General features: G+C 33.8%; 102 protein-coding genes and 1 tRNA gene (1 of these 103 only partly in view). 40 read left to right on the top strand and 63 right to left on the bottom strand.

What is annotated here, in order from left to right:
* The first annotated feature begins 316 nt into the window (after positions 1-316).
* On the top strand, positions 317-1,111 hold the full coding sequence (locus tag ACEN2F_RS06680; RefSeq protein ID WP_441737227.1) for a HipA family kinase: 795 nt from the start codon (positions 317-319) through the stop codon (positions 1,109-1,111).
* Positions 1,089-1,472 carry a DUF3037 domain-containing protein gene (locus ACEN2F_RS06675; RefSeq protein ID WP_441737225.1) on the top strand — a complete coding sequence of 128 codons (384 nt, stop codon included), beginning with the start codon at positions 1,089-1,091 and terminating at the stop codon, positions 1,470-1,472. Before ACEN2F_RS06680 ends, ACEN2F_RS06675 begins: the two co-directional genes overlap by 23 nt.
* Before the next feature lie 5 nt (positions 1,473-1,477).
* Here ACEN2F_RS06675 and ACEN2F_RS06670 read toward each other — a convergent pair whose 3' ends face one another.
* The 5 genes from ACEN2F_RS06670 to ACEN2F_RS06650 form a co-directional block, all read right to left on the bottom strand.
* Positions 1,478-2,668 (bottom strand): NAD(P)/FAD-dependent oxidoreductase, encoded by a 1,191-nt coding sequence (locus tag ACEN2F_RS06670; RefSeq protein ID WP_441737223.1) that lies wholly within the window; start codon positions 2,666-2,668, stop codon positions 1,478-1,480.
* A 132-nt stretch (positions 2,669-2,800) separates the two neighbouring features.
* Positions 2,801-4,330, bottom strand: a complete 1,530-nt coding sequence (locus ACEN2F_RS06665) for a S10 family peptidase (RefSeq protein ID WP_441737220.1) — start codon at positions 4,328-4,330, stop codon at positions 2,801-2,803.
* Between the two features lie 326 nt (positions 4,331-4,656).
* The gene (locus ACEN2F_RS06660) at positions 4,657-5,160 is read right to left on the bottom strand and encodes an SRPBCC family protein (protein ID WP_441737217.1); all 504 of its coding nucleotides are present in this window, start codon (positions 5,158-5,160) and stop codon (positions 4,657-4,659) included.
* Between the two features lie 142 nt (positions 5,161-5,302).
* Positions 5,303-5,812: a GNAT family N-acetyltransferase gene (locus ACEN2F_RS06655; RefSeq protein ID WP_441737214.1), complete on the bottom strand. Its 510-nt coding sequence runs from the start codon at positions 5,810-5,812 to the stop codon at positions 5,303-5,305.
* A gap of 288 nt (positions 5,813-6,100) precedes the next feature.
* Positions 6,101-6,174, bottom strand: a tRNA-Arg gene (locus ACEN2F_RS06650).
* Between the two features lie 102 nt (positions 6,175-6,276).
* Between ACEN2F_RS06650 and ACEN2F_RS06645 the strand changes: the two genes are divergently transcribed.
* A complete protein-coding gene (locus tag ACEN2F_RS06645; protein ID WP_441737211.1) occupies positions 6,277-6,789 on the top strand; it encodes an adenine phosphoribosyltransferase in 513 nt (170 codons plus the stop codon).
* Here ACEN2F_RS06645 and ACEN2F_RS06640 read toward each other — a convergent pair.
* The 4 genes from ACEN2F_RS06640 to ACEN2F_RS06625 form a co-directional block, all read right to left on the bottom strand.
* Positions 6,786-6,926 carry an SsrA-binding protein gene (locus tag ACEN2F_RS06640; protein WP_441737209.1) on the bottom strand — a complete coding sequence of 47 codons (141 nt, stop codon included), beginning with the start codon at positions 6,924-6,926 and terminating at the stop codon, positions 6,786-6,788. The two genes, ACEN2F_RS06645 and ACEN2F_RS06640, sit on opposite strands and share 4 nt — an antisense overlap.
* 72 nt (positions 6,927-6,998) lie before the next feature.
* Positions 6,999-9,029, bottom strand: coding sequence for a M56 family metallopeptidase (locus ACEN2F_RS06635; RefSeq protein ID WP_441737206.1), 2,031 nt, complete (start codon positions 9,027-9,029; stop codon positions 6,999-7,001).
* Between the two features lie 23 nt (positions 9,030-9,052).
* Positions 9,053-9,421: a BlaI/MecI/CopY family transcriptional regulator gene (locus tag ACEN2F_RS06630; protein WP_441737204.1), complete on the bottom strand. Its 369-nt coding sequence runs from the start codon at positions 9,419-9,421 to the stop codon at positions 9,053-9,055.
* A gap of 275 nt (positions 9,422-9,696) precedes the next feature.
* Entirely contained in the window at positions 9,697-10,914 is a 1,218-nt protein-coding gene (locus ACEN2F_RS06625) for an MDR family MFS transporter (RefSeq protein WP_441737202.1), read from the bottom strand.
* 260 nt (positions 10,915-11,174) lie between these two features.
* Between ACEN2F_RS06625 and ACEN2F_RS06620 the strand changes: the two genes are divergently transcribed.
* From ACEN2F_RS06620 to ACEN2F_RS06600, 5 genes are all read left to right on the top strand, one after another.
* The gene (locus ACEN2F_RS06620; RefSeq protein ID WP_441737200.1) at positions 11,175-11,777 is read left to right on the top strand and encodes a DUF1684 domain-containing protein; all 603 of its coding nucleotides are present in this window, start codon (positions 11,175-11,177) and stop codon (positions 11,775-11,777) included.
* Positions 11,777-12,430 (top strand): TatD family hydrolase, encoded by a 654-nt coding sequence (locus ACEN2F_RS06615; RefSeq protein WP_441737197.1) that lies wholly within the window; start codon positions 11,777-11,779, stop codon positions 12,428-12,430. Before ACEN2F_RS06620 ends, ACEN2F_RS06615 begins: the two co-directional genes overlap by 1 nt.
* A 56-nt stretch (positions 12,431-12,486) precedes the next feature.
* Complete coding sequence (locus ACEN2F_RS06610) at positions 12,487-13,200, top strand: tRNA threonylcarbamoyladenosine dehydratase (protein ID WP_441737195.1); 714 nt, start codon at positions 12,487-12,489, stop codon at positions 13,198-13,200.
* Between the two features lie 80 nt (positions 13,201-13,280).
* Positions 13,281-13,955 (top strand): HAD family hydrolase, encoded by a 675-nt coding sequence (locus ACEN2F_RS06605; protein ID WP_441737192.1) that lies wholly within the window; start codon positions 13,281-13,283, stop codon positions 13,953-13,955.
* A gap of 51 nt (positions 13,956-14,006) precedes the next feature.
* Entirely contained in the window at positions 14,007-14,852 is an 846-nt protein-coding gene (locus ACEN2F_RS06600; RefSeq protein ID WP_441737189.1) for a DUF2911 domain-containing protein, read from the top strand.
* Between the two features lie 479 nt (positions 14,853-15,331).
* Here the strand turns inward: ACEN2F_RS06600 and ACEN2F_RS06595 are convergent, their stop codons facing one another.
* The 12 genes from ACEN2F_RS06595 to ACEN2F_RS06540 all read right to left on the bottom strand — a co-directional run bounded on the left by ACEN2F_RS06595 (position 15,332) and on the right by ACEN2F_RS06540 (position 28,794).
* On the bottom strand, positions 15,332-17,056 hold the full coding sequence (locus ACEN2F_RS06595; protein ID WP_441737187.1) for a sodium:solute symporter: 1,725 nt from the start codon (positions 17,054-17,056) through the stop codon (positions 15,332-15,334).
* Positions 17,057-17,178: 122 nt separating this feature from the next.
* The gene (locus ACEN2F_RS06590) at positions 17,179-19,710 is read right to left on the bottom strand and encodes a PIG-L family deacetylase (RefSeq protein ID WP_441737185.1); all 2,532 of its coding nucleotides are present in this window, start codon (positions 19,708-19,710) and stop codon (positions 17,179-17,181) included.
* Positions 19,711-19,868: 158 nt separating this feature from the next.
* The gene (locus ACEN2F_RS06585) at positions 19,869-20,405 is read right to left on the bottom strand and encodes a hypothetical protein (RefSeq protein ID WP_441737182.1); all 537 of its coding nucleotides are present in this window, start codon (positions 20,403-20,405) and stop codon (positions 19,869-19,871) included.
* 169 nt (positions 20,406-20,574) lie between these two features.
* Complete coding sequence (locus ACEN2F_RS06580; protein ID WP_441737179.1) at positions 20,575-21,060, bottom strand: hypothetical protein; 486 nt, start codon at positions 21,058-21,060, stop codon at positions 20,575-20,577.
* 370 nt (positions 21,061-21,430) lie between these two features.
* Entirely contained in the window at positions 21,431-21,748 is a 318-nt protein-coding gene (locus ACEN2F_RS06575; RefSeq protein ID WP_441737177.1) for a hypothetical protein, read from the bottom strand.
* A 258-nt stretch (positions 21,749-22,006) separates the two neighbouring features.
* On the bottom strand, positions 22,007-23,827 hold the full coding sequence (locus tag ACEN2F_RS06570) for a hypothetical protein (RefSeq protein WP_441737174.1): 1,821 nt from the start codon (positions 23,825-23,827) through the stop codon (positions 22,007-22,009).
* Between the two features lie 65 nt (positions 23,828-23,892).
* Entirely contained in the window at positions 23,893-25,122 is a 1,230-nt protein-coding gene (locus ACEN2F_RS06565) for an AI-2E family transporter (protein WP_441737171.1), read from the bottom strand.
* 177 nt (positions 25,123-25,299) lie between these two features.
* On the bottom strand, positions 25,300-25,830 hold the full coding sequence (locus tag ACEN2F_RS06560) for a mechanosensitive ion channel domain-containing protein (RefSeq protein WP_441737168.1): 531 nt from the start codon (positions 25,828-25,830) through the stop codon (positions 25,300-25,302).
* Between the two features lie 13 nt (positions 25,831-25,843).
* Positions 25,844-26,428, bottom strand: a complete 585-nt coding sequence (locus ACEN2F_RS06555) for a Maf-like protein (RefSeq protein ID WP_441737165.1) — start codon at positions 26,426-26,428, stop codon at positions 25,844-25,846.
* Positions 26,421-27,341: a geranylgeranylglycerol-phosphate geranylgeranyltransferase gene (locus tag ACEN2F_RS06550; protein ID WP_441737163.1), complete on the bottom strand. Its 921-nt coding sequence runs from the start codon at positions 27,339-27,341 to the stop codon at positions 26,421-26,423. The genes ACEN2F_RS06555 and ACEN2F_RS06550 overlap by 8 nt, the downstream gene beginning before the upstream one ends.
* Before the next feature lie 168 nt (positions 27,342-27,509).
* Positions 27,510-28,037 (bottom strand): KdsC family phosphatase, encoded by a 528-nt coding sequence (locus tag ACEN2F_RS06545; protein WP_441737160.1) that lies wholly within the window; start codon positions 28,035-28,037, stop codon positions 27,510-27,512.
* On the bottom strand, positions 28,021-28,794 hold the full coding sequence (locus ACEN2F_RS06540) for a Rossmann-like and DUF2520 domain-containing protein (RefSeq protein WP_441737157.1): 774 nt from the start codon (positions 28,792-28,794) through the stop codon (positions 28,021-28,023). The genes ACEN2F_RS06545 and ACEN2F_RS06540 overlap by 17 nt, the downstream gene beginning before the upstream one ends.
* A 199-nt stretch (positions 28,795-28,993) precedes the next feature.
* On the opposite strand from ACEN2F_RS06540, the gene ccsA reads away from it, so the two are divergent.
* Positions 28,994-32,212: a cytochrome c biogenesis protein CcsA gene (ccsA, locus tag ACEN2F_RS06535; protein WP_441737154.1), complete on the top strand. Its 3,219-nt coding sequence runs from the start codon at positions 28,994-28,996 to the stop codon at positions 32,210-32,212.
* A gap of 60 nt (positions 32,213-32,272) precedes the next feature.
* Here the strand turns inward: ccsA and ACEN2F_RS06530 are convergent, their stop codons facing one another.
* The 4 genes from ACEN2F_RS06530 to ACEN2F_RS06515 all read right to left on the bottom strand — a co-directional run bounded on the left by ACEN2F_RS06530 (position 32,273) and on the right by ACEN2F_RS06515 (position 34,993).
* Entirely contained in the window at positions 32,273-33,139 is an 867-nt protein-coding gene (locus ACEN2F_RS06530) for an IS3 family transposase (protein WP_441737151.1), read from the bottom strand.
* Positions 33,139-33,573 (bottom strand): transposase, encoded by a 435-nt coding sequence (locus ACEN2F_RS06525; protein WP_441737148.1) that lies wholly within the window; start codon positions 33,571-33,573, stop codon positions 33,139-33,141. Before ACEN2F_RS06525 ends, ACEN2F_RS06530 begins: the two co-directional genes overlap by 1 nt.
* 104 nt (positions 33,574-33,677) lie before the next feature.
* A complete protein-coding gene (locus tag ACEN2F_RS06520) occupies positions 33,678-34,463 on the bottom strand; it encodes an anti-sigma factor (RefSeq protein ID WP_441737146.1) in 786 nt (261 codons plus the stop codon).
* Entirely contained in the window at positions 34,463-34,993 is a 531-nt protein-coding gene (locus ACEN2F_RS06515) for an RNA polymerase sigma factor (protein WP_441737144.1), read from the bottom strand. The genes ACEN2F_RS06520 and ACEN2F_RS06515 overlap by 1 nt, the downstream gene beginning before the upstream one ends.
* Before the next feature lie 231 nt (positions 34,994-35,224).
* Between ACEN2F_RS06515 and ACEN2F_RS06510 the strand changes: the two genes are divergently transcribed.
* The 5 genes from ACEN2F_RS06510 (at position 35,225) to ACEN2F_RS06490 (ending at position 40,842) form a co-directional block, all read left to right on the top strand.
* A complete protein-coding gene (locus ACEN2F_RS06510) occupies positions 35,225-35,878 on the top strand; it encodes a DUF4331 family protein (RefSeq protein ID WP_441737141.1) in 654 nt (217 codons plus the stop codon).
* 74 nt (positions 35,879-35,952) lie between these two features.
* A complete protein-coding gene (locus ACEN2F_RS06505) occupies positions 35,953-36,507 on the top strand; it encodes a DUF4331 family protein (protein ID WP_441737138.1) in 555 nt (184 codons plus the stop codon).
* A gap of 91 nt (positions 36,508-36,598) precedes the next feature.
* Positions 36,599-37,894 (top strand): tetratricopeptide repeat protein, encoded by a 1,296-nt coding sequence (locus ACEN2F_RS06500; protein ID WP_441737136.1) that lies wholly within the window; start codon positions 36,599-36,601, stop codon positions 37,892-37,894.
* 3 nt (positions 37,895-37,897) lie between these two features.
* Positions 37,898-40,111, top strand: a complete 2,214-nt coding sequence (locus ACEN2F_RS06495; protein WP_441737134.1) for a TonB-dependent receptor — start codon at positions 37,898-37,900, stop codon at positions 40,109-40,111.
* A 230-nt stretch (positions 40,112-40,341) separates the two neighbouring features.
* Positions 40,342-40,842 carry a glutathione peroxidase gene (locus ACEN2F_RS06490; RefSeq protein ID WP_441737544.1) on the top strand — a complete coding sequence of 167 codons (501 nt, stop codon included), beginning with the start codon at positions 40,342-40,344 and terminating at the stop codon, positions 40,840-40,842.
* Positions 40,843-40,915: 73 nt separating this feature from the next.
* Here the strand turns inward: ACEN2F_RS06490 and ACEN2F_RS06485 are convergent, their stop codons facing one another.
* Entirely contained in the window at positions 40,916-41,866 is a 951-nt protein-coding gene (locus tag ACEN2F_RS06485) for a tRNA dihydrouridine synthase (protein WP_441737132.1), read from the bottom strand.
* Positions 41,867-41,973: 107 nt separating this feature from the next.
* Entirely contained in the window at positions 41,974-42,471 is a 498-nt protein-coding gene (locus ACEN2F_RS06480; RefSeq protein ID WP_441737129.1) for a GNAT family N-acetyltransferase, read from the bottom strand.
* A gap of 96 nt (positions 42,472-42,567) precedes the next feature.
* On the opposite strand from ACEN2F_RS06480, the gene menD reads away from it, so the two are divergent.
* The 12 genes from menD (at position 42,568) to ACEN2F_RS06420 (ending at position 62,960) form a co-directional block, all read left to right on the top strand.
* A complete protein-coding gene (gene menD, locus ACEN2F_RS06475; protein ID WP_441737126.1) occupies positions 42,568-44,229 on the top strand; it encodes a 2-succinyl-5-enolpyruvyl-6-hydroxy-3-cyclohexene-1-carboxylic-acid synthase in 1,662 nt (553 codons plus the stop codon).
* Between the two features lie 88 nt (positions 44,230-44,317).
* Positions 44,318-44,659 (top strand): DUF2853 family protein, encoded by a 342-nt coding sequence (locus ACEN2F_RS06470; protein WP_441737124.1) that lies wholly within the window; start codon positions 44,318-44,320, stop codon positions 44,657-44,659.
* Positions 44,660-44,964: 305 nt separating this feature from the next.
* The gene (locus ACEN2F_RS06465) at positions 44,965-46,164 is read left to right on the top strand and encodes an acetate/propionate family kinase (RefSeq protein WP_441737121.1); all 1,200 of its coding nucleotides are present in this window, start codon (positions 44,965-44,967) and stop codon (positions 46,162-46,164) included.
* Positions 46,165-46,264: 100 nt separating this feature from the next.
* Complete coding sequence (locus ACEN2F_RS06460; RefSeq protein WP_441737119.1) at positions 46,265-49,009, top strand: histidine kinase; 2,745 nt, start codon at positions 46,265-46,267, stop codon at positions 49,007-49,009.
* A 246-nt stretch (positions 49,010-49,255) separates the two neighbouring features.
* Complete coding sequence (locus ACEN2F_RS06455; RefSeq protein ID WP_441737116.1) at positions 49,256-52,267, top strand: SusC/RagA family TonB-linked outer membrane protein; 3,012 nt, start codon at positions 49,256-49,258, stop codon at positions 52,265-52,267.
* 4 nt (positions 52,268-52,271) lie between these two features.
* Positions 52,272-53,735 carry a RagB/SusD family nutrient uptake outer membrane protein gene (locus ACEN2F_RS06450; RefSeq protein WP_441737114.1) on the top strand — a complete coding sequence of 488 codons (1,464 nt, stop codon included), beginning with the start codon at positions 52,272-52,274 and terminating at the stop codon, positions 53,733-53,735.
* A gap of 17 nt (positions 53,736-53,752) precedes the next feature.
* Positions 53,753-54,730: a LamG-like jellyroll fold domain-containing protein gene (locus ACEN2F_RS06445; RefSeq protein ID WP_441737111.1), complete on the top strand. Its 978-nt coding sequence runs from the start codon at positions 53,753-53,755 to the stop codon at positions 54,728-54,730.
* Positions 54,731-54,803: 73 nt separating this feature from the next.
* Positions 54,804-56,192 (top strand): glucoamylase family protein, encoded by a 1,389-nt coding sequence (locus tag ACEN2F_RS06440; protein WP_441737108.1) that lies wholly within the window; start codon positions 54,804-54,806, stop codon positions 56,190-56,192.
* A gap of 6 nt (positions 56,193-56,198) precedes the next feature.
* Entirely contained in the window at positions 56,199-56,912 is a 714-nt protein-coding gene (locus ACEN2F_RS06435) for a prolyl oligopeptidase family serine peptidase (protein ID WP_441737106.1), read from the top strand.
* Entirely contained in the window at positions 56,902-59,202 is a 2,301-nt protein-coding gene (gene bglX, locus ACEN2F_RS06430; RefSeq protein WP_441737105.1) for a beta-glucosidase BglX, read from the top strand. The genes ACEN2F_RS06435 and bglX overlap by 11 nt, the downstream gene beginning before the upstream one ends.
* 145 nt (positions 59,203-59,347) lie before the next feature.
* Positions 59,348-61,444 carry a glycoside hydrolase family 97 protein gene (locus tag ACEN2F_RS06425; protein WP_441737102.1) on the top strand — a complete coding sequence of 699 codons (2,097 nt, stop codon included), beginning with the start codon at positions 59,348-59,350 and terminating at the stop codon, positions 61,442-61,444.
* Positions 61,445-61,583: 139 nt separating this feature from the next.
* Complete coding sequence (locus ACEN2F_RS06420; protein WP_441737099.1) at positions 61,584-62,960, top strand: M28 family peptidase; 1,377 nt, start codon at positions 61,584-61,586, stop codon at positions 62,958-62,960.
* Positions 62,961-62,999: 39 nt separating this feature from the next.
* Here ACEN2F_RS06420 and ACEN2F_RS06415 read toward each other — a convergent pair whose 3' ends face one another.
* The 4 genes from ACEN2F_RS06415 to ACEN2F_RS06400 form a co-directional block, all read right to left on the bottom strand.
* Entirely contained in the window at positions 63,000-64,094 is a 1,095-nt protein-coding gene (locus ACEN2F_RS06415; protein WP_441737096.1) for an ATP-binding protein, read from the bottom strand.
* 198 nt (positions 64,095-64,292) lie between these two features.
* The gene (locus ACEN2F_RS06410; protein ID WP_441737093.1) at positions 64,293-65,138 is read right to left on the bottom strand and encodes a hypothetical protein; all 846 of its coding nucleotides are present in this window, start codon (positions 65,136-65,138) and stop codon (positions 64,293-64,295) included.
* Between the two features lie 18 nt (positions 65,139-65,156).
* A complete protein-coding gene (gene kdsA / locus ACEN2F_RS06405; protein ID WP_441737090.1) occupies positions 65,157-65,975 on the bottom strand; it encodes a 3-deoxy-8-phosphooctulonate synthase in 819 nt (272 codons plus the stop codon).
* Between the two features lie 199 nt (positions 65,976-66,174).
* The gene (locus tag ACEN2F_RS06400) at positions 66,175-66,624 is read right to left on the bottom strand and encodes a 2-dehydro-3-deoxyphosphooctonate aldolase (RefSeq protein ID WP_441737087.1); all 450 of its coding nucleotides are present in this window, start codon (positions 66,622-66,624) and stop codon (positions 66,175-66,177) included.
* Positions 66,625-67,196: 572 nt separating this feature from the next.
* Here ACEN2F_RS06400 and ACEN2F_RS06395 point away from each other — a divergent pair.
* Together ACEN2F_RS06395 and ACEN2F_RS06390 are read left to right on the top strand one after the other, a co-directional pair.
* Complete coding sequence (locus ACEN2F_RS06395; RefSeq protein WP_441737081.1) at positions 67,197-67,757, top strand: YeeE/YedE family protein; 561 nt, start codon at positions 67,197-67,199, stop codon at positions 67,755-67,757.
* A gap of 37 nt (positions 67,758-67,794) precedes the next feature.
* Positions 67,795-68,211 (top strand): DUF6691 family protein, encoded by a 417-nt coding sequence (locus ACEN2F_RS06390; protein WP_441737078.1) that lies wholly within the window; start codon positions 67,795-67,797, stop codon positions 68,209-68,211.
* A 45-nt stretch (positions 68,212-68,256) separates the two neighbouring features.
* Here the strand turns inward: ACEN2F_RS06390 and ACEN2F_RS06385 are convergent, their stop codons facing one another.
* From ACEN2F_RS06385 to prmA, 4 genes are all read right to left on the bottom strand, one after another.
* On the bottom strand, positions 68,257-68,928 hold the full coding sequence (locus ACEN2F_RS06385) for a lysoplasmalogenase (RefSeq protein ID WP_441737076.1): 672 nt from the start codon (positions 68,926-68,928) through the stop codon (positions 68,257-68,259).
* 9 nt (positions 68,929-68,937) lie between these two features.
* Positions 68,938-70,209: a sterol desaturase family protein gene (locus tag ACEN2F_RS06380; RefSeq protein ID WP_441737073.1), complete on the bottom strand. Its 1,272-nt coding sequence runs from the start codon at positions 70,207-70,209 to the stop codon at positions 68,938-68,940.
* 93 nt (positions 70,210-70,302) lie between these two features.
* Positions 70,303-70,578, bottom strand: a complete 276-nt coding sequence (locus ACEN2F_RS06375; protein ID WP_441737070.1) for an ATP-dependent Clp protease adaptor ClpS — start codon at positions 70,576-70,578, stop codon at positions 70,303-70,305.
* 43 nt (positions 70,579-70,621) lie between these two features.
* A complete protein-coding gene (gene prmA, locus ACEN2F_RS06370) occupies positions 70,622-71,455 on the bottom strand; it encodes a 50S ribosomal protein L11 methyltransferase (protein WP_441737067.1) in 834 nt (277 codons plus the stop codon).
* Between the two features lie 92 nt (positions 71,456-71,547).
* Here prmA and ACEN2F_RS06365 point away from each other — a divergent pair, with 92 nt between their 5' ends.
* Complete coding sequence (locus ACEN2F_RS06365) at positions 71,548-72,771, top strand: porin (RefSeq protein WP_441737065.1); 1,224 nt, start codon at positions 71,548-71,550, stop codon at positions 72,769-72,771.
* 54 nt (positions 72,772-72,825) lie between these two features.
* On the opposite strand, the gene tpiA is transcribed toward ACEN2F_RS06365, so the two are convergent.
* The 5 genes from tpiA to ACEN2F_RS06340 all read right to left on the bottom strand — a co-directional run bounded on the left by tpiA (position 72,826) and on the right by ACEN2F_RS06340 (position 77,276).
* Positions 72,826-73,578, bottom strand: coding sequence for a triose-phosphate isomerase (gene tpiA / locus ACEN2F_RS06360; RefSeq protein ID WP_441737062.1), 753 nt, complete (start codon positions 73,576-73,578; stop codon positions 72,826-72,828).
* An 80-nt stretch (positions 73,579-73,658) separates the two neighbouring features.
* Positions 73,659-74,153 (bottom strand): TlpA family protein disulfide reductase, encoded by a 495-nt coding sequence (locus ACEN2F_RS06355; protein ID WP_441737059.1) that lies wholly within the window; start codon positions 74,151-74,153, stop codon positions 73,659-73,661.
* 367 nt (positions 74,154-74,520) lie between these two features.
* Positions 74,521-75,597, bottom strand: a complete 1,077-nt coding sequence (locus ACEN2F_RS06350; RefSeq protein ID WP_441737057.1) for an ABC transporter permease — start codon at positions 75,595-75,597, stop codon at positions 74,521-74,523.
* Positions 75,598-75,610: 13 nt separating this feature from the next.
* Positions 75,611-76,711 (bottom strand): BT_3928 family protein, encoded by a 1,101-nt coding sequence (locus ACEN2F_RS06345; protein ID WP_441737054.1) that lies wholly within the window; start codon positions 76,709-76,711, stop codon positions 75,611-75,613.
* A gap of 19 nt (positions 76,712-76,730) precedes the next feature.
* Positions 76,731-77,276 (bottom strand): DUF1599 domain-containing protein, encoded by a 546-nt coding sequence (locus ACEN2F_RS06340; RefSeq protein ID WP_441737052.1) that lies wholly within the window; start codon positions 77,274-77,276, stop codon positions 76,731-76,733.
* Positions 77,277-77,437: 161 nt separating this feature from the next.
* On the opposite strand from ACEN2F_RS06340, the gene folP reads away from it, so the two are divergent.
* The gene (gene folP / locus ACEN2F_RS06335) at positions 77,438-78,262 is read left to right on the top strand and encodes a dihydropteroate synthase (protein WP_441737049.1); all 825 of its coding nucleotides are present in this window, start codon (positions 77,438-77,440) and stop codon (positions 78,260-78,262) included.
* Between the two features lie 2 nt (positions 78,263-78,264).
* Positions 78,265-78,897 (top strand): hypothetical protein, encoded by a 633-nt coding sequence (locus ACEN2F_RS06330; protein WP_441737046.1) that lies wholly within the window; start codon positions 78,265-78,267, stop codon positions 78,895-78,897.
* 41 nt (positions 78,898-78,938) lie between these two features.
* Here ACEN2F_RS06330 and rlmH read toward each other — a convergent pair whose 3' ends face one another.
* The 6 genes from rlmH to ACEN2F_RS06300 form a co-directional block, all read right to left on the bottom strand.
* Positions 78,939-79,412, bottom strand: a complete 474-nt coding sequence (rlmH, locus tag ACEN2F_RS06325; protein ID WP_441737043.1) for a 23S rRNA (pseudouridine(1915)-N(3))-methyltransferase RlmH — start codon at positions 79,410-79,412, stop codon at positions 78,939-78,941.
* A gap of 666 nt (positions 79,413-80,078) precedes the next feature.
* A complete protein-coding gene (locus ACEN2F_RS06320; protein WP_441737040.1) occupies positions 80,079-82,073 on the bottom strand; it encodes a DUF349 domain-containing protein in 1,995 nt (664 codons plus the stop codon).
* 303 nt (positions 82,074-82,376) lie between these two features.
* The gene (locus ACEN2F_RS06315; protein WP_441737037.1) at positions 82,377-83,126 is read right to left on the bottom strand and encodes a shikimate dehydrogenase family protein; all 750 of its coding nucleotides are present in this window, start codon (positions 83,124-83,126) and stop codon (positions 82,377-82,379) included.
* Complete coding sequence (locus tag ACEN2F_RS06310; RefSeq protein ID WP_441737035.1) at positions 83,126-84,523, bottom strand: tetratricopeptide repeat protein; 1,398 nt, start codon at positions 84,521-84,523, stop codon at positions 83,126-83,128. Before ACEN2F_RS06310 ends, ACEN2F_RS06315 begins: the two co-directional genes overlap by 1 nt.
* Positions 84,524-84,833: 310 nt before the next feature.
* Entirely contained in the window at positions 84,834-86,021 is a 1,188-nt protein-coding gene (locus tag ACEN2F_RS06305) for an aspartate aminotransferase family protein (protein WP_441737032.1), read from the bottom strand.
* Between the two features lie 118 nt (positions 86,022-86,139).
* Positions 86,140-87,771 (bottom strand): OstA-like protein, encoded by a 1,632-nt coding sequence (locus ACEN2F_RS06300; protein ID WP_441737029.1) that lies wholly within the window; start codon positions 87,769-87,771, stop codon positions 86,140-86,142.
* A 274-nt stretch (positions 87,772-88,045) separates the two neighbouring features.
* Between ACEN2F_RS06300 and ACEN2F_RS06295 the strand changes: the two genes are divergently transcribed.
* Together ACEN2F_RS06295 and ACEN2F_RS06290 are read left to right on the top strand one after the other, a co-directional pair.
* Positions 88,046-89,914 carry an alpha-amylase family protein gene (locus ACEN2F_RS06295; RefSeq protein WP_441737026.1) on the top strand — a complete coding sequence of 623 codons (1,869 nt, stop codon included), beginning with the start codon at positions 88,046-88,048 and terminating at the stop codon, positions 89,912-89,914.
* A 34-nt stretch (positions 89,915-89,948) separates the two neighbouring features.
* On the top strand, positions 89,949-91,757 hold the full coding sequence (locus tag ACEN2F_RS06290) for a glycoside hydrolase family 13 protein (RefSeq protein WP_441737023.1): 1,809 nt from the start codon (positions 89,949-89,951) through the stop codon (positions 91,755-91,757).
* Positions 91,758-91,864: 107 nt separating this feature from the next.
* On the opposite strand, the gene ACEN2F_RS06285 is transcribed toward ACEN2F_RS06290, so the two are convergent.
* The 7 genes from ACEN2F_RS06285 to rsfS form a co-directional block, all read right to left on the bottom strand.
* A complete protein-coding gene (locus ACEN2F_RS06285) occupies positions 91,865-92,632 on the bottom strand; it encodes a superoxide dismutase (RefSeq protein ID WP_441737021.1) in 768 nt (255 codons plus the stop codon).
* Positions 92,633-92,639: 7 nt separating this feature from the next.
* The gene (locus ACEN2F_RS06280) at positions 92,640-92,909 is read right to left on the bottom strand and encodes an acyl-CoA-binding protein (RefSeq protein ID WP_441737018.1); all 270 of its coding nucleotides are present in this window, start codon (positions 92,907-92,909) and stop codon (positions 92,640-92,642) included.
* Between the two features lie 2 nt (positions 92,910-92,911).
* Positions 92,912-93,562, bottom strand: a complete 651-nt coding sequence (locus ACEN2F_RS06275) for a phosphatidylserine decarboxylase family protein (RefSeq protein ID WP_441737015.1) — start codon at positions 93,560-93,562, stop codon at positions 92,912-92,914.
* Positions 93,552-94,442 carry a phosphatidate cytidylyltransferase gene (locus ACEN2F_RS06270; RefSeq protein ID WP_441737012.1) on the bottom strand — a complete coding sequence of 297 codons (891 nt, stop codon included), beginning with the start codon at positions 94,440-94,442 and terminating at the stop codon, positions 93,552-93,554. The genes ACEN2F_RS06275 and ACEN2F_RS06270 overlap by 11 nt, the downstream gene beginning before the upstream one ends.
* Position 94,443: 1 nt before the next feature.
* Positions 94,444-95,046 carry a lactate utilization protein B/C gene (locus tag ACEN2F_RS06265; protein ID WP_441737010.1) on the bottom strand — a complete coding sequence of 201 codons (603 nt, stop codon included), beginning with the start codon at positions 95,044-95,046 and terminating at the stop codon, positions 94,444-94,446.
* A 114-nt stretch (positions 95,047-95,160) separates the two neighbouring features.
* Complete coding sequence (gene ftsH / locus ACEN2F_RS06260) at positions 95,161-97,086, bottom strand: ATP-dependent zinc metalloprotease FtsH (protein WP_441737008.1); 1,926 nt, start codon at positions 97,084-97,086, stop codon at positions 95,161-95,163.
* A gap of 18 nt (positions 97,087-97,104) precedes the next feature.
* Positions 97,105-97,476 (bottom strand): ribosome silencing factor, encoded by a 372-nt coding sequence (rsfS, locus tag ACEN2F_RS06255; protein ID WP_441737005.1) that lies wholly within the window; start codon positions 97,474-97,476, stop codon positions 97,105-97,107.
* A gap of 96 nt (positions 97,477-97,572) precedes the next feature.
* Between rsfS and ACEN2F_RS06250 the strand changes: the two genes are divergently transcribed.
* The gene (locus tag ACEN2F_RS06250) at positions 97,573-98,301 is read left to right on the top strand and encodes a biotin--[acetyl-CoA-carboxylase] ligase (protein WP_441737003.1); all 729 of its coding nucleotides are present in this window, start codon (positions 97,573-97,575) and stop codon (positions 98,299-98,301) included.
* A 10-nt stretch (positions 98,302-98,311) separates the two neighbouring features.
* Here the strand turns inward: ACEN2F_RS06250 and ACEN2F_RS06245 are convergent, their stop codons facing one another.
* The 5 genes from ACEN2F_RS06245 to pyrE all read right to left on the bottom strand — a co-directional run bounded on the left by ACEN2F_RS06245 (position 98,312) and on the right by pyrE (position 104,534).
* A complete protein-coding gene (locus tag ACEN2F_RS06245) occupies positions 98,312-99,625 on the bottom strand; it encodes a TolC family protein (RefSeq protein ID WP_441737000.1) in 1,314 nt (437 codons plus the stop codon).
* A gap of 5 nt (positions 99,626-99,630) precedes the next feature.
* Positions 99,631-100,749, bottom strand: coding sequence for an HlyD family secretion protein (locus ACEN2F_RS06240; protein ID WP_441736998.1), 1,119 nt, complete (start codon positions 100,747-100,749; stop codon positions 99,631-99,633).
* A 64-nt stretch (positions 100,750-100,813) separates the two neighbouring features.
* The gene (locus tag ACEN2F_RS06235) at positions 100,814-103,231 is read right to left on the bottom strand and encodes an ATP-binding cassette domain-containing protein (RefSeq protein ID WP_441736995.1); all 2,418 of its coding nucleotides are present in this window, start codon (positions 103,229-103,231) and stop codon (positions 100,814-100,816) included.
* Positions 103,232-103,466: 235 nt separating this feature from the next.
* Positions 103,467-103,859, bottom strand: a complete 393-nt coding sequence (locus ACEN2F_RS06230; protein ID WP_441736992.1) for an SRPBCC family protein — start codon at positions 103,857-103,859, stop codon at positions 103,467-103,469.
* Positions 103,860-103,886: 27 nt separating this feature from the next.
* On the bottom strand, positions 103,887-104,534 hold the full coding sequence (gene pyrE, locus ACEN2F_RS06225; RefSeq protein WP_441736989.1) for an orotate phosphoribosyltransferase: 648 nt from the start codon (positions 104,532-104,534) through the stop codon (positions 103,887-103,889).
* Positions 104,535-104,541: 7 nt separating this feature from the next.
* Between pyrE and ACEN2F_RS06220 the strand changes: the two genes are divergently transcribed.
* Complete coding sequence (locus tag ACEN2F_RS06220; protein ID WP_441736987.1) at positions 104,542-105,144, top strand: NUDIX hydrolase; 603 nt, start codon at positions 104,542-104,544, stop codon at positions 105,142-105,144.
* Between the two features lie 149 nt (positions 105,145-105,293).
* Here ACEN2F_RS06220 and ACEN2F_RS06215 read toward each other — a convergent pair whose 3' ends face one another.
* Positions 105,294-107,024 carry a M14 family metallopeptidase gene (locus tag ACEN2F_RS06215; protein ID WP_441736984.1) on the bottom strand — a complete coding sequence of 577 codons (1,731 nt, stop codon included), beginning with the start codon at positions 107,022-107,024 and terminating at the stop codon, positions 105,294-105,296.
* 157 nt (positions 107,025-107,181) lie between these two features.
* Here ACEN2F_RS06215 and ACEN2F_RS06210 point away from each other — a divergent pair, with 157 nt between their 5' ends.
* Positions 107,182-108,528, top strand: a complete 1,347-nt coding sequence (locus ACEN2F_RS06210; protein ID WP_441736981.1) for a DEAD/DEAH box helicase — start codon at positions 107,182-107,184, stop codon at positions 108,526-108,528.
* A 212-nt stretch (positions 108,529-108,740) separates the two neighbouring features.
* Here the strand turns inward: ACEN2F_RS06210 and ACEN2F_RS06205 are convergent, their stop codons facing one another.
* From ACEN2F_RS06205 to ACEN2F_RS06195, 3 genes are all read right to left on the bottom strand, one after another.
* A complete protein-coding gene (locus ACEN2F_RS06205; RefSeq protein WP_441736979.1) occupies positions 108,741-109,319 on the bottom strand; it encodes a PhnA domain-containing protein in 579 nt (192 codons plus the stop codon).
* Positions 109,320-109,443: 124 nt separating this feature from the next.
* The gene (coaD, locus tag ACEN2F_RS06200; RefSeq protein ID WP_441736977.1) at positions 109,444-109,899 is read right to left on the bottom strand and encodes a pantetheine-phosphate adenylyltransferase; all 456 of its coding nucleotides are present in this window, start codon (positions 109,897-109,899) and stop codon (positions 109,444-109,446) included.
* Positions 109,900-109,999: 100 nt separating this feature from the next.
* Positions 110,000-110,974 (bottom strand): D-alanine--D-alanine ligase, encoded by a 975-nt coding sequence (locus ACEN2F_RS06195; RefSeq protein WP_441736974.1) that lies wholly within the window; start codon positions 110,972-110,974, stop codon positions 110,000-110,002.
* A gap of 119 nt (positions 110,975-111,093) precedes the next feature.
* Between ACEN2F_RS06195 and ACEN2F_RS06190 the strand changes: the two genes are divergently transcribed.
* The 3 genes from ACEN2F_RS06190 to ACEN2F_RS06180 all read left to right on the top strand — a co-directional run bounded on the left by ACEN2F_RS06190 (position 111,094) and on the right by ACEN2F_RS06180 (position 113,716).
* A complete protein-coding gene (locus tag ACEN2F_RS06190; RefSeq protein WP_441736971.1) occupies positions 111,094-111,717 on the top strand; it encodes a PASTA domain-containing protein in 624 nt (207 codons plus the stop codon).
* On the top strand, positions 111,707-112,750 hold the full coding sequence (locus ACEN2F_RS06185) for an RluA family pseudouridine synthase (RefSeq protein ID WP_441736969.1): 1,044 nt from the start codon (positions 111,707-111,709) through the stop codon (positions 112,748-112,750). Before ACEN2F_RS06190 ends, ACEN2F_RS06185 begins: the two co-directional genes overlap by 11 nt.
* 411 nt (positions 112,751-113,161) lie before the next feature.
* Positions 113,162-113,716: a C40 family peptidase gene (locus ACEN2F_RS06180; RefSeq protein ID WP_441736967.1), complete on the top strand. Its 555-nt coding sequence runs from the start codon at positions 113,162-113,164 to the stop codon at positions 113,714-113,716.
* A 66-nt stretch (positions 113,717-113,782) separates the two neighbouring features.
* On the opposite strand, the gene ACEN2F_RS06175 is transcribed toward ACEN2F_RS06180, so the two are convergent.
* On the bottom strand, positions 113,783-114,838 hold the full coding sequence (locus tag ACEN2F_RS06175; protein ID WP_441736964.1) for an alkaline phosphatase D family protein: 1,056 nt from the start codon (positions 114,836-114,838) through the stop codon (positions 113,783-113,785).
* Positions 114,839-115,170: 332 nt separating this feature from the next.
* On the opposite strand from ACEN2F_RS06175, the gene ACEN2F_RS06170 reads away from it, so the two are divergent.
* On the top strand, positions 115,171-115,343 hold the 5' end (the start) of the coding sequence (locus ACEN2F_RS06170) for a zinc-dependent metalloprotease (protein WP_441736962.1). The gene runs 2,296 nt beyond the window's last position; 173 of the gene's 2,469 nt are visible here — the first part of the coding sequence; its start codon is at positions 115,171-115,173; the stop codon falls past the right edge of the window.

The following is a 115,343-nucleotide window of genomic DNA, read 5'->3' as shown; positions in this document are numbered from 1 at the left end:
TATAAATGTTGGGAAAGCTTTTTTGAGTTTAGAAAAATTGGAGTAGTATTTTGTCTTTGACCATTTTATTTTATTCCTTTTCCTTTTGTCATTCAGACGAGGGAGGAATCTCATTGTAGTTTCCGGTAATTTTTTTTATGAATAGCTCATTTGTTCAATTTATTATCAATATAGTTTAGTGATGAAAATATTCTTCATGAGATTTTTCCTGTGGTAGAAGCCAGATTGTTAGCAATCATTCTGCAAAATAGATACTAAATTCTTCTACTTATTTGTAAGTTTGTATCCAAGTAAAATAGCTTTATCCAATTCGATTATGGAAAAAACACCCCATCTTAGAACCGTAAATGTTACGCGATACATCACTCCTTTGCGGGAAGGCGGTTCTTTGCCTGCGCTCGCTGAAGCCGATGATGATTTTAAATATGTCTTGAAATTCAAAGGTGCCGGACATGGCGTAAAAGCTTTAATTGCCGAATTAATCGGTGGAGAAATTGCCCGTGCATTAAATTTGAAAATGCCGGAATTAGTTTATGCAAATCTCGACGAAGCTTTCGGACGCAGTGAAGCCGATGAAGAAATTCAGGACTTGCTTCAAGGCAGTCAAGGCCTTAACTTGGCATTACATTATTTGTCAGGTGCCATTAATTTTGATCCTGTTGTCACGTTGGTTGATCCAAAACTAGCTTCCCAAATTGTTTGGTTAGATGCTTTTATCACTAATGTCGACAGAACCTTTAGAAACACTAATATGTTGATCTGGCATAAAGAATTATGGCTGATAGATCATGGCGCGAGTCTTTATTTTCACCATTCTTGGACCAATTGGGAAAAGCATGCACAAAGTCCTTTTGCACTGATAAAAGACCATGTATTGTTGCCTCAAGCTTCGTTATTAATAGAAACTGATACAGCCTTCAAAAAAATATTGTCTGAGGATGTATTGCAAAATATTGTGAATCTGATTCCCGAAGTATGGCTCCATTGGGAAGATACCGATGAAACTCCCGAAGCCATTCGAGAAGTCTATTTTCAGTTTTTAAGAACACGTTTGAACCATTCCGAAATTTTTATAAACGAAGCACAAAATGCAAGAGAAGCACTTATATGAGTATGCCGTAATCCGTGTTGTGCCAAGGGTAGAACGCGAAGAATTCCTCAATGTGGGTATTATTCTTTTTTGTAAAAAAGCAAAGTTTATTAAGGTTCTGTATTCAGTAAATGAAGCAAAACTCCAACTTTTTTCGGATGATTTGGATGTGCAACAACTGCATTTAAATGTACAGGCATTTGCAAAAGTGGCACATGGCGAAAAATCAGGTGGCCCAATAGCGCAATTTGATATTCCATCGCGTTTCCGTTGGTTGACTGCACTTCGCAGTTCCGCTATTCAAACCTCAAGACCGCATCCGGGTTTGTGTGATGATTTGGAACAAACGGCGCAACGCTTGTTTGAAGAAATGGTATTGTAAAAAATTTATGGAACCTTATTTAGGTGACGCGCAAGATGCATCCCCATACTAAAACAAGCTTGCAGCAGATAACCGCCGGTGGGCGCATCCCAGTCCAGCATTTCGCCAATGCAATAAGTATGATTTTTATTTTTTAATTGGAAATTATCATCTACCGCATTCAGTTGAATACCGCCTGTCGTAGATATCGCATCGTTCAATGGTGCAGTACCGGTAATTTCTAGGCTTAATTTTTTAATATTTTGAGCCAATAATTCTGGATTTAGATAGATTTCTTTCGATAGGTATTTTTTCAAAAGCCCAATCTGAGCAGGACTTAATTTAACTTCTTTTTGTAGTGTTTCGCTCGTTTTCTTAAAAGTTGATTTTCTAATCTTTTGAAGCAAATCATCATAACGCAAAGTTGGTTTCATATCCAAGAAAACTATCGCCTTTTGTTGGCTTTCCAATTTCTGACGTATTTGTGGACTAAGGGCATAAATGGCATTTCCTTCTAAACCGAAACGCGTGATGACTGCTTCCCCTTTTTGTGTTTTATTGCAACAGCTAATCGCAATGTTTTTAAGCGGACTGCCTTCATGTTCCGAAATAAAATCTTCCGGCCAGTTCACACGATACGCACAATTTGAAGATTGAAATGGAACGATAGGAATATTTTCCCTCTCAAATAAATCAAGCCAGCCACCATCAGAACCAGTGACTTTCCAGCTTCCGCCGCCCATAGCAAAAATGGTATAGTCGGACTTTATTGTTGTATCTGTATTGAAAACAATTGAATTTTCGCTCGTCCAACCCGTCCAAGTATGTTGGTATTGAATGGCAACACCTTGCTTTTCCAGAACAGCTAAAATGGCATTGAGCACCGTTATGGGTTTGAAACCATTTTCAGGATAAACTCGCTTGCTACTGCCTATATACGTCGGAATACCTATGGAACTAAGCCACTTTCTAAAGTTTTCATTGTCAAAATCAAGGAGTGCTTTTTCCAGAAAATCAGCTGGTGTATAGCGTGCAATCAGTTCAGTAATGGATTCCGAATGGGTAAGGTTGAATCCACCTTTTCCGGCTACGAGAAATTTCCTGCCCAGCGTTTTATTTTTTTCGTAAACAGTAACTTTAAATTTTTCACAATCTAAAAATGCTGCCAGCATAAGCGCTGCGGGACCTCCTCCAATAATTGAAACTAATTTTTTCACGCCACAAAAATAGGTTTTGTTTTACCCGTAAACGCCGATAGGTATTTTTATATTAGTTAATGTATCTGTAAAAAATAAAAAAGGCTGTTCAAAATCATTTTGAACAGCCTTTTTATAAAAAAAATACCGAGTCTAGTATTTTGCCGACTCTCCGGCCTTAGGCAAGGATTGTTTGATAAATTGTCTGATATCTTCATTGGCAGTTTCCAAATCTACTTTTCGCAAATACATCATGTGACCGCTTCTATAGCCTTTCCAGGACATTCGGTCATTTAGTCTTCCGCTTGGATCCATTTGCCACATGTTGTATTTTGAGTTGAAATAATCGCAGGCGCCATCATAATATCCAGATTGAACCATTACATGCAAATACGGATTTTGTGCCATGGCTTGTCGCAGGTTTTCTCCGGTTTTATCATTGGAATCATCCCAAGGCCGCACAGAACCAAACATATTATATTTAAAATCGGTTTTGTAATTTAAATTATTGCTCAAATACATATTGATTGCAGGAGTAAAAGAGTGCAGCCAAGAAGTCAGTTCCGCATTAAAATCAGGTTTGTCTCCAGCGGCTTTGCGGTCAATTCCTTTATAACGAGAATCTAATCTTCCTACTGTAAACCCCTGATCGCGCAACAATTCTTTCCAGAAATAATCATAGGGAACATCTAAATTGTTTTGTAAAACGACTTTTTCCGAAAGTCCGGAATAGCGCGCAATTTTAGCAGCCATGTCTTTTCTTTTTTGGTCGTCTAATGCGCCCCCTTTGCTCATAGCGGGAAGTAGTTCATTGATTGTAAAATCTTCTACTTCCGGCAGCATATCTGTTAAATCTTTGTTCTGTAAATCAGCAGGTAGCTTTTTGTGATACCAAGCCGTAGCAGCAAAATATGGCAGTTTCAGAGCAGCTTCAGCGGCTACACCGCGAGTGATTCCTAGTTCAGTTGGTGATACCAGAATAACACCGTTCAGGTACATCCATTCGCTGTTTTGCAATTCAAGCGCCAATCCGGAAACGCGCGTCGTTCCGTAACTTTCACCAATTAAATATTTAGGCGAAGCCCAACGATTGGTTCTGGATACAAATCCATTGATCCAGTCGGCGAGGTATTTAATGTCGGCATTTACGCCAAAGAATTTAGTGGTTGGTATCTCTTTACTTGTAGCTCTTGAATATGCGGTATTGACCGGGTTTACAAAAACAATATCGGCAACATCCAAAATCGAATACGGGTTTTCTTTGATTCCATAAGGCTGTAATGGGTAGCCTTCATCATCAATATTAATTAAAGTGGGACCCGTATACGCAATTTGCATCCAAACTGAGGCCGAACCTGGACCGCCATTAAAGGAAATAACCAAGGGACGGGCAGCACGATCTTTTACATCGGAGCGTTCGTAATACGTGTAAAATAATCCGGCAATAGCTTTTCCGTCTTCGTCCCAAACTGGCATCGTCCCAGTGGTCGCTTTGTACGGCACTTTTTGACCTTTAATAGTCGTGCTATGTTCCGTTATGACCTGAGAATCCGGATTAAAAATAAGATTTGCAGCTGAATATTCTTCTTTTGGAGCAGGAGTAGTTGCTGGTGCTTTTGGTGGTTGGGCATGTAAAGCCGTAAAAAATCCAACGAAGAGCAACGATAGTACTGTTTTTTTCATAAAGAGATTGGTTTGAGGTATTTTCAATAACAATTTTCTGATAAAATTTAATTTTACTAATGTATTGTTTTTTACCGGAGCATCCATAAAAGAATGCAAAATTGTGATTTTCAAACTAAAAAACCTTTTTACGAAAGTATTTCAAAGGAACTAATACTTTTTCTGGAGTAACCCCAAATCAGAAAATGTCCTTTTCCATTTGTGTACCTACAGCTTTGGGGTCGGGCTTTTGGCTGTATCTTTATTTTTTAAAAGAAAAAAATAAAGGATGCCGCCGCAATCCCTTACGCGAAAGACCCTAAAACAGATAGTATTTTTGTTTATCGTTATATTTTATTTTCTTGAAATAACGTTTCTAATTGCTCCATACAAGCGGTAATACCTTGTTCAAAACCCATTTCAATCATGGTTTCTATCTCTTTTTCATTGGAATAGAACATTTTGAGTTCTACCAAAGTACCCGATTCTGTAGTTGTAAAAACAACTATTCCGGTAGAAACCGGCAACGAAGTATTTATAGTTCCTTCTTTATCAGAAAAACTATCCTTAATTTCAAAACTTAAATGTGGAGTTATTGCTGTATAGTCCATGCGTCCCCAATGTTTTTCATTTTCAGGACCCACCATCGCGTACAACCAATAACCACCAGCAGAAAAGTCCATCCGCTTGGTTTCAGCTTTCCATGGTTTTGGCGCCCACCATTGTTCTAATAATTCACTTTCAGTATACGCTCGCCAAACTTTTTCAAGCGGGGCAGAAAACGTTCTGGAAACCAAAATTGATTTTTCTTTTAAATCTTTTACAACGTACGTTTTGGAAGTAGTAGCCATTTCATTTTGATTTAAGATTTTTTGTGCTAGTTCTAATGGATTGATTCAGTTGTTATTCCTTTTCTGTAGAATTAAAATGAACCATTAAAGTTAGTTTATTTTACTTAAATAAATAGTATAATCGGCTGACAATCAATTAAATTTATCCAATCCTTTTTTCTAAAACAATAAATTCCAAAGGCTCTTCCGTGATAGGAATATGAACGGCGCTTGCCGGAAAGGGTTCACGTACTCCAGTATCTTCATAACCGTGACGTTTGTACCAGGCAATCAGTTCGTCCCGGACGGAAATCACAGTCATTACAATTCTTGGCAATCCTAATTCTAATGCATGAAGTGCTGCCTGTTGCAGTAATTTTTTCCCAACGCCACTGTTTTGTAATTCAGGAGAAACGGTGAGCATGCCAAGGTATAATTGCTGCTCTTTTTCAACTAACAAGACACAACCTATAATCTGGTTATTCTCGGTAAATTTCAGAATCGTGTTTTTTGGATTCAAAATCGTTTCTGACAGTTCTATCTCATTCGTTCGCAGCCCTTCTAGAATATTGGCTTCAGTGGTCCATCCTTTTTTAGAGGATTCCCCGCGATACGCTGAATTGATCAATGTATTTAATTGCGAAACGTTCTCTAAGGTTGCTTTTGTAATCATCCGTAATGGTCTTGTGGTTTTTATTTTCAAAGGTAGAAAAAAGGAGAATAAAAAGTAATGTATAAATAGTATTTGCACAACATTTAAAAACAATCAAATCCAATTTATTGTAAGCGGGCTTTTGGGTTTATAGGCTATATTTAGAAAGTGCCTATTATTTAGTTTGTGCATCGTTATCCTAATTGCCCAAAAAAACAGAAATGGAATCAATGTATTCGGAAATTGTCGGGCTATTAGTAAATGAAAAAACACAACTACCTTTAAATAAGTTAGTTGTGTTTTAATTTGTGACCTTGACTGGATTCAAACCAGTAACCTCTTGAGCCGTAATCAAGTGCGCTATTCAGTTGCGCCACAAGGCCATTTTTTTGCTATTGATGTCCTAATTAAGGTGTCTTAGCGGGTGCAAATATAACTATAAATGTGTAATTTGCAAGTCTGAAATTGTAAAAAAACAAAAAAATATGCCATTAAAAAATTATATACGTGATATTCAGGGGTTTCCTAAAGAAGGAATTTTGTTTAAAGACATTACTCCGCTGTTAATAAATCCCGAAGCGAGGAATAAATGCCTTGAAATACTGGTTTCGTCCTTGAAAGATAAAAAAATAGACAAGGTAATAGGTGTGGAGAGTCGCGGGTTTTTCTTTGGAATGTTGATTGCTCAGGAATTGAATGTTGGTTTTATTCCAGTTCGGAAGCCTAACAAGTTGCCTTATGAAACTATTTCAGCGACGTATGATTTAGAATATGGAACGGATACTTTAGAAATTCATATTGATGCGATTCAAAAAGGGGACCGAATCCTGATTCACGATGATGTTTTGGCAACAGGGGGAACGGCGAAAGCAGTTTGTGAATTAGTAGAACGATTGGGTGGCGAAATTGTGCAATGCAATTTCCTGATGGAATTAGCTTTCTTGAATGGAAGGGCAAAAATCAAAGGAAATGACATTTTTGCAGCAATTACGTATTAATCCAGCGCACGTGTGGTTACGTAATATCTAAAACCAATAATTGCCATTTGCCATTTCTTGGCTTTAGCCAAATCCAATTGCTGTTTGGTGAAACTCGGTAAAATGACTTTGTTGAGTTGGGCTAGGATTTTATACATACAGTTTTATTTTGGACAAAGATATAAAAAAAGACGGTCTTCATTGAGACCGTCTAAATTGTGAATTTCTATTTATTTTCTATCTTTAATTTTGGACTGATATTCTTCCATTTGCTTTTCGTAGATTTTCATTTTCTTTTCAAAATTATCCATTTGTGCATGGAAAGGTTCCATTTTTTTGTCAAATTCAATCATTTTTTTATCAAAGGCTTCCATTTCAGGTGCTAAAGTTTCCATTTTTTTATTGAAATCTTCCATTTTTTTATCAAATTCTTTCCAAGCTTTTTTATCACCAATGATAGGATCTCCTTTTGGAGCTTTTGGAGCTTTTGGAGCTTTTGGAAAAACAGGTGCTTTCGGCGCTTTAAATTTAAAAGTTGGTGCAGTAGGAGGAGTTGGTGGCTCTGGGATCATTTCTTTCGCATCCAGATAGCTTTTAGTAATAATGCGGATTGAGTTCTTAGCTGAAGTTCCCTCTTTTTCTACATTTACTGAGCTAATATGATTTGGATTCATACTTTCGGCCTCTAGCGGGCTTACTTTTTTTCCGTCAATAAAATATTCTGCATCACTAGGAATACCATTTATTTCTGTCGTTTTTTTTGTAATCGTATATGGATTTTTTGGTTTTTGAAGAATATTTAAACTAATAGGATCTACATTTTCTAATCCCAAATTAGTTCCTTGTACTTTAGAATTAAACATACCTGCGTTTTGAGATGTTTTTCCTTTTGTCACAATATTGATTATCGATTTGTTATTCTCCTTAGAAACATTCATTGTGGATATATCATCCGGATTGGTTCTGTCTAATTCTTCGTTACTAACTTTTTTACCGTCGATAAAAATTTCCTTGTCGATCACGGACGGAGCATTAGGAACAACAAGCATACTTTGTTGATTGCTATTATTTTCATCTGAACCAAAATTTACAGTAAGCATTCCATTATTATTTTTAGATACTGTAATTCCAAATTTATTTATTGCTTCATTTCCTTTTGTTTCCATTTTCTGTGCAATTTCTTTTCCTTTTTTTAAATTAACTTTTATAGCGGTTAATTCGTTTTTAGAATTTCTTTTGATTCCGGAAAAGTCAGCTATTATGGCATAGTTTTCTTTTAAATTCCTAGATTTTTCTTTTAGTTCTTCATCTGTGGTGTTTTTGTCTATTTCGTAAACATCTATTGCTTTTTCATTGGTTTTTATGCTTTTTGTTGTTGCTTGAAAATCTACTTTTTCTTGAGCTATTACATTTACTTGAAATAGCATTACAAATGCGATTAAAGCAGGAAGTACCGTTGCGTACTTCCAGGAATTCGATTTTTTTGATTGATTTTTGTTTAACATAACGATTCGTTTTTTGATTAATGATTGATAAAAGTGATTGGTAATGGCAACACAATTTTGGTGTGTTGTTACTTTTAAAAGCGTTAATTGATAGGCTTTTTTATCTACTATCTTTTTTGTGGCTTCGCTGTCAGCAATGAATTCCACGTTTTGTAAGATGGCTTTTTTGTACAACCAAATGAATGGATTAAACCAAAAAAGGATACAAAAGAGTCTTGAAATTAAAACATCAACAGTATGATTTTGTTCGCTGTGTACTTTTTCATGTTCCAAAATATTTTCTAGTTCGGAACTGCTGTATAAGGACGAATTGTAAACGATGGTATTAAAAAAAGAAAAGGGAGCGAGATTGTCTTGCAAGTCTATAAATTTAAAATCCGCTTGACGTTTTATGGTTTTTCCTTTTACTATTTTTTGTAAACTGTAAAAATCAAAACTAAATTTAGTCAAAAGATACAATGTACCAATGAAGTACAGCACTGCTAATCCCAGATAAATATACTCTTGCGTGTGGTCTTCATCAATAATTGTACTTATGGGCAATGAGGACCAGTCATAATTTACAGGAGTAGGTTCGACCCATATTATTTTGGTATAAACCATTAACGGCAGTAAAACGGAAGTAAATAATCCTAATAATAAAAACCAACGATTGCTCGTAAAAAAGGTTTCTTTTCGCAACATAAAATGATAAGCCAAATAAAACAATGCAATTAATCCACTGGATTTGATAAGATAAAGATAGAATGCTTCCATAAATAATGTTGTTACTATAAAGTTTATATTTCTTCTTTTTGATTTTCAATCATGGCTAAAATTTCCCGTAATTCAGCGGCAGAAATTTTTTCTTCTTTGGCAAAATGCGATACCATATTTTTATACGAACTATTGAAGTAATTATCAATAGCTGTATTCATGAAGCGTTTTCTATAGTCTTCTAAACTTACAATAGGATAGTATTGGTGTGTGTTCCCGAAGGCATTGTGCGATACAAAACCTTTTTCTTCAAGGTTGCGCACAATGGTAGAAAGTGTGTTGTAATGTGGTTGTTCTTCTGTGATTTCTGCCAAAACCTCTTTTACGAATGCTTTTTTGAGCTTCCATAAAATGTGCATGATCTCCTCTTCTTTATTAGTCAGTTTTTGCATGATTTTTTTATTTAAATCAAACTTACAACTAATTTTGTAGTTACGAAACTAAAAAAGTAGTTTAATAACTAATTTTATAGTTTAACGTGTTTTTTTGTAGTTTAATTATCCTTTAAATCAAAAATGTAATCATTACAAGGAGACTGCGTGAGGGGTAGAAGCTAGCTACCGAAGTAGCGCGTATAACCCGACGCTATAAAGAAAAGGGGCTAGTAACGATGTTGTTGCTAAGCCCCTTTTTTTTATAGCGTCACGCCCAAAGAATGGTACTGAAATTAATTGTGTTCTTTTTTAACGAGTTTTTGCAGCCAAATACAACCCGCAACCGAAAGCAATCCAAGTGTTCCCATTACAAACCAGTTAGCTTGGTAGCCAAAAGCGGCTATGATTTCCAGTCCAGTTTTAGAACTGGCAATATGTGCTAAACTAAAACTCATCGTGAATAAGGCCATGTAGCGACCTTCATGTCCCTTAGGCGCTCGGCTTAGCGCAAAAGAATTGGAGAAAGGGAAGATGAACATTTCACCAAAAGTGATAAAAAGAATGCTAATAATTAGTATTCCAGCCCACATATTGATCAGTAAAACATAAAAACTCAATGACATTAGCAGTGCTCCCCAAAGAATAATTTTGAGTGTATTGATGCCTTTTCTTTGAGTGAAACTTACAATAGGCATTTCTAAGAAGAAAATCAACAGTCCGTTTAAAGACAATAAAAGGCCACTTTGAAACTCGGTTAATCCAAATTTTTCATTGTGATATAAAGGCAAAGTAGTGAAAAGTTGAAAGAAAAGCATGGCCGTTATAAAACAGATAAACAGAAAAATCCAGAATATTTTATCTTTGAAAACAGAGACAGGTATTTCGGTTTCGCTATTTACTGAGTCTAAATCAGCTGGTTTTTTGCGTTCTTTTACTAATACGGTAAATATTAATATCGAAATAATACAAGAACTTCCATCAACCCAAAATAAGCCGCTGTATCCCATATTCATAATGATCAAACCTCCTAAAGCCGGCCCTGCAGTAAAGCCTAAATTTACCGCTAATCTGACTAAAGTCAGTGCTCTGGTGCGATTTTCAGGTTTGGCATAGGTCGCTAAGGATACAAACATCGCGGGACGGAACATATCAGCAACGGTCATAATGACAAACATTCCAATGCATAATCCCCAAAATGTTCGGATGTATTGAACAAAAAATAATAAGATTCCGCTGGTGAACAAACTGAAAACCATGATTCTGTAAAATCCTATTTTATCAGATAATTTTCCGCCAAGCCAAGAGCCAAGCATGGATCCAAACCCAAAAGCAACCATAATCCATCCTACTTGTGCATAGGAAAAACTCAAATCTTCTTTTAAATACTTTGATAAAAAGGGCAATACCATCGTACCGGCACGATTGATAAAAGTGATGAGGGTAAGAATCCAAATCTCTCTGGTAAAGCCTCTAAAATTATTGATGTAACGCTGAAAAGCAGTTTGGAACATATACTGAGTTATAATTTTGCTAAGGTAGAAAACTTTGTAGCGTTGCGCCTTTGTGTCCTAGTAAGTTTTAAACTATTTTTGCATAAAATTATAGATTGGGTGTCTGGAAGCTTATATTTTTTTAAACATTAAAATTAAAAAAATTGTGTTTATGGCTTTGCGAACGACACAATTTTGATGCTTTTAAAAGAAAGTAACTTTTTATAAATTAACAAAATTTTCAATTATTAGTAAAATTGGAAAGGCACAAAATTATAAACATGAGAATGCTATTTACTTTATTGTTTTTTATGCACTTGAATTTTGGCTTTGGCCAAGGACAATTTGATGTTTCCGCTGTAGCCAAATTCCAAAAGGAATTAAACATGGAATATGCGGATGCCAAGAAAAGTCCGCTGACTCCAGAAGATTTAGCGGAATTCAAAACGCTGGATTTTTATCCTGTTAATGAAGTTTTTTTTGTGGTGGCAAAATTGGTTAGAACTAAAAAAGCGAAACCTTTTGAAATGGAAACTTCAACGGATAGAAAACCATTGTATGTAAAATATGGGGAACTTTCTTTTAAAATAAATGGTCGTGATTTTAAACTAAATGTATACAAAAACATTGAACTTTCAAAAAAGAAGGGATACAAAGACTATTTGTTTCTGCCGTTTTCTGATTTGACGTCAGGGAAGGAAAGTTACATTGGTGGGAAATATATCGATTTAAAAATTCCAGAAGGAGATACAATTGTAATTGACTTTAATACATCGTATAATCCATATTGCGCTTATAATTATAAATATTCCTGTCCAAAAGTTCCTCTGGAAAATGATCTAGCTATTGCTATAAAAGCGGGAGTTAAAAAATTTCATAACTAATGAAATACTTTAATCTACATACACATAAATATACGAATGAACCCAATATATTGGAACTAGTCAATCAATATCCACAGGAATTTGATTCCGGAATTCCATATTATTCCATCGGGATTCATCCGTGGTTTATCGTTGAAGAGCAAGTAGATGCTGATTTGGCTATAATCGAACGTAAATTACAAGAACCTAATTGTCTTGCTGTGGGCGAATGTGGACTGGACAAACGCATCGAAATCCCGATGGAATTGCAGCAAATGGTTTTCGAAAAGCAATTGCTATTGGCACAACAGTACCAAAAACCGATCGTACTACATTGCGTTGCGGCTTTTCAGGAACTGATTGCAATTAAGAAAAAAATGAATATTTCAGTTCCAATGTTGATTCATGGATTTTCAAAAAACATACAAGTTGCCAAACAATTGGTGGACAATGGATTTTATATTTCTTTTGGAAAATATTTATTACTAAATAAGGAATTAGGAGCTGTTTTTAAAAGTGTTCCCAATAATCGATTTTTTCTGGAAACAGATACTATTGAAGAAGGCATTGCAGTAGTTTATGAATTAGCAGCTAAATACAAAGGTGTTTCTGTCAAAGAAATACAGGAACTAGTAAATAGTAATTTTAATGAAGTTTTTGATTTCAGATTGTAGATTAACGATTTTTGATTTCAGATTTCTCAAAAACTTTAAACTTAAAACAAAAAAAAATGGCAGAATGGACAGAAAGAGCAGAACTTTTATTTAAAAAAGAAGGTTTAGATCATTTAAAAAACGCAAATATCTTGGTTGTAGGATTAGGCGGTGTTGGTTCTTTTGCGGCTGAATTTTTAGTCCGAGCAGGAGTGGGAACCATGACTATTGTAGATGGTGATGTAGTCGATATTACTAATATAAACCGACAGTTACCTGCATTACACTCTACCGTGGGGCAAGCCAAAATTACTGTTGTTGGTGATCGACTAATGGACATTAATCCAGAATTAAAACTGACTTGTGTGCAAGAATTTCTTTCGCCAGAGCGTGCTTTTGAAATTGTTTCTGACGAATTTGATTATGTTGTGGATTGTATTGATAGCGTGACTCCAAAATTAAATTTGATCATTGGCGCAAAGCGAAAAAGAGTAAAAATAATAAGTAGCATGGGTGCTGGCGGGAAAATGGAAGCTTCTAAAGTGAAAGTTACAGATATTACCAATACCGTGAATTGTTTTTTTGCTAAAACAATTCGGAGACGATTAAAAGAAGTCAAGATCGATAAACTGAAAGTAGTTTTTTCTTCGGAAATTCAAGATGAAACGAGTTTAAAAATGACGGATGGATCCAATTTCAAAAAATCATTTTACGGAACCAATAGTTACATGCCAGGATTATTTGGTTTATATGCTGCAGAAACCGTAATTCGTTATTTACTAAAAAAATAGTGTTCAGTGCTCAGTCTCGGTATTCAGTTCTAAAAATCTAACAAGTCTTAAAATCTAAAAGTCTAATAATCTAAAAAAAAATGATACAAACCGTAATTTTTGATATGGATGGTGTAATTGTCGATACTGAACCTGTACACCGTTATGCTTATTTCAAACAATTCGACGAACTTAATATTACTGTTACAGAGGAAATGTACACTTCATTTACTGGTTCTTCAACTCGAAACACGTTTCAGAAATTAAAGGAGGATTTTGAACTTGAACACGAGGTGGAGGATTTGATTCAAAGAAAACGAACTATTTTTAATGACGCTTTTGATAGTAAAGCCGATTTAGAATTATTGGAAGGCGTTGAAAATCTTATTAAAGAATTGCATCAAAACGGGATGCAATTGATTTTGGCTTCTTCAGCTTCTAAGGTGACTATTGAGCGCGTGTTTAGCAGGTTTAAGCTGCAGGACTATTTTACACACGTGGTTAGTGGAGAGGATTTTCCTAAATCGAAACCACATCCTGCAATTTTTGAGTATGCCGCGAGTTTATCCGTCGCACCAAAGGGAAGTTGCATCGTCATTGAAGACAGTACAAATGGAATAAAAGCGGCAAAAGCTGCAGGAATTTTTTGTGTGGGGTATAAAAGTATTCATACAGAAGCACAAGATTTATCGGAAGCCGATGTAATTATAAATCATTTTAACGAATTGGGTTTTGATCGAGTTAAGAATATTGATTCTAAATTAATAAAAAATTAACATTTTGAAGCCAGTGAATTTGTAAATTTGGAGATCATTAAAAACAATAATATGAAAAAAATAATCATTGCTCTCGCGCTATTTGTTATGACTTTAAGTGCTGAAGCCCAGTTAAAAACACCTCAATCTAGCCCTAAAGCTACGATTATGCAAACAGTCGGTTTAACTGATGTTGAAATTAATTATTCCAGACCAAGTGCCAGAGGAAGATCTGTTTTTGGTAATTTAATTCCTTTTGGAAAAGTATGGAGAACCGGAGCCAATGAAAATACCACTGTTTCTTTTAGCGACGATGTTGTAATTGATGGTAAAACATTAAAAAAAGGAAAATATTCGTTATACACAATCCCAACAATAGAACGTTGGGACGTAATTTTTTATAAAACAACGAATAATTGGGGTAATCCAGCAGACTGGAATGAAGAAAATGTAGCTCTTAAAACTACAATCAAACCAGAAACAGTAAATAAAAGTGCTGAAACTTTTACTATTGGAATAAGTGGTGTAGATAATAATTTTGCTTTTTTAGAAATCTATTGGGAGAATTCCTATGGTGCTATAAAATTTGAAGTTCCTACACAACAAAAAACAACGGCTAATATTGATAAAGCATTAGCTGGACCAACAGGAGGAGATTATTTTTCTGCTGCTCAATTTTTATTTCAATCCAATGGTGATGCTGCAAAAGCATTGGTTTATGTAAACAAAGCATTGGATATGGCTAAAGACAAACCGTTTTGGTATAACAGATTGAAATCCTTGATTCAAGCTAAACTTGGTGATAAAAAAGGAGCAATCGAAACCGCTAAAGCATCTATTGCTTCAGCTGAAATGGCAAAAAATCAAGACTACGTAAAAATGAACAAAGACAGTATAGCAGAGTGGAGTAAGAGCTAGTTACTCTAACTATTTCACTAAAAAAAATCCCGTCTCGATGATTATTGAGACGGGATTTTTTAGTTTTAAAATATGGTATTATGATTTTAAATATAGAACGTAAGTAATAAGAATAAAACAATGTTGCATTTTTTTTACCATATAAGTCATGTAAGTTTAAGTTTCAATTGTGTTAGCCTTGTGTACCTTAAACAATCATAAGATCATTTAAGGTTTAATTCTTATATGACTTATATGTTAATATTATTTCACTCATTTGTTAGTATAACATTAAATAGGTCCAACTTCTTAATACCATTTTGCTTTTGTAATCACTATAATAAACAACTGCACAATTTGTTATTTCGACGAAGGAGAAATCATAAAACGAGAATAACTAATGAGATTTCTCCTTCGTCGAAATGACAAAATTAAAGACATTGACATTAGTAACGGATAATCATTTAGTTTTAAAAAATGAGCAACATTAACTTTATTCATTAGGCTGTAATAGCTCTTTGTTTTCTGAAAATAGTCCATTGCAGCAGTAATGAGATCACAATCGTTAGCATTGCTCCAATAAAGTTTAACCATAAATAACCCAGTTTTTCTTGTCCACTCGGAAAAATGTAAATGGCGTAATAGTAAATTATAAAAATAGTAATTTGACTAACTACTGCGCTGTAAAAAATTGCTTTCGATTGTACTTTGTGGATGTAAAAACCAACCAAGAAAATACCCAATACAGTTCCGTAAAATATAGATCCAATGATATTTACCAATTGGATCAAGTTTTCAAATAGCGTTCCAATACAAGCAAATAATATTGCAATTACACCCCACAATAAAGTAAAAAATTTAGTTGCGTACAAGTAATGGCGTTCTGATTTTTCTTCTTTTAGATTGCGTTTGTAGATATCAATAGCTGTTGTAGAGGCCAGTGCATTTAATCCGGAAGCCGTTGATGACATGGCTGCTGATATGATTACAGCAAGCAATAAACCGATAAGCCCTTTAGGTAAATAGTTGAGAATAAAGTGAAAAAACACATAATCTTTATCATTGGTTTCGCTGTTGCTATCCGCTTTTAGGATGATTTCTTTGGCCCGATCTCGCAAATCTTTTTCTTTATTGGATAAAGTCACTAATTCCTTCCTAAGCGTTGGATTGTCGTAATCTTGATTGAGCTGATCAATATACAAGAGATTAATTACTTTCTTATCTTCGGATAAATCGTCTAATTTTTTCTCCAAAGCGTTATATTCGCCTTTATACGCTGATTTTTCAATCATGACTTTATTGTTTGGATTAAAATTCAAAGGAACTGGATTGAATTGAAAAAAAACAAAAACCATCACTCCGGTCAACAAAATGAAGAACTGCATTGGTACTTTTAATAATCCGTTCATAATCAGTCCCATTTGACTTTCTCGAACGGATCTCCCTGATAAATAGCGTCCCACCTGAGATTGATCAGTTCCAAAGTATGCCAATGCAAGGAAAAAACCTCCCGTTATTCCGCTCCAAAATGTATATTTTTCTTCTGGGTCAAAAGAGAAATTTACGATATTCATTTTATCATTTGCACCAGCAATATGCAATGCACTGGTAAATGTCATATCATTTGGTAAATAATGCAAGATCAGAAAAAAGGTGATAAACATTCCAGACATAATCACAAACATTTGCTGTTTCTGAGTAACATTGACAGCTTTGGTACCGCCAGAAAAGGTGTAAATAATAACCAAAACACCAATAACAATGTTCATATAGGTAAGATTCCAACCCAAAATAGCGGACAATATAATCGCTGGAGCATAAATGGTTAATCCGGTTCCAAGACCTCTTTGGAACAAGAAAAGGATGGCTGCAAGAGAACGGGTTTTTAAATCAAATCTTTTCTCTAGGTATTCATAAGCTGTATAAACCTTGTATTTGTGGTACAAAGGAATAAAGGTGACGCAAATTACCACCATGGCAATAGGCAGTCCAAAGTAGAATTGTACAAATCCCATTCCGTCATGATACGCTTGTCCCGGAGTAGAAAGAAATGTAATTGCGCTGGCCTGAGTTGCCATAACAGAAAGGCCCACAACATGCCAAGGGGTTTCATTACTTCCTAGAATAAAATCATCCACATTTTTACTCCCTTTGGTTTTCCAAGCACCGTAAATTACAATGAACAATAATGTAACTATGAGTATAATCCAGTCAAATAATTGCATAATTTAAGAGTATAATTTCATGATGAGACAAAAGATCAAGATGTATATAGCATTGGCCACAAGTACCCAAGTGTAATTTTTTTTCCAGGTTTTTACTTTCTTTGTTTCCATTTTGGGTTGTGTTAGTGCTTAGTATTTTGAGCAGGAATAGTTTCCAAGGATTGCAGCGAGATAATATTTGATATTAGTTTGTAAGCTCCGGTAACACCTTCAGGTAATTCTCTAAAAAAGCTTAAACCAGTATAAATATAGTGCCCTTTTCCGTAAGGAGCAATTAGCAACGCACCATTTTTAGGACTTTCGCCTTTGTCATTTGAGGATAAAATAGGAATGAAGGCTTTGTCGTATTCGCTTGGGTAATACAAACCTTGTTCTTGTTTCCAACCCTCAAAATCTTTAGCAGTTATTTGGTTTGGGAAATTCAAAACGGGATGGTTTGGTGCTAAAAATCGGACTTCGGCATCTTCTTCCGTCACTCGGTCGCGGGATAATTTCAACGGATAAGGCGCAATATTTCCAGTAACTAAATCACCAGCAGTATTGTATTGTACGAGCATGGTTTTTCCACCCTTTACAAAATCAAAAAGAATATTTTGCTTGTTTGCTAAAGCTGTAACGGTATTATACGCACGAACACCAGTCATTACCACATCAAAATTTTCTAGTTTTTCCGGTGTTATTTCTTCGGGTTTAAGTACCGTAACTGAGTAACCCAATTGGGTCAAACTGCTAGGAACTTCATCTCCTGCACCCATAATGTAGGCGATTTTTTCACCATTTGTTTTTAAATCCGTTTTAATACATTTGGCTTCAGCTGATTTTAAAACTTGCTGTTTTGTAATGTGGTCGTAATTTATGATAATTTGTTCTTTATCAAATCGTTTATTGTCAATTATCGCCACGCTTTTAGCTACTGCTTCATCTGATTTGTTAGGCGCAATTACTTCAAAATAAACAATTTGTTCGGTTCCCTTTTTTTGAATGTTAAACGGAATCAATTTTGGAGAAACATTCCAATTTTGCGGCAATTCAAGCTTTAAGTTTCCTTTTACGTCATCTTTTCCAGCTTTAATTTTTACGCCCACATATTTAATTTTAGTGTCTTTAAAAAGTAATACTTTATCAATGATAGAAGTTGTTACTTCAGGAACAATATCCAGATAATTATACACTTCACCCTTTACATCATCATTGTATTTATAAACCACAGTTCGTTCAAAGGGGATTTCGATTCCGTTGATTAGAACGTTAAAGACCACTTTTGTTTCCCTAATAATATCTGGAATCCCTATGTTTTGTTGGTCATTTACGGCATACATACCCGTGGTTCCATTTTCTCTTAACCAGTACGGCTGTGTGTAGTTAATGGATTCAGGTAATGTCAAATCTAGGTTGATGTTATTTTGTATATTATTTTTTAACTCCCTATTTTGAATGGTCGTAATTTGATTAGGTAAAGCGGTCACACTGATTAATTGTATTGGCGCTACACTTCTATTAATGGCCTCAAGTTTCAGTTTAATAGTACTTCCGGGAGTCGCTTCCTGATTTTGGGCAATGGCTTCAAGATACAAACCAGAACAGGCTGCTATAATTTCTTTTATGGCTTCAGATTTCAATGGTGCCCACTGATTTTCGTCTAGAGCGTTTATCAGAGCGTAGGCTTTCGCCAAATTTGGAATACTTGCCGCAGGATTACTGTGGTCGAATTTGGCTGCTATGGTGGTCAATAATTCTCCTATTGCTTTTCCTCCTTTTACTCGGTTCCAAGAAGTATCAATTCCTTCAAAAAGTGATTTTTTATCTTTTAAAGCATCTCCATTTATGAATTCTAAATATTCTGTTTCTTCACCGCGCTCACCAGTACTCCCAAAACCTTGTGATTGATGACGACTCCGACTTAATGCCGCAATTTCCTGATTTGATTTTCCTATTCCTGGATAATAAACACCCGTTTCTACTGCGATGAAATTCTTTTTGTCGGCGGCATTAAATTTTTCGATACTTCCATAAAACCACCATGATGTATTGAAAAACTGTCTTTTAGCTTGCCAAGGCTTTACAAATTGTAATTGTTCGGGATAAATAGTGGGATTGTTAGCCAGTTCAAAACTTTCAACACTCAACATTGCCGATGAAGTGTGATGGCCATGCGTAGTTCCGGGAGATCGATGATCAAATCGGTTGACAATTACATCGGGTTGAAATTTTCTGATGGCCCAAATAACGTCAGCTAAAACCTTTTCTTTATCCCAAATTTCTAAGGTTTCTGTTGGATTTTTGGAAAAACCAAAATCATTGGCACGAGAAAAAAATTGTTCCCCACCATCAATTTTTCGGGCTTCAATAAGTTCTTGAGTTCGTATGACTCCTAATAACTCCCTTAATTGTGTACCAATTAGGTTTTGGCCACCATCACCTCGTGTCAAAGATAAATAGCCTGTTCTCGCTTTTTGTTCATTGGACAAATACGATATGAGTCGGGTGTTCTCATCATCTGGATGTGCAGCTATATAAAGTACGGAACCCAGAAAATTAAGCTTTTCGATTTGGTTATAAATTTCGACCGCATTTAATTTTTTAGGATTTTGTGCAATTGTTATTTGAAAACAAAGAAGGAATATCGTTAGCGCTAAAAGGTGTTTTTTTTGCATTTTTTTTAATTTAATTTGCAAGAGCTTCAAATGTAGGAATTAAATATTTTTGTTGGAAATGTTTTTAGTTTTCTTTAAAAAATAATAGTTTGATTTAACAAAAAAGAGAGAAAACTAAATATAGCTTTCTCTCTTTGCTTTTTATAATAGTGTTAGGCTTAGTCTCTATCGTTTCCATGTCCACGTCCGTGACCTTTATTGCCTTTTCTTCTGTCATCACCATGATCCCTGTGATTATCGTTTCCTTTACGATTGTTGTAATATCTACGATTATCATTTGATCTGTTATTCACATATACTCGGCGATTGCTGTTGTGGTTTCCTATATTTCTTTGCTCTCTTCCGTGGTATCCTTTGTAATATTTTCGTTTGTGATTATTAAAATTGTTATATGGTCTTGAACCATGATAATCATTTAGCACCACTTTATATCCTCTATTCAAATTATAATTACGATACTGTCCTGGTAAATTTCTAGATCGGATCCATCTACCACTACCAAAGTAAATAAATTGTGTAGCTCGTACATCATAATACGCTTCTACATCTGGTAAGTAATAATAGTCAGCGTTGGCATATCCTGCCGGCCCCCAAGAAGGAGCGGTACCAATATTTAGATTTACTGAAACTTGTGCGTGTATTGAACTAGATACTAAGAAAATAATTCCTACGGCGATTAATTTTAATGTTTTCATTTTGTTAAAAATTTAATTAGTAATAAAAATGTGAATTACCATTTTTTTGCTCTCTTTTTGAAATAATCCAACAACTGTGCCAAAACCAAAAATGTATTCAAATAACAGTTTTTCTCCAAAAAAAAAGAGTCTCCATTTTTAGAGACTCTTTAGTTAACCACAATAGGAATTACTGCTTTCCGTTACCGTGTCCTTTATTTCCTTTTCCTTTTTTAGAATGATCGGAATGATTGTTACCACGGTTATTTACCTCCTTACGAATAATAACTTTTCTTGCACCAATGTTTCTTTGAGGACTTCCTTTGTATCCTTTACGGTATTTTACTTTATGATTTTTAAAGTTAGCATAAGGTCTTGAACCGTGATAATCATTCAAAACTACCTTGTAGCCATTATATAAATCATAATTTCTATATTGGTTAGGAAGGTTTCTAGAACGATTCCATTTTCCGTTTCCAAAATAAATAAATTGTGTTGCTCTTACATCATAATAGGCTTGAACATCAGGAATGTAATAATATTCTGCTGCAGAATATCCTGCTGGTCCCCAAGCTGGCGGATTCCCTAAATTAACATTTACCGAAACTTGCGCTTGTGCCACTTGGCTGGTTACTAAAAGAATTATTCCAGCAACGATTAATTTTAATGTTTTCATCTTTATTTTTTTAAGTGATAAATTGTAAATATTTAAAAAATTGTACTTTTTTACTACTGTATCAATAACTATTCCAATGCTGCATTAGTGGATTGCTTAGCTAAGGCGCACTAAGTATACATCCTTGCAAATTAATCCTTTAGATTTGCAAATCTGCATTCCTAATTATGCAAATCTTCATAAATTAAGTCGGGATAATTTGTAAAATTCGCAGCAAATAAATACGTGAAACAAGCGCGTATACTTTAATACTGCACACTAAAACTATGAAATTCTAGCTCAAAATGGTTTGTTTGATCCCATTGGATTTCATGCAAAAAAAAAGGAAATGAATTATCATTTCCTTTTTTTTGTAAAATTTGAATTTTATTTACAATAACAATATCAATAAAAGAATGATAATGATAATTGCGCCTACAGATAAATAAAGTCCATTACCGGAAGACTTTAATTCTGCTTTAATAGCACGAACTTCTTTACGCAATTCTTTTTTCTCTACTGAATTTAATTCAGATTTGTCCATTGCTTTTATCTCGTCTAGACGATTAAGCAATACTTTTACTTCAGCAGGAACCTCTTTTGGGGTATTAGAAACTGCAATTGGATTTTTTTCTGCTGCTAACATTTGAGTTGGCATAACACTAATTGATAAAACTAGCATCATTAAATAAAAGGTAACTTTTTTCATTTCGTTGGGGTTTTAGTTAAAATTTTTAACAATTTAAAAGTAAACAATATTACATATTTTTTTCTTATAAAATTGTGGTATTAAATTATATAATTCACACTCTTATTCATTATAGTTCGAGACCTTGACTTTAATAGGTTTTTATAGATTATTTTTGAATATAACTATCTTTTTTATAGTGTCTTAACTATTTGTATTTCGTTTAGGAACCGCTACTAATTGTAGTTAAAAACCACATGTAATGCTAAATAAAAGCAGTTATCTGTAAATTACGGTACGCGGTTTTGCTAACTCAAAATCTTGAAAACCAAAGTCAGTTGTTTCAATTGCATTTGTTTTGAAAATGTTTTCCCCATTGCCCGGAATCGTAGGGTAGTAGGAAAGAGAAATTTGGAACGCACTAAAAACTAGAAAATCATTATTGATAATGCATCCAATACCAATTTTTGAATAGGCTTTGTTTTCCGCTAATCTCTCTCTGGAATTTCCCAATAGGGCAATTGAATAATTAATATAAGGATTCACTCTAAATCCCCAAAGATCCCAAGGCGCGTAAGCTTGCGTTTGAAGTGTTAGCATTAATTTTTTAGTGCCATATTGCGCACTATTAAAACCTCTAAGCCCATAATTTTCATTAATATTGAGTTGATCGCCAATAATATTGACGCGGTTGCTACCAAGAATTAATTGCGGTTTTATGAACTGTCTCCATTTCCATTTTCCTACACTCATCAAATTTGTAAAATAATTTGCTTGAAAAGTAAAAGCAGTTCGCTGTGTAACTGACTTTTCAAAAAAAGTTCCCAACTCTACATTAGCACTCAAAAAGCCCCACTTATAGTAATTTCCAAACGCAGCGCGAGCTCCCAAATAAAAGCGACCCAAATGATTTTTATATTGATAGCCAGAAGTAATGCTGTATATTTTTCCAATGGGAACATCCTCTATAATTCCGTTTTTGAAAATATAGTTGTCTTGCACGAATTTACGGGAACTTATTCCAATCCCAAAAAGTGAAAGCTTTTCACTGGAATAAAAGTTGGTTGCGTCATACTGAATCGTTGGACTTTCTAGGTATTTTATATTTAAAAAACGACCTGCGAGTATCAAATTTGTCGTGCGTTGACTTTCTTTTTTGCCTTTAAAAACTGGAAAAGCATGCGCAAACCACAAATCCTGTGAATTGTATTTGAAATTCTGATATTCAAAAACCAAATTTGAATCTGGAAGTGTATCTTTTCTAAAGTGTTGTTCTACCGCTATTCCGCCAGCCCATTTTGTAAAAGCAGAGTAAAAGGGACGATCAATAATAAGACTTTTGCTGTAATAATTTTCTAAATCAATACGATAATTTAGTCTAGTTTGAATAAACGTATTTCTTATATTTGGAATGCTGTAGGTTAGTCCGTACGCATTTTTGCCATCGCTGAATCTGTTTCTAAATTCATTTTCAAATTCATGACCTGTACCTAAAAAATTACGGTTAATGAGCGCTAATCTCGCTCGTGAACTGGAAAGAGACCCTTTTGGGATCGTACTCCAGGAATCTAAAACCCTAAAAGTAACATCTACTGAATCTTGACTGCTAGGGGTTAATTGTGCGGTTACATCAACACGGCTAATGTATCTTTGCGTTCTTACTAGTCGTTCTGATTCTTTTACCAATAAGGAATCGAAAGGCGTATTTCGTTTTATTAACAAAATGTTTTTTATGGTTACTTTTTTAGTTTTGATGTGAATTCTGTTTCCAATACGTTCTGCCCAATTTTTAGGATTTCTGGAAGAATCAATTTCGGAATATCCAAAAGGATCTAAAGTAACAATATTGATGTTTCTGATAGTTTTTCCCTCGAAAGTTTCATATTTTTTAGGAACAATTTTTTTTCTAATTTTCTTTACAGCTACAGGTCTGAAAATTAATTTATGAATAAATTTGGTAACCTTATTTTTAGTCGAATACGTTTGAATATTTTTATAAACTGCAGAAGAATCTTTTTCCTTTTTGTTTTCTTGTGAAAATGAAATTTGGTAGCAACAAAACAGTAAGAGGAGAACAATCAGCTTTTGTTTTTTTAACATTACAAAAATATTGATTTGAGGAATTAGCAAAAATAAGGAATAAAAGTTACAAAAAAGGGAGTCGTCTAAACGGAGTCACTTGTGTTATTGGCAGCCGTGTTTGCTTTGTTTTCTGTATTATTTTCAGTGGTAGTTTCTGTAAAAAGAGGTGCAATATAATCCGTTTTGATAATGGTTTTTTTAGATGATATTTCAGAATTAAAAAGCGGTAATTTGATGCTGTGCCAAGTGTATGTTTTGGGTAAATGATCGCCCATCAAATAGCCCCACGGTTTAAGGGATTCTATTCGGTCAAAAATAACTTTGAGGACTGCAATGACCGGCAATGCTAAAAACATTCCTGAAATTCCTGCAATTGCACCTCCTACTATTATTCCTATAATGGAGATAAAAGCATTTATTTCTACTTTAGAGCTTACAATCATTGGAACAAGGATATTATTATCTACTAATTGAACAATGATGGTAACGGCAATTACACCAACAATAATCGATAAATCCGGGGACCCTGTAAGAGACGCAATGATGCTTAAAATACCTGCAAAAAGGATTCCAATATAAGGAATTAGATTCAGAATTCCGGTTATAACTCCCAGTAAAATTGCGTATTTTACTCCCACAAGCATAAATCCTACTACAGTCATTACCGATACTAAAATAGTTTCGATGATCAAACCTACGATATAACTGTTTATCGCAACTCTAATATTTGACAAAATATTTTTCAATTGTTCATGATCCTCTTCTTTAAATAATTTTGACAAAAACAACAAGAAATGAGTTCTGTACAGTAGTATCAAAAAAGTATAAATAGGGATCAAAGTCAAATTTAATAATGTATCGGTAAATGACATTAGGGTGGTACCAATGATTTCCTTGCCTTTTTCCATTGAATCTTCGGTGGCAGTATCAATATATTTTTTTTGTTCCCAAGAACTCAAGTGAAAATTTTGACTTAAAAAGCGTTGGATATTGTTGAAATGAATATCTATATTTCTTTCAATTTTGTCATAATCGTTAGCAAAATCACTTATCTGAAAGGATAGAAATACGAAAAGACCTAAAATAAGTAATACAAAAAGAAGTACGGAAACCATAACGGCCAAAACATGCGGAAAGTAAAGTTTTGATTTTAAAAACTGAACTATGGGGTACAATAATATTGCAAACAAAAAAGACATCATAACAGGAACCAATATATCCTGACCGATATAAAAAATAAAAATAATAGCAATCAGACTCAGTAGAATGAGCGTTAGCTTAGCATAAAAGGGAAATTTTAAGATTTCATTCATGTTGTTTTTATTTTTTGTCTAACATAAGAATAATTGAATTATAAGTAGCTATTCGTAATCGACAAATATCTACTATTTGAAAAATTTTACATTACACTTTATTTTGCAATAGTTATATAATTTCCACTTCAATAGCAAGTTTTGTTTACTGATAATCCTTCGTTTTGCTAAAAATGATTAATCCATGAATCCACTTTGATTTTCGTAATTGTTTATAATTGAAATTCCCTTTTGCAACAGTAACGTATTTGGATAGATTATTTTTTCGTCATTAGTGGTTTTCAAATATACATGAAAAGCCCCAATATCCTCTATTTGAGCTTCGATTGGAAAATCTTTGTCATGAATTTTGATGATGTCTCCAATTTTAAACGGAAAAGAAAAAAACAAAATTATACCAGAGGTAATATTACTCAAAATTGACCATTGGGCAAACATGGCCACGCCAACAACTGTGGTAACAGAGGAAAGGGCTATAGTAATGTCTTTTGTCTGAACACCCCAAATAATTATAGCAGCTATAACGGCGATAATATTAATAAATAAATGAAAGTATTTAATGACTAAATTAGTTCGGTGTTCCAGCTTTTGGTTTGATTTTGCATATCGTCTTACTAGTTTAGTGGCAATTATTCGCAATAAAACTAACAAAATCAGTATGACTCCGGTTGCAATTAATTCCCGGTTATATTCGTGTAGCAATGACATTTCCATACAATGATTAAGCTAAATTATTCAAATATTCATACACTTTATCCGTTGGCATTCCCATAACATTAGCATAAGAACCCTCAATTTTTGAAACACCTATAAAACCAATCCATTCTTGAATGCCATACGCACCAGCTTTGTCGTAAGGTTTGTACTTTTCTAAGTAATAACGAATCGATTCCTCGCTTAATTCATTGAACGTAACTTTAGTTATTTCATGTAAAACGACTATTTTTTCATTTGTTTTAAAACAAACAGAAGTGATTACTTCGTGCGTTGTATTCGATAACGATTTTAGGATTTCAAAAGCCTCTTTTTCGTCTTTTGGTTTACCCAAAGCTTTTTGATTGTGCCAGACAATGGTGTCGCTGGTAATCAAAATTTCATTTGGGTTTAATTCTCCTTCAAAAGCGCTGGATTTTAATATGGCCAAATAATTAGTAATCTCTTGAGCTTTTAGTTCTGACGGATAAATTTCTTCAATTTCTTTCAACCTGATCTCAAAATCCAAGTCTAAATCTTTGAAGAATTGTTGGCGTCTTGGCGAACCAGAAGCCAAAATAAGAGTGTATTTTTTTAATTTATTTCTAAGCATTATATTTTATATTTAAACTAATAACAATAATGGATAATATTCCAAAAAGCAATATCCATTTTAATAACAAACTCAAAAAATGGAAGTCACTTTTTGTTTTTGCAGACCAAATTTTCAAAACGAAATAAAACAATGGACCTACAACAAAAAGAAGCATATATAATGTTACAAACAATAAATCAAACAAGTATTTATTGACATAATATACGATAAAAAACAACGGGATAAAACTCAACCCGAAAACAATTTTTGCAGTTCTTGATTTTCCAATTGCAATAGGTAAGGTGTTTTTCCCTTGATTGTAATCACCGTCCGTATCTTCGATATCTTTTACAATTTCCCGAAGTAGATTGATCATAAAAGCAAAAATAGCGTAATCCAGCAGGATCGAAAAAAACAATCCCATTTGCTGCTGATTGTCTATTCCTGTAGCGGGATATAAATCAAAAATACCAATGATGACCACACTAAAGGAAAGCAACAATGCTATACTAATAGTGCCAATGAGCATCATTTGTTTCAAACTAGTAGAATACAGATAAAGTGTAGCTGCGATCAAAATAAAAATGGAGGCAAAACTGGGTTTTGCTATAACATTTGATAAATAAAAACCAATGGCTACGCCAAGTGTGGTTAATATGATGTATAAATTATAAGCTTGTGTTTCCGAAATATTTTTGCCTATTACAACGGCATTAGGCTTGTTGATTGTATCTGTTTTTTGGTCAAAGATGTCGTTAATAACATAACCACCTGCCGCGATCAATACGGTTGCTGCAACCAATAATCCATACTGCCAATCTGCTAACGCCAAAGGAATATTCTGAACTTTAAAAAATCCGTACCTAAAAACAAGTTGCATAAAAGCAAGCAGGAGTAAGTTTTGGTAGCGAATGAGTTTTAGGAACTTCATATTTAGTGTTCAGTGTTCAGTTTTTTCGTGTTCAGATTAGAGAATCTAATATTCAAGGATCAGTTTATATGGTTCATAGAAAATTCAGTGTTTAGAAAAAAATAGAACTAAATTACTTTTTTAACAATCATTGCAACTGATTACTAAAAACTGACCACTGATTACTAATCAATCGTGTTTCCCGTCAAAATGCGCCATCCATTTTCCTTGCGCTTTCATTACTTGCTCAATAACGTCTCTGGCAGCACCTTTTCCTCCGTTTTTATGCGAAATATAGCGGCAAATACCCTTAATTTCTGGGCTTGCATCTTGAGGACAAGTAGGTAATCCTACTAATTTCATCACATGATAATCAGGGATATCATCGCCCATATACAAAACATGCTCCGGATTTATTTGATACACATCCGTATATTCATCAAAGGTTTCCACTTTATCGGGTGTCCCCAAATAAATATCGGTGATTCCCAGATTTCTTAGTCTGATGCGAACGCCTTCGTTGCTTCCACCAGAAATAATACATACATTATATCCACTTTCTACAGCTGCTTTCATAGCATAACCATCTCGAATATTCATGGTACGCAGAATCTCTCCTTCATTAGTTACAAAAACAGAACTATCAGTTAGGACACCATCTACGTCAAATATAAAAGTAGTAATGTCATTCATAATTTCTTTATAACTTTTTGCCATTTTCTTGTATTGATTGAGTTAGTATTTTATATATATTCAAATGATTTCCTTCAGCTAAAAAAGCTTCATGAGCTTCAATAGTGGCAGTATCATTGCGGCTTGCAGGACCAGTTTGCGCTTCTTGGGGCGAAAGTACCATTATTTTTTGGACTGTTTCTGCAATCAAGGGTTTAAGAATTTCAAACGAAACTTGATTTTCTCTACAAATTTCCTGACCTAATTGGTACAAATGATTAGTAAAATTATTGACAAAAACAGCTGCAACATGAAGTGCTTTCCGTTGCTGTGAATTGATTGCAAAAACTTTTTCAGTTATGGATTTGGCCACTCGATCTAATAATTGATAATCCGTTCCATTCTCACTCTCTAAACAAATAGGAATAGTTTTGAAGTCAACTGCTTTGTTCTTTGTAAAAGTTTGCAAAGGATAAAAAACACCTCTTCGATTATTTTCGTTCATTGCATTCAAAGAAACACTTCCAGAAGTGTGCACCACTAAACGATTCTTGAACAGAAGACTAGAGGAAACCTCGGCAATGGCATCGTCTGTAACTGAAATTATATAAACATCAGCTTCTGCTAAAGTACTGAAATCAGCAGTGATTTTTTCTAAGTCAATAAGGTGGGAAACACTTCTTGCGTGGCGGGAATATACTTGAACTAATTCTATTTCTGTCCCTGATTTTTGGGAATTTTGAAATGCTGCAATCAAGTGCTGCGCCACATTTCCAGAACCAATAATAACTACTTTGATCATGGGGTAAAAATAGCAAAAAAATATTAAGAGTTTTATTCTAAATTTATGCTGCTAAAAAATACCAATTTTGTTCTGATAAAGACTTTTTAGGCTTTACCACAAAAGCTTATTTTTAGTTTAAATTAACAAAAGTACAAATATAGAAGTCAAGATTTTTAAGTACTTTTGTGGCACTTTTACAAAACATAATCCCATAAAAATGGATAAAAAAATATTTTCTTTTTTGTTTTCTACACGTTTAATGGCTCTTTTATTTATTTCCTATGCCGCTGCCATGGCTACAGGAACTTTTATCGAAAGTAAATACAACACTGATACTGCAAAAATTTTAGTTTATAATGCATGGTGGTTTGAAGCAATTCATGTGTTTTTTATGATTAATTTCATTGGTAATATTAAGCGATACCAACTTTTGAAAAAAGAAAAATGGGCTACTTTATTGCTTCATTTGTCTTTTATTTTTATCATTGCTGGTGCTTTTGTAACGCGATATATCAGTTATGAAGGAATGATGCCCATTCGCGAAGGCGCCGCGGAAAATCAAGTTTTTTCAGATAAAACCTTTCTGACTGTATTTGTCGATGGAGATTATAACGGAGAAATGAAGCGAAGAACTTTTGAAAAGAAAGTTCTGTTATCTCCGGCAACAAATAATAATTTCAGCATTTCAGGAAAATTTGCAGATACTCCATTTGAGGTGAACTATGAAAATTTTATCATGGGAGCCAAAGAGTATATAAAACCAGATCCAAAAGGAATTTTATACTTAAAATTAGTGGAAGCTGGGGATGGCGGTCGTGAAGAACATTTCCTAAAGGATGGAGAAGTACAAAATATTCACAATGTGTTATTTGCCTTAAACAAGGAAACACAAGGCGCTATAAATATTAATACTAAGGGAACTGCATACACGATTCAAACACCATTTGAAGGGAATTATATGCGAATGGCAGATAAATTGCAAGGAAAAGTTACAAAGGATGCCGCACAACCATTGATGATGCGATCCTTGTACAGCATTGGCGAAATGCGATTTGTATTTCCAGATGTTGCGGTAAAAGGAATTATTGATTATGAATCTAAAAATGATTTTAAAGCTAAAAATCAGGAAGATGCATTAACCGTAAAAATAACTGCTGAAGGACAAGAAAAAACAGTTACCGTTTTAGGTTCTAAAGGTAAATTAGGAGATGTCAGTACGGTGAAAATAGGAAATATTGATTATAGTTTTTTCTATGGAAGCAAAGCGTATGTTCTACCTTTTAAGATAAAATTGAATGACTTTATTGCACAGAAATATCCAGGAACGGAGAAAAGTTATTCTTCTTTTGAAAGTCAAGTTACTGTTGAGGATAAAGAACCTTATGATGCCAGAATTTATATGAACAATGTTTTAGATCACGATGGTTATCGTTTCTTTCAATCCGGTTTTGATCCAGATGAAAAAGGAACAATTCTATCTGTAAACCATGATTTTTGGGGAACTACACTAACTTATATTGGGTACTTTATGTTGTATTTTGCAATGATGGCAATTATGTTTACTAAATATTCTCGTTTTGCGGATATCAAACGCAAACTAGAGATTGTCAAAACCAAAAAAGCTAAATTATTGACAATTTTAATGCTATTATTGAGTTTCAGCAGTTTCGCTCAAGAACAAGAACACGACCATGCAGATCATGAAGGGCATGCTCATTCAGAAGCCGAAGCAGCACCAGCAGCCGCCGCAGCAACACATGCTGACCATACTAATAAAGCATTAAGTCAACAGGAACTAAATGATTTAATTACTAAATTTAAAGTGCCAGAAGAACATGCAGCAAAATTTGGTCGATTAGTTATTCAAGATGGTGGTGGGAGGATGAAGCCAATTAACACCTTTTCATCGGAATTATTGAGAAAAGTAAGTCATGATGATTCTTATAAAGGAATGAATTCTGATCAGGTCTTTTTGTCCATGACACAATACGCCAGTTATTGGATCGAAATTCCAATTATTTATATCAAAAGCGGAAATGATAGTATTCGAAAAATTATAGGAATTGATAAGGACGCAAAGTTTGCTCCCTTTGTATCCTTTTTTGATGAGAAAGGGAATTACAAACTTTCTAAATATTTAGGTGACGCGTTCAAATCAGCTAATCCGAACCAATTTGAAAAAGATTTTATCGAGACGGATAAGAAAGTAAATCTTATGGAATCAGCCCTAAGCGGAAGAATCTTGAAAATTTTTCCAATTCCAGAAGATAAAAATAATAAATGGGTTTCCTATTTAGAACTGAATGAGGCTGGTTTCAAAGGAATGGAAGCAACCTACACTAAAAATGTATTGCCTTTGTACTTTGGTTCTTTATCGAATGCTTCTGCATCTAATGATTACAAAACTGCAGATGAATTGCTGGAGAGTATCAATGGTTTTCAAAAACGCTTTGGTAGTAAAGTTAGGCCAACCGAAGAAAAAATTACTTTAGAAGTATTATACAATCAATATGATGTGTTCAAGAAATTGCCGTATTGGTATATTTTTGCCTCTATTTTAATGTTGTTTTTTACCATATTACAAATCTTCAAGGATAGAAAAGTGTTGAATTATTTAGTTAATTTTATGCACATCGTCGTGATTGGTTTATTTGTATTACACACCCTTGGGTTAGTTGCAAGATGGTTTATTTCCGGACATGCACCATGGAGTAATGCGTATGAATCGATAATATATGTTGCGTGGGCAACCATGTTTTTTGGTTTAGCTTTTGATAGAAAATCGAAACTTACTGTAGCTTCATCAGCATTTGTAACTGCCATGATTTTGGCAGCAGCCTACATGAACTGGATTGATCCTGAAATTGCAAATTTACAACCGGTACTAAATTCGTATTGGCTTATGATTCACGTAGCGGTGATTGTTGCCAGTTACGGGCCGTTTGCACTAGGAATGATTTTAGGCGCAGTTTCGTTATTGCTGATTTTGTTTACCAATGAACAAAACAAAGCCAAAATGGATTTGAATATTCAAGAAATCACTTATATAAATGAACTAGCTCTAACGGTTGGTTTGATTATGCTAACCATTGGAAACTTCCTTGGAGGACAATGGGCCAATGAAAGTTGGGGACGTTACTGGGGATGGGATCCAAAAGAAACGTGGGCCTTAATTAGTATTATGGTCTATGCTTTTGTAATTCATGCTCGATTTGTTCCTTCTTTACGAGGAAAATGGATTTTCAATTTAATGAGCATGTTTGCTTTTATATCTATTTTGTTTACGTATTATGGCGTGAATTTTCACTTGGTAGGATTGCATTCTTACGCCAGTGGTGAAGCCCATTCCTTAAATTGGATTTGGTATTCTCTTGGAGTAATAACTTTATTTGGTGCAATTTCTTATCCAAAATATAAGAAGTATTATAAAAAATAATAGTTATTTAGGTGTCTCGTCCTAAATAACCGATACAGATTATTAGACAAAAATATTTAATTAAACACTTGCAAAAACTTTTTTGCAAGTGTTTTTTGTTTTGTATGTTCTCATTTTAATTTGATTTTGTAAGTGCATTTTGTTTGGAGTAAGCATATAGTTAGAATAATGAGGTCTTAATTCATTGTATATGTCGACTGATTCTTTCACAATTTGCTTCATGACTTTTAAATCTAGATGGTATTTATCAATCATAAATTCCTGTTTTAATATTCCGTTTATTCTTTCAGCTACAGCATTTTCATAGGGATCAGAGTTTTGCGTCATACTTGGAAGGATCCTATTTTTACTTAGAGTATTTTGGTAATCATTTGCGCAATACTGCAGTCCTCTATCTGAATGATGAATCAATGGTATTTCATTGTTTTTTCTCTGCTTTATAGCCATATTAAGAGTCTTAACACTGCTTTCTGTATTCATATTTTCAGCAACATAATACCCCATAATTTTCTTAGAATAGGCATCTGTAACAATACTCAAATAACACGGTTTTTCTCGTTTTCCGATATATGTTATGTCTGAAACCCAAACTTGGTCAGGCCTGTTTATTTCTAAGTCAAGAATTTGATTTCGATGTTTTCTAAATCGATGATGAGAATTAGTGGTTACATGATAACTACGTTTTGCTTGTATCAATAAATGATTAGCCCTAAGTATATCAAATAATTTATCTCTTCCAATTTTCATTGATTTAAGATCGTCCATTAATATGTGATATGATTTCTTGCCACCAAGCCTAGGCATTAATTGCCTAACTTGATGAATCATCGAAACTACTTCAATTGCTTTAGCTTCCTTGTTGATTTTTCTTTTAATTCTTCGATAATAAACGGGTCTGTCTATCCCGAACAAATTACAGGCGAACATTATTGTTTGCTGTTCTTTGTGTTTAAAATGGTCGATTGTTCGGGTGGAGAGTTTTTTCGTATGTCAATTTTATATTCTTCTTCTGCGATATCGATCATCATATCAAAAATGATTGCTTTTTTATCTGCAACAAAGGCTTGTCGTTCCAAAAATGACTTCTGTTTCTCTAGAAGTTTTACTTTGGCTTCAAGCTCCATTATCTTTTGTTCTGGCGACTTTGACAAAGTAAATGGTGTTTGATTTTCCCAATCAAAGTTACCGAATTTTTTAAGCCAATTAACAACAGTTGTTCTATTTTGAATGCCATACGTCTTTGCAGTTTCTGTAACTGTGAGTTGGCCTCGCTCGATTTCTTGAACAATTTGTAACTTAAAAGACATTGAGTAATCTTTTTGAGTTCGCTTCACATAGCGTGTTTCTTCATGTTTTTCCATTAGGATACTTTTTGTGTATCGCTATTTCAGGACGGGACAGTTTGATAATAAAAAAAGGTTCAACTTGCAGTTGAACCTTTTTTAGTTTCTAAAAAAAGAGTTTTTTACACTTTTCCTAACGTATATAATTGTTCCATGGTAGGAGCTAAACTACCTCCTTGCGGTTCTAGTGTAATAGCGAAAGCTTCGGCTTCATTAGCATTATTTACAGCAAATAATTTTTGCTCATTTACATCAAAATCTTCCAATAATCCAATGCTGGTAGGAGTCAATGGGCTTAATTTCAATGCCCAAACCTGATACACCATTCCTTCCGGTGGTTCTGGTAGACCTGAAGCATCAATATAAACAACCTTGGTGTCTTGATTCCAATATACTTTAGCTGAAGATTCAGGAGCAACTGCTTGTCCACCAAGTGCGACAACCGTATTTTTAGTGTCTCTCACTACTGCTAAACTCGTTTCGTTAGCTGTGTTTTTTAATTTTAAGACATTAAATTCTTTCTCCAGTTTGGCTTTTTCAATTTCAGTATTGGCAACTTGCGTAGTAGTTTCATTCAATTGATTGTACTGATATCCAATACCAACTAATAACAACATAGCTGCAGCCCAACCAACGTATTGTGACCAATTTTTAGAAGGTTCTAATTGTATGACTTCCGCATGTTTGAGTTCAAGTTTAGCCTTAATTTTTTCATAATTGGCAACAGAATGAAACGGTGAAAAGCTTGACGATAAAGCAACAATAGCTTTTTCAATCGCTATAATTTCGTTGTTAATGTCCGGATTATTTTTTGCCATAGTAGCAACTTCTTCATTTTCGGGTTCACTTAGTAAACCGTATACATAAAGTTCCAGAATTCCTGATTCTATATATTCTTTTGTTTCCATTATACTTTCAAATAATTTCTTAAATCATTAATACAATTTCGATTATGGGTTTTTACTGTTCCTAAAGGAATTTCTAATTCATCCGAAGCTTCCTGCTGGGTATAGCCTTTGAAAAACAGTAAATCAATTATTTGAATACATTTTGGTTTCAGCCTTTTTACAAAATCCTGTAAACCTATAGTATCCATTTTGTCAACCAGTTTAGAACTGTCTTCAAAGTGATTTACGAAATTATCTGTAGAAAGGTTTTTTTGACTATTATTAAAATTCTTGGAACGCAACTTATCAATAGAAGTGTTTCTGGCAATATTCAGAATCCAAGTATAGAATCTTCCTTTGCTCTCATGGTAAGAATCAATATTCTTCCAAATTTTTACAAATACTTCCTGAAGCACATCTTCTGCTTCTTCTCTGTTTTTTACCAAAACATTGATAACTGAAAATAAACTTTTGGAATACATATCATATAGATGTGTAAATGCCCTTTCGTCCTTCTTATAAATTAATACTAATAATTCTTCTTGACTCATATTTTACTATTTAACGATTACAAACTTATACATTCTTATTTACAAATAATTGATTTTATGAATATCTAGGTAATAAAAAAATAGAAATAAAAAAAAATTGATTTTTTTTAAGATATTAAAATATTGATTATCAATTATTTAAAAAATAATTTGATTTTTTAGTGTCGTTTTTAAAACCAAAACAAATCCATTCCCGTAAATGACTGTATAACCTTTTAAATACATAACAAAATGAAAAAAACAAAAATGATTTTGGGTCTATCGCTAGTGGCGGTTTCAGGCTTAATTTTAGTAGCTGCAGATCACATCGATGCTCCTGCTACAGCATCTGGTGGTGCAAATGATATTACTGACGTATATGCTTTTCAAGGGCAAAACACTAATAATTTAGTGTTTGCGGTAAACACGCAAGGCTTGCTAAGTCCAAATGCGACAGCTGCTGCAAAGTTCGATGAAAATATAATGATCGAAATTAACATTGATAACAATGGTGATAATGTAGAAGATTTGGTGATTCAGGCAATTAAGAGAGACGACAAAATGTATTTCTTTGGACCAGTTGCTCCAGGAACAACTGGAACTACAAGTACAGTTAAAACCGCAGCAGCTTCAGGTAGTGTTACCATATCTCAATATGGTACGGCAGCTTTGACAGCGGAACAAAACGGAATGAAATTTTTTGCAGGACCAAGAGACGATCCTTTCTTTTTTGATTTAGGTCGATTTCAAGCAATTCTTGGCGGAACGGCCACAGGATTTAGCAACCCAGGAACAGACACATTTGCAGGTACTAATGTTATGTCTATTGTAGTTGAGGTTCCAAAATCAATGTTGGGTTCATCAAGTGCTGTTGGTGTTTGGGCTGAAACTAAGAAAAAACAATAATTAATTTTATTTAAAAAAGCAAAAACATGAAATCGGAGATTAACGGTTTCGGAAAAACTTAAAATATAAACATCATGAATAAAACAAATAAATTCAAAATTATAACAATCGCGCTGATAGCTGCAGTTGTTTCAGTAAATTGTGATAACAATGATTCAGATTCTGTTTCTGAAACAATGGTTGACTTCACCGGAACTTTTGTTCAGCAAGATCAAATGGCCAGACCAGCGATAAATACCGTTTTTATTGCTTCAGGATCTCCAAAAGATGATTTTAATGCGGCAATTCCATCAGCAATGGGAGCTAAATACCAATCTATTTTTCAAACCAGATTATTGGCTTTGAATCCTGCCTACACTACAAATGCTTTAGGTCAAACGGCTGCTCAGCTGACTGGTCTTTTGGCAACAGATGTATTAGGAGTGTCTAAAACTGCACCAACAACTTTCTTTGACGGAACCAACGTTTTGACAGGAAGAGCTTTGGCAGATGACGTAATTGATGTGGAATTATTATTAATTTTTGGTGGGCCAGCGGGAACTTCTAATCCTGGGCTTACTTCAGATAATGTAAACTCAAATGATAAAGCATTTGGATCAACTTTCCCTTACTTAGCTTCTGCTTGGTAGTATTTCCTCAAAAAAAACAGAGCGTTTGAAACAATTTTCGCTCTGTTTTTTTTTATTAAACAAACAAACAAACAAACAAAACAATTAGAGTATGAAAACTTTAAAAACAATATCATTTTTAGTTTTCACAATCCTATTCATATTCGGTTGCGAGACTAAATCAGAACAAATTACAAATACGGAAGACTATAATAAATATTTGAGTTTAAAAGACAATAAATCATTGACTTTTGCTCATCAGGAAATTGATTTTTGGCAAAAAAAGTACGATGCTGCTCCAAACCAAATCAGTTATTTAAGTCAACTTGCTGCTAACTATAACACACTTTTTGAATATACTGGTGCTATCAAAAACTTATATAAATCGGAAGATCTATTAACAAAATCAAATGAAGCCTATGATTATTCTAGGGTTTCAACTATTCGATCTTTGGCAAGAAATTATATTTCGCAACACCGTTTTAAGGAAGCTTTGGAACTTGCAAATAAAGCATTAGCAATAGGTGAGGGTAAAAAAGAAACCAAAAAATTACTTTTTGACGTTCAAATGGAATTAGGAAATTATCCTGAAGCGGTTAATAACTTGAATGCCATAAGAGACATGAATAGTTTTGATTATTTGATTCGTCTGGCTAAATGGAATGATCACAAAGGCGATTTAGAAACGGCGATTACTTTCATGGAAAAGGCTAGAGATATTGCTGAAAAAGAAAATAATAAAGTATTAAAAATCTGGTCGTATTCTAATCTTGGAGATTTTTACGGTCATGCTGGAAGAATTCAGGAATCATATGACAGTTACCTGAAAACATTAGCATTAGATTCTAATTATTCCTATGCTTTAAAAGGAATTGCGTGGATTGTCTTTTCTAAAGAAAGAAATGTAAACGAGGCCAACAGAATTATTGATGCTATTGCTGCCAATCACAAAACCCCTGATTTTTATTTATTAAAATCACAAATTGCCCAATTTGAAGGTAATAAAAGTGAGGAAGTAAAAAACAGAAATGCCTATTTTTCTATGATGGAAAAGAATAATTATGGTGCAATGTATAACAAATACAATGCTTTGATTTACGCTGACGACAAACAAACCGCTCAAAAAGCATTAGAAATTGCTAAAATTGAAGTAGACCACAGACCCACTGCAGATTCCTATGATTTATTAGCTTGGGCATATTTAAATGTGGGCAAAAATAAAAAAGCATTAGAAATTGCTCAAAATCATGTGGTTGGAAAATCCTTTGAACCAAAGGTGCAATACCACTTAGCAATGATTTACAAATCAAATAATTTAGCGCTCAAAACGAAACCTATTAAGGAAGAATTACTATCCAGTTTGTATGAATTGGGTCCTAATTTCGAGAAAAAGGTAAATCAATTATAGCGTATGAAAAATATTATTTTAGTGTTGATTACCCTTTTTGGGTTGTCTTCCTATGCACAAATCCAAAAAGGAAAGGTGTTGGATCATGATGGAAATCCTGTTGAAAATGCCTATTTAGTCAATACAAATTCTGAAAGTCATGCCCACACCAATGAATTTGGATTGTTCAGTTTGGATAAAACGGTTTTAGGTGATGTAATCAAAATAACCGCTTTGGGATATAAAAAAACAAATTTTACCCTTAATTTTTCCGAAGAGGTGATTGTAATGGAAGATGATATATTTAGATTAAATGAGATAGTAATCCAACCGAAACTTTCGGCAATGAATGTCATTTCAAAAATAGATTTGCAAACCACTCCAGTGAATTCTTCTCAGGAAATTCTTAGAAAAGTTCCCGGATTATTCATCGGGCAACATGCCGGTGGTGGAAAAGCAGAGCAAATATTTTTGAGAGGATTTGACATCGATCACGGAACTGATATTGCAATTTCAGTAGACGGAATGCCAGTGAATATGGTTTCTCATGCACACGGTCAGGGTTATGCAGATTTGCATTTTGTAATTCCGGAAACGGTAGAAAAAATAGATTTTGGAAAAGGAACGTATTATGCCAACAAAGGGGATTTTGCAACGGCAGGATACGTTACCTTCCAAACTAAAGATAAAATAGAAAAAAGTAGTATTGGTGTCGAAGTAGGACAATTCAATACTCTGAGAACCGTAGGATTGTTTAATCTTTTGGGTAACCAAAAAACACAAAGCGCTTACATTGCCACAGAATATATCTTGACGGATGGTCCGTTTGATTCCCCTCAAAATTTTAACAGAATCAACTTGTTAGGGAAATATTCTGCCATTTTGAAGGATAACAGCAAGTTTTCAATTTTAGCTTCTCGCTTTTCTAGCAAATGGGACGCTTCGGGACAAATTCCGCAGCGTTTGGTTGATAATGGAACAATTTCGAGATTTGGTGCTGTTGATGATACTGAAGGAGGAAATACTTCTCGAACTAATGTTAATGCGAGTTTGAGCAAACCAATTAATGAAAATACGTTTTTAAAAGCGAATGCTTTTTATTCGAATTATCAATTTGAATTATACTCTAATTTTACGTTCTTTTTAGATGATCCAATAAACGGAGACCAAATTAAACAAAAAGAAAATCGTGATATATACGGAATGAATGCGGAGTTGAATAAGAAGACTAAAATAAATGATACAGATGTTTTGTTGCAATTTGGAGCTGGTTTTCGTGCCGATGCTACAACAGATACGGAGCTTTCGCATACTTTAAACAGAAGAACGGTTCTTGAAAATATAAAACTGGGTGATATTGATGAGTCTAATTTATTTACCTATTTGAATTCCGAATTTACTTTTGGAAAACTTATGATTAATCCGGCCATCAGATTGGATTATTTCAAATTCAATTATCAGGATAAATTAATGGAGAATTACAAAACACAATCGGAATCAAAAGTTAAGTTTTCACCTAAATTGAATTTCATTTATTCGCAAAATAACAACTTGCAATTTTTTGTAAAATCAGGAATGGGTTTCCATTCGAATGATGCCCGTGTTGTCGTTCAAAACAGTGGAAAACAAATTTTACCAACCGCAATAGGAACAGATATTGGTACCATTTGGAAACCATTTCCTAAGTTGATTGTGAATTCAGCTTTATGGTATTTGTTTTTAGAACAGGAGTTTGTTTATGTGGGAGATGCAGGAATTATTGAGCCAAGCGGAAAATCAAAACGTTTGGGAGCAGAGCTTGGATTGCGTTACCAATTGAATGATTGGTTGTATTTTGATGCGGATGCAAATTATACGTATGCCAGAAGCAGTGATGAACCAAAAGGTCAGGATTACATTCCGCTAGCACCAGATTTTACCGCAACTGGAGGGTTAAGTTTCCAAAAAGTGAATGGGTTTTCAGGAGGAATTCGCTATCGTTACTTAAAAAATCGCCCTGCGAATGAAGATAATTCCATTGTTGCCAAAGGTTATTTTATTTCAGATTTAAATGTTAATTACCAATATAAGAATATCAATTTTGGAATTGCAGTAGAGAATATTTTTGATACAGCATGGAACGAAACCCAATTTGCCACTGAATCCAGGCTTCAAAATGAACCTGAAAGTGTTGAAGAAATTCATTTTACTCCAGGAACGCCTTTCTTCATGAAAGGAAAAATAACCTATACGTTTTAAATACCACATTACGATTTGTTGTTTATTTGTTTGGAAGCCTGGCATTTCATGATGTCAGGCTTCTTTTTTTATTTAACGACTGTTTAACAAAAAAATGCTTTGATAAAACAAATTTTTATCTAATTTTATAAAAAATTTCAAATATGAAAAATTTAGTATTCATAGCCTCTTGCGCTTTACTATTATTTAGTTGCCAAAATCAGGCACAACCACAAAAATCCGAAAATAAAATGAGTACACCCTTAGTTGCTAAAGAAACGATTTATCAGTTCAAAGTAGAAGATTTAACAGGAAACAGTTTTGATTTTGCTACTTTGAAAGGGAAAAAAATCATGATTGTGAATACAGCTTCAAAATGTGGATTGACACCGCAGTACAAAGATCTAGAAGCAACTTATAAAGAATATAAAGATAAAGGATTAGTAATTGTAGGTTTTCCTGCAAATAACTTTGCTTCTCAAGAGCCAGGGACTAATGAAGAAATTGCTACTTTTTGTCAAAGAAATTATGGAGTGACTTTCCCAATGATGGACAAGATTTCTGTAAAAGGAGATGATATGGCTGCTATTTATCAGTTCTTGACTCAAAAATCGAAGAATGGCTTGCAAGATTCTCAAGTAGAATGGAATTTTCAAAAATACCTAATCAACGAAAATGGTGAATTAGAAAAAGTAATTGCTCCGCAAACATTAGTAACTGATCCAGAAGTATTGAATTGGATCAAAGCATAATCAAGAAGTAATAAAATAATAAAGCGATTTTCGGGAAACTGAAAATCGCTTTTTTTATTTTTAAATCTACAAATTAAAACTTTTCGTTTTTGAAAATTTCAGCTACAGCAGCTTCGTAATTTCGGATGCTTTGCGCTTTTTTTATTTTTTTTAAAACTTTATGTGGATTCGAAAAAGTAGCCGAAAAATATTCCCATAAATGGTACATCTTCAATAAAATATGGGTTGAGCCAGAAAGTGATTCGCTATAAATAGCATATAAAGTATCGTGAAACGCACTGAACAATTCTATTTTGTTTGCAGGATATTCTAATGTATTGTTTTTTATCATACTGGGTAAAAATGGATCCGAAATTAATCCTCGGCCAATCATCCAATGGTCAATGCTTGGAAATCGTTGTTGCATCTCATGAAATTTAGCAACGGAAGTTATATCACCATTGTAATACAATTTATGTTTGGTTTTATCAACACACTGCTGAAACGCATCCAGATTCACGCCACCTTTATACAGTTGCTTTCCAATACGCGCATGAATGGCAATATTCTTAATAGGATAGGTATCTAAAACAGGCAAAACATCAAGAATTTCTTCACTGTTTTCATAACCCAACCGCATTTTCATAGATACAATAATATCCGATTCATTATGTGCTCTGTGAAGAATATTATTAATTTTTTCTGGATTGCTAATTAGTCCAGCTCCCATACCTGACTTGGTAACCATAGGATACGGACAGCCTAAATTCCAATTCAACTCTTTATAACCCAATTCCCGAACATATTTGGCCACAAATAAAAATTCATCGGCATCGTTTGTGATCACCTGCGGAATCACCTCTAAATCAAGATTGTTCTCCGGAAGTAAATCGCGTTCGTAAGACGGCTTGATAACCATTTTTCCGTTTAGGCGAATGTAAGGCGAGTAAAATGTATCAATACCTCCAAAAAGTTTGTTTTGGGCATTTCTAAAACGAAAATCGGTAAATCCCTGTAAAGGCGAGGAGAGTAAGGTATAATCCATGAAATTTTTAGTTGTGCAAATATACTATAAAGTAGCAAGTCTTAAAGTTATAAAATTCATAAAGTCAAAATAGAGCATAAAATGAATTACATCATGAAAAAATTGTTTTATTCTAAAATCAATTGCATAAAAACAGAGTGCAACCAACGATCAAATTTATAGCCAGATTCCTTGATTACTCCCACGGTTTTAAAACCAAATTTCTCATGAAATTCTACACTACTTTGATTTTCAGCGTCAATTACAGCAATCATCGTATGTAATTTTTGATTCTTCGCAAGACGAATTAATTCCTGAAGTAGAATTTTTCCAATACCTTTTCCATGATGGTCTTGGTTGACATAAACAGAATGTTCAACCGTAAATTTATAGGCTTCGCGAAAACGAAATTCACTATACATTCCAAAACCAACAACGTTTCCCTCTAATTCTGCTACGATAACAGGAAAATTTTTTTTAATTTTTTCTTCGAGTATGGCTTTTTGTTGATCAAATGTTCGGATGTTGTAATCATACAGCGCCGTAGAGTGCAAAATATTGTAATTAATGATATCTAAAATAGCTTGTGTGTCTTCTGTTTTGTAAGCTCGTAATCTAATTTCCATGTGTTGTTTATTTGCTCCAAAAATAAGAAATAACAGTTAAAAATAAAGGAAAAAGGGCAGCAAGTTTGTAACTTTGTATCTCAGAAAATGTATACAATGATTTACCCCAAAATACCTTTAGCACAAAGCATTATTGAAATTTGTTTGTCCAAAGGAATTACCACCATAATTATTTCTCCGGGCTCCCGAAATGCCCCGCTTACAATTGGTTTTGTAAATAATCCTGCCTTTCAATGTTACAGTATTGCTGATGAACGTTCAGCTGCTTTTTTTGCATTAGGAATCGCACAACAAACCAAGCAGCCAGTGGCATTGGTCTGTACTTCCGGTTCGGCACTATTGAATTATTACCCCGCTTTTGCGGAAGCATTTTACAGTCAGATTCCTATGATTGTGATTTCGGCAGACAGACCGCAAAGCAAAATTGATATTGGCGACGGACAAACGATTAGACAAGAAAATGTATTCGAAAACCATTCGCTATACAATGCTAATTTGCATGAGGATGTTTCAATCGAGAATGATTTAAAAATCAACGAGGCGATTAATACGGCTATTACTCAAAAAGGTCCTGTTCACATCAATGCGCCTTTTGAAGAACCGTTGTATGAAACCGTTTCGGAGCTTTCAGTCAAAGTAAATACTGTCGCTTTCGCAAATGTGACTCAGACGATTTCCATGAAAGATGTTGCTGAATATGCAACGATTTGGAATAACTCCACTAAAAAAATGATTTTGGTTGGCGTAAATGAACCGAATGCAATCAATGAAAAAATAATTGAGGCTTTCGCCAAAGAGGAGTCGGTTGTAGTGTTGACTGAAACGACTTCTAACCTTCATCACGATACTTTTATCAATAATATTGATACGATAATTACGCCTTTTACAACTGCGAATTTTGAGGATTTACGTCCAGAAATATTGTTGACTTTTGGCGGAATGGTTGTTTCAAAACGAATCAAGGCTTTTTTAAGAAAATACAAACCAAAACACCATTGGCATATTGATTCTTGGAGAGCGTATGATACTTTTGGTGCTTTGACTAAACATTTTGAAGTTGACCCAAATGTATTTTTTGACACTTTCTTGCCACTCACAAATTTAATCGAAAGTAATTATTTTCAACAATTAGACGCTGTAAAAGCATTGCGAAAGCTAAAAAGCGATATTTATTTAGATAAAATTCCTTTTTCGGATTTTAAAGTTTTCGAAAAAGTGATGCAATGTCTACCAATCAACAGTCAATTGCAAATCAGCAATAGTTCGGCCATTCGGTATGCACAATTAATAGATATAGACCCTTCGATTGAAGTATATTGCAATCGCGGTACTAGCGGAATCGACGGAAGTACTTCTACTGCTATTGGTGCGGCTGTAGCCAATGCTAAACAGACGGTATTTATAACGGGTGATATTGGGTTTTTATATGACAGCAATGCGTTGTGGAATAATTATGTCCCGAAAAACTTCAAGATTATTCTAATCAATAATGGAGGTGGAGGGATTTTTAGAATTTTACCAGGACATGAAGAAAGTCCTGTTTTTAATACCTTCTTTGAAACGGCTCATTGTTTAACCGCCGAACATTTGGCTAAAATGTATGGTTTTGAATATAGTATCGCTAGCGATGAAGCTAGTTTATCAAGAAGTTTGACCGCTTTGTATGCTCAAAATGAAAAACCAAGTATTTTGGAAATTTTCACACCCACATTAAAAAACGACAGTATTTTACTTCAATACTTTAAAGAATTGGTTTAATCAATTTTTGACGTTCGTAAAAGGAGATGAATTAATGTTTAAATTTGAGGGAGTAAAAATCTATTAATCAAATAGTAAACTTTTTTTTATGAGTGCAAGAGAAGAATTAATCGTAAAGTATGCCGCCGATTTAAAAGACAGATGTGGCGTTAATCCAGATATGGATTTGTTAACAAAAGTAACTATTGGTTGTGGTCCGTCAATTTATAATGATGATTCTGCAACCATAGCCGGAAGTCAGCAAGCTGAATTAGACACGGTAAAAAACAATTTCCTAATCAAGAAATTAGGACTTAAAGAGGAACCTGAATTAGATGCTGCGATCGACGCTGTTATGGAAAAATACGGTCGCTCTAACCGAAATAAATATAGAGTGGTTGTGTATTACTTACTGACAGTTCACTTTAAAAAAGAGAGTATTTATAAATAATATTTAATCAGATCGTCATTTAATTGTATACTTTTGAAGAGCGTTAGAGCATAAGAAAAGAAAGCAATAAAGAAGAAATTTTTTAGCGTTTCACTTGAATTATTTTATTAAAATGGTAGCAAAATACAACCTATCGGTAGGTAATTGACAATGATAGTAACATCATTTTAGCGCATTTTGTTTTTGAACACTTGTTTTAAAAACAAAAAAATAATAAAATAAATTTAATCAAAAGTAAGGTACAGGCCTATGCTATTATCATTTAGAAATAATAGGTATTTAGTTACCACCTCCATAAATAAATTATGAAAATATTTATAATAAACTCTGGAAGTTCCTCTATAAAATATCAACTAATCAACATGCCGGCAAATGAAGTTGTTTGTTCTGGTATGATTGATAGAATTGGGTTAGAAACTTCTAATCTAACGTACGTAACAAATACCACTAAATTAGAAGAAACGCTGCCAATTGCCAATCATAAAATTGGTTTAGAAAAAATTGCGAACTTACTAATGGATAAAAAAGTAGGTGTGATTAAAAGTACCGATGAAATAGAAGCCGTGGGACACCGCGTGGTACATGGCGGGAGCAACTTTTCGAATACCGTGATCATTACTAAAGAAGTAAAAGATAAAATTAGACAGCTTTTTGATTTGGCTCCTTTGCACAATCCTGCTAATTTAGAAGGAATAATTGTAGCAGAAGAAATTTTTTGTTCGGCGCAACAAGTGGCTGTTTTTGATACCGCTTTTCATCAAACGATTCCTGTTGTAGCACACAAATATGCGGTACCCAATTATCTTTTGACAGAAAATAAAATTCGTGTTTACGGTTTTCATGGCACTAGTCATAAATATGTTTCAGAAAACGCGATTCATTTTTTAAAACAAAACGCTGTACAGAAAAGCTCAAATATTATCACAATACATTTAGGAAACGGTTGCAGTATGACCGCAATTAAAGACGGGAAAAGTATTGATCATACCCTGGGATTTGCGCCAATGAATGGCTTGATTATGGGAACACGAAGCGGTGATATTGATCAATCCGTGATTTTTTATCTGGTAAATTCTTTAGGTTATTCATTGGAAGCTGTCAATACGATGTTGCAAAAACAAAGCGGAATGTTAGGCCTTACGGGATACAGTGACCTGAGAGATATAGAAGCAAATGCAGAGAACGGAAATGAAGATTGTCAGTTGGCTTTAGCAATGAATGCGTACCGAATAAAAAAATATATTGGTTCCTATGCCGCAGTATTAAACGGATTAGATGCTATTGTTTTCACGGCTGGAATTGGTGAGAATTCCTCTTACATAAGAAAATTAGTGTGTACGGATATGGAATATTTTGGAATTGAACTGGATCAGGCTAAAAATGATATTCGTTCAAAAGAGATCCGAGAAATCAATAAACCAGAATCAAAAACTAAAATATTGATTGTACCAACTAATGAAGAAATCGAGATTGCCAATCAAGTATTTGAATTATTGAAGAATTAAGAAAATACGTTGCTCTTAGGAAAGCTTCTGCATTCAGAAGCTTTTTTTATGCCTTTTATTTGAGAAATCTATTTATATTTGAAAATAAAAACACCACCTTTTGAAATTAAAAATTACTATAATAACCTTTTTATATTTTATTTCATTCCAACTTTTTGCTCAGGAGTTACTTCCTTTTGTTGAAAATTACAACAAATCAGATTATCAAGGCGATAACCAGATTTGGAATGTAGCTCAAGGAAATGATAATGCGATGTACTTTGCTAACAATTACTATTTGCTAAGATATGATGGCGTAAAATGGGAGAAATATACATTGCCCAACAAGACAATCATTCGTTCGATACTGGTTGATGGTGACAGGATTTATTCAGGTTCTTATAAAGAATTTGGGTATTGGCAGCGCAAAAATGGCACGATGTTTTACGTTTCTATTTCTGATAAAACCAAGGTTTTTGAGGATAGTGATAATGAGGAGATTTGGAAGATATTTAAGTTCAAAGGAAAAATTTATTTTCAATCATTCAATGGAATTTTTCTATTTGATGGAAAAGATATCAAGAAGAAAGCCTTTTCTTTCTTGGCTTCCTATTGTTTTGTGGTCGACGATCAGTTGTTAGTTGCTTCAGTGGAGGATGGAATTTTTAAGATGAACGGCTCTAAATTTCAAAAAATTCAAGGTTGGTCACTAGTGGAAAATAATGTGATTCATGCAGTTGAAAAATTCCAAAATAGAACTTATATTTTTACTAAAAAAAATGGGGTTTATGTTGACGATAAGGGTGTTTTGAGCCCTTGGAAAAATCCTTTAAATGCTATTTTGAAAACGGCTAATATCAATGCCGCTAAATTCATCAGCAATAGTAAATTAGTTGTAGGAACTGGTAGTAAAGGCCTTTATTTATTTGATTTAGAAACTAATTCCTATAAAAATATTAATAGAAATAATGTATTGATGAACAACTCGATTTTGAGTATGGGAGTCGATAAAGAAAATGATTTATGGATTGGTTTGGATAACGGAATTGCTCATATTGAGGTTAATTCCCCCATTTCAATTTTTTATGATAATTCCGGTATTTTAGGGTCGGTTTATTCGGTAGCAAGTACTCCAAAAGGCTATTTGATGGCTTCTAATCACGGTGTTTATAAATATGAAAATAAGGAACTTTCTTTGATTCCAAGTACACAGGGACAAGCTTGGAATATTAGTAAAATAAATAATAAATTTCTTATAGGACATAATGAAGGTACTTTTGTTTATGAAAACGGAAGTGTTTCTCAATTGAGTGCCGTAAATGGTGGTTGGAATCTCGTAAAAAGTGGCGTCAACAATTCATATTTGCAAGCTACGTACAGCGGGGTGATTATTTATAACGATAAGAACGATTTAAGTCAGAAAAAAGTTATTCATGGTCTTTTGAAACCTATAAAATACGTAGCTCAAAATCGGAAAAATGAAATATGGGCTGCGGATAATAATAGAGGTCTGTATCGAATTTTGTATAACGATGCTTATGAAACAACAGAAATCAAAAATGTTACTAAAGATAGTAAAATCAAAAATGATTTTGGAGTGAAAATATTTGAGTTCAGAAATGAGATTCTTTTTCTTATCAATAAGTCGTGGTATACCTATAATTCAATTGCGAACCAATTGGAAAAAGATATAGTATTCAATTCTAATTTTAAAAACGTTACCGATATTGCATCAATAGATGAGAGTCATTTCGTGGTTCTTCAAAATGGTCTTTTGTATCATATTTATGCTGCTGGAAACAAATTTGTCTGGAATGTTATTCATGAAAAATATTATTTAGGAAAAATCATTAATGACAATTTGAAAATTTTTAAAAATAAAGAAAGTTATTTATTAAATCTTGATGACGGTTTTATTGCTCTTCAATTGAAACAACAACCCAATCAAAATGCAACTGTAAGAATCGAAGCCTTTAGTGACAGTAGTCTGATTCAAAATAAATCGAAGATAAACTACAATTTAGAGTTAAAATTACATGTAATATCAGGTAAATTTGGAGCTGCAAAACCAAATTTGTTTTTTAAAACTATTGCGTCAGGTAATTTTATGCCAATCAAAGACGGAATTATCGTATTGAATAATCTAAGTAGTGGTTCTCATAAAGTCACTATTTATCGAAATAATGGATTGAATTATACTACCATTGCTGATTTTCAATTTAGTGTAGCTAAGCCTTGGTATTTTTCTTTTTGGATGATTGCATTGTATTTAAGTGCAGCAATGGTCATCTTATACTTGTATTATAAATGGAACAACCTACGTTACAATCAAAAGTTGAAGTTGCGGGATGAGGAACTAAAACATCAAAGTAAAATTCTAGAAATGGAATTAAAAGCTGAAAATAAATTGAATGTTCAAGAATATGAAAGGCACATTCTTGAATTAGAATTACAAACCAAATCATCTGAAGTTGCGGGTAAATCACTTTCTATAGCTAAGCAAAGTGAAATGATTGAAAATATTCAAGGAATTCTGGATTCGGAAACCGATTTCAACCGACTTAAAAGTGAAATAAAAAAAGCTATAAAAATCAATGCTGTAAATAAGCATGAATGGGAGGTTTTTGAGAATAATCTAAACCAAATTCATAATGAATTTATTGGTACGCTCTCGAAGAAATATTCCAACCTAACTTCTAAGGATATTAAACTTTGTATTTACTTAAAAATGAATCTTTCATCGAAAGAAATTGCTCCGCTGATGAACATCTCTTTTAGAGGAGTGGAACTACATCGTTATCGTTTAAGAAAGAAATTAAATTTAGTTCAGGACGAAAATCTGTCTAAATTTTTATTAAACTTATAAATACCTCTGTTTTTTTATTGATACTTTAATTGGAACGCTGTTTTTATAGTATAAAACACAGTACATCATTACTACATCAACACCTGGCTAACTAACATGTCTATTTGCTTATTAAATAGCCTAATCCGTTGATTGTACTATCAATTTATATTTTTTGATGTAGTCGCGTAGTAGTGTTGTTTGACTAACTATAACGTTGTAATTATCTATCTTAGCTTCATTAACATTTTAACAATTTATTAATATATGAGAAATTTTATTTTGAGCTTTTTAGCGCTCATACTGCTTCCAGCTTATATGTCTGGTCAAGTCATTAAGGGAATAGTATCAGATAAGAATGGTATTGGAATTCCTGGTGCAATTATAATTGCGGTTGATTCAAAAACCAATGCAAATAGTGATTTTGATGGAAATTTTGAAATCAAGGCAGTGGCGGGTGAAATTTTGCAAGTATCAATGTTGGGTTTTCAATCTTATTCTGTTGCAGCATCTGCAACTTTGATGCAGATTACTCTTCAAGAGGATCAAGATATGCAACTAGATGAAGTGGTAGTAATTGGTTACGGAACCCGTAAAATAATTGATAATACGTCCTCCATTACCTCATTAAAAGCAGAAGAAATCTCTAAAACTAAAGTTTTGAATGCTTCGCAAGCTATTCAAGGTAAAGCCGCTGGAGTTCAGGTAATCTCTTCAGATTTACCAGGAAGTTCACCTACGGTAGTTATTAGGGGTTTAGGAACAGCAATTGGAGGACGAACTCCTTTATTTGTTGTAGATGGAATGCCTACGGATAACATTAATAATATTAACACAAATGATATTACTTCTTATGAAATTCTGAAAGATGCATCTTCTCTTGCTATTTATGGTACTAGAGCTGCTAATGGGGTTATTATTATTACTACTAAAAAAGGAAAAGGTGACAAAGTATCTGTCGAATTTGAAACTTTCGCAGGATTTAGACAGCCTTTGAAAAAAGTGAAAATGGCAGGAAGCAATAAGTTTTCGCATTATTCGAATTCTGCTCTGCAAACCACTACTTTTTCACAAGATCAACCCGTAAATACGGATTGGTTTGATGCTATAACTAGAACGGGAATGTACACTCAAAATAACGTTTCGGTTTCCGGATCAACAGAAAAGATTAAATACTTTTTTAGTGTGGGTAACTATGAAGAAAAAGGTATTCTTAAAGGTTTAGATTACGGTCGTACTACTTTTAGAAATAATAATGAATATAAGATTTCTGATAAGATAACCTTAAGTCAAAATTTTAGTTTGGGTTCGACTAATTCAACTCCAAAACCTTTGGGTGCTTTTACTACTGCTTACAAACAATCGCCTATCGTTCCTGTCTATTTTCCTGATGGTCAGTATGGAGTTCCTCTTGTAGGAGAAAATGGTTTTGCAGGTACATCGGGTAATTTATTTAACAATGTGGGTAATCCGGTAGCGCAATTAGACTTTTTTGATGAAGAACAAAGAAGTTTGACTTTGCAAGGTGGTTTAAAATTAGATTACGATATTTTAAAGTCTTTGAAGTTTACCTCTCAATTTAATGGGGAATATTATTCTTGGAAAAATTATAATTTTTCTGATTCGCGAGGAATATGGATGGCGCGTAACCCAAATACAAGTGCTGCGGATTATGAAGCAGCTAATGTAGGAGTCCCTCTGAATTTATTAACTAAAGGAAGATCTCAATATTTCAATTGGAACTTAACGAATTACTTTACTTATAATAAAGTTTTTGGAGGAATTCATGATGTAGAACTTACCGGTGGAATTGAAACTTCTATTAGAGGGTCTAGAGAAACATTGACTGTTACCAGAAAAAATGTAAATGCCGATGCTAATTATTGGGCACTAAACGATGTTGATTATTCTGCTGATATTATGAATTATACTGATGCAGTTTCAAATGAAAGTAAATTAGCTTCTTATTTTGGTCGTTTCCAATATAAATTAATGGATCGATACTTAATTACGGGAACATTAAGACGCGATGGTTCTTCTAATTTTGGAAAAGAATACCGTTGGGGAACCTTTCCTGCCTTTGGTTTGGGTTGGATTATCTCTAAAGAAGGTTTTATGGCAGATGTTAAAGGAGTTGATTTATTGAAATTAAGAGGAGGTTGGGGTAGACTAGGAAACCAAAACGTACCGCTTAATAATCAAGCCTTTTCTTCAGGATTGACTTATCCTTTAGGAGGTTCTATATTGCTGAGTGAAGGAACAACAATTAATTCTCAGATTGATCCTAGCTTATCTTGGGAAATTACCGAGGAAGCTTCTGCAGGTATCGATTTTGAATTCTTGAATAGCAGATTAAAAGGTTCTTTTGATGTGTATGACAAAACTACAACAAATGTTATTTTATACACAAGACCTTATAGTACCTCTGGAATAAGTAATGACTCTCCTGCACATGTTGGTGAGGTTTCAAACAAAGGGTATGAAATTGCTTTGCGTTGGGATGATCAATTAGCTGATAATTTGAGCTATTGGGTTGGAGGTAATTTTTCAAATAACCAAAATGAACTTTCAGGGCTAAAAAATGTTAGGTTACCACAACGTCTTGGTGGAAGCTTAGGAAACGGTCAAAATACAAAAGTATTAGACGATAGTTCTGTTGGTCAACCACTAGGTAGTTTTTTTATGTACGAATATGCGGGTTTTGATCCTACAAATGGAACTATGTTGTATTACAATACCGCAGGCGAAAAAGTGAGTCAAGGAACTTTGAATGATGCAGATAAAAAACATGTAGGATCTGTTTTACCTACTTCAACGTATGGAGTTACTTTAGGACTGAACTATAAAAACTTTGATTTCTCAGTTGATGGTTATGGAACTTCAGGAGCAAAAGTGTACAATGGTAAAAAAGCACAACGTTTTGGAAACGAAAACATCGAAGAATCTTTAGCTACTGATTTCTGGACTATAAATAATACAACAGCTTCTAATCCAGCGCCTTTTAATCAAGTTCCTGTCGCTTCTACTTATTATTTAGAATCAGGTGACTTTTTTAGAATAAACAACATTACGTTAGGGTATAAAATTCCGTTAAAAGGAGATTTTATAAACTCTTGCAGAATATATGTTAATGCGATCAATCCATTAATTACACAAAAATTCTCTGGTTTTTCGCCTGAATTGAATGGAAATGGTGATCCTTATGGAAGTCAAGGAATCGAGCTAGATGCTTATCCTACTTTGAGATCATTTGTAATTGGTGCTAATTTAAAATTTTAAGAGTATGAAAAAAATATATATCTCCGTTTTTGTTCTATCCGCTTGCTTTATTTCCGGATGTTCAGATGAGTATTTAGACGTAGATCAAACCGAATCTATTTCTACTAATGATATCGCATTATTAAACAATGATGCCGGTGCAGCAACTTTTGTCACTGCAATTTATAATAAGTTTTTAGATTGGAATATGTCTTCCTTTTCTTGGAATGGGGTTTCTAGTATTGCTTCTGATGATGCCGATAAAGGATCATCACCAAGTGACACAGGTTCTGATAAAGACTTATTAGATGCCTTGACCTATAATCCATCAAGTCCTTCGACTACTGAAATTTTTGCAGCTAATTACGAAGGAATCAATAGATGCAACCAAGCATTGAACATTATTCCACAATTAGACCAAGCTAATGCTGCTTTGCGTACCAGATTAATTGGTGAAGCCAAGTTTTTACGTGCTTTCATGTATTTTACTTTGGTCAAAACCTATGGTGGTGTTCCCATTGTAGATCGTTTGCCAAACCCTTCTTCTGATGAAGATCGAATTATGCAATTAACGCGTAAATCAACTGCTGAAGTCTATGCATTTATCGAAAATGACTTGAATGACGCAATTGAAGCGTTACCAAATAAAGCCGCTTACAACGCTTCCGAAAAAGGAAGAGCTTCTCAAGGATCTGCTTATGCTTTGTTAGCCAAAGTAAATCTGTACCAAAAAAATTGGCAAAAAGTGATCGACAATTGCAATCTAGTTACCGGATATTCTCTTGTTTCTGATTATGCATCTATGTTTAGATTAGCTGGAGAAAATGATGCCGAATCTATATTTGAAATTCAAGGAGTAGGAGGATCTCTTCCAGCTCAAGGAATCAAACAATATTCGCAAACGCAAGGTGCTCGTGGTTCCGGTGGCTGGGGTTGGGGTTTCAATACGCCTTCTCAAAGTTTATTAGAAGCCTATGAAGCGAATGATGTCAGAAAAAATGCAACAATTATGTTTAGAGGCGCAACTTTGTACGATGGCAGAGTAGTTCCCGCTGATGCTGATAATCCAATGTATAATTATAAAGCCTATTCTTCCGCTTATTCTGGTCAGGATAATTCAGATACCAATATCAAATATTTGCGTTATGCTGAAGTGATCTTAATGAAAGCAGAAGCGCTGAACGAATTAAATCAAACTTCTGAAGCAATTGTTTTGTTGAACCAAATAAGAACTAGAGCGGGATTAGCCAATACAACATTCTCCTCACAAGCGGATATAAAAATTGCAATTTGGAAAGAAAGAAGAGTCGAAATGGCTTTTGAACACGATAGATTTTTTGATTTAGTTCGAACAGGATCTGCTCGTGCTGTAGCTGCTTTTGCTGTTCATGGCAAAACATTTGTAGCAGGAAAACATGAAGTGTTTCCTTTACCACAAAACTTTATCAGCGAAGCGTCTGGATTGTCAGCTCAAAATCCTGGATATTAATTTTTAAAACAGTAAAAATGAAAAAAAATAAATATATTTTCTTGTTCGCCTCTGTTCTGGCTTCACAATTTTTTGTGAGCTGCAATGAGGACAGTATTGATACCGTAAACAGTCCAATTGCTTATGAAGCAATTGGTGGTTACGAAAGCTCAGATGAAATTGCCGCGGATAATTTAATTACTAAATTGAGTTTTGAAAATAATCTTATCGATAGTAAAAATAACATCTCAGGTTTTGTAGGAACGAATGTAGGTTATGCAACCGGAATCAAAGGAAATGCCTATTCTGGTTCAAGTTCTCAAGAGCGATATGCTGTTGCAAATGCGACTACGGCAGTAACAACATTAAATAATTTTACAGTCGCTTTTTGGATGAATACTGCAAATACTGTTGATCCTGCCACTGCAGGAATAGGAAAAGGTGCCCAAGGTATTTTTTCAATAGTAAGACCATTAGAATTTTGGGGAGGACTGAATGTGTTTCTAGAAAATCCTGATAGTAATTTCCCAAACAGATTGCGATTAAAACTAGGTATAGAAAACGGAAGATCAGGTGTGGCTTGGCGAGGACAAGGTGCAATAATGAATATTGATAATAGCTTAAACCAATGGATTCACATTGTCTTTACGTACAATGCAAGTACGAGCATTCTATCTGCTTACCTTAACGGATCTTTATGTGCAAATTTAGGCGGTTTTCCTTATGCTCCAGCAAATGGTACAGCAGGAATCGCACCTTTGTTTGCGGATAATCCGGGCGACCTAAATAATAGTAATAATGCTCCAAAATATGGTGCTTTTGAAATGACGGGTACCAATGGTAAGGTTGTTTTTGGAACCCATCAATTTGAAACAAGTCCACCACTAAATAATGGTTCTCAACAAGATTGGGCAACCGGCTATGCGGGTTTGCTCGACGAGTTCAGAATTTATAATGTGGCACTTTCTGTAAATGAAATAGCAGCACTTAATAAATTAGAAAAAGACAACAGATAAAAGATTGTAAACCCCTAGATTTTTATAACTAGGGGTTTATTTTAAAATTACTAATCCTATTATTTCTATTAAAATGAAAATTTCCCTGAGCATACTATTTTGTATTAGTTTTTTTATTTCATGTTCTTCCTCAACTCCGGATAGTACAGGAGGCACTGGAACTCCGTTGCCAACTACTCCTGTAACTACAACAGTTCCTCTAACGGATATTGAGGCTATGGATCAGGTTCAAAAAGATGCCATCAAGTATTTTTGGGAGTATGCCGAACCCAATTCTAAACTGGCAAGAGAACGGTATTATACCAATGATCCTAGCTTTGAAGCCAATATTGTCACCACAGGCGGTTCCGGTTTTGGATTGATGTCAATAATTGTAGGTGTTGAAAGAGGTTTTGTAAATCGGTCAGAAGCCGTTTCCCGACTTACAACTGCTATGAATTTTCTCGAAAATGCAGAACGTTTTCACGGTGCTTGGCCCCATTGGATGGATGGTTCAACCGGAAAAGTAATTCCCTTTGGAACAAAAGACAACGGAGGTGATTTAGTAGAAACATCTTTCCTTTGTCAAGGATTATTAAGCATTAGAGAATATTTTAAAGACGGTAACACCAATGAAAAAGCATTGGCCGCAAAGGCAGATACACTTTGGAAAGGGGTGGAATGGGACTGGTATACCAAAGGAGAAAATGCTCTTTACTGGCATTGGTCACCCCAATACGGTTGGGATATGAACTTCAAGTTAGAAGGTTATAATGAATGTTTGATTACTTATGTTTTGGGAGCTGCTTCACCTACACATCCTATTTCGGCTGAGGCTTATCATCAAGGTTGGGCAAGAAATGGAGCTATTAAAAACGGTGGTTCACAATACGGAATTCCAGTCGTTTTTAATTATAATGGTGCTTCAGGAAATGTGGGGCCTCTGTTCTGGGCACAATATTCCTATTTAGGTTTAGATCCTACTACTTTGAAAGATCAATATGCAGATTATTGGACATTGACCCAAAATCATTCTAAAATTATAAACTCATATTGTATTGCTAATCCAAAACAGTGGACAGGATATTCTGATAAATGTTGGGGTTTAACAGCGAGTTATTCCCGTAACAGCGATGGTTCTACAGGATATTCAGCACACCAACCCAATAATGACTTAGGGGTAATTACGCCTACGGCAGCACTTTCTTCTTTTCCTTTTACACCAGCTGAATCTATGAAGTTTCTTCATTATCTATACGATGAAAAAAGAGCAGATTATGTTGGAATAGCCGGGCCTTATGATGCTTTTTCACCGCATTATAATTGGGTAACACCACGATATTTAGCTATTGATCAAGGTACAATTGCACCCATGATTGAAAATCACCGTTCAGGTTTATTATGGAAATTATTTATGAATGCGCCAGAAATAAAACCAGGTTTAGCAAAATTAGGATTTAATTCTACAAAATATAATCTTTAAAAATTGATGAAGTATCTACTTGTAATAACTGCATTTTTAGTGTCGTGTTATTCCTTTTCTCAAACGGAGATTGTTGGGAAAATCAAAACTGAAATCGTACAAAAACGAGAATTATCGTACGCTTTACAGCTTCCGGCGAATGCCAAAGATAAAAAGCCTTTGATTATTTTTCTTCACGGTTCTGGTGAAAAAGGCAAGGATATTGAAAAAGTAAAAGCGCACGGACCGTTCAAGTATTTGAAAAATAACAAACTCGATGCGTACGTTTTGGCTCCACAATGTCCAGAAAATGAATATTGGAATGAAGAAGTATTGTATCGTTTGATTCTGAAAATTCAGAAGGAAAACAATATTGATGCTAACCGAATTTATCTCACAGGCCTTAGCATGGGAGCATGGGGCGCATGGAATCTAGTCTTTGCACATCCTGAAACTTTTGCGGCTTTTGTGCCTATTGCAGGATATGTAGACAGAATCCCCATGATCGAAAATTGTAAAATCAAAGCTATTCCTATTCGGATTTTTCACGGATTATTAGATGATGTTGTCAATGTAGATTATTCCATTGCGATGTATAAAAAATTAAAAACCTGCAACACTAATGTGGAACTAACCATTTTTGATGATGCAAACCACGACAGTTGGTCGCGTGTATATGACAACCAAGAAATTTATGATTGGATGTTCCAACAAACAAAAAACAAACAAAATGAAAATTAAACTTATTATACTCCTTATTGGCTTTTCTCTTTTTGGCTACAGCCAAAAAAAGACATCCAAAAAGAACGTCAAAATTAAACCAAAAACAGAATTCGTAGCAGAGTTGCTTTCGAAAATGACTTTAGAAGAAAAAATTGGCCAATTAAATTTACCAACATCGGGAGATATAACCACTGGAGCTGCTAACAGTTCTAATGTAGCGAAGAATATCGAAGACGGGAAAGTGGGTGGTTTATTCAACATCAAATCAGTTCAAAAAATATATGAAGTTCAAAAGATTGCTGTCGAAAAAAGCCGATTAAAAATTCCGTTACTTTTTGGAATGGACGTTATTCATGGATATGAAACTACGTTTCCAATTCCTTTGGGAATGTCAGCCACTTGGGACATGAAATTAATTGAGCGTAGTGCGCAAATTGCCGCTCAGGAAGCTAGTGCCGATGGAATTAACTGGACTTTTTCCCCTATGGTTGATATTTCGCGTGATCCTCGTTGGGGAAGAGTTTCTGAAGGTTCAGGAGAAGATCCTTATTTAGGAAGCCAAATTGCAAAAGCAATGGTCAATGGATATCAGCAGAATGACTTGTCTCTTAATAACACTATTTTGGCCTGTGTCAAACATTTTGCTTTGTATGGCGCGCCAGAAGCTGGACGTGATTACAATACGGTTGACATGAGCCGAATTAAAATGTATAATGATTATTTTCCGCCTTACAAAGCCGCTGTTGATGCGGGTGTAGGTTCTGTTATGGCTTCTTTTAATGAAGTAGACGGAATTCCTGCAACGGGAAATAAATGGTTGATGACTGAGGTATTGCGCAAGCAATGGGGTTTTGACGGATTTGTGGTTACTGATTTTACTGGGATTCCTGAAATGATTGAACATGGAATGGGCGATTTGCAAACTGTTTCTGCTTTGGCCCTAAATGCCGGAATTGAAATGGATATGGTGGGTGAAGGTTTTTTGACGACTTTAAAGAAATCAGTAGACGAAAAGAAAGTGAGTATCGAACAAATTGATAATGCGGCTCGTCTTATTTTGAATGCCAAATATGATTTGGGATTATTCCATGATCCGTATCGCTATACCGATACGAAAAGAGCAAAAAAGGAAATTTTTACTACAAGCAACAGAGCCGAAGCCAGAAGAACGGCTGCTCAATCTTTAGTTTTATTAAAGAATCAAAATCAGTTGCTTCCTTTGAAAAAGGCAGGAACGATTGCTTTAATAGGACCTTTGGCTGATGCCAAAGAAAATATGGCAGGAACCTGGAGTGTGGCTACTAATATGGATAAATCCATTTCCCTTTTAGCCGGGATCAAAGAAGTGGCCGGGAAGGATGCCAAAGTGCTTTACGCCAAAGGAAGTAATCTGGATTATGATGCGGCTTTCGAAGAAAAAGCAACCATGTTTGGCAAAACCTTACACCGTGATGACAGAACTAGCGAAGAATTATTAGCAGAAGCCTTGAAAATTGCCAATCAATCCGATGTGATTGTTGCAGCACTTGGCGAATCAGCTGAAATGTCCGGAGAAAGCAGCAGCAGAACGAACTTAGAGATTCCGCAAGCGCAAAAAGACCTATTGCAAGCCTTATTGAAAACAGGAAAACCTGTAGTTCTAGTTTTATTCACAGGCCGTCCATTGGTTTTGGTTCAGGAAAACGAAACAGTTCCGGCTATTTTGAATACTTGGTTTGCAGGAAGCGAAGCGGGAGTGGCGATTGCTGATGTTTTGTTTGGAGATGAAATTCCTTCTGGAAAATTGACGGCTACTTTCCCAAGAAGCGTTGGTCAAGTTCCGATTTATTACAATCAAAAAAATACGGGAAGACCGTTAGGGAATAAAGAAGGAAAGTTCGAAAAATTCAGATCGAACTACATCGACGAAAGAAATGAGCCCTTATTTCCTTTTGGTTTTGGATTGAGTTATACCACTTTCGACTATTCAAATCTGAAAATTTCATCGGATAAAATGAACTTCAACGAAAAAGTAAAAGTTACTGTTGATGTAACTAATACAGGGAATTATGATGGAAAAGAAGTGGTTCAATTGTATATAAGAGATTTAGTGGGTTCTGTTACAAGACCTGTCAAAGAATTGAAAGGATTCCAAAAAATTGCCCTTAAAAAAGGAGAAAAACAGACAGTTACTTTCGAAATTTCTGTCGAAGAATTAAAATTTTACAATTCAGATTTAGAATTTTTGGCTGAACCTGGTACTTTTCAGGTTTTTGTAGGTACAAATTCGAACACGGATATGAAAGTTAGTTTTGAGTTGATTAAATAGATTTGGTTTGTTTATTTATGATCGGCCCTTCAGTATTTGTACTGAAGGGTTTTTTTTTTAACAAAAAAACAGTATTTGTTACATGAGACACTATTAAAAACGGCTATTTTATTTACTTTTATCCATTCAAAAAAATTATTCAAAAATGAAATATTTATTTTCTCTTTTTCTACTCTTTCTTTTCAATTTAGGCAATGCCCAAAGCGTTCAATCGCCATCGGGTAAAATTGCCTTAAATTTCAAATTAGGAACAAACGGTCAACCTTTTTATGCTGTAAATTACAAAAATAAAGTCGTCGTTTTAGAAAGTGCTTTAGGGATACAATTAAAGGAAAAACCAGCTTTAGACACTAATTTTGAAATCCTAACTTCAAAAACTTCAAGCTTTAACGAATCGTGGAAACCTGTTTTAGGGGAACAATCCAGTATTAAAAATCACTATAATGAACTTAATATTTCGCTTATCAACAAGGAAACTAAGGTGAAAATGAATATCATTTTTAGGGTCTTTGATGAAGGAGTTGCTTTCAGATATGATTTTCCAAAACAAGCAGAGTTGAATTATTTCATCATTTCGGAGGAGGTAACTCAATTCAATTTAACTGAAAACAATAAAGTATTTTGGATTCCAGGAGATTTCGACAGCAATGAATACGAATACAACGAAACAAAATTTTCTGAAATTGATAATTCCAAAATCAATATGAACAACGGAATTGGAGTGAAGTCCATTCCAGGAAAATACATGGTTCAAACACCATTGATGATGAAAGCACCATCAGGTTTGTATCTCAATATTTTTGAAGCGGCAGTAGTTAATTATCCAGTAATGCATTTGAATGCTGACGTGATAAATTATAAATTAAAAGCCGAATTAGTTCCGAATGCCATTGGTGACAAAGCCTATCTTCAAACGCCTTGTGTGTCGCCTTGGAGAACCATAATGATTAGCGATGATGCGCGAGATATTGTGGCTTCTAAAATGATTTTGAACCTAAACGAACCATCAAAATTAGAAGATACTTCTTGGATAAAACCTATGAAATATGTTGGAATTTGGTGGGAAATGCACGTAGGGAAATCTACTTGGGATTATGCCGGTTCTCAAAACGCCACTAATTTTGCAGATGCACCAAAAGCATCGGGGAAACACGGTGCTACTACCGAAAATACGAAACGATACATTGATTTTGCAGCAAAAAACGGTTTTGATGGCGTATTGGTAGAAGGTTGGAATGTAGGTTGGGAAGACTGGAACGGAAACTGGAAAGAGGAAGTTTTTGATTTTACAACGCCGTATCCGGATTTCGATATTGCCGCTCTTTCGGCTTATGCCAAAGAAAAAAACGTTAAAATGATTATGCATCATGAAACATCTGGTTCTGTCAGTAATTATGAAAGACACTTGGATCGCGCTTTTGATCTTATGAAAAAATACGAGTATCCAGCAGTAAAATCTGGATATGTTGGTAAAATTATTCCGCGTGGCGAGTTTCATGACGGACAATCTATGGTGAATCATTTTAATTTTGTGGTAAAACGTGCCGCAGACTATAAGATTATGATTAACTCTCATGAATCGTCAAGACCAACCGGATTTGGAAGAACGTATCCTAATTATATCGCTGCCGAAGCGGCTCGTGGGAATGAATTCAATGCATGGAGTGTGGGTAATCCGCCAGCCCACGAAACCATTTTGCCTTTTACCAGACAATTGGGTGGACCAATGGATTATACACCAGGAATTTTTGAAGTAAAAATGAGTTATTATGATAAAAATAAAACAGAACAGGTTCACACTACTCTTGCTAAACAATTGGCTTTGTATGTAACCATGTATTCGCCGTTGCAAATGGCGGCTGATTTATTAGAGAATTATGAGAAATATCCAGATGCGTTTCAGTTTATCAAGGATGTTGAAACGGATTGGGATGAAAGCAGATATTTAGAAGCGGAGCCAGGTGATTATGTTACGGTTGCCCGAAATACCAAAGGAAAAGAAACTTGGTTTTTAGGAGCGATCACAGATGAGAATGCCAGAACATCAGAAATAAAATTAGACTTCCTAACCAAAGGAAAAAAATACAAAGCCATCATTTATGAAGATGCTAAAGATGCCGATTGGAAGAACAACCCAATTGCTTATAAAATAAGAACGATAGTAGTGACCAGCAAATCAAAAATCAAATTGAATTTAGCTCCAGGAGGAGGAACAGCAATCAGTTTCGAACCAATACAGTAATATTTAAAACCTGCAAGAACGTATAACTTGCAGGTTTTTTTTTGGATCTTAGCTCAAATATTCGATAAGAATGACGAAATTGCGAGAGCAACCAAAACCAAAATTATAAAGAAGAATATCCAAAAAGCCTAAATTTATTATGAAAAAATCAATTGTTTTAGCCGCACTTTTGTTTGGTGGAATTACTGTATTCGCACAAGCTAAAGACGAACAAGCGTTAAAAGAAATTTATAAATCATCCTTGACAAATGCCAAATGTTATCCTTGGTTGGACCATTTATCCAATACCATTGGTTCCCGATTATCAGGTTCCACAGGAGCAGAAAAAGCCGTTTTGTATGCCAAAGCACAATTAGAAACGCTTGGTTTAGATAAAGTGTACCTTCAGGAAGTAATGGTGCCAAAATGGGTTCGTGGCGAAAAGGAAATCGGATATTTACAATTGGGTAAACAAAAGATCTCATTCCCGATTTGTGCCTTAGGAGGTTCTGTAGCGACGCCAAAAGATGGATTGAATACCAATGTGATTGAAGTAAAAAGTTTAGAAGAATTAGCCGCTCTTGGCGAAGCCAAAGTAAAAGGGAAAATAGTTTTTTTTAACAGACCAATGAATCCAGAGTTTGTAGAGACCTTTAAAGCCTACAGTGGCTGCGTTGACCAGAGATCATCAGGCGCTAGAGAGGCAGGAAAACTCGGAGCTTTGGCAGTGATTGTTCGTTCAATGAATTTAAGATTAGATGATTTTCCGCATACAGGGGCAACTAATTATGGAGACATTGCAAAAGAGCAACGCATTCCAGCAACTGCTATTAGTACCAACGGTGCCGAACTTTTGAGTAAAAGTTTGAAAACCAATCCCAATGCAACTTTTTACTTGAAACAATCATGTGAAACATTTGCTGATGTTTTATCCTATAATGTTGTTGGTGAAATGACTGGTTCTGAACATCCTGAAAGAATAATGGTTGTTGGAGGTCACCTTGATTCTTGGGATCTTGGAGATGGTTCTCATGACGATGGGGCAGGATGTGTCCAAAGTATGGAAGTGTTGAATATCTTCAAAAATATTGGCTACAAGCCTAAAAACACGTTGCGCGTTGTTTTGTTTATGAACGAGGAAAACGGTGTTCGAGGCGGAAAAGAATATGAAACACAGTCCAATAAAAACAAGGAAAATCATATTTTCGCTTTAGAAAGTGATTCGGGAGGATTTTCTCCAAGAGGTTTTTCAATTGATGCCGATGAGGCAAACTTTAATAAAATCAGTAGTTGGGCAACTTTATTCGAGCCCTATTTAATCCACAAATTTGTAAAAGGACATTCTGGAGTTGATATTGGTCCTTTACAATCCAATCATATCGTAAAGGTGGGATTACAACCGGATTCACAACGTTATTTTGATTACCATCATGCGGCAAATGACACTTTTGATGCTGTCAATAAAAGAGAGTTGGAACTGGGAGCCGCAGCAATGGCTTCGTTACTTTATTTGATAGATCAAAACGGTATTCTATAAAAAAAGCAAAGCATTGTATCTTTTTGAAGGTGCTACATTTCAATATTTAAAAGATATTGTGAAGGTAGCGCCTTCATTTATTGTACTCTCAACCGCAATTCGTCCGCCCAAACTAGTGATGTGATTGTAGACTAAATACAATCCTATTCCGTTGCTGTCATTGTTGCCATGAAATTTTTCATATAATCCAAAAATTTTGTTTTTCACCTTATCGAGATCAAAACCAAGACCATTATCTGAAAATATCAATTGACTAATTCCGTTCACTTTTTTAGACTGAATGAAAATAATTGGGGTCGTTTCTGGTTTGGCATATTTAATAGAATTAGTCAATAAATTTAAAAAAATGCTTTTGATGTACGCTTTATTAAAAGCAACATTTTCAAAAGCCGAAAAGTCAACATTTATGACAGCTTTTGAATCCTGTACTAAGGATTTTATTGATATTAGGACTTCTTTTAGTGATTCCTTTAGGTTTATATCTTCTATTTGTGTGTTGATATTCTTGTTTTCAATTAATTGATCAATGGAATCGCTTAGCGTTTGTTTCAAATTTTCACTGGTTAATTTCAGAATATCAATTAATTCTAGAGTTTCCGGATCGTGAATTTTGCTACTATCAATCAAACTAAAAACGGAAAGCATATTATTGATAGGAGACTTTAAATCGTGGGACGTTTTATGTGATAAAACAGTAAGTTCTTTGTTAATTTGGGTAAGATTTGCAAGAAGTAAATTGCGTTCTTCTTCCTCTTTTTTCTTATGAGTGATGTTCTTGGCAATTGCGTACACTAACTTTTCGGACTCGACAGGCATTGATGTCCAAGATAGCCAAACAACAGCTCCACTTTTAGTTAAATATCGATTTTCAAAATTTAAAAGAGGCTTGTTTTTATAGACTTGTTCTCGGGTTTCAATTGTGATTTTAAGATCTGGAGCATAAACAAAACTGCTTATGGGTTTAGCATACAACTCCTCATCAGTATACTCTAATAACTTTGAAACAGCAGGATTTATTCTCTTAAAATAACCGTCAAATCCTGCAATACATATAAAATCAGCAGATATTTTAAAAAAATTGTCAAAGTGGTAGTCAGTTTTTAAAGAAGAAGATAAAGTTTTGTTTTTGGTCATTTATAATTTAAATAAAATTATTTCATTGTAGATAATAAAAATAGAATTATAAAATTAACCTTTTCTTTTTAAAAATGAGGAAGAAAATGACAAAACAATTTGCTAGTTGGTAATTCTATAATATTTTGTCATTTTTGCCGGAAAATCATAAAAAAAGCCATCATAAATGACAGCTTTGATAATTTTTTTGCGTGAGAGTTAGATTCTAAATATTCCTCCCACCGCAATTATTCTCTGAAAAAAGAAAAAATCTTGTGAAGCACTATCTTCGATGTTTTGTGTAGTTCGGATGTCTTGCATGTTGATGTAGCCTCCTTTAAGTTCTCCTTGTATATAAAAATGTTTAAAAAAAGTAATATTCAAACCTGCTTTTAAAGAAGTTCCATAACCCGAAACATGAAAATCATCATGACGTTCTTTTCCTAATAAGGTTGTATTTGTTTTTGGATACAAAAGACCAAGACCAAATCCTTCCGTCAAATTAACTTGAATTTTATCGGTATTGTTAATTTTGAAAATAGAGGAAATATCGTCATGTCGAGAAAACTCTGTATTTACATAATTTAACCCGTCGGTATGCTCGTACTTTAGAAATTCTGGGGTTAAAAGCACTTGATTATTAGCCAATATTTCATCGTAGGATCCCGGATTTGGATAATATCCGTTGACATCAACAGCATTATTTTGAGTCATCACATATTTCATGTGATCTACACCTATTGCCACACTATAATGATCGCTTATAAAGTACCCCATTCTAAAATTAGTTTGAGGAATTGTCATTTTTGTTGGGTTGATGTAGTCAACATGCCAACCTTTTGGTTTGTCCTGCGCTTGAACGTTTTCTAAAGTAAAATTATAATCTTTACCCTGAAAAGTGATGTCTGATTTGGAGTAACTATCTCTGTTTCCTCCCCATGAAATAAAAAATTTTCCTTTGTTATGAGTTGTATATTTAGTTTGAATTTCTGTAATTTCCTGTGCAATTGTGTTATTGGTAAATAAAATGGTAAGGAATGCGGAATATAATAAAAAATGTTTCAATGAATTTGGGGCCTAAATTTAAAATGTATTTATTGTTTTTCTGATGGCGACTAGTTTAGTCATTAAGGATTCAAAATAGTCCAAATGCAGCATATTAGCACCATCGCTTTTTGCGTTAGCAGGATCAAAATGGGTTTCTATAAAAATTCCATCTACGCCTACAGCAATACCAGCTTTAGCGATAGTTTCAATCATATCAGGTCTTCCACCGGTAACACCTGCGGTTTGATTGGGTTGTTGCAGGGAGTGCGTTACATCAAGAACAGTGCTAGCATATTGCTGCATGGTAGGAATTCCTCTAAAATCAACAATCATATCTTGGTAGCCAAACATGGTTCCTCTATCGGTAATCATCACGTTTTCATTGTGACAATCTAATACTTTTTGAACTGCATGTTTCATGCTTTCTGGACTCATGAATTGTCCTTTTTTTAAGTTCACTACTTTTCCGGTATTGGCAGCAGCCATTACTAAATCTGTTTGACGCACCAAAAAAGCGGGAATTTGCAACACATCAACATATTGAGCCGCCATCGCAGCATCTTCATTTGTGTGAATATCCGTGACTGTAGGAACTTTAAATGTTTCCGAAACTTTTCTGAGGATTTTAAGTGCTTTCTCGTCACCAATTCCTGAAAAACTATCAATTCTAGAACGATTTGCTTTCTTGAAAGAACCTTTAAAAACGAAAGGGATTTGTAAATGATCAGTAATACCAACTAATTTTTCAGCAATTCGCATCGCCATTTCTTCTCCCTCAATGGCGCACGGCCCAGCCAGTAAAAAGAAATTGCCACTATCAGTATACTTTATTTGTGGAATATTTTGTAGGTTCATAATATGATTTTTTAAAGGTGCAAAGGTAGTTATGATTTACGATTTACGATTTACGATTCCTTAATAATTTCAGGTATTAACTTTTTTTTAGGAGCTGTTTCCTGCTGTACATTGCAATCTCCCTGAAAAACGGGAGGATTTCCACTGCCATCAGGGCTAGGGATTTAGTAAATAAGGCCATTATGGGATTTTATAACGATTATTTTTTTAACGAAAGTCCCACAGGAATCATCAAAACCCCTTTTTCATAAATGTTTAAATACAGCAAAACTGGTTTTTTCTGACCTATCCATTTTAATTCATAAACATCTAAAAATCCTGCACCTAACTCACTTCTTGTTGTTGGAAATGGACAGCAACTTTCTAATTTTGTAAACGTGATTTTTTCTCCATTAGGTCCTGCTAAAGCATTCAAAAACCGACCTTGATTGACTGTTTCGTTTTTGGTGTTATTAAAGAAAATATTGATAGGATACTCTTTATCATAGCCATATTTTTTGTCTGTACTGTAAGCAGTAATTACAAAAGTATTTTCTTTTGAAAGGGTAAGTTTTGGAGCATTATCATCTGTGTTTTTTAGCACAAATTGTGTACTCGAACAAGAGGATATTCCAATGAGTAAAGCAATAAGTAGGACTGATTTTTTCATGTTTAGGGTAAATTTATGAGGTCAAAATTCGCGTAATTTATAGGAATAATAATGTTTTGTTGAATACTTGTTTTTATACATATAAGGCATGTAAGTTTTTACTTTAGACAAATAGAGTTAGGGCTTTGTTTTTAAACAGATAAGGCATGTAAGTTTTTTACTTTAGACAAACTATAGTTGTGGCTTTGTTTTTAAACATATAAGGCATGTAAGTTTTTTTTTTAGCTTAAATGACTTATATGTTTAATTCTAAAGCAATAATATGGATCAATTTTCACTTTAGAAAAATAGAGTTCAGGCTTTGTTTTTAAATATCTAAGGCATGTAAGTTTTTATTTTTTTTTAGCTTAAATGACTTATATGTTTAAAATTAAATACCTTTCATCTCAAAACTTAACATCAAAGTGTAAATAGTAATTACAAAAGCATGTATATTATATGATACAAATATAAATAGAACTTTATCCCTTATTGTGTGTTCCCCTAAATAATTTATACCTGTTTTTTATTGATTTTATAATTTCTCATACTATCTCATAAAATGGTTCTTATCTTTGCACAAAAAAAACAGTATGGATATTATTTTTCAAACATGGTCTTGGTATGTTTCTGGTTTTTTGATCGGCTTGATTATGTTAGCACTTATTTATTTTGGAAAATCTTTTGGAATGTCTTCTAATTTACGCTCACTGTGTTCAATGGCTGGTTTAGGAAAACGTGTAGCCTTTTTTGATTTTGACTGGAAAGCGCAACGGTGGAATTTAGTAGTCGTTCTTGGCGCTATGTTAGGCGGTTTTATTGCTGTTCATTTTATGAGTGATGCTTCAAATGTTGCTATTAATCCTAAAACAATTGAAAAATTAGCGATAATGGGTATTGATGCTCCAAACGGAAAATTAGTACCAAATGCTCTCTTTGGAATTGCTGTTTTAGAATCTCCTAAAAGTATTATAATACTTCTTATTGGTGGTGTTTTGATCGGTTTTGGCGCTCGCTATGCTGGTGGTTGCACTTCGGGACATGCCATTTCAGGGTTGAGTAATTTACAAATTCCTTCTTTGAAGGCGGTAATTGGATTCTTCATTGGTGGGCTGATCATGGCGCATTTTTTATTGCCATTAATTGTAATGTAGGTAAGGAATCATCATTTAAAAATTTAAAATTAAAAGAATGAAAAATATAGTAAAATATCTAGTGGTTGGATTTATTTTCGGAATTGTATTGACTAAATCTGAGGCTGTTTCTTGGTATCGCATTTATGAAATGTTCCAATTTCAGTCGTTTCACATGTACGGAATTATCTCGGTGGCTATCTTGACGGGGATCCTTGGAATTCAAATTATTAAACGAAATAATATAAAAGATATCAAAGGAGAATCGATTGAAATTCCAGATAAAGAAAAAGGATCGTCACGATATTGGATTGGCGGATTAATTTTTGGACTCGGTTGGGCATTGGTGGGTTCTTGCCCCGGACCAATATTTATCTTACTTGGAGCGGGTTTTTGGACCATTCTACTAGTGCTTTTTGGATCACTTTTAGGTACTTATTTGTATGGATTATTGAAAAATAAGCTGCCTCATTAATTGGAAATAACCTAGCAATAAAGTAGCATTCTCATTTTGAAAATGCTATTTTTTTTTGTTTAATTTTAAAATTCCAATGACAATCAAATATTGTGCAGTCAAATAAGTAGCCATAACTAGGAAGGCGCTGTATTGCAATGGGACATGAAATTTATCAAAGGCCAAAATACTATCCGAAGCTACAAAAGTAATTGCACCAATCAGAATATAACTATTGGCGGGTTTTTGCCAATTCAAAAAGCCTTTAAGTGCGAACAACAACATAATTGAAATGGTCAACGCGTAAACAAAAACTGGAATTTTTAAGTCACCTAAACTTGGTAATAAAATCAGCATTATAACTATTAAATAAAAGGCAATTGAGGTCACTCCAATCCAAAAAATAATTTTACTTTTCTTTAAATAAATCTTTAATTGTTTGCTAAAAAGTATGATATAAAAAATATGCGAAAGTAAAAAAGCAATCAATCCTGCAATAAAATATAATTCTCCTTTGTCAGCAAACATCAAAATAATATCACCTATCCAAGAAAAACTTAAAGCAATTAAAAGAATTTTTTTTGTGGTAAACCTTTCCGAATAATAAACAGCCAAGAGTAAGAATGGAAGCAATAAAGGTTTCAAAAACCTGACTAAATTTTCATTTCCAGAAAACAGAAACAAAAGATAAACAGCAGCAATTCCGATAAAACTTTTTAGTATTATGTTGCTTTTCATATGTTATTTTTAAGTTTGAGCTACGATAATTATTTCTTTTTCAAAATTAATGCTAGCAAAATAGATGGTGATTAGCAAGGACAAGATAAGATATCCTGCAATAGCATAACTTGCAAAGGGAAAAAGTTGATTCAAACCAAACCAATCCCCAAAATAGAAGATTAGTCCAATTCCGAATACAAAACGAATACTTTCCCAGAACACGGAAATTTTTCTGGCATCCATTAATTCTGTGTAACTGTACACGGTTAGGAAGATAAATGCGCCGTAGATAAATACATTTGGCAACCCTATTATAGCAATGGAATTGTACAGATAACTAATGAATAGCAATGTGATAATAGCTTGAAATAAAGACCAATATATCATTTTTTTAGAATATTGAAATCCATATTTTTCAAAGTCAAAAACATTGGTAATTTTAGTTACTGGATATTTTTCTTCAAAATTTTCTGGACGCCAGCCTGTTGGTTTAAACCAAATGGTAAACTTGTCTTTCCAGTTCTCAGCACGCCATGCATCTGTTATCAATAACCATAAATGCTGAAAATTTATCCGAACTGGATTCCAGGTTCGCACTGGTCTTGTAATTCCAAAAACGGGTGGAACAGTTTCTAATTCTGCTTGGAATGTACCAAACCATTTATCCCAAATAATGAATATCTGCGAATGATTTTTGTCCAAATATTCTGGGTTGATAGCATGATGAACACGATGATGGGACGGAGAAACAAGTATATTTTCCAGAAAACCAATTTTCTTAATGTGTTTGGTGTGATACCAGAATTGGAGAAATAAATGAATGGGTAATGTTATCGCAATCACCTTAGAAGGAACTCCTAAAAGAGCTGCCGGTATCAGTAAAAAAGTAAATAAATTAACAAAACTGGAAATGGGTTGCCGTAAGGCACAAGCTAGATTGAATTCTTCACTGCTATGGTGAATGGCGTGTTTGTTCCATAAAAAATTAATTTGATGAGACAAACGATGACTCCAATAGCCGTAAAAATCAATAATAATAAATCCAATTAAATAAGTTACAAACGTTGCTTCTAACGTAAATAAAGCAATTTTAGAAGCGAACCAATCGTAAGAAATGAGTGTAATACTGAGTCCCAAAACATCCTTGAGAGAATTGATCATTCCAGAACTTACGCTGGAAATAGAATCCATGTTAGGTGACGCATCTTCCCCTTTGTAATGCCCATATATTTTCTCAATGATAATTAACATCAAAAATATGGGCATTACAAAAACTAAAATTTTACCATATTCTTCCATAAAAACACTTTTTTATATCCAAATATAGAATAAAAGTGAGTATTTTTTATGTTATTGATAATAATTTATTTCTTAGTGGGAAGTTTTATTAATTTAAATTATCTCTGCATTTAAACCTGCCTCTAGTAATTGGGTGCACTGCCGTTTTAATTTGTCATAAGGACCGGTTTTTACAGTACATTTTCCATTGTAATGCACAATTAGGGAGCATTGTTCTGCTTGTTCAGGAGTGTGATTACAAACCCGAATTAGTGTATCAATGACATGATCAAAAGTATTTACGTCATCGTTGTAAACTACTATTTCATGATCTAAACTCACAATTTCTTTTACACTGACTCTCTCTCTTACTTTTTCTTTAGTACTCATTTTGTAGGTTTTTGTACTTTCGTAATTAATAAAAAATAATAATCTAATTTACATATTTTAAAGATACCCAATTGTTTCTTTCAAATTTTTTAACATAAGTCAGCCCTTTTTCAATACAAGAAGCGTCAATATATGGGATATCTTCTAAGTAAAAACCGCTTAAAAGTAGCGTTCCTTGAGGTTTCAAACTGTTTACATAACTTTGCATATCGTTTAATAAAATATTTCTATTGATATTGGCTATAATCAAGTCGTATTTTTTGTCTTCTAATAAAGCCGCTTCACCTTCATAAACTGTTATGTATTTGCAATTATTGCGTTCCGCATTTTCAATAGAATTTAAATAACACCAGTTGTCAATGTCAATTGCATCAATAGGTTGAGCTCCTTTCATTTCGGCGAGAATTGCTAAAATGGCAGTTCCGCAACCCATATCCAGTGTTTTTAATCCTGTAACATCCATTTCTAATAAATGCTGAATCATCATGTGTGTAGTCTCATGATGACCTGTTCCGAAACTCATTTTTGGTTCGATAACGATATCAAATTCGGCATTTGTTTTTGGATGAAAAGGCGCACGTACATGGCAATTTCCATCAACATCAATGGCTTCAAAATTCTTTTCCCATTCTTCATTCCAGTTGACTTGCTCGATTTCTTCAAAGGTGTAATCAATCGTAAATTCATCGGATTGCAAAACGTGGATGTCATCTAAAATGCTTTCATTCCATAAATCCTTTTGAACAAAAGCTGAAATTCCAGTTTCTGTTTCTGTGAAACTTTCGAAAGCTTGTTCTCCTAACTCAGCAATCAAAATTTCAGAACCCAAATCTTTTGGTTCAATAGTAAAATGATACGCTATATAAATGTTTGACATACTTTTTTTGGCAAAGGTAGCAATAGCGAATTAAAGAGCATTTGTAAATCAAATTTTATTTTACATTTGTAATTAAGACAAACCCGTACAGCATGAAAAAAACAGCCATTTTTTTGATCCTTTTTATTAGTATTTGCAGCAATGCTCAAGTTACCATAAAGCAAAGCAAACAGGATAATGATTTGCGATTATCTGCATTGCCATACTATAGTTTTGGTAAAGGGATAGGAATGACTTCGCCCGATAGTTTATATCAATTAAATATTCGGTTCCGGATGCAGAATCGGGTGACGTATTTAGAAAATGAGGATGAAAAAGGTATTTATGATGGACAAATTCGAAGATTACGATTGCGATTAGATGGGTATGTGGGAAGTCCTAAATTTTTGTATGCAATTCAATTGTCATTTGCCCCGGGCGATGTTGGTGAAATTAGAGAGGGCGATAATCTCAATATTATTCGTGATGCCGTTGTTTTTTATAGGCCAAATAAAAATTGGAATATTGTTTTTGGACAAACAAAATTACCAGGAAATAGGCAGCGCGTCAATTCTTCAGGCGGCTTACAATTAACGGATCGATCTATTAATAATGCTAGATTTACGATTGACAGAGATTTTGGTTTTCAAATTCACAACATGAATGAGTTTAGAGATAAGTTTTCATATAACTTCAAAACTGCTGTTTCTACAGGAGAAGGCCGCAATGTTACTGGCAATTCTGATGCTGCAGTTGCTTTAACCGGTAAGATAGAGTTGTTACCATTTGGCGCATTTTCTAGAGATGGAACCTATTTTGAAGGAGATATTGTTAGAGAAAAAAGGCCTAAATTATTGCTTTCGGGGGCTTTTCAACAAAATAATCAGGCCAAAAGAACGCAGGGACAATTAGGGATTGATTTGTTTGAAGCCCGAACTATGAAATCAGTAATGCTGGATGCCATGTTGAAATATAACGGTTGGGCCGCTATGTCAAGTTATATGTCCAGAAGCACCTCTAAAAATGCCGTTACAATAAATCCAAATGATATTTCACAATCTAATTTTGTTTATGTGGGACGTGGCTTTGACCATCAGTTGAGTTATAATTTTCCGTCAAATTATGAAATTATTGGTAGGTATTCTACGCAAAAAGTTGGAAACGATATTAGGCTCTTAGCTCCAAATACACAGCAATATACAGTTGGTGTTACTAAATACATTTGGGAACATACTTTTAAACTACAAACGGAATTAACATTTGATGCTTTGAATTATTATGACGGAAGTACAAAAAACAATTGGTATTTACGTTTTCAGGTAGAAATAGGAATTTAAAAAAAAAAGCGATGAAATTAATCATCGCTTTTTTATAAAGTATAAAAATGAAATTTACAGCGCATTTACTATAGCTACAAAATCATCTGATTTAAGTGCAGCACCACCAATTAGGCCTCCGTCTACATCTGGTTTTGAGAAAATTTCTTTCGCATTATCTGGTTTTACGCTGCCACCATATAAGATAGATACGTTGTCAGCAATTGTATTTCCAAAGGCTTTACGAACTGTTTCTCTGATAAATTCATGCATTTCTTGTACTTGATCTGGAGATGCTGTTTCGCCTGTTCCTATTGCCCAAACTGGTTCATAGGCTAAAACAATACTTTCCCAATCTTTAGCTTCAATGTGAAACAAACCATCTTTTAACTGGTTTTCAACCACATTAAAATGATTTTTTGATTGACGATCTTTTAATTCTTCTCCAAAACAAAAAATAACTCTCATGTCATGTTCTAAAGCTGTATTTACTTTACTAGCAATTAAAGCATCTGTTTCATGAAAAATGGCTCTGCGTTCTGAGTGTCCCAAAATTACAAGATCAACACCAACACTTTTTAACATATCAGCCGAAATTTCGCCTGTAAAAGCGCCACTTTCTGCTTGGTGAACATTTTGTGCAGCCACATCTATATTAGTGAATTCTAAATGATCTACCGCTGAAGCCAAATTTACAAACGTAGGTGCAACAATTATTTGCACATCAGTATTAGTAGGTATTTTTGCTATTAATTCATTCAGTAAATCTTCTGTTTGTTCTGAATTTTTATGCATTTTCCAGTTTCCTGCTACAATTTTCTTTCTCATTTTGTCGTTTTAAATTTAGTTTTTGGATTAATTTTTAAAGCTTTTGTAAAATAGAAGTTTTAAAGCTTTGTGCTCATACACTATTTTAAATTCTCTAAAGTCTCAGTGATTTTATCAAAATCAGTCTCTATAGCGCGGTATAATGCAATTTTTCCAGTTTTGTCTACGATGATGTATCTTGGAATCCAATCAACATCAACGGCCTTTGCAAATACACCTTTCATTTGGTCATTTGCCATGAAATGATCGCCTTTCAATTCGTGTTTTTCTATTCCAACTTTCCATTTATCAGCAGTTTTATCCATTGAAATAAACACATAAGCAACATCAGGATTATTTACTTGTAATTCTTTGATTTTTGGCATTGCTTTGACACAATCTCCACACCAAGAAGCCCAAACTTCAATTACTATTGTTTTGCCTTCGTGTTTTTTTAAAATATCCTGAAAAGCAACTTGATTTCCATCAGTGGCTAAAAGTGTTTCCGATAAAGCTTCTTTAGAAAATTCATTTTTATCTTCTTTTGAACAAGAAAAAGTTACAAAAGCAATTAGGAGTAGTAGTATGCGTTTCATTGTACCGTTGTTTTTTAACAAAGTTAATCAAACAATTGGAATGAGTTATGAAGAATACCAAATTTTGAAAACAGATTTTAAAAATGCCTCAATAATATCGTTGTAGTGCTTGAAATGTAACAAAATAAAAGCAGATAAGTAGTTGGACCTACTTAATGTCATACTAAAAAAGGAGTGAAATAATATTTAACATATAAGTCATATAAGAATTAAACCTTAAATGACCTTATGATTGTTCAAGTTACATAAGGCTAACACAATTGAAAACTTAAACTTACATGACTTATGTGGTGAAAAAAATGCAACATTGTTTTATTCTTATTGCTTAGTATTCAGGAAATGGTGCTTTGTTGACTAAAAACAGTAATTATTCCAATCTTATTTTTGGATCCAAGTAAGCATACACAAAGTCAACAATAATATTAATGATGACAAATGTTGTTGCAATAACAATCACAGAACCCATAATTACAGGCAAATCTAAGTTGTTTAAGGCTTCTACAATTTCTTTTCCCAAGCCGTTCCATCCAAAAATAAATTCGACAAAAACTGCACCAGCAAGCATTGATGCGAACCATCCGGAGATCGCCGTTACAACAGGATTTAAAGAATTTTTTAGTGCATGTTTTCGAATGATTTGAATTTCGGATAACCCTTTAGCTCTGGCGGTTCTTATATAATCTTGTCCTAAAGTTTCTAATAACGAATTTCGCATCAATTGGATTACTACTGCTAACGGACGAATTCCTAACACTATAGCTGGCAAAATAATATTTTTCCATTGGATATAACTTCCTTCGCCAAAATCATCCACTTCGTAAAGGCTTCCAGTCATGTTGAGTTGTGTGTATTTTTGTAACACAAAACCAAAGAGCCAAGCAAATAAGATTGCGCTAAAGAAAGAAGGAATACTCATTCCTAAGGTGCTGATTAATGCAATTAATCGGTCAATCCAAGAATCTTTGTACAGTGCAGAAATTATTCCAAAAATAATTCCAAAGACAATCGCTATTATAATGGCAAATAAGGCCAATACTGCAGTGCTTGGTAATGTGTGCCCTATAATTTCAGACACTTTTTTTCCGTTTTTCTGAAAACTTTCTCGCAGATAAGGAGTTTTTACAACTAGTACTGTTTTCCCTATTTTAATAAGGGACTTAGCATTGTATTTACCTTCACTCAGGAAAGTATAATCGGATTGGTCACCGCTGTGCAACGAAACGAGGCTCAGGTCATTTAGGTAATACAAGTACTGGATTGCAATAGGTTTATCAAAACCATATTTTTTTTTGACAATCGCAAGTTGCTCTGAATTTTCATTTTGATCTAACATCATGCGTGCGGGATCGCCTGGTAAAACGGTAAATAAAAAAAATATCACAGTAATCACTCCAAAAAGAGTGAGCAGCGCATATCCAATTTTATTTAGAAGGTATTTCAACATGTTTTTGTCAACGTTACAGTTTTAAATCCTTAAGATCATTGTGATGAACTTTTTGCTTCACGGTACCTTTTTCGAGCAATACAATGCTTGGATTGGCTCTTTCAATTGTTTTTAAAGTAATCGCGTCACAGAAGTAGAAATCAAATGTCATCCCAAATTGTTTTTTTACCGTTGCGATCTCATTGGGTAAAGAAGCCGTCATACCAATTACTTTATATCCTTTTGCTTTTGCTTCTAGATTTAATTTTTCCATTTTGGCTAAACCACCTTTATCGGCATTTAATAGATCGTATGCTACAATCAACATCAATTTTGGTTCTCGCAAAAACTGATCTTTGTAATCAGAACCTTCTTTTTCCATACTAAAATCATGAATGGGAGGAACATATCCTTCAGTAATAACTTTGTCTTTACGGTCCACAAATACAGCATCTTCTGGTATCAACAGCAACTCTTTTTCAGTGAATTCTGTATCAACACCGTTTACCTTGTAAATAAAAACCATTTCTACTAATGATTTTTCGGCATCGTCCGGGATGCGCATTCCTTGCTGAATATTATTTCCCACCTTGAATGGTCTAAAATCTATTAATGGTAAATGATTTAAAACCCAAACTCCCATTAGCGATGAAAAAACGATACTGGCGTAAATGATTATGTTTTGTACGTTATTGTGAAACAGCGGTTTTACCAATTTTTCATTAAAAAACAATATCAGAATAAAAAATAGCAAAACGATATCTTTAGTAAACGATTGCCATGGTGTGAGTTTTAACGCATCTCCAAAACAACCACAATCTTTTACCACATTGAAAAAAGCGGAATAAAAAGTTAGGAAAGTAAATAATACGATCAATAGTAGTAGACTCCAGATAGTAAATTTGGTTTTGTAACCTATGAGCAACATAATACCTAAAACTACTTCCAGAATTACTAAAAACAAAGCAATTCCTAGCGAAAACTGAATAAAGAAAGGCATGTTAAAAACGGGTTCACTAAAATATTCTGCCAATTTATACGAAAACCCAATTGGGTCATTTAGCTTAATTAATCCCGAAATAATGAATAGGGTTCCAACAAAAATTCTAGAAAATTGTGTAATTATATTTTTCATGTTTAGTTAGTGCTTATTTTTATTTATTTCCAAAATCCATTAAAATCAATGCAAAAACCGAATAATTTATCATATCCTGATAATTAGCATCGATTCCTTCAGAGACTAATGTTTTGCCTTTATTGTTTTCAATTTGTTTGACACGAAGTAGTTTTTGCAAGATCAAATCTGTCAATGAACTGACCCGCATTTCGCGCCAAGCTTCACCATAATCATGATTTTTGTCTTCCATTAATTCTTTGGTTACCTTAATTTTAGCATCGTATAATTCCGTTGCTTTTGCAATACTTAAATCAGGTTGATCCGCAATGCCTAATTCTAATTGAATCAATGCGATAATAGAATAATTGATGATTCCAATGAATTCACCCGTCTCATCTTCATCAATTTTACGAATTCCGTTTTGTTGCAAACTTCTAATTCTTTGCGCTTTTATATAGATTTGGTCCGTTAATGAAGGCAATCTTAAAATGCGCCAAGCACACCCATAATCTTGCATTTTATTGATAAACAGCGCGCGACAAGTTGCAATCACAGTATCATATTCCTTTGAAGTATTCCTCATTATTGGTGTATATTTGTCTTGAAATTTTTTCAAAAGTAAAGAATTAAGATCGAAGTACAAAGTACAAAGACTCTTTACCGCAAACGAAAGTAATGCTTGAATGTTGAATGCAGTGCTTTTAATATTTGTACACGGCAAATGAACACTGAATACTCTAAAAAATGACTATAAATTGTAAAGGAATACTTGTTGATGTGTCAACTCCCAAAGTAATGGGGATTTTGAATGTGACACCCAACTCTTTTTTTGATGGCGGAAAGTATAAAAACGAATCCGAAATCCTTTCTCAAGTTGAAAAAATGTTACTGGATAGGGCAACTTTTATCGATATTGGTGCTTATTCTAGTAAACCAAATGCCGAATTTGTATCAGTACAAGAGGAAATTGCCAGAATTGTGCCTGTTGTTGATTTGGTTTTAAAATATTTTCCAGAGGCATTACTTTCGATTGATACTTTTAGAAGTGAAGTGGCAAAAGCTTCTATTGAAAGTGGTGCAGCAATCATCAACGATATATCAGCAGGAAATCTAGATGATAAAATGCTGGAGATTATTGCAAAATATAATGTTCCTTACATCATGATGCACATGCGAGGAAATCCACAAACGATGCAAACACTTACCAATTACGATGATATTGTAAAAGAAATGTTATTCTATTTTTCAGAGAAAGTAGCAATAGCCAGGCGTTTTGGAATCAATGATTTGATTATAGATCCGGGCTTTGGCTTTGCCAAAACAATAGCGCAAAATTATGAAGTTTTTCAAAAAATGGAATTGTTCAACATGCTGGAATTACCACTTCTTGTTGGGATTTCTAGAAAATCGATGATTTATAAAACACTGAATACCACAATAGAAAATGCGCTAAACGGAACCACGATTTTGAATACTATGGCACTGACTAAAGGTGCAAAAATCCTTCGCGTTCACGATGTAAAAGAAGCCATGGAATGCGTGACATTATTTAATACAATTAATAAATAAAGATGAAATATTTTACCCTGATTGTTCTTTTTACTTTGTTTTCATGTGGAGAAAAGGAAGATATATTACTGCCAAAAGGCAATACAACAATTGTCAAAAATGTAGCTGATCTTTCGCCAATCTATATTTTTTTTAGAATAAAAAGTAAGGACACGCTAGCTGAAGTAAATCGTAAAAACAGTATTATTTCGACAAGTTGGATTCTGAATATAGACAAACGATTGCCGTTGCGACTTGCAATTCCGGAGATTATGAAGTTGCAGCAGAAGAAACGGGAAGAAAAAGCACACAAAAATGAAAAAGCTGAAAATTATTATTCCTACGCGGACACAATTGGAAATAATCTTGCCTTTTTACCTTTTACGAATGTGTATTACCAACTGGAAAAACCAAAGTCAGGAGTTGTAGTCTTTTTTGTTAAAAACAATGAAATTTTAGTAGATCAAGTTTCAGTAAAACAACAAGAGTTGCAAGCGTATTTGGATAAACTATCCAGTGAGGCATCGAATCAGTATGTTTTTTGCTTTGATAAAAACATAACTTTTGGAAGTTACATTCAAAACAAAATCTTTTTAAATAGTTTAAAGTTGCCATCGTCAGAATTTAATTTAAAACAAGAAGAATTTGTTTATTAGAAGCCACAACTGAATATTAAAACAGAACACTGCTTGTTACTTTACTGATGATGATACGGTTCATTTTTCAAGATCGTGAATCCGCGATACAGCTGTTCAATAAAGAATAATCGTACCATTTGATGTGAAAAAGTCATTAGTGACAAAGATATTTTGCCATGCGCTTTGGCATAAACTAGATCCGAAAATCCATAAGGACCACCAATTACAAAAACTAAAGTTTTTACCCCAGAGTTCATTTTTTTTTGTAATTCTTCTGAAAATCCTACACTAGAGAAATTTTTTCCATTTTCGTCGAGCAAAATGAGCTGGTCAGTCGGCGTAATTTTTGCCAAAATCAATTCCCCCTCTTTCTCTTTTTGTTGACTTTCAGATAAGTTTTTTACGTTTTTGATATCAGGAATACTTTCTAAATCAAACTTGATGTAAAAGGACAGCCGCTTGATATAATCTTCAAGCAAAGATTGTAAGGCTTTATTGTCGGTTTTACCAATGGCAATTAATTTAATGTTCATTTTTGTTGTTTCAGAAAGGTAAAGATATAAAAAGCATTAGCTTTTTTTTATCTATTAACCTCAAAAATAGCTACTATTTAAACATCAATTTACTGTAGCACAATATTCAAATTAGTATCTAATGCAGATCAAGATCTGTTAATTATAAAATGTGAAGATGTAACTCATTCTTATCTACCTTTTTTAATCTCTTTATGTTTAATTCCTCTACGCTCTGTTTAGGTTTTTTAGCCACAGATTCACAGATTAAAAAAGATTATTGAAAATCTGTGAATCTGTGGCTGTTATTTTGCTAATACCCAGGGGGCTCTGTCCCGAGGTAAATTAATGCGGATGATCAGTTAAATCAAAGGCAGGACTGCCAATCATTTCTTTCTTTTGGAATTAAAATTTATTTTTAAGTTGGATCTCTTTTTGTTTCCTGTCGTTGTGGGTTTTTTTTTATATTGATTTTTGCTGTAGTTTTATTTGAATTAAAAATGACGAACAGCCGTTTGAAGATCAACAGGTATTGATGATGTCTTGATTTTTATTGTTGTAAAAATATCGAGTTTAGTAGTTGATAGTAAGGATTATTATATCTTTTAATTTGAAGGATTATATTCAAAAAAAGAAATCTCGAACAGAGTGTGTTCGAGATTTCTAAGGAGCAGTATTTGCTTTGGTTTATTCTATTTTTATATTTCTCAACTGTTTTAGTTTTTCCTTCCAAATATCAAGACTTTCCTTGTGGATGGCAATGTTTTTGCGAACTTCTAAGACGATAGAATTTTCTTTTTTTGCATTTCTGGTATTGGTAAAAAACTGAATATTATTTTCTAATTGGAAAATTTCATTTTGAACTTCGTCAATCTTTCTCATTAGAAAGATCTTTTCATTATCTAATTTGCGTGTATCATGACTTTCAGATAAATTATCCATTCTATTGGCAAAACGTATCATATCAGTATCTTTTTTGCTTAAACTAAGTTTTTCAAAAAGCGCATCTAATATTTTATTGAATTTACCCTCAATATGTCTTCGTGGAAAAGGTACTTTTCCAAAGTTTTTCCAAGTTTCTATATGCAATTTGATGGCATCTAAATCTATTTTATGATCTCCTGTCAATTCGAATGCTCTAAGCGTTTCTAGGTAGATTTTTTTAGAATCAAAAGCAGCAACTTCTTCACTGTTATCTTCATTTTGCTGTTCCTTTAGTTTGTCAAAATAATGGTTGCAAGCATCTTTAAATTCTTTCCAAATCTTATCTGAATATTTTCTAGGTACGTGTCCAATCTGTTTCCACTCGTCCTGAATTTTTTTCATAACAGCGGTTGTAACAGCAAAATCTGTGCTTTCTTGCAATTCTTTAGCTTTTGCTACCAGCGCCATTTTCTTGTTTAAATTTTCGTTTTGGTCTTTCTTAATATCTTTATAAAAAGAATTTTTGAAAGAGTTAAAATTTCTAACGGCAGTTTTGAAACTCGCCCAAGTTTCCTCATTTACATCTGATGGTACCTTTCCAGCAGAGAAAAAAGCGTTGCGTAAGGCTTCAATTTTTTCAATTTGTGCCAACCATTGTGAATGAGCATTGACTTTTTCAGAAGCCAAAACTTCAATTTTAGCAATAATATCTTTTTTCTTTTCTAAATTTTCAAGTTCAGTACCTCTTTGATTTTCGAACAAAACCTCGCGCTTATCATGCATTTGTTTAGTCAAATCACTGAATTTGTTCCAAATATCATCACGGTGTTCTTTTGAAACTGGACCAATGTCTTCCTTCCAAATTCGATGTAAATCTTGAAGTTCTCTGAATGCTTTGTTTACATCAGCTTCAATGACTAATTCCTCTACCCGAGATACAATTTTTTGTTTTTGCTCTAAATTATGTTTGAAATCTAAATCTCTCGCTTCTCTGTCTAAATGGAGATAATCATAAAAATTTTCTACGTGAAAATGAAAATTATTCCAAACATGGTTGTACTTGTCTTTTGGGATTGCTCCTGCGTTTTTCCATCGTTCTCTTAAATCATTAAAATGTTTTAAGGTATCTTTAATGTTTGCTTGAGGATCAATTAGTTCCTTTAATTCTTCAACAATGGCCAGGCGATTTTCTAAATTGGTTTTCAGATTTGTCTGCAAACTCTTAAAGTGCATGTTTTTAGCATCTCTAAACTGGGAATAATATTTATCAAAATTGGTTTTCAGCGGAGAATGATAGTGAAATTCTTCATTTGGATCTTGATTTTCTGCCAGAAATTCCTCTTTTTTCTCTTCTAAAAGATGATTATATTTAGCTAAAAAGGCTTTTTTAATTTCTTCAATATGATCCTTAAATGACAGTATTTTTTCATTTGAAACTAGGCGTTGTAATTCATCGATTAGTTCTTCAAGAGACAAAGAATCATAATCTTGCATAGGGTTGTCATGACGCTCTTTTAGCGTTTCGTCTTCGCTTTCGGCTGCATTCGTTTCTGAAATGGCATCAAGCGCAAGTTGATTTTTTGTTTCTGAAACACTATCGGCAGGCGTTACAACGTTATCTTCAGCAGGAAAATCAGCTGGTTCTACTGTTTCTAAAACGGGGTCGATATCTGCAGCAACAGTTACTGCATTTTTTTCAACATTTCCATCTGCTTCGTTTTCATGACGAGACAGGTTATCATTCTTTTCTTCTAACATTTTTTCAATGTGTAAGGTTACTAAATATATTCTTCACGAAAGATACTAAAGCCGTATGAAAATACAAAACAAAAACTTAATTTATAGTCATTTTAGGTTAAGTTCCTATTTACTTGGAGCTTTTTCCTGCTGTGCGCTGTATCTTTTTTGCACGCCAAAAAGGCTACAAAAAAGGATGCCGCTTCCATCAGGGCTAAGGATTTTTAGATATTACTTAATTTCTTTTAATTTCAAACAAAAACCACTCAAAAGGAGTGGTTTTTATGTATTCAAATACGTGTATGAGGTCAATCTGTATTTAGATTATTTATTCCAAATCTTCCATGCTTTTTCCGCTTGAAAAATTAGCATATCCAATCCATTTTTAACTTGTGCGCCATGTTGCTTGGCTTTTTTAAGAAATTGAGTTTCAGTAGGATTGTAAATTAAATCGTAAGCAATGTGCTTCTCCGTAAAAAATTCATACGGAAGTAAGGGAAATGCATCTACATTTGGACTAGTTCCTACCGGAGTAGCGTTAATTATAATTTGGTAATTATCAAATGTAGTTCCATTGATTCGGTTATAGCCAATTGCATTGTCTTTAGTTTCTCTGGATACAAAAGTATACTGTATTTCCAACTCATCCAAAGCAAACGCAACCCCTTTAGAGGCGCCTCCTGTTCCTAAAATTAATGCTTTTTTATGGTGCGGTTGCAATAACGGTTCTAATGATTTCTTGAAACCATAATAATCTGTATTATAACCTTTCAACTTTCCTTTTTTAGTGACCTTAATGGTATTTACAGCACCAATTAATTCCGCTTTCTTTGATAATTCATCTAGAAATGGAATTACGGTTTCTTTATAAGGAATGGTGATACTCAATCCTTTTAAATCCAAAGTGTTTTTTAGTACCTGCGGAAAATCAGATATTTCTGGAATATCAAAATTTTCATAGGTACAGCCCGCAAAATTTTCGGCATTAAATTTTTCTGTAAAATATCCTTTAGAAAAAGAATAACTAATATTTCGTCCTAATAAACCAAAACGCCTTCTAAGTAAATCTGTCATTATTCTTTTCTATGTTTTGCAATATAATTTTGCACCATTTTTTTTGCCCACACCACAGGAAATAGATCTTCCAGTATAATGTAATTGTCAAAATTCAATCTTAAAGCATTGCTTAAATGGAATTTTGCTTTGGTATTGTCCGCTAACATAAAATAGAGTCCTGCCAAGCGGTATTCAATTTCGTTTTCTTCTGGGAAATATTCTGAGGCTTGTAATAACGTTTGAATAGCACTTTCAAATTCCCCTAAAAACTGAAGGATATCCACCCAAAACAACCAAGTATCTAGTTCGTTATCACCAAATTCTACTGCTTTTCTATATCCAAATTCAGCTTCTTCAAAAAAGTTCATTTGTTTATTAATGGAGGCAAATCGTTTCCAATATAAACGATTTTGGTTGTCAATAGCTAATGCTTTATTGACATAAAACAACGCTTTTTGGTAATTTTGTTGCCGTACGTAAAAGTCGGTGATAGCAATCCACCCTTTGTCTAAAAGAGGATCTTCATGTACAGTTTGATTGAAATATTTTAAGGCTAAAGCTTTATTTCCTAGTTTTTCATAGCATTTTCCCATACGAAGTAATGCATACGAAGTCGCGTCGTCTAATTCGATAGTTCTGCTGTAACTTTCAATGGCTTCGGCGTGTTTTTTTAATCGTTCGTAGGCTTTTGCTTTTTCCATGAAAGCACCCAGAAATTCATCATCAATCAATGTAGCATAATCAAATGCACGAATAGCACTTTCATATTCTTTTACACCGTAATGCAAACGACCCAATTGATGCCAAGCAATTTCGCTGTACGGATTTTTGTCGATGTATTTTTTTAAATAACTAATTGCTTCTTGGTTTTGATCTAAAAATTCAAAACAATACACAACGTTATACAAAGCAGATTGATCTTCTAAATCTTCTTCTAAACATTTTATAAAGCTTTCTTTGGCCAGCTCAAGATTATCCATAAAAAGATGTTCCATACCTATTAAATTATAGACATCAGCATAATCATCTGTATATTTCAATGCTGTTTTTAAGAATTCAACTGCTTTTTGGTGTTGGTCTCTTTTGGAACAGATGTTGGCTTTTTGAATGTAAATTTCTTCATTAGTTGGCTCAATGGCATACAATTCATTTAATAGTTTTTCAGCTAATTCTAGTTTGTCATCGTAAACCAACATTTCTACTTGAACTAATTTTAGTCCGGTAGATTTCGGGTGTTGCTCTAGTGCTAGTTTTAGTGCTTTTTTTGCCAATGCGGCTTTTCCCATATCGAGATAATGAAGAATTATTTCTTCAAATTCTTCGGAGTCAAAAAAGAGTACTTTGTTGGTTTTCAACATGCCCTCAAATTTAGACAGAGATAAGTTATAGTCTTCTTCTTCGTTGCTTAATTGCATACTGTATGTTTTTAATTTAGCCTAAATAAATTTAGGTAATCGTGTGTGTACTGTGAGGAAATATTAGAATTGTTGTGAACAATTTAATTAACAAAAAAAGTTTTGGTTTAAAATGATGCCATAGCCCTAATTACTTCACTATACTTTTATTTTAATTCGAGTTCAGTGAACTTCGTTTGAAGTGAAAATCCCACTCTTTTTGCGTGCATTGCAACGAATAGCAGGAAATAGCTCCCATTTTTTTACTGTTTTGACTATCTATTTCATTGGAATCAATGTTGTTACTTTTGCAATCAAAAATCGTTGATCATCATTTTTTAATCATCATTTCATCCATTACTTCAAGTATGATGCTGCAACCTTCTCGTATTTCTTTTTCAGAAATGGTTAGCGGAGGTGTTATTCTTATGGCGCATCCTTCAAAGAGAAGCCAGAATAAAATGAGTCCTCTGTCTTGACATTTGAGAATCACCTCGTTAGTGATATCGGCAGTTTTTGTCATTGCGGCAAGCATCAATCCTTTCCCTCTTATTTCCTCTATCAAAGGATGTACCAAAAGTGATCGGAATAGCTTTTCTTTCTCCATGGCTTCGGCCATCAGATTGGTCTCGGTAATTTCCTGCAAAGTCGCCAAACAGGCTGACGCAATGACAGGATGACCTCCAAAGGTTGTGATATGTCCTAATTTTGGATTATCACTTAGTAAATCCATCATGGCAGAAGAGGCTGTAAAAGCTCCCACTGGCATACCGCCTCCCATTCCTTTTCCCATGACTACGATATCAGGAACGACATCATAATTTTGGAATCCAAAAAGTTTTCCTGTTCGCCCAAAACCCGGTTGGATTTCGTCTAGAATCATCATTGCGCCCATTTCAGTGCAACGCTGACGTACTTTTTTAAGGAAATCATTGTGTGGCTGAATAAATCCCGCTCCACCTTGAATGGTTTCTAAAATAATTCCAGCTGTTTTGTTTGTTATTTTTTGTAAATCTTCTTCGTTGTTGAAGGTGATAAAATCAACATCAGGAATCAACGGTCGGAAGACTTGTTTACGTTCTTCAAATCCCATTACGCTCATAGAACCCATAGTATTCCCGTGATAAGCGTTGTGGCACGAAATTAATTGGCTTCTTCCAGTAGTTCTTCTTGCTAGTTTTAAAGCGCCTTCAATGGCCTCTGTCCCTGAATTGACCAAATAGGTTTTGTCTAAAGGAGCGGGCAGGAGTGAAGCTAATAATTTGCAATATTCAACAGCCGGGCTTTGTGAATATTCGCCATACACCATCACGTGAGAATATTTATCTAACTGATCCTTTATGGCTTGATTGACTCGGGGATGTTGGTGTCCTAAAGCACAAGCAGATACTCCAGCTACAAAATCTAAGTATTTTTTAGAATGAGTATCATATATATAGGAACCTACGGCATGAGAAACCTCCATTCCTAGTGGATATGGTGAGGTTTGTGCTTGGTATTTTATGAAATTGGTATTCAATTTTTTAATAATTTAACCGCAAAGTTCACGAAGTTTTTTCGCAAAGTTCACGAAGTTTTTTAGTCATATATTTGGAAAGCCGAGTCTGTAATTTTAGACTGAAAACTGCAACTGAATACTATTTTTTCCTTTTTTTCTTATCGTAATTCAGTGTTTCTTTTCGGATCTTCATCGGAATATCCTCTTTGGCTTCAGCAGCTTTAGTGGCTTTGGCTATTTTATCATTGTCTTCATTTTCTTCAGCAGGAAAAATATCGTCTTTTGATTTTATTCGTTCATCGCCACGCCAGACTAATCCGCGCAGTTTACGGGCATTTTCAGGCAATTCTTTTTCAGGATAAATATCGCCATCCACTTGCTGAAAAAAGGTAATCGTTTCAATTGCATTGTCTTCTAAAAGAAGATTGATTTTGCTGCTTACATTTTTGTTAATGCCAATGAGTTCTTGCGCTTCGTTCCGCATGTAGTAGATTACTTCGGCATTCTTTACAATATCAACATCATGTAATTTTTGTTCCTTAAATTTCCCGTAAAGATTTTGTCCTTTAACTTGATTGAATCCAGTTCCTATGGTATCTTTAGATACTATAAATGTATTGTTTAGTACTTTGAGTGAATCTAGTTTCTGGGTCGTGTTATTGCCAATGAGATGCATAACATCACCTGTGATCTGGTTTTCAGCGTTCCAAAGTATCGGATTTCCAATCATTTTAGTCAAAGCTGTTTTGGAACTCGAATGAATTGAATCACATTTGCCACTCATGTCCGTTTTAAAAAATCGGACGTTATTGAATGCTCTGATAATGCGGTTTCCTTCTTTTCCAGTAACCATTAATTTTTTTCCGTGGATGTAAACGGAGTCGTTTTCCACAAAATTTACGGCTACGGCTCTTTTGGTCACGTACATCGAATCCAGTTTTTTATACACTTCGGCATAATGTCCTTTCACAATGCCGCGATTGATGGAATCTGTTATTTTTACATTTCGCGTAGCCGATGCAAATTCACGGTTTCGGTCGTAATACAAACTGTCGCCTTTAATCACCCGATCATCGTATCTGATGTATGATTTATTCAGGAAATGCGCCAGATTTTTTTTGGTATCATAAAAGCCTTTTTCAGTGTAAATATAATTGGCTTTACTCGTAATTGTTGAAGGTCCAAAAAGATATGAATGCCCTGAATTACTGAAATAATCCAAATGATTTGATTTAATTACATACGTTGGATTAGTGATGGTAACCGCAGTCAGGAATTGGAATTTCTTTTGTTTTACGTAGTATCTTCCTGAATTACTTTTAAGGGTATTGTCTTTATTGGTAATCGTACCTGGCGTATCGTAAAATATTTCCTGTGTGTTTCTATCAAAATTTATAATTTCAGTCACCAAAGTTGCGTCTGGGGAACTCATAACGGCATCGCCGGAAGCATACGCTTTTTTTACATTTCCATTGTATTCTGCATATTTACTGTTTAAAAATAAAGTATCACCTTGCACCATTTGAACATTTCCAAAAGCCTTAATGTAATTTTCTTTTTGGAAATAATAGGCTTTATTACAGGTCATTACCACACCATCATGATTAACACGTACGTTGCCAATAAGTAATAATGCATCAGGAATTTCGACTTGATTTACATCCGCAAAATCAGAGTTTTCTACAATAATTTTTTTTGGGGCTTGTGCCAAAACCAAATTAGTAACAAGCAGTATCACATAATAGGGAAGGAAAAATAGCGATTTCTTCAATGGATTTAATTTTTGTCAAATTTATGAAAAAGGAAACAATCCCTATCCATATTAAGATTTATTTATAATTAGTCAAAATGGTAGTTTGACCTATCTTTTTTGCTGCCAAAAGTTATCAACAAATGGTGCAACTCCGTCGTTGTAGTTTCTTCCTGTGCGCACGGAATTCTATAATTTCTAACGATATCGTTTTCTTTTATTTAAAAAATATTAATTTTAGAAACTGATATTTGTTTTACTCGAAAATAATTGAAATTGGAATAAATAATTTTATATGATAAAAAAAATAACTATTGTTGTAGGTATAAGCGCGGTACTTTTGGCAACAGCTTGCAAAACAAAAGATTTAAAAATGAATGCAGAACAGAAAGAGGCAGTCTCTACTAAAAAAGAAGTTGTATATCAGGTTTTTACCCGATTATTTGGAAATAAAAATACCACCAATAAGCCTTGGGGAACTATAGAAGAGAATGGAATAGGGAAGTTCAACGATTTTTCGGAAACAGCATTGGAGGAAATTAAGGATTTGGGTGTTACCTATATTTGGTACACCGGAGTTCCACATCATGCTGTGATTGGGGATTATTCCGCGATTGGGATTTCTAATGATGATCCGGAAGTGGTTAAAGGACGTGCTGGTTCTCCTTATGCCGTAAAAGATTACTACAATGTAAATCCAGATTTGGCCGTAAATCCAGCGAATCGTTTACAGGAATTTGAAGATTTGATTGCCCGAACACATAAAGCGGGATTAAAAGTGATTATCGATATTGTTCCCAATCATATTGCACGCAAATATGAAGGCAAGAGCAATCCAGCGGGCGTTAAGGATTTTGGTGCTGATGATGATACAACTGTTGAATATAAGAGAGACAATAACTTCTATTATATTCCAAATACACGTTTTGAAATTCCCGATACGGATAAACCTTTAAATGGAGAAATGAATCCATTGATTGATGGAAAATTTGAAGAAAACCCTGCAAAATGGACTGGAAATGGTTCCCGAATGGCAAAACCAGATCGCAATGATTGGTATGAAACTGTAAAAGTGAATTACGGAATTCGTCCGGATGGTTCCAAAGATTTTCCAGAACTTCCTGCTGGTTTTGAAACCAAATCGTATCAGGAACATTTCGATTTTTGGAAAGGAAAAGACGTTCCAAATTCTTGGGATAAATTCAAAGATATCGCGTTGTACTGGACGACAAAAGGAGTGGATGGTTTTCGATTTGACATGGCCGAAATGGTTCCGTATGAATTTTGGAGCTACATGAATTCAGCGATTAAAGTAAATAATCCTGATGCTTTTTTATTAGCCGAAGTCTATAATCCTAAAGAATATAGAAATTATATTTATCTGGGCAAAATGGATTATTTGTATGATAAAGTAGAAACGTATGATAAATTAAAGGACGTTATTCAAGGAAAAGTATTACCTGATGGATTATCAGACATACAAAACGGAATGGCAGATATTGAGCATCACATGCTTCATTTTTTAGACAATCATGATGAACAGCGTTTAGCAAGTCCAGAATTTGCAGGAACCCCACAAAAAGGAAAACCTCTAATGGTAGTTTCTACAACCATAAGCACTTCGCCTACGATGGTTTATTTTGGTCAGGAAGTAGGTGAGGCCGGGAATGAAAATGCAGGATTTGGAACCCATTCTAGAACTTCAATTTTTGATTATATTGGAGTTCCCAGTCACCAACGCTGGATGAATGGCGGAAAATTTGATGGAGGTCAGTTATCGCAGGATGAAAAAGAGTTGCGTGATTTTTATAAAAAATTGCTGAATTTCTCTTTGAATAGTTCTGCTTTAATGGGGAAATACCAAGAAATTCAAACATTGAATCGCCAATCAACACAAGGTTATGATTCAGGAATATATGCATTCACCCGCTGGTCTGCTACTGAAAAACTGATCGTTATCACTAATTTTTCTTGGCTTACTACAAGCAATTTCGAATTAAAAATTCCTGCGGATATCATTCAAAAATGGAATTTGAAAGATGGGAATTATACAATAACGGATCAATTGTATCATAAAAATTCAATTCAACTTCAGGTTTTGAATGGTGAAGGAAAAGCGCAAATTACAATCGCACCTTCAGAATCGTTTATTTATCAATTGTAAAAAAATCAAAAACTAAATTTTAAACTCTATTTTAATGACAAAAAAAATCACAATTTGTGTACTATTTTTAGTATTTATGCCATCATTTGCACAAACTGATTTTACCCCAAATTGGAGTAAAGGAGTAGTTTGGTATCAAATATTTCCGGATAGGTTTCATAATGGGGACCCTTCAAACGACCCAAAAGTAGAAGATCAAGATGGAGCATATCCTTTTGATAGTACTTCTGATTTTCAAATTCATCCGTGGACGAGTGATTGGTACGAATTAAAACCTTACGAAAAGAAAAACGGAAAAGATATTTATTACAATCTTCAACGCAGACGTTACGGCGGAGACTTACAAGGCGTTATTGATAAGCTGGATTACTTACAATCATTGGGCATTAATGCTATTTATATGAACCCAATTTTCTGGGCGCCATCTTCCCATAAATACGATGCATTGTGTTATCACCATGTTGATCCATCATTTGGACCTGATCCGGAAGGTGATAAAAAGATGATAATGAACGAAGATCCTTTAAATCCTGAAAAATGGGTTTGGACCAAAGCAGATTTACTGGCTCTTAAGCTAATAGATGAAGTACACAAGCGTAAGATGTTTATCATTTTTGATGGTGTTTTTAACCATCTAGGAGTAAACAGTTTTGCTTTTCGTGATGTGGAGGAAAAACAAGAAAAATCAGCTTACAAAGATTGGTTCATGGTCGATAGCTGGAGAGATGCTGCCAAAGGAACTAAGTTTGAATATCAAGGTTGGTTTGGTGTAAAAACCTTACCAGAGTTCAAAGAGGATGGGAATGGAATCGTATCCGGTCCTAAAAAATATATTTTTGATGCGACTAAGCGTTGGATGAATCCAATGAATAAAGGTAATCAATACGGAATTGACGGTTGGCGATTGGATGTAGCGTATTGCATTGCGCATCCTTTCTGGAAAGATTGGCGAAATGAAGTAAAATCAATTAATAGCGAAGCGTATCTGACAGCTGAATTAGTTGATCCGATTGATAAAACAAAACCATATTTAAACGGAGATGAATTTGACGCGACGATGAATTATAATTTTTCTTTTCTGGTGCATGATTTTTTTGTGCAGGATGCAAAAGGGATTTCTGTTACCCAATTTGATACTCAATTGAAGGAATTGCGTGAAGGATTTGGAGAAGGTGTTGCACAGAATATGCAGAATTTGGTAGGAAGCCACGATGCCACAAGAATTGGTAGTGCCGTAGCAAATCCTGACGGGAAAAAATTTAGTGATTGGGGAGCCTACTTTAATTGGAGTCAAAAAAGTAATAATATCGATTACAATGCTCGAAAACCGACTGATAAACAATTGGAGAAGCAAAAATTAATTGCGGCGTTTCAAATTTTATATTTAGGCTCACCAATGATTTATTATGGTGATGAAGCTGGTATGTGGGGAAGTAATGACCCTGATTGCCGTAAACCAATGGTTTGGTCTGACAAAGATTATGATTCAGAAACATTCAATCCTAACCAAAGTAAACATGAGGCTGATAAAGTTGATTTCAACACTGACTTGTTCAATTGGTACAAAAAATTCATTGGATTACGCAATCAATATAAAGCGATTAAACTAGGTAATTACACAACTATTGAAACAAATGATGCCGATAAGATATATGCTTTTAGTCGTAAACTTGGCAATCAGGAAGTGATTGTAATCATTAATCGAAGTGATAAAAATATTGATTTCACCAATCCAATTCTTAAAAAAGGAAAATTCAGAGATGTTTTTACTAAAAAAGTAATGAGAAAGCTGGTGGTGAAACCTATGGATGTTGTGGTATTGAGCAATACCATTTTAAAATAATCTAAAATGTTCTGATAGTATTCAAGAGTAAAACAGAATATTATTTAGGTAATAAAAAAAGCTGAAGTAAACTTAATTTGCTTCAGCTTTTTTTTATTTGTAATTCGCTACTTTTTTACAGCATCAAAATTTTCTCCTATTTTTTTCCAATTGATTATATTGAAAAAACTATCAATATAATTTTTTCGTCGGTATTGGTAATCTAAATAATAAGCGTGCTCCCAAACATCTAAACCTAAAATTGGAGTTCCCGGAACATCCGCATTTTGCATTAATGGGTTGTCCTGATTTGGTGTACTTGTAACTTGCAATTTGCCAAATTTATTAATAATCAACCATGCCCAACCAGAACCAAATTGTTTGGTAGCTTCATCCTTGAATAAAGTAGTAAAGTTTTCAAAGGAGCCAAAATCTCTCGTTATTGCCTCCGCCAATGCATTTGTTGGTTCACCTCCAGCTTTTGGAGCCATGCATTTCCAGTACAAAGAATGATTGTAATAACCACCAGCGTTGTTGCGGAGCGTTGCATTATTTGGATCTAATTTAGCGAGTACTTCCTCTATTGTTAGGTTTTCAAGTGGCGTTCCTAAAATAGCTTTATTTAGGTTGTTGGTGTACGTCAAATAATGTTTGGAGTAATGATTCTCCATTGTAGTGGCCGAGATGTTTGGGGCCAGCGCATCATACGCAAAAGGAAGTTTTTCTAGTTGAAAAGATCCTTCGTTAGCCTTTACATCGTCTGGAATTCCCATTGACATTTTCTCTTCAACAACGGGTAAAGGAACATCAACGACCTCGGTAAATTTTTTTTTGTTGCAAGAAATCAAACTAGTCAAAAGCAATAAAACGGGAATTAAAAAAAACTTTTTTTTCATGATTTGACTATTTTTTTGACAGAGAATTAATTATTTCAATATATTCCTCTTTAGCTTGTTCAGCAGTTAAATGACTAATTTGCATCCATGCATTTGTTTTAAATGCATCTCTTAAATGATAGGAAGATGTTTGTTTTAAATCTAAAGTTCCAAAAGTAGCATGTTTATAAAACGCATATAAACGCAATTGCACATCTTGAGGTAAGGAGGCCTGCGTCATTTCAGAAGCTTTTTCAACTGCTTTTAAAAACCGAGTATCCAGATCTTTTTCATTCATTCTTATTTTGTTGCAATAATAGTTTTTCCTCCAATTGCTTTTTGATTCAGTACAACATTTATCGGTGTTCCTATGGGTAAAAATATATCGACTCTAGACCCAAATTTTATAAAGCCAGCATCAGTTCCTTGAATTACCTGCATTCCTTCTTCAGCATAATTTACAATTCTTCGTGCTAAAGCTCCTGCAATTTGACGGTATAAGATTTCACCAAAGGTTTTGTTTTCAATGACAATAGTAGTTCTTTCGTTTTCTTCACTTGCTTTAGGATGCCAAGCCACCAAGAATTTCCCCGGATGATATTTGCTGAACTTTACAATTCCACTCCATCCATAACGAGTGACATGAACATTTATTGGCGACATAAAGATAGAGATCTGTAATCGTTTGTCCTTGAAATATTCACTTTCAAATACTTCTTCAATAACAACCACTTTTCCGTCAACAGGAGCTAGAATGTGGTTTTCATTAATAAGAACATCTCTTTTAGGATTTCTGAAAAATTGTAAGATGATAATCAAAAGCAATAGTGCTGCTATTTGTATACTCATTTTGAGCCAATTGGTATCAATGAGATTGTCAGACAACAAGAGAACGACAGCTGTGAAAATAGTGCCTAATAAAATAGATTGGGTTCCTTCTTTATGAAACATAGTTTAAAATTTGATAAAATAAAAAAATAATTGGTGCTACAAATATAACACTATCTAATCGATCTAGGATGCCTCCATGGCCAGGCATTATTTTGCCACTATCTTTTACACCGGCTATGCGCTTAAATTTGGATTCAATCAAGTCTCCAATGGTACCTGCTATTCCAACAATGACAGCTATTGACGTCCATATCAATATTGATCTATCACTAAAGTCAGGATTAGCTTTGATGTAGTATTTTGAAATTAAATATCCAGCCAAAACAGCAAAAACGATTCCACCCACGAATCCTTCAATTGTCTTTTTAGGAGATATTTTTTCAAATAATTTGGTTCGACCTATAGACTTTCCTACAATGTAAGCAAAGGTATCGTTCGTCCAAACTAGAATAAATAAGCCAATGATTATTTTTGGATTATAATCATTGATTCCAAATGATATTTTTGTGATAAAAATAAAAGGGAGTATAATATATCCTAATAGATACAGGTATTTTGATGAGGTACTTATTTTTTGAATGTTATCATAAAACAAAAAAAGAATACATTTTATAGATACCACTAGTGCAATGACTAGTAAAACGACATTTAATTGTTGGGTGTTAATAGCTATTTCTATATCAGTACTCAGGAACTGATTGATTTTATCAGTAGTGATCTTGTTGTAATGGCTTATTAAAGTTACGGTTGTATATAAAAGGAGAGCAAAAATAATAGGAAAAACTTTGTGTATTTGAACTAGGTTGCAAAATTCATAAACAGCAATGAGTAAAAAGACACCAAAAAGAATGAAAAAACTTTCAGTAGAATATAAGATAGAGGCAAGTAATAATAGGATATAAACGGCTCCCGAAATGCCTCGTTTTAGAGTTTCATTCATCTTACAAATCTTCTAAAAGCAATAAATAAAGATTTTTTGCGGAACTTCCGTACTGTGTGAAGTCTTCTTCTTTGGCTTTTTCGAAATATTTTATAGTAGTAATATTGGTAGGGTAGTCCCTTTCATATTTCTTTTTTATAGCACTCAGGCCATCACTTTTGGCTTCAAGAATTTGGCTAGTGTTAGCTAAGATGATAATGTTAGTTGGTAGTTCGTTCGGTTTGTCTTGTTTGATTTGCTTAGAAGAAAACAGTATGGAACCTTCCTCCGAAATTAAATTTTCACAACTGGCTAACAAAAAAGAAGGATTACGCGGTTTATTATAAGTCAATTTATTATCCTCAAGCATACTGAAAAGTTGTGGTTCATAACACAAAACTTCGCTTTCGAACCAATCGTTTTCTTCTAGTATATTTTCAAATTGTTCTTTTACCTCTTCTATATTTTCGCAGTATAAAAATTTACCTCCATTTTTTTTAAAATTATTGATGAATTTTTCATCTATAGAAATTGTGCTATCAGCATTGGTTTTACTAATTTCACTTTCTTTATCATCCTCAGTGGTCGGATTAATAGAACCAAAAATTTTTCTAAAAAGACTCATATATTTATTGACTGCTTTAATTTATACCTTGAAAACGTCCAAAGATAAAAAAATCTTAATTCAAAAGAAGCTTTTGAATTAAGATTTTAAAAATTAATTATTAGTAGGGTTATTCTAGGATACTATTTCCTCTAGATTTTTATCGAAAGTTCTTTTTCCAAAAATAGCTTCTAAATCATCTTTGAAAATCACTTCTTTATCAATTAAAATATCTGCTAATTGATTCAGTTTATCTTTGTTTTCTTCTAAAATTTGAATTGCTCTTTGGTACTGACCTTCAATTAACAACGATATTTCTTCATCAATAATTTTAGCTGTTTCTTCAGAATAAGGTTTCGCTAAATTATATTCGCTTTGGCCTGTCGAATCGTAATAAGTTACATTCCCTATTTTTTCATTCAAACCATAAACAGTAACCATGGCACGAGCTTGCTTAGTTACTTTTTCTAAATCGCTCAACGCTCCAGTTGAAATTCGGTTAAAAGTTACTTTTTCAGCAGCTCTTCCCCCCATAGTCGCACACATTTCGTCTAGCATTTGATCTGGACGAACAATTAAGCGTTCTTCTGGCAAATACCAAGCAGCACCTAAGCTTTGCCCTCTAGGAACAATTGTTACTTTTATTAAAGGTGCTGCGTGTTCAAGCATCCAACTAACGGTAGCATGACCGGCTTCGTGAATAGCAATAGCTCTCTTTTCATCCGGTGTTACAATTTTATTTTTCTTTTCTAAACCACCTACAATTCTATCTACAGCATCAAGAAAATCTTGTTTATCTACAGCTGTTTTATTATTTCTTGCCGCAATTAGTGCCGCTTCATTACATACATTAGCAATATCCGCACCTGAAAACCCTGGAGTTTGTTTGGCTAAAAAGTCAGTGTCTAATCCTTCTACTTTTTTCAAAGGCGTAAGGTGTACTTTGAATATTTCAGCGCGTTCGCGAATATCTGGTAAGTCTACAAAAATTTGACGGTCAAAACGTCCTGCACGCATTAAGGCTTTATCAAGTACATCTGCTCTATTTGTTGCGGCCAAAACGATCACATTTGAATTTGTACCAAAACCATCCATCTCTGTTAGGAGTTGATTTAACGTGTTTTCACGTTCGTCATTTCCGCCTGACATGTTACTTTTACCTCTTGCTCTACCTACGGCATCAATTTCATCGATAAAAATAATTGCAGGAGATTTTTCTTTGGCTTGCTTGAATAAATCACGAACACGTGATGCACCAACACCAACAAACATCTCTACAAAATCAGAACCTGATAATGAAAAGAAAGGTACTTGAGCTTCACCAGCTACAGCTTTTGCTAATAAAGTTTTACCAGTTCCCGGAGGACCCACAAGCAACGCACCTTTAGGAATCTTTCCACCAAGATTGGTATATTTTTCTGGATTTTTAAGAAATTCTACAATTTCTTGTATTTCTTCTTTTGCGCCTTCTAAACCCGCAACATCTTTAAAAGTAGTTTTTATATCGGTTTTTTCATCAAATAATTTTGCTTTAGATTTTCCGATATTAAAAATTTGACCACCACCTCCAGCACCTCCGCCAGACATTTTTCGCATGATGAAAATCCAAACTGCTATAATGATGATAATAGGCAATAAGCTGATTAATATATCAGACCAGTTGCTTTTAGCCATGAAATTAAAATCATTTAATTTACCTGCAGCAACTGCTTCTTCAAGCTTTTTCTGGAATATTTGATCATTACCTATGTTAAAAGTGTAATGCGGACCTTTATTAGGTCTGTCAAAAACATCTTTTGACACTTTTTGATGCGTGTCACTTTTTATCGCTGCGTCGTTAAGAAAAACTTCCGCTTCGACCTTGTTATACACGATTACTTTTTCAATTTGACCTTTCTGTAAATATTCGTTGAATTTAGAAGAAGTCAATTGACCAGGCTCGTTTAAACTAGAGCCATTTGTTATAAAACTTATGAACAAGAAAATCAGTAATATCGCCGTATAAATTAACCACGGACTTACTTTAAACTTATTCGGATTTGGATTATTTTCTTTAGCCATTACTTCGGTTGTATGTCTTTAGTATTTGTTTTCTATAGTTGTTATTTTAGCATCGCCCCATAAGCTTTCGATGTTGTAGTATTCTCTAATGTGTTTTTGAAATACATGAACTACTATATTCACGTAGTCCATCAATACCCATTCTGCATTATCTGTTCCTTCAACATGCCAAGGCTTGTCTTTCAATTCTTTTGAAACTGTTTTTTGTATGGAGTTGACGATGGCATTAACTTGCGTGTTTGAATTACCATTACTGATAACAAAATAGTCGCATACTGCGGTGTCTATTTCTCTTAAATCAAGAATCGTAATGTCATTCCCTTTAACTTCTTCTATCCCTTTAATGATGTTAGCTAATAGTACATCATTATTTATAGTCTTTTTCGCCATGAATTATTTTTAATATAAGTTTGCAAAGTTACCATTTTTTGTGATTATTTTTGAACCTTAACATAATATTAAATTATGTTTCACAAAATAAATTATATGAGAGTAATCAAACTCGATGCCATAGATTCTACAAACGAATTCCTGAAAGGGTTATCTAATAAACAAAAGCTTAAAAACCTTACTATCGTTACCGCCGAGAGTCAAACAAAAGGGAAAGGTCAAATGGGTGCCGTTTGGGTTTCTGAACCAAGTAAAAACTTAATAATGAGTATTTTGGTCAAGGATTTTTTAACTGATATTTGTCAGATTTTCAGTTTAAATATTTTGGTTTCGCTCGCTGTAATTGAGGTTTTAGAATCGCTTAAGGTTCCCGAACTAAGTATCAAATGGCCTAACGACATTATGGCATACAACAAAAAAATAGGTGGCATCTTGATCGAGAATAGTATCAAAAGTGACGGTACTATCGTTTCTATTGTGGGTTTAGGTCTTAATGTAAATCAAACTAATTTCGAAAATTTAGCAAAAGCTTCCTCTCTAGCTGTGATTTGCAGCGCTGAATTTGATAGAGAAGCACTTCTTTTATCAATTGGTAAGACTTTAGAAAATAATCTAGCATCGTGGAAACAGCATTCTGTAATTTCGGGGAGTAAATACATTAAAACGCTATTCAAAAGGGGAGTTCCAATGGCTTTTTCAGCGCTAAACAGCACTAATTTCATGGGTATCATTCAGGGCGTTTCTGCTTCAGGCAAGCTTCAAGTTCTTCTGGAAGATGATAGTGTTCCTGAATTTGATATTAAGGAAATTCAAATGTTGTATTGAAGTTCAAGATTTACAAAACAAATTTTTCTCCTAAATAAAAGCGTATCAACGCATTATTATAGAGCAATTCATATTTAGATTGGATTAATTCCGCTTGCGATGTACTAAAATTCATTTTTGTATTGTTCAATTCATTGATATTGATTTTTCCTAATTCAAATTTCAAAACGTCCGCCTCATAGCTTTTTTTTGAAAATTCAAAAGCTATAGCTGCTGACTCATTTTTTTTAAAGGAGGTTTTAGTATCTGTGATTGCTTTTAATATCTCTTTTGAAAGACGGTTTTCTTCCAGTAAAGTTTCTATTTTGGATTGATTGTATTGGAGTTTGCTGTTTTTAATTTTTGAAAAATTGTCAAACTGATTAAATATTGGAATCGTTAAATTGAAGCGGAGTCCTTTTGAAAAATTAGTGTTAAATTGTTTTTCAAATGAAACAAAAGGATCTTTTATTATATAATTAGAACCCACTATAAGACGCAAACTTAAGGAAGGATATAGTGATGCTTTAGCAATGGACACTTCAGTTTTCATCTTTTGTTCATTTGAAATGCGCATCACATAGGAAGGATGAATTTCAACTGCTTTGCGTGTTAGAAAATATTGATTTTTATCTAAATCAAGCTTGTCATGAAGGACTAAATCCGGTTGCAAAAGAGTAATAGTACGTTCTAAAGAGATATTAATCAATTGTTTTATGCTGATCAAATTATCAGTTAAATAATTTTTATTGGTTAGTAAATTCAATTCTTCAATTGCTTTTTGAGATTTAATTTTAAATACTTCGCTTTCCGCAATCACTCCTGAATTAAACTTTAAAACAGCTAATTCTAATTGTTTTTCACTGGATTTGATCTGCTCCTCATTAGATAAAATAATTTCTTGTAAATATAGAATGGTAATAAACTTCTGTGCAAGATCAATCGTGATTTCATTTTTTATTTTTTGAATATTGGCGTCACTACTTATAACGTCTTGTTTTGAAGATTTTATCTTGTTAATGGTAGAAAATCCTGAGAACAAATTATATTCAGCTTCAACATCTCCGGAATAGTTCTGAATTTTTTTGTTTACAAAAAGATTGGTATCCGGATCTATTTCTCTGCCCCAAGAATTCTTGTTTTCAACAGTTCCGTTTATAGATGGCAGCAGTTTTCCAAAACTGGATCGATAGTAATTGTATTGTATTTCTCTTGATAAATAGGCGTTTTTCAGGGCTAGATTATTTTCTAATGCCAAATTCATGCAAGCATTAAACGACAACAAATCTTGTCCAATGAATGAATTGGAATAGAATAAGAGTATTAAAATAAGCTTGGTTTTCATTACCACTAGTTGAGATTAGCATCTATTTTGTTGAATAATTTTTTTATAATGTATTGATTGAGCTTCATTTTTTCAATGATTACCTCACCTTTTAGTTTATAACCCGCTTTGAGATTGATATTAGAATTGTATTTTTTTATCGTGGCCAGACAATAAAAAGTTTTATCTATGTCCGATGGAGAGACATAAGTTATGCTTCCCTTGACGGCACCAAAACGGTAATAATTGTAAGCATCTAGTTTTAGATTAATTTCTTGTCCTTTTTTGATGTAAGCCAGGTCTTTTTCATCTAAAATAACTTTCGCATAGAATTCTTCTTTTTTAGGAGCAATAATAGTCAGGATTTCTCCTTTATTAATAATTTCAAGATTTTGCTTGGCATTAAATAGGTTAGAAATGGTTCCGTTTATCGGGGATATAACTAACAGTTTTCCCAATTCATCAGTGATGTACGTCAAATTAGATTTTCCGTCTTTAATCAGTGTTTCAAGTTCTACAATATCTTGTTGATAGTTTTGGATTTGATTTTCTACATCAATAATACTGCGCAGTAAGTCGTTCTTCGTTTTTTGATAGTTATTTGATAAGTTTTCAAAATCATAATTTTTTATTTCATAACTAGAATTAATATCGAGTTGTCCTTTTTTATCATCTAGATTCCTATTTTTTGTTTCGGTCAATTCATATTTGGAAATAGCACCTTTAGCATAAAGCATTGAATCTATTTGGAATTTATCCGTCAGAATTGAACTTTGTTGGGATGATAAATTAATTTTGCTGTTTAAGGATCCAATTTCTTGTTCTGCTTTTTTACGATCTGTATCATAAATATTAGATTGAATCTTAAGTAATTGAATTAAAGCTTTCTTACGGTTTCCAGTGTTCAAAATCAATTTATTGATGATTCCTATTTTATGTTTCATTCCAGCGACTCCAGAATTTAAAATTTCAAAATCAGATTTGGTTTTTTTATTTTCAAGCAAAAAGAGGGTGTCTCCTATTGTAACTTCTTGTCCTTCTTTGACCAAAACTTTTAAAACTCTAGCTTCATTTGGCGCATTTATTTTTAATTGTGGCGTGTCTGAAAAGATCTGGCCTTCTTTAAAACGGACCGTGTCATTCATTCTGACCGTAAAAATTAAAAGAATTATAAGGAGTAAAAAGACAATCAAGATTTTGTTTAAAATTTTAATAAACCGTATTGATTTCGCGCTGTAATATAAAGAGTTCTCCATTTGCTATTTTATATGTTTTAGAAAAATTGATATTGATTATGGGCTCGTGCGAGATAATGATATAAGTTTTTGAAAAATCTTCATCAATCATCGTCTCTATTTTATTTCGTGATTCGATATCCATTCCTGATAACACTTCGTCTAGAATAATGAGTTCTGCCTTAGAAAATAATGCCCGAAGTAGCAAAATTTTTTTTCGTTGTCCGGTAGACAGATTTTTTCCGTTTTCATTAATGATGAAATCCAATCCATCCTCTTTGGAAGCTATAAAATCATAAAAATTTAGTTTTTTTGCCAAATCTAAAATGGCTTCTACTGTAATTTCCTTTCCTAAAATGATGTTGTTTTGAATCGTATCATTGAACAAAATATCTTCATTGGTCACTAATATTATTTTGTCCCGCATTATCTCATCATTATAGAATTTTTTATCTTTTTCATTAATCAAAATTGAACCAGAATTAGGATGGTATAAAGTGGTCAATACTTTGCTGAAAGTTGATTTTCCGGAGCCATTTTGCCCTTCAATCTTTATTTTTTCTCCTTTTTTAATTTTTAGATTGATGTCTTTCAGTACAAATTCATCTGGCAAGTAGCCATAATTTAAATTTTGTAATTCGATTTTTTCAATTTCAAAATCCTGAATTCCTTTTTTACTGACTTTTTTTGTCTGTTCATCAAAATCTAAATATCTTTTCAGAATCACTTCATTTTCCTGTAAAGTCAGGTTATCATCTAAAATCCCTTTTAAAGAAGAAAATATTTTTGAGGATAGCGCTATAAATGTTACAATTTGTCCCAATGTAATTATCTGGGTTTCAATCGCGGATTTGGTCAGGAATAAAATAATAAATATCGTAGAAACAATCACAATCAGAGCAACTACAATTTTATTCAATAAATCGATATATCCATTTCTAAGTTGGATTTTTAAGTATTCATTAATGCTCACAAAGATTTTGTGAGAATGAAAACCTTCTATACGAAAGCTTTTTATCACCTGAATCCCATCAACCTTCTCCATCATTTTAGAAAGAAAATCAGCTTTACGGATGTATCGCAATCGTTCATTTTGTTTTAAATAAGGCGTTATAAATTTGAACCAAAGGAAAAACATAATCATAACGCCTAACACAATTAATGTTAGTGTTTTGTCTATGAAAAACAAAATGCAAAGCGAATAAATAGATACGCTGACATCTACTAAAATATTGGTGAAAAACTTCATAAAAAAGCTTTTTAGTTTCAAGGAATCACTGACCCGTTCCATTAAATCCCCTTTTTTATAAGAATGAATATAGGAAAGAGACGAATTATTTATCTTTTTGTCGAAAGAAAATAAAAAATATTTATCTAAGGCATTGCCTAAATGAATCCCGACAAAATTTTTATAAACGGTGGTAAAAATGTCAAAAACTTTATAAATTCCAAGCCCAATAGCAAATAGAACTAAGGTGTTCAAATTATAAGTGGGTAGCACGTTGTCAATCATAATCTGATTGGTAAAAACGGCAATTTGTGCGGTTGCTGCTGAAAATAATGCAGCAAAAATATAGATGTACCACAGGTTTTTATATTCTCCTAATTGATGGAATAATTGCCAATACAAACTACTTGTTTCTTCCTGCGGATAGACTTGCAGAGTTTCTTTTTCTTTTTCGTCCTCTTTTACTACGAGAATTAAAGGAGAATTGTTTTTTATTTTTCCTTTTTCGAATTCTAAAATCTTAAAACTATTAGGAATAGCAGATATTTCTTGATTTTTTAATAAATCTCTTATGAAATTTCTCTCTGCTTCAGCGTCTTTAAAACCAAAATTTTCCTTTAAATACTTGAAGTAGGTGAGTTTATTAAACAGTAATGCGTGTCCGTTTTCTTGCAATGCATTCTTACAATTAATATGGTATTCGGCTAAATCGTGTGTACAGATTGTTATTATTTTTTCCTCAGTATCGGTTAAGTCCCAATGATTTTTGTTAAAATGGGATTTTCTTTTTATTTCTTGTAGCGATAAATAATATTGGCTGCCTTTACTGGGATCGTAAATCTTAAGCCTTTTGTTTTTTAATTCGTTAACAACAACATAATGCAAGCCATTTTTGTTTTCGATAGGTAAAATAAATGGAAATAGTTCTTGTAATTGTGTTTCATTTCCGCCAATGTAATTAACATCAAACAATTTGAATTGTGCCGAAAATCCATTCGTATTCAAAAAATTTTTAAGATCTGATATTCGAGATCCTTTTTCTTCTAATGAAATATGCTGCTCTATATATTTTCGAGAAATATTCTTACCATAAATATTATAAATGGTTTTGATGGCGCTAATGCCGCAATCGTTACTTTTTAATTGGGGATCAGTAAGTAGCATAAATCTGTTTCGTTTTTTCTCTTATTTTAGGGTTTACAAGAGTGGTTAAATAATTTTAACTCATTAACAATCAGTAATTTAATAATATTAAATGATTGTTAAATTTTTTTTCCTGCAACGAACCCAAAAACTCGATAAAATGACGATTTATACTCTTAAAACATAAAAAAGTCTTTCAGTGTACACCAAAAGACTTTTAATATATTATTATATTGTTATTATTTTTTACTGAATTTTACAATTTATTCATATTGGTAGCTAAAGTTTCGATAAATTTTCCAATTGGTCCTTTTATCATCATGGCCATCATAGGATTAAACTCGCCTTCAAAATCTAGTTTTACGGCACTAGAATCCTCTGTTAAGGTCTCAATATTCGCAATTAAAGTAAACGGAAGTTTATCACTCGCAGCTCCCAAAACAATTTTTACAGGGGCGATTTTCTCTTTCATTTTAAGTTTAATTTCTGGCATGCCTTTTAATCCAAAAATAAAAGCGTCCTCACCAATAACCTCAAATTTAGCAATGTTTTCTGGCATTAGTTTTTCAAAATTCTTGACATCGCTTAATAAATCAAATAATTCTTGAGCGGATTTGAGTACGGTAACTTTTGGACTTTCTAAGTTCATGTTTTGTATAAGATTATATTTTAGTTTTTAAACTGTAATGTTCCAAGTAGATGGACTCACATTCCATTCTCTTAAAGTTTGTTCTTCCTCTTCGGTGATATATCTTTTGGCTACGGCCAAATTTAGTAAATTTTGATAATTGCTCAAAGTGTATAAATCAACATTCGCACTTTTGAAATTAGTATCTGCAACATCAAAACCGTACGTAAAAATCGCAGCCATACCTTTGATATTGGCACCTGCTTCACGCAATGCTTCTACAGCAAGTAAGCTGCTGTTACCGGTGCTGATTAGATCTTCTACTACAATGACATTTTGTCCTTTTTGTAAAAAACCTTCCACTTGATTAAGCCTGCCGTGTTTCTTGGGTTCTGGTCGAACATACACAAAGGGTACTCCCAAACTTTCGGCAACAAGTATTCCAATTCCTATAGCTCCAGTCGCTACGCCAGCAATAACATCTGGCTTGCCAAATTGTTTTAGAATGTTTTTAGAAAATTCATCTCGAACATAATTTCTTACCGCTGGAAATGAGAGGATTAATCGGTTGTCACAATAAATAGGCGATTTCCATCCAGAAGCCCATGTAAAAGGATTTCTTGGATTCAATTTAATTGCATTTATTTGCAAAAGAAATTCGGCTGTTTTTTCGGCTGTATCTTTATTAAAAATCATAGTACAAATGTATAAAGTTTTTGTTAACGACAAACCACTTTTTTTGACAAATCATATCTCCAAGGAGACAGATTTTCAATTATTTCTATTAGAAAGTATTGACATAGAGCAACTTATAGTTAAAATCTTTCAAAATAAAATTAATAAGGCCTATCTGTATCATCCTGACGAAAGCTTGATTATGAAGACTTTAAAGGCTAAAATCCCCGTTTGCAAAGCGGGAGGCGGCTTAGTATACAATAAAAAAGGGGAGGTTTTATTCATTTTTAGAAATGGAAAATGGGATTTACCTAAAGGCGGAATCGAAAAAGGGGAAGAGATTGAGAATACTGCCATGCGTGAGGTAGAGGAGGAGACTGGCGTAAATGGCTTGTCAATTTCTCACAAACTCCAAAAAACATATCATGTTTTTAGACGTAATGGGAAATACAAACTCAAAATCACACATTGGTTCGAAATGCAATCTGATTTTGAAGGGACACCTCAAGGGCAATTAGACGAAGGAATTGATAAAGTAGCTTGGATGAATCCAGAACAAATCAAAGAAGCACTCAAAAACTCCTACGAAAATATCAAATTATTGTTTGAAGAAGAAAAGCTACAAAAATAGCTGGCATTTGGAAACAAGTTTAAAATAATGTACGATTACAGAGCAATTTATTTTAGATAAGTCAAACACGAATTTCACTAATTTCCACGAATTAATTTGTAGAAATTAGTGAAATTCGTGTTTAGTAAATATTCCATTAGGAGAATTTTTTATTTTAAAAGGCGATACACAGGATATTGCAAATGGGCCTTTTCATAATAAACGGAATGTTTGTAAATCCATTCTAGTTGTGCTTCTGGATTATTAATAAAGTTCACTTCACTTTGTTTTTTTAAGTCAAATTCAGCTCTTAATTGTGGATTTTCTTTCAAAATCTGTATTGCTGAATCTTCAAAAACATAGTCGGAATATCCCTCTTTTTGTTGTAGCATCGTATCGAAAAAATTCCAGTTGAAAAAAGAATCGATTGCTTCCGGTTCTAATGTTTCTAGTAAATATTTGATTCCCTTTTGTTGCGCAGGAATTACGTAATCTCCTTTGGCGAAAGCCACTTCTACCATTTTAGAAGTTACCGAAGTGTTTCTGTGCAAATAATGTCCTTCATAAGCAGAATTTGTCGTTTTAAAATCGGCAATTCTGTAACTTTCGACTTCAATTATGGTGTCGTTTTTTAGTTGGGAATAGGTAATTGTATTACTTTTTAATAAATCAATTATTGGCCAAAATCCCCTTGGAATGATATACGCTTCTGGAATGATTATCTCTTTTACAGATTTGAATTCCTTGCTGTGCGGGATGTCTTTTTTGAATGGTTTTGTACGGTCATAAAACAAGCGATTTCCAGATGTTACGTCACTTTTCTTGTAACTGGCTTCATAGCCTAAAAACGAAAAAGGAACTGTTTTTGTACTGTCAATTTCCCATTTAATAATGTACGCTTTTTTCGGTTGATACTGCTCTTCATTTTTCAATCGCAACTGCTTAATTTTTTTGTAATTAGTATCCGTAAAATCAATCGCAGAACGCATATATTCATACGTTACTTTTACGCGATCTACATATTTTTTCAGCATGTGCGTTTCCACTACAAACCCAATAGTATTGAACAATGAAGTGTATCCTGTGGCAAATCGTGGGCTTTCAAAAAATTGACCAAAACCTTTATCCGGTGTGTCCTGAAAAGCATTGACATAAGGCGTACTTTCGATATTCTTTTTTTGTAAATCTTTGACTAAAGCAGGCATCATTTCAGTATTTAGAAAATCTCCTAAAACAGTTCCCAATTTATTGTGTTGGGTCATAATGTAGGTGAGTTTGTATTGGTAATCTGCGCCATTGCTAACGTGATTGTCAATAAAAACGTCGGCATTTATTCTATGAAAAATATCCACAAAACTTTTAGTGTTTCGGGTGTCTGATTTGATGAAATCGCGATTCAGATCATAGTTTCTCGCATTGCCACGAAAGCCATAGATTTCCGGTCCATCCTGATTGGCTCTTGAAGTGGAATTTCTGTTTAAAGCGCCGCCAATATTATATACCGGAATACAAACAATAACCGTGTTTTTAGGAGTTTTTATTTTGCCCAAAGCTAAATCTCTAAATAATTGCATAGAAGCGTCAATTCCGTCCGGTTCGCCTGCATGAATTCCATTATTAAGCAAAATTACCGCTTTATTTTTTTGGATGTTTCCAAAGTCAAATTGCTTTTCTGGATTAAAAATAACCATGTGCAAGGGTTCGCCGCTGTCTGTCAGTCCCATTTTTTGCATTTCAATAGTAGGAAAATCATCTGCCAGAAGTTTGTAATAAGCAATTGTTTCTTGATAAGAAGCTGATTGATTGCCATTACCTTTTTCGAAAAAAGTATCGTATTTATTCGTTTTTTGTGCAAAAGTGTTGATGGAGAGTAATATAAAAAGGAATGTGAAAAGTTTCATATTTAGGTTTTTAAATAGAATATCAAATGTAGCTTTTTTTAGACAGCTGTAAAAATCAATGCAAGAAAACGTAATCACTTATTGAAAAAGAATGAAAATTCATAATACAAAATTCATAACTCACAATTAAAAATTACCTTTGCACCAAATTGAAAAAATGAATAAGAAACACCATTCCAACAATATACTTTTGAATTTAGGCATCGAAAGCCTGAACGAAATGCAGGAAGTAGCGCAAGATACCATCCTAAATGATAATAATGTTTTATTGCTTTCGCCAACGGGTTCCGGGAAAACTTTAGCTTTTTTATTGCCTATTTTAGAAATGTTACAACCTGAAATTCAATCGGTTCAATGTTTAATTCTAGTTCCATCACGTGAATTAGGATTGCAGATTGAGCAAGTTTGGAAAAAAATGGGAACTGATTATAAAGTTAATGTGTGTTACGGCGGGCATTCCATTGATACTGAAATTAAGAATTTAAGCAATCCTCCAGCAGTTTTAATAGGAACTCCGGGAAGAATTGCGGATCATATTGATAGAGGAACTTTTCGTGTGGATAAAATTCAAACGCTGATTTTGGATGAATTTGATAAATCGTTGCAATTGGGTTTCCATGAGCAAATGTCATTTATCATTGGAAAATTAACAAAACTGAACAAACGTGTTTTGGTTTCGGCTACTTCCGATATTGAAATCCCAAGATACACAAGAGTCGTAAACCCAACGATTTTGGATTTCATTCCAGAAAACATAGCAGAAACGAATCTTTCGATGAAAATGATCGTTTCGAAAGAAAAAGACAAAATAGGAAGTTTATTCAACTTGATTTGTTCGTTGAAATCGCAATCGGCAATTGTTTTTTGCAACCATCGTGATGCTGCAGAACGCATCAGTGATACTTTAAACGAAAAAGGAATTTATGCCACGTATTATCATGGCGGAATGGATCAGGACGAACGAGAGCGCGCACTAATCCAGTTTAGAAACGGAAGTGTAAGTTATCTAATCACAACTGATTTAGCTGCTCGAGGACTTGATATCCCCGAAATGAATCACGTAATTCATTATCATTTGCCGTCTAAAGAAGACGAATTTACCCATAGAAACGGACGTACAGCACGTATGTTAGCTTCAGGAACCGCGTATATTATTGCTCATGAAAGTGAGAAAAAAATGGATTATATTGATTATGGCATGGAAGTTTTGAAAGTTGAAAACTCTACTTCAATACCAAAACCGCCAGAATTTCAAACCATTTATATCAGTGGCGGAAAGAAAAATAAACTAAATAAAATTGATATCGTAGGTTTCTTTTCCCAAAAAGGAAAACTAGAAAAAGGCGATTTAGGTTTAATCGAAGTGAAAGATTTTATCTCATTTGCCGCAGTAAAATTCAATAAAGTAAAAGATTTATTGCACGCCATCAAAGACGAAAAAATGAAAGGCAAGAAATTTAAAATCGAAGTAGCTAGAAAAGTGATTAAGAAAGAAGAGGATTAGTCGGTGGTGAGAAGTGAATCGTGAATTGTGAGAAGTGAGTGGAGAATCGCGAATTGTGAAAAATGTGCTGGTTCTTTTTCTAATGTTTATAAAAAAATCGTTAGTAGTAAAGTTTTACTGCTAACGATTTTTATATTAAAATGATTCTTTTGGAAGTTAGTGTACATCTGAATTATTCACAATTCACCACTCACTTTTCACTAAAAAAAGAATTATATTTTCTTAACGTATTGCGTGATAATAACAATAGTCTGACCATCTACTTTACCTTCAATATATTCGGCGTTTTCATGGTCTAATCTGATGTTACGCACAGCAGTTCCTTGTTTGGCCACCATACTAGAACCTTTTACTTTCAAATCTTTGATTAAAACTACTGAATCGCCAATTTCAAGAATCACTCCGTTGCTATCACGGTGAATTACTTTAGTTTCCTCCTCTTCGCCTTCACCTGTTGCTTGTGCCCAAGCCAAAGTATCTTCGTCTAAATACATTTGGTCTAACAATTCCTGAGGCCAACCTGAACCACGCAAACGGCTCAGCATTCTCCACGCTACTACTTGTACCGCAGAATGTTCGCTCCACATACTATCATTTAGACATCTCCAATGATTTAAATCTACGTTATCCGGATTTTCGATTTGGTCGATACACGTACTGCAAGCCATGATACTTTCGTCAAGTCCACCTTTTTTGGTAGGAAGTACTTCATACACTTTAAGGTTATCTGTTGCACCACAAAGTTCACATTTAGATCCACTGCGCTTGCTTAATTCTCTTTCTATACTCATGTTTGATGGCTTTTATTTTTAGGCGAAAGTACGGCTTAACGGCTCTTTCCACAAATTTTATTGTGGTTTAGTTTTAGTATGCAGTTAATAACCAGAAACGAGACTGACCTCGGTATACTGATTGCTATTTTACTCTAACGGCATCAGGAACCAGCATTTCATATTGTCCTTTATTGCGAATTACGTCCCGAACAATACTAGAACTGATATAAGAGGTTTTAGCAGCTGTTAATAAAAAAACAGTTTCTATTTTTGACAAACGTCTGTTGGTGTGTGCAATGGCTTTTTCAAATTCAAAATCGGCGGGATTGCGCAGGCCACGAAGGATAAAATCAGCTTTTAATTTTTTGCAAAGTTCAGTAGTTAAGCCTTCATAGGTAATTACAGAAACTTTAGGTTCGTTTTTAAAGGTTTCTTCAATGAAACGTTTTCGATCTTCGAGTGAAAACATGTATTTTTTTTCGGCATTAATACCAATGGCAATAACGATTTCATCAAATAATGGAATGCTTCTTTTGATGATGTCTTCATGACCTAAAGTAATGGGGTCAAATGATCCCGGAAATATGGCTTTTCTCATTTATTTTTCTGTTTTATCATTTCGACAGAGGAGAAATGACATTTAGTGAGTCTAACTCCTTTGTCGCAATAACAACTTTGTTTAACATGTAAAAATTAAGTTATTCAGGCAAAGCCAATTCTATAGCATTGGTAAACAAATCCTCTAATGAAATTCCTGCTGCTTTGGCTTGTTGCGGAATCAAACTTTCTGCTGTTAACCCCGGAATAGAATTCATTTCCAGCATGTGTGGTTCTCCGTTTACCAATATAAATTCGCTTCGGGAGAAACCTCTCATTCTAAGGATTTCGTAGGCGCGTTTGGCTATTTCGCTTATTTTTTGGGTCATCTCATCCGAGATTCTGGCTGGTGTAATTTCTTGTGATTTACCCAAATATTTGGCTTCATAATCAAAGAAATCATTGTCAGAAACAATTTCGGTAATTGGTAAAACAGTTATTTTTCCTTTATAATTGATTACACCAACAGAAACTTCGGTACCGTCAAGGAAACTTTCAATTATAATTTCGTTATCTTCTTTATAAGCAACTTCTATTGCTACGGGTAACTCAGCGATGGTTTTTACTTTGGAAATTCCAAAACTGGATCCTGCTTTATTAGGCTTTACAAAACACGGCAAACCAACTTTTGCAATAATTTCGTCCGTATTGATTGCGTCACCTTTATTCAAATAATAGGAAGTTGCGGATTTGATGCCATATGGTTTTAGAACAGATAATAAATCACGTTTATTAAATGTTAGTGCAGCTTGATAATAATCACAAGAGGTATGCTGAATTTGCAATAATTCAAAATAGGCTTGCATTAATCCATCTTCCCCTGGCGTTCCATGAATGGCATTGAAAACACAGTCGAAAGTGATTTTGTTGCCATTAACTGTTACTGAAAAATCATTTTTATCGATAGGGAATTCGGCATCGTTAGCATCAACATACACCCATTTTTCTTTGAAAATATGGACTCGAAATCCGTTGAATTTTTTTTTGTCCAGATATTGGTAAACGACGTTTCCGCTGATAAGTGAGATTTTGTACTCGCTGGAAAATCCGCCCATGATGATGGCAATGTTTTTCATTTTATACGTTTAATCGGTTAAACGTTTAATCGATTAACCGATTAAACGTATTCTAAACAAAATTATCATTTTTTTTGGAACGAAATAGCTTTATCTTTGCCACAAATAAAAATAATTTTATGAGTTTACGTAAGTATCTTACCAGCCGTGTTTTCTTTGTTCAAATTTTGATTGCGCTTGCCATTATTGTCGCTTTGGGTTATGCTTTTATGTATTGGTTGACTTTTACAACAGATCATGGTCATGAAATTGCAGTACCTAATTTGAGTAAATTGACAGAAGAACAAGTTGAGGAAAAGCTAGATGAGATGGATTTAGATTATGTGCTTTTGGATAGCGTTGATTACAGGGTTGATTTTCCGCAATACAGTGTGGTGGAACAAGATCCTGCGCCGGGTACGATGGTAAAAGTTGGTCGGAAAATCTATATAAAAATCAATACTTCGGGATTTTCGTCTGTGCGTATTCCGGATTTAGTAAATAAATCATACCGAGAAGCCGTACCTACACTCAAAGCTTTAGGTCTTGAAGAGGGAGAAATTACGTATGTTCCAAATCTGGGAAAAGACATGGTACTGGAAATGCGTTTTAAAGGTAGAAACCTTAAATCTGGGGATAGAGTATTAAAGTCATCCAAGATTGATCTGGTTTTAGGAGACGGAAAAATGAGTTACGAAGAAGAGCAAAGTGCTGCAGATACTCTGGCAACACCAATAGAAGAAACACCAGTTGATGAACAATAATAGTGATACAATAGATCAAGAAGAAGAGTTATTTGAACATTTCAGATTTGAAGTTCCCAAAGGCCAAGCATCCTTACGAATTGATAAATACCTGATGAGCCTTATTCAAAACGCAACTCGCAACAAAATACAAATAGCGGCAACCGAAGGGAATATTTTTGTAAACGACGCTACAGTAAAGTCTAATTACAAGGTGAAAGCGAATGATATAGTTCGTGTAATGCTGACGCATCCTCCTTATGAAAATCACATTATTCCGGAGAATATTCCCCTTGATATTGTGTACGAAGACGATGCTTTGTTATTAATCAACAAAGTGCCAGGAATGGTGGTGCATCCCGGTCATGGGAATTATACAGGAACATTAGTGCATGCGTTGGCGTATCATTTTGATAATTTGCCAATGAACAGCAGCGAACGTCCCGGATTAGTCCATCGAATTGATAAAGATACTTCTGGTTTGTTAGTTATTGCCAAAACCGAAGCAGCAATGACACATCTTGCCAAACAATTTGAAGCCAAAACTTCCGAGCGAGAGTATGTGGCTTTAGTTTGGGGAAATGTGGTAGCTGATAAGGGAACGATTGAAGGAAATTTAGCCAGACATTTGAAAGATCGCATGCAAATGGCGGTTTTTGCTGATCCAGAAATTGGTAAACCAGCTGTTACACATTACAAAGTATTAGAACGTTTTGGATATGTGACTTTGATTTCGTGCCGCTTAGAAACAGGACGAACACATCAAATTCGGGCTCACTTAAAACACATAGGACACCCTTTATTTAATGACGAGCGTTATGGCGGTCATTTGATTTTGAAAGGGACTACATTTACAAAATACAAACAATTTATAGATAACTGTTTCAAAACGTTACCACGACAAGCTTTGCATGCTAAAACATTAGGTTTTGTGCATCCTACAACCGGCGAAATGATGCGTTTTGATACCGAACTTCCACAGGATTTACAGGATTGTATCGAGAAATGGAGAGGATATTCAAAATCGCATGGTACGGACGAAGAGGAAGAATAAAAACATGAAAAAAGCTGCTTTTTGGCTTACTGGTTTGGTAACAAGTTTAAAATAGGACAAAGATAATACTGATTAAGCGGATTTAAACTGATTTTTAAGTTGTAAAGTTAAACACGAATTTCACTAATTTCCACGAATTAATTTATGGAAATTAGTGAAATTCGTGTTTAATATCTTCTCCAATATTTGTGACAGTAAGGTAGACTAGGGATTTTCTGTGGGTTGCTGTTTGTGTTATTCTATTAACGGCTATACCAAAAATTTTTATGTTCTCAATTTGTTGGTATAATTTAGTTAGATTTGTTACGTTTACCTTTAGGAGATTCTATTATCTTACTATTTCAATTTTGAAACAAAAAACACAGCCAGCTCTAATAAAAACGTAAAGGATGTCAATTTAATTTTAGCACTATGAAATTTAAAAGTATGAGCGCTGTAAAATTGACATTATTTATTGGTTTACTGCTACTTGTTTTAGGCAGTATTGCTTATGGTTCATCTAAAGCGGGTGGGTTTTCATCTCAAAAAAACGAAATTATTGTCAAAGACACACTGGTAGATTTAATTGATGATGACACGTATTTGGGAGACAAGATTGTCAATTTTGGAATGGGATTATTAGGAACACCTTATGTTGCAGCAGGCTGCAGCAAGAATGGTTTCGATTGTTCCGGATTTGTTTACTATGTCTATAATCATTTTAAAATTAAGGTTCCCCGCAGCTCGTCACAGTTTAAAAATTTTGGCAAAGAAATCCAGATTGCCAATGTGAAAAAAGGCGATATTCTGTTGTTTTTAAGTCCTACTAGAAATATTATTGGGCATATTGGTATCGTGTCAAATCCAAAAGGAATGGACAGTGATTTTATTCATTCTACCTCTGGTCGTGAAATGAAAGTGATTATTACAAGTTTAAAAAAGCCGGGATATACTCGTAGATTCGTAAAAGCAATACGTGTTTTGTAGATAAATTTTGTTGAAAATCTGTAGTTTTTTTGCTTAAAGCAAATAGTTTTTAATAAAATATATAGGTTACGATGATGATTTACTTTCTAAAATCTGCTTTTTCTTAAAACTAATTTCATCCAATCCTATCGTGTATTCCGCACGTTGATTGTCCTCGACATCCCAAATTTCCATTTTTATTTTTGGGATTTTCTTTTTCCAATCTATGGTTAGTAATCCAAAATGATTTTCCATAATTGGACCTTCAATCCTATTTTTATTGGGTGTTGCAAAATGCCAAGTGGAAGATAGTCCGCTGGATGTAAAGTCGTAAATAGGATACAATCCCGGTTCGGTAAGTTTAGAGATTTCGCCATAATGCACATCTCCCGATAAAAACAAAACGCCATTTGCTTTTGTTTTCTTGATGAGGTTTAAGAATCTTTTTTGCTCCAGCGGAAAATTAGCCCAGCCTTCATACCCGTTGTACTCAATACCAAACTGGGATCCAGAACCAATAAGGCGTAGGTCAGCTGGTTTTTGGAGTTCTGTTTCCAGCCATTTCCATTGTGAAGCGCCTAAATACGTAGAATCTGGGTTTTGCAAAGGCGCATAATCTAGTGAATAAAAATACCGCTTATCATCTTTAAATTCACCGTTATATTTCTTGTAATTATCTCTAAAAGTGCGGTTGTCTAGCAAGATAATCTGTACTTTTTTGCCTTTGGTTTCATACATATAAGAGGTGTATATTCCGTCGTGTTTTCGTCTTTCGGAAGCTGCTGGTTCTTCAAAAAACGTCAAGAACAGTTCTTTTGACGCCTCTTTTTTTGGATAATGTCTGCCTGCATCATTTTGTCCGTAATCATGATCGTCCCAAGTAGCTATGATGGGTACGTTTTTTTTCAAATTTTGGAAAGTAGGTTTAGCTGCTAATCGATCGTATTTGGCTTGCAGTATATTCATATTGTCCGTGTCGCCGTAAATATTGTCACCCAGAAATACAAATAAATCTGGTTTGTGTTTTACCACAACATCAAAAATAGGTAATGGGTTACTTTGGTTTGCACAGGATCCGAAAGCAATTTTTGAAATGTTCTTTTGCGAGAAACCCGTCCATGATACTAGGAGGAGAACTGTCAAATAGAGGGCTTTTTTAAGGATATTATTTTGAATCATAGTTGGATTTTAGTTTTTCAAATTTTTTTGGTACAAATGAAATATTATCTAAAAGAATTGTAAGTTTCTTTAAAATTAAATTCGGATTGTGATAGATTGTATCTGTAAAAAAAAAACGATTTTTCAAATGTAACAAAAAAGTGTTAGATCTAAATAATACTAAAAACCAACTTCTGAAAAAACATTTTCAAATACCTAAAACATTTGTTAATTATAAGTTAAACCAATAGATACTATGTAATTTTCAGACACTAAAATATATTTTTACTATTGATTAACCAATAAAAAACCTTTAAATGAAGAAATTTTTCATTTTAACTGCAATTGCAGCAACAATGCTAGTGCCTACAACCCAATTTGCACAATCCAAAAGAAAAAAAGATAAAAATACTAGTGTTGCACCGCCTCCTGAAAAAAAACCGGAAGCGACCATCAAGGAATATAGCAAGGTGATTACCAAAGATGCCGT

Origin of the sequence: Flavobacterium sp. W20_MBD1_R3 (genome assembly GCF_052119725.1) — a bacterium.
Taxonomy (GTDB): Bacteria; Bacteroidota; Bacteroidia; order Flavobacteriales; family Flavobacteriaceae; genus Flavobacterium.
Note: the sequence above shows the minus strand (reverse complement) of the source record. Positions and strands in the feature narration are given on the sequence as shown.

Coding starts and splice junctions, on each gene's coding strand:
- ACEN2F_RS06530 (WP_441737151.1), bottom strand. CDS start 33,139: ATGTTCGCCTGTAATTTGTTCGGGATAGACAGACCCGTTTATTATCGA.
- ftsH (WP_441737008.1), bottom strand. CDS start 97,086: ATGGCTAAAGAAAATAATCCAAATCCGAATAAGTTTAAAGTAAGTCCG.
- ACEN2F_RS06455 (WP_441737116.1), top strand. CDS start 49,256: ATGAGAAATTTTATTTTGAGCTTTTTAGCGCTCATACTGCTTCCAGCT.
- ACEN2F_RS06635 (WP_441737206.1), bottom strand. CDS start 9,029: ATGGAAGCATTCTATCTTTATCTTATCAAATCCAGTGGATTAATTGCA.
- ACEN2F_RS06350 (WP_441737057.1), bottom strand. CDS start 75,597: ATGTTGAAATACCTTCTAAATAAAATTGGATATGCGCTGCTCACTCTT.
- ACEN2F_RS06190 (WP_441736971.1), top strand. CDS start 111,094: ATGAGTTTACGTAAGTATCTTACCAGCCGTGTTTTCTTTGTTCAAATT.
- ACEN2F_RS06270 (WP_441737012.1), bottom strand. CDS start 94,442: ATGAATGAAACTCTAAAACGAGGCATTTCGGGAGCCGTTTATATCCTA.
- ACEN2F_RS06195 (WP_441736974.1), bottom strand. CDS start 110,974: ATGAAAAACATTGCCATCATCATGGGCGGATTTTCCAGCGAGTACAAA.
- ACEN2F_RS06580 (WP_441737179.1), bottom strand. CDS start 21,060: ATGAAAACATTAAAATTAATCGTTGCTGGAATAATTCTTTTAGTAACC.
- ACEN2F_RS06340 (WP_441737052.1), bottom strand. CDS start 77,276: ATGAGGAATACTTCAAAGGAATATGATACTGTGATTGCAACTTGTCGC.
- ACEN2F_RS06420 (WP_441737099.1), top strand. CDS start 61,584: ATGAAAAAATCAATTGTTTTAGCCGCACTTTTGTTTGGTGGAATTACT.
- ACEN2F_RS06445 (WP_441737111.1), top strand. CDS start 53,753: ATGAAAAAAAATAAATATATTTTCTTGTTCGCCTCTGTTCTGGCTTCA.
- menD (WP_441737126.1), top strand. CDS start 42,568: ATGATTTACCCCAAAATACCTTTAGCACAAAGCATTATTGAAATTTGT.
- ACEN2F_RS06660 (WP_441737217.1), bottom strand. CDS start 5,160: ATGGCTACTACTTCCAAAACGTACGTTGTAAAAGATTTAAAAGAAAAA.
- ACEN2F_RS06345 (WP_441737054.1), bottom strand. CDS start 76,711: ATGAAAAATATAATTACACAATTTTCTAGAATTTTTGTTGGAACCCTA.
- ACEN2F_RS06485 (WP_441737132.1), bottom strand. CDS start 41,866: ATGGATTATACCTTACTCTCCTCGCCTTTACAGGGATTTACCGATTTT.
- ACEN2F_RS06215 (WP_441736984.1), bottom strand. CDS start 107,024: ATGAAACTTTTCACATTCCTTTTTATATTACTCTCCATCAACACTTTT.
- ACEN2F_RS06605 (WP_441737192.1), top strand. CDS start 13,281: ATGATACAAACCGTAATTTTTGATATGGATGGTGTAATTGTCGATACT.
- ACEN2F_RS06465 (WP_441737121.1), top strand. CDS start 44,965: ATGAAAATATTTATAATAAACTCTGGAAGTTCCTCTATAAAATATCAA.
- ACEN2F_RS06385 (WP_441737076.1), bottom strand. CDS start 68,928: ATGAAAAGCAACATAATACTAAAAAGTTTTATCGGAATTGCTGCTGTT.
- ACEN2F_RS06380 (WP_441737073.1), bottom strand. CDS start 70,209: ATGGAAGAATATGGTAAAATTTTAGTTTTTGTAATGCCCATATTTTTG.
- ACEN2F_RS06575 (WP_441737177.1), bottom strand. CDS start 21,748: ATGAAAAAAGTTACCTTTTATTTAATGATGCTAGTTTTATCAATTAGT.
- ACEN2F_RS06470 (WP_441737124.1), top strand. CDS start 44,318: ATGAGTGCAAGAGAAGAATTAATCGTAAAGTATGCCGCCGATTTAAAA.
- ACEN2F_RS06525 (WP_441737148.1), bottom strand. CDS start 33,573: ATGGAAAAACATGAAGAAACACGCTATGTGAAGCGAACTCAAAAAGAT.
- ACEN2F_RS06625 (WP_441737202.1), bottom strand. CDS start 10,914: ATGTTCCAAACTGCTTTTCAGCGTTACATCAATAATTTTAGAGGCTTT.
- ACEN2F_RS06510 (WP_441737141.1), top strand. CDS start 35,225: ATGAAAAAAACAAAAATGATTTTGGGTCTATCGCTAGTGGCGGTTTCA.
- kdsA (WP_441737090.1), bottom strand. CDS start 65,975: ATGAACCTACAAAATATTCCACAAATAAAGTATACTGATAGTGGCAAT.
- ACEN2F_RS06230 (WP_441736992.1), bottom strand. CDS start 103,859: ATGAACTTAGAAAGTCCAAAAGTTACCGTACTCAAATCCGCTCAAGAA.
- ACEN2F_RS06210 (WP_441736981.1), top strand. CDS start 107,182: ATGAATAAGAAACACCATTCCAACAATATACTTTTGAATTTAGGCATC.
- ACEN2F_RS06545 (WP_441737160.1), bottom strand. CDS start 28,037: ATGGCAAAAAGTTATAAAGAAATTATGAATGACATTACTACTTTTATA.
- ACEN2F_RS06495 (WP_441737134.1), top strand. CDS start 37,898: ATGAAAAATATTATTTTAGTGTTGATTACCCTTTTTGGGTTGTCTTCC.
- ACEN2F_RS06250 (WP_441737003.1), top strand. CDS start 97,573: ATGAGAGTAATCAAACTCGATGCCATAGATTCTACAAACGAATTCCTG.
- ACEN2F_RS06265 (WP_441737010.1), bottom strand. CDS start 95,046: ATGAGTCTTTTTAGAAAAATTTTTGGTTCTATTAATCCGACCACTGAG.
- ACEN2F_RS06240 (WP_441736998.1), bottom strand. CDS start 100,749: ATGAATGACACGGTCCGTTTTAAAGAAGGCCAGATCTTTTCAGACACG.
- ACEN2F_RS06680 (WP_441737227.1), top strand. CDS start 317: ATGGAAAAAACACCCCATCTTAGAACCGTAAATGTTACGCGATACATC.
- ACEN2F_RS06220 (WP_441736987.1), top strand. CDS start 104,542: ATGTATAAAGTTTTTGTTAACGACAAACCACTTTTTTTGACAAATCAT.
- ACEN2F_RS06440 (WP_441737108.1), top strand. CDS start 54,804: ATGAAAATTTCCCTGAGCATACTATTTTGTATTAGTTTTTTTATTTCA.
- ACEN2F_RS06185 (WP_441736969.1), top strand. CDS start 111,707: ATGAACAATAATAGTGATACAATAGATCAAGAAGAAGAGTTATTTGAA.
- ACEN2F_RS06610 (WP_441737195.1), top strand. CDS start 12,487: ATGGCAGAATGGACAGAAAGAGCAGAACTTTTATTTAAAAAAGAAGGT.
- ACEN2F_RS06310 (WP_441737035.1), bottom strand. CDS start 84,523: ATGCAATTAAGCAACGAAGAAGAAGACTATAACTTATCTCTGTCTAAA.
- ACEN2F_RS06290 (WP_441737023.1), top strand. CDS start 89,949: ATGACAAAAAAAATCACAATTTGTGTACTATTTTTAGTATTTATGCCA.
- ACEN2F_RS06180 (WP_441736967.1), top strand. CDS start 113,162: ATGAAATTTAAAAGTATGAGCGCTGTAAAATTGACATTATTTATTGGT.
- bglX (WP_441737105.1), top strand. CDS start 56,902: ATGAAAATTAAACTTATTATACTCCTTATTGGCTTTTCTCTTTTTGGC.
- ACEN2F_RS06590 (WP_441737185.1), bottom strand. CDS start 19,710: ATGCAAAAAAAACACCTTTTAGCGCTAACGATATTCCTTCTTTGTTTT.
- folP (WP_441737049.1), top strand. CDS start 77,438: ATGACTATAAATTGTAAAGGAATACTTGTTGATGTGTCAACTCCCAAA.
- ACEN2F_RS06600 (WP_441737189.1), top strand. CDS start 14,007: ATGAAAAAAATAATCATTGCTCTCGCGCTATTTGTTATGACTTTAAGT.
- ACEN2F_RS06550 (WP_441737163.1), bottom strand. CDS start 27,341: ATGAAGTTCCTAAAACTCATTCGCTACCAAAACTTACTCCTGCTTGCT.
- ACEN2F_RS06570 (WP_441737174.1), bottom strand. CDS start 23,827: ATGTTAAAAAAACAAAAGCTGATTGTTCTCCTCTTACTGTTTTGTTGC.
- coaD (WP_441736977.1), bottom strand. CDS start 109,899: ATGAGAAAAGCCATATTTCCGGGATCATTTGACCCCATTACTTTAGGT.
- ACEN2F_RS06415 (WP_441737096.1), bottom strand. CDS start 64,094: ATGACCAAAAACAAAACTTTATCTTCTTCTTTAAAAACTGACTACCAC.
- ACEN2F_RS06295 (WP_441737026.1), top strand. CDS start 88,046: ATGATAAAAAAAATAACTATTGTTGTAGGTATAAGCGCGGTACTTTTG.
- ACEN2F_RS06560 (WP_441737168.1), bottom strand. CDS start 25,830: ATGTCATTGCTACACGAATATAACCGGGAATTAATTGCAACCGGAGTC.
- ACEN2F_RS06490 (WP_441737544.1), top strand. CDS start 40,342: ATGAGTACACCCTTAGTTGCTAAAGAAACGATTTATCAGTTCAAAGTA.
- ACEN2F_RS06520 (WP_441737146.1), bottom strand. CDS start 34,463: ATGGAAACAAAAGAATATATAGAATCAGGAATTCTGGAACTTTATGTA.
- ACEN2F_RS06450 (WP_441737114.1), top strand. CDS start 52,272: ATGAAAAAAATATATATCTCCGTTTTTGTTCTATCCGCTTGCTTTATT.
- ACEN2F_RS06315 (WP_441737037.1), bottom strand. CDS start 83,126: ATGACAGATTTACTTAGAAGGCGTTTTGGTTTATTAGGACGAAATATT.
- ACEN2F_RS06245 (WP_441737000.1), bottom strand. CDS start 99,625: ATGAAAACCAAGCTTATTTTAATACTCTTATTCTATTCCAATTCATTC.
- ACEN2F_RS06665 (WP_441737220.1), bottom strand. CDS start 4,330: ATGAAAAAAACAGTACTATCGTTGCTCTTCGTTGGATTTTTTACGGCT.
- ACEN2F_RS06655 (WP_441737214.1), bottom strand. CDS start 5,812: ATGATTACAAAAGCAACCTTAGAGAACGTTTCGCAATTAAATACATTG.
- ACEN2F_RS06235 (WP_441736995.1), bottom strand. CDS start 103,231: ATGCTACTTACTGATCCCCAATTAAAAAGTAACGATTGCGGCATTAGC.
- ACEN2F_RS06285 (WP_441737021.1), bottom strand. CDS start 92,632: ATGAAAAAAAAGTTTTTTTTAATTCCCGTTTTATTGCTTTTGACTAGT.
- ACEN2F_RS06330 (WP_441737046.1), top strand. CDS start 78,265: ATGAAATATTTTACCCTGATTGTTCTTTTTACTTTGTTTTCATGTGGA.
- ACEN2F_RS06500 (WP_441737136.1), top strand. CDS start 36,599: ATGAAAACTTTAAAAACAATATCATTTTTAGTTTTCACAATCCTATTC.
- ACEN2F_RS06355 (WP_441737059.1), bottom strand. CDS start 74,153: ATGAAACGCATACTACTACTCCTAATTGCTTTTGTAACTTTTTCTTGT.
- ACEN2F_RS06675 (WP_441737225.1), top strand. CDS start 1,089: ATGCAAGAGAAGCACTTATATGAGTATGCCGTAATCCGTGTTGTGCCA.
- rlmH (WP_441737043.1), bottom strand. CDS start 79,412: ATGAACATTAAATTAATTGCCATTGGTAAAACCGACAATAAAGCCTTA.
- ACEN2F_RS06390 (WP_441737078.1), top strand. CDS start 67,795: ATGAAAAATATAGTAAAATATCTAGTGGTTGGATTTATTTTCGGAATT.
- pyrE (WP_441736989.1), bottom strand. CDS start 104,534: ATGATTTTTAATAAAGATACAGCCGAAAAAACAGCCGAATTTCTTTTG.
- ACEN2F_RS06395 (WP_441737081.1), top strand. CDS start 67,197: ATGGATATTATTTTTCAAACATGGTCTTGGTATGTTTCTGGTTTTTTG.
- ACEN2F_RS06595 (WP_441737187.1), bottom strand. CDS start 17,056: ATGCAATTATTTGACTGGATTATACTCATAGTTACATTATTGTTCATT.
- ACEN2F_RS06620 (WP_441737200.1), top strand. CDS start 11,175: ATGAGAATGCTATTTACTTTATTGTTTTTTATGCACTTGAATTTTGGC.
- ACEN2F_RS06205 (WP_441736979.1), bottom strand. CDS start 109,319: ATGAGTATAGAAAGAGAATTAAGCAAGCGCAGTGGATCTAAATGTGAA.
- ACEN2F_RS06515 (WP_441737144.1), bottom strand. CDS start 34,993: ATGAGTCAAGAAGAATTATTAGTATTAATTTATAAGAAGGACGAAAGG.
- ACEN2F_RS06375 (WP_441737070.1), bottom strand. CDS start 70,578: ATGAGTACTAAAGAAAAAGTAAGAGAGAGAGTCAGTGTAAAAGAAATT.
- ACEN2F_RS06540 (WP_441737157.1), bottom strand. CDS start 28,794: ATGATCAAAGTAGTTATTATTGGTTCTGGAAATGTGGCGCAGCACTTG.
- ACEN2F_RS06585 (WP_441737182.1), bottom strand. CDS start 20,405: ATGAAAACATTAAAATTAATCGCCGTAGGAATTATTTTCTTAGTATCT.
- ACEN2F_RS06505 (WP_441737138.1), top strand. CDS start 35,953: ATGAATAAAACAAATAAATTCAAAATTATAACAATCGCGCTGATAGCT.
- ACEN2F_RS06555 (WP_441737165.1), bottom strand. CDS start 26,428: ATGCTTAGAAATAAATTAAAAAAATACACTCTTATTTTGGCTTCTGGT.
- ACEN2F_RS06630 (WP_441737204.1), bottom strand. CDS start 9,421: ATGCAAAAACTGACTAATAAAGAAGAGGAGATCATGCACATTTTATGG.
- prmA (WP_441737067.1), bottom strand. CDS start 71,455: ATGTCAAACATTTATATAGCGTATCATTTTACTATTGAACCAAAAGAT.
- ACEN2F_RS06640 (WP_441737209.1), bottom strand. CDS start 6,926: ATGTATAAAATCCTAGCCCAACTCAACAAAGTCATTTTACCGAGTTTC.
- ACEN2F_RS06480 (WP_441737129.1), bottom strand. CDS start 42,471: ATGGAAATTAGATTACGAGCTTACAAAACAGAAGACACACAAGCTATT.
- ACEN2F_RS06645 (WP_441737211.1), top strand. CDS start 6,277: ATGCCATTAAAAAATTATATACGTGATATTCAGGGGTTTCCTAAAGAA.
- ACEN2F_RS06435 (WP_441737106.1), top strand. CDS start 56,199: ATGAAGTATCTACTTGTAATAACTGCATTTTTAGTGTCGTGTTATTCC.
- ACEN2F_RS06365 (WP_441737065.1), top strand. CDS start 71,548: ATGAAAAAAACAGCCATTTTTTTGATCCTTTTTATTAGTATTTGCAGC.
- ACEN2F_RS06280 (WP_441737018.1), bottom strand. CDS start 92,909: ATGAATGAAAAAGATCTGGATACTCGGTTTTTAAAAGCAGTTGAAAAA.
- ACEN2F_RS06320 (WP_441737040.1), bottom strand. CDS start 82,073: ATGTTAGAAGAAAAGAATGATAACCTGTCTCGTCATGAAAACGAAGCA.
- tpiA (WP_441737062.1), bottom strand. CDS start 73,578: ATGAGAAAGAAAATTGTAGCAGGAAACTGGAAAATGCATAAAAATTCA.
- ACEN2F_RS06565 (WP_441737171.1), bottom strand. CDS start 25,122: ATGAATGAAATCTTAAAATTTCCCTTTTATGCTAAGCTAACGCTCATT.
- ACEN2F_RS06615 (WP_441737197.1), top strand. CDS start 11,777: ATGAAATACTTTAATCTACATACACATAAATATACGAATGAACCCAAT.
- rsfS (WP_441737005.1), bottom strand. CDS start 97,476: ATGGCGAAAAAGACTATAAATAATGATGTACTATTAGCTAACATCATT.
- ACEN2F_RS06275 (WP_441737015.1), bottom strand. CDS start 93,562: ATGTTTCATAAAGAAGGAACCCAATCTATTTTATTAGGCACTATTTTC.
- ACEN2F_RS06400 (WP_441737087.1), bottom strand. CDS start 66,624: ATGAAAAAATCAGTCCTACTTATTGCTTTACTCATTGGAATATCCTCT.
- ACEN2F_RS06425 (WP_441737102.1), top strand. CDS start 59,348: ATGAAATATTTATTTTCTCTTTTTCTACTCTTTCTTTTCAATTTAGGC.
- ccsA (WP_441737154.1), top strand. CDS start 28,994: ATGGATAAAAAAATATTTTCTTTTTTGTTTTCTACACGTTTAATGGCT.